Source organism: Microbispora cellulosiformans, from assembly GCF_008728085.1.
GTDB classification, from domain to species: Bacteria; Actinomycetota; Actinomycetes; order Streptosporangiales; family Streptosporangiaceae; genus Microbispora; species Microbispora amethystogenes.
This window is the reverse complement of record NZ_VYTZ01000002.1, coordinates 287,127-402,469: the sequence shown is the minus strand read 5'-3', so window position 1 is coordinate 402,469 and position 115,343 is coordinate 287,127. Positions and strand designations below refer to the sequence as shown.

Here is a 115,343-nt window from a genome sequence, read left to right as displayed (position 1 = left end):
GATCCCGGACGACTGGCGGAGCGGCTTCTACATCGTCACGGTGCGCGCGGTCACGCCGTCCGGCGAGCTGTGGGAGCGCGAGCACTTCTTCGTCGTCAGGGCCCCGGCCGAGCGGCGCGCCCGCGCCGCGCTCGTGCTGACCACCAGCACGATGCTGGCCTACAACGACTGGGGCGGCGCCAACCACTACCGCGGCCTGGGCGACGACCCCCGTTCCGACAACGGGTCGCCGCTGGCCTCGACGCTGCGTCCGATCGCCCGAGGGATGATCCGCAAGCCCGCGGGCGCGCCGCGGGAGGCCAACCCCGGCACGCTGCCGATGCACGGCGCCCCCCGCTACCCGTCGTACGAGTGGGCGCGCCTGTTCGGCTACAGCCGCCACCACGCCGACTCCTTCTGGGCGACGTACGAACGGCACTTCGTGGTGTGGGCCGAGCGCCACGGGTACGAGATCGACTACCTGACCCAGCACGACCTGCACTTCGACCCCCACGCGCTGGACGGGTACTCCTGCGCCGTCGTGGTGGGGCACGACGAGTACTGGTCGTGGCGGATGCGCGACACGGTCGACGCGTTCGTCGACGGCGGCGGCAGGCTGGCCAGGTTCGGCGGCAACTACCAGTGGCAGGTGCGGCTCAGCGACGACGGGAACACGCAGTACTGCTACCGCCTGCCGTCGCTGGATCCCGAGGCCGCCGCGACACCGCACCTCGCCACCACGGTGTGGGAGGCGAAGTCGGTCGGCCGGCCGGGCGCCACCACGATCGGGCTCAACGGCCTCGGCGGGATCTACAACCGCTACGGGGTCGCCGCCCCCCGCTCGTCCGGAGGCTTCACGGTCTACCGGCCGCACCACTGGGCGCTGGAGGGGACCGACCTCTACTACGGCGACCTGCTCGGCGGGCCGCCGTCGTTCCTCGCGGCCTTCGAACTCGACTCGGTCGAGTACACGTTCCGGCGCGGGCTGCCGTACCCGACGTTCGAGGACGGCGCCCCGGAGACGCTGGAGATCCTGGCCCTCGCACCGGCCGTACGCGGGGAGGAGGACCGCTTCGGCGGCCGGGTGCCGATCGGCGGGCCGGAGGAGGAGGTCTACAACTACAACGCGGACCTCGGTGACGACCTGCCCGGCTACGTGCACGAGGGGGAGATGCGGGGCGCCGGGATGATCGCCGCGTTCACCCGCGGGGACGGCGAGGTCTTCAACGGCGGCACCACCGAGTGGTCACACGTGCTCAGCCTGGGCGACCCCTTCGTCGAGCGCATCACGCACAACGTCCTGCGCCGCTTCGGCCTGCGCAGCCACTTCGAGGGAGCCGCATCGTGAACGACGAGCACGCCCCGGCGGGAATCGACGCCGTCCGGGTTATCTCCGCCGGGAACGGCGAGCGTTTCGTGCCCCCGCTGAGCGACTACCATGTGCTGTCCGCCGAGTGGACGGAGGCGGAGTTCCGCGTCTTCGGCGGCGCCGCGACCGCGTTCACCGGCGGTTACTGGACGGGCGAGCCCGGCTCCGTACGGTTCGACTCCTGGCCCTACGACGAGATCTGCTTCATCCTCAAGGGCCGCGTCGCCGTGCAGGACGACTCCGGCCGGCGCAAGGAGTTCGGCCCGGGGGAGTCGTTCCACATCCCCCAGGGCTTCCGCGGCGACTGGATCACCCTGGAGCCCAGCGAGAAGGTCTTCGTCGCGGTCAGCCGCTGAGCTCCCCTTCCCGCCTCCGGGGCCCACCCGCCTTCTCCCTACCTGCCTTCTCCTCCCAGCCCGCAGTAAGGAGCCCCCACCATGCCCGGTCGTCCTCCCGACAGTTCCGCGAACGCCCCCGTCTCCCAGGCCGGCGCCCTGGCCGGCAACGCCATGGGGACCAAGGACCTCGTCTTCACGGTCCTCGCCGCGCTGGCGCCGCTGACGCTCATCGTCGCGGTCGCCCCCCTGCACTTCCTCAAGGGCGGCGCCGCCGTCCCCGGCGGCTACCTGGTCGCCGGGGTGGTCATGGCGCTGTTCGCCGTCGGTTTCATGACCATGAGCAGGTACGTCCGCAACGCCGGGGCCTTCTACGCGACCGTCTCGCGCGGCCTGGGCAAGCCGGCGGGATCGGGCGCGGCCATGCTCGCCGTCGTCGCCTACAACGCCCTGCAGATCAGCACGTACGGCGCGCTCGGCGTCTACGCCACCGAGACGTTCGCGAACTACTTCCACCGCGACGTGCCGTGGTGGGTGTTCGCGATCGTCAGCCTGGTCTTCGTGGGATGGCTCGGCTACCGGGGCATCCACACCAGCGCCCGGATCCTCGGGGTGCTGCTGGTGCTGGAGACGGCCGTGCTCGTCGTGCTGGCGGTCTACGTCCTGGTGAAGGGCGGCGCCGGGGGCTGGTCCGCCGAGCCGTTCGCCCCCACGAGGGTGTTCGATCCGGGCAACGGAGCGATGTTCGCCCTGGTCGCCGGGGCGTTCATGGGCTTCGAGGCCACCGCCATCTTCAGCGAGGAGGCGCGGGGCGGCATCCGGACGGTCCGCCGGGCCACCTACGTCGCGGTCGGGTTCATCGCCGTCTTCTACGCCTTCATCACCTGGGTCGTCGTGATGGCGTACGGCGTCGACAAGATCGCGGCCGCGGCCGAGGCCGACCCGGTCAACCTCGTCGTCGCCGTCTTCGACAGGTACGTGCCCGCCCCGATCACCGAGGTGATGCACATCCTGCTGCTGACCAGCGCCTTCGCCGCGCTGCTCGCGCTGCACAACGCGGCCAACCGTTACTTCTACGCGATGGGACGGGAGGGGCTGCTGCCCCGCCCCCTGGGCCGCACCCACCCGCGGACCAAGGCCCCGTGGACGGCCGGGCTCGTGCAGACCGTGCTGGCGGCCGCGGCGATCGTCGTGTTCGCGGTCTTCGGGATCGACCCCTACCTGGGGCTGCTGCTGTGGGGCAGCGCCCTCGGGTTCCTCGGGATCATCTGCCTGTGGGCGCTGTGCTCCCTGGCGATCATCCGCTTCCTGCGCCGCGAGGCGCCCGAGGCAGGGATCTTCCGTACCACGATCGCGCCCGGGCTCAGCTTCGCCGCCCTGGCCGTGGTGCTCTTCCTCGTCCTGAGCAACCTGCCGCTGCTGACCGGCGCCGGCACCGCCACGAACGTCCTGATCGTCGGTCTGGGCGTGGCCGCCGTCGTGGCCGGCGTGGCCAGGGCCCTCTACCTGCGGGCCCGCGCACCCCGGCTCTACGCCGGGCTGGCCCAGACGTCCGTCGACGAGCCGCCCGCCGGGCGGAGGGAGCCTGTCACCGGAAATGCCTGATCACGACACATCATCGGCGGGCCGCGACTACCGCCCGCTCGATCTCGCCGGGGTGTTCAACGTGCCCCGTTCGGTCCTCGACGACGGCGACTCCTATCCGCTCGGGGCGCGTACGCTCTACGGCCTGCCGTTCCTCTTCGGCGACGACCTTTCCGGCGGCGACATCTCCGGCGGCGAACGGGACGCCGGGGCGGTCCTGCTCCGCGTGGGCGGCCCGCACCCGGCGACCGTCACCATCCCGGTCGGCCGCGCGTTCACCTGGATGGTGGTCGCCCACGCCCTGGAGTCCCCGGACCTGTTCGACGGGCAGGCGGTCGGCGAGACCTGCGGCCACTACACCCTCGTCTACGACGACGGGAGCACCGAGCGGCTGCCGGTGCGCCGGCGTTTCGAGATCGGGCCCACGCCGCGGCTGTGGAGCGACCGCGCGATCCCGCTCGACTGGGGACAGACCCCGTTCCTGGCCGTCCCCGACGCGCAGCACCGGCTAATGCCGCGCGCCCACGGGCGCTTCGACGCCGCCGGGGCCCGGTTCGTCGACATCGACGACCCGCAGGCGCGATCGCCGTACGTCCTGCCCTACCGGTTCTACCTGTGGCCGTGCCGCAACCCCCGGCCCGGCCGGACGGTCCGCGCCCTGGAGATCCGGTCGGCGGGCCCGGCCATCCTCGTCGGCGCGGTGACCGTCAGCGACCTCGACGAGGACCCCTTCGGGCGTACGGTGTGGCGCGACGTCCTGCTCGACCTGGACCCCTCGGCGGGGCCGATCGCGGAGGAGCTGGCGGTGACCGTCGACCGGGGCTCGGCGACCTACGTCTACTCCCGTACGGCCGGTGCCGCCGAGGGCACACCGGCCTGGGGGACGCCCGTGGAGGAGCGCCACCAGGGCTACGTACGGGTCGCGGCCACGCCCTCGGCGCGGCTGACGCTGACCCGCGGAGAGCACGTGATCAGCACCTGCGGGTGGGGCGAACTGCTCGCCGCCGGGCGGTACGGCGACGGAGGGGTCACCTGGCGGGTCCCTGACGCCGGGCGGGCCTGGGTGCGCACCACGGTCAGGGACGCGGCCACGGGTGAGCCGATCCCGTGCCGGATCCACTTCCGGTCCGCCGACGGCGTGCCGTACCCGCCCCACGGTCATCACGGGCACATCAACTCCGACGGCAACACCTGGAACCTCGACATCGGCGGGGACGTCCGCCTCGGCACCACGACGTACTCCTACATCGACGGCACGTGCGAGGGCTGGCTGCCTCTGGGGGAGGTCACGGTCGAGGCGGCTCGCGGGTTCGAGTACGAGCCGCTGCGCACCACGGTCACCATCCGGCCGGACCAGGCCGAGCTCGATCTGACGCTGACCCGGGTGACGGACATGGCCGCGGAGGGCTGGTACAGCGGCGACACCCACGTGCACTTCGTCTCGACCCTCGGCGCGGAGCTGGAGGCCCGCGGCGAGGACGTACGGGTGACCAACCTGCTGCTCAGCCAGTGGGGGCACCTGTTCACCAACACCGAGGAGTTCACCGGCCGCCCGCACACCTCCCACGACGGGCACACGCACGTGTTCGCCGGCCAGGAGAACCGCAGCGGCATGCTCGGCCACATCAACCTGCTCGGCCTGCGCCGCCCGATCATGCCGTGGTGCACCGGCGGCGCAGAGGAGTCGGAACTCGGCGGCGGCCTGGAGACCACCCTGTCCCACTGGGCCGACGAGTGCCGCGAGCAGGGCGGCACCGTCGTGCTGGCGCACTTCCCCGTGCCCAACGGCGAGGCCGCCGCGCTGCTCGCCACCGGCCGGCTCGACGCCGTCGAGATGATCGCGTACGACCCGTACAACATCCAGGAGTACTACCGCTACCTCAACGCGGGTTACCGGATCACCCTGGTCGGCGGCACCGACAAGATGAGCAGCGAGGTGCCGATCGGCCTCATCCGCACGTACGCGCGGGTGCCGGCCGAGGAGGAGTTCGACTACTGGAGCTGGTGCCGGGCCGTCCGGCGGGGCGCCACCTTCGCCACCAGCGGCCCGCTCCTGTGGCTCGGCGTCGACGGCCGTCAGCCGGGCGAGGAGACCCGCGTGCCCGAGAGCGGCGCGGTCCGCGTCGACGCCCGCGTCGAGTCGATCTTCGACGTCGACCGGCTGGAGATCGTGGTCAACGGCCACGTCGTCGCGGAGCGCAGGACCGAGGCCCCCGGCCGCACGCTGGACCTGACCGCGGACGTGCCCGTGACCGAGGACAGCTGGATCGCCGCGCGGTGCTACGGGCCGGGCGCCGGAGTCGCCCGCCACCACGACGTGTGGGCCAGGCCGATCATGGCGCACACGTCGCCGGTCTACGTGCGCACCGGCGAGGAGTACGCCCGGTCCGACGCGGCCACGATCGACCACATGCTGAACCTCGTCGACGGCTCGCTCGCGTACATCGACGAGCGCAGCAGGAGCCTGTGGCCCGGCCGGGTCTGCCATCGGCACGGCCAGGACGACCACCTGGCCTTCCTGCGGGCGCCGTTCCTCCAGGCACGTGACCTGCTGCTGGAGCGCAGGGCGGCCGTCTGAGGCGACGCGGTACAACTTGAGAACGCGTCGGCCCTCGAAGAGCCGCCTGCCGCGAGACATACGCCGGGATCGGACAGACGCTGATCGCCCTGGCCGGGATCGCTCACACGGGGAGGGCGTCTCCGGGGAAGCCGTGGCACGGGTGAACCTCGCAGCGCATCATTCCGGCTCGAACGCAGGGGTCCCCGGCCATGATCTCCGCGGCTTCTTCGGCCGGCACGGTCATGATCGCGACGCCGGCCACGGTGTCGGAGGCGACCGGGCACAGGATCGCGATCACCCCCTCAGCGCGCAGCGACACCATGCGTCGCTGGTGTTCGAGTTCGATCGCGTCCGCGCCGTCCATGCCCCGCTCCGGCCCCCACTGAAGGAGCGCCAGGCTGTAGGGCTTCGCGGTCGAGGCCAGAGCCCGGATCTGTTCGTCGGTCACGGTCGTGCTCATGATGTCTCCTTACTTCTCGATGCGCTCGGCCAACGAGACGATGATTCCTTCGGGCCCGCGGACGTAGGCCATCCGCCACACACCTTCGTATTCGCCGATGCCTCCCACCAGGCCGTAGCCGTCGGCTGCGGCCTGGCCGACCGCGGCGTGGAGGTCGTGCACCTCGAAGGCGACGTTGCGCAGGCCCAGCTCGTTGGCCGGCGCGGCAGATGAACCCGGGAGGTGGTCCGGCCGCGTGAAGCTCGAGAGCTCCAGCGTCGTACCTCCGCCGGGCGCTCGCAGCATGACGATCTCGGTGCGGGCGCCGGTCATGCCGATCACCGTGTCCAGGAACTCGCCTTCCACGGCCATCTTCCGGTCGGCCTCCAGACCGAGGCTGACGAAGAACGCCGTCACGGCATCGAGGTCGGCGACGGTGATGCCGACGTGGTCGAAGCGCCTGATGAATGTCATCGGATCCTCTCGGGGTTTCTTCAAGAGACTCTGAGAACGGTAGCACTCAAGGTTCCGTAAGGGAACCCCACTCGCTGGATTGCTGTCATCCGGCGAGCTTCGGCCTTGCCGCAGTCGCGGCCGCAGTCGCCGAGCGGAGCGCCCCCGACATTTGTGTTCTGGAAAGATGCGGCCGTGTCGCTTCCGGCTATTGGGGGGATTTGCCTGTGGCTCCAACAAATACCGGCGCGGGGATGTTCGCGCCCTGCGGGCATGGAAGAATTAATACAGGTTTTCGAATCACTTGAAGGAGGGTGTGATGGATCTGTTTGGCCATGATTCTGAGCGCCTCCCTCGTTCGAACGATTCTGGTGACGGCGACTGGTGGGGGCAGCTCATCGCTAATTCGCCCCTTTGGTCTTCCGAAGGGGCACTTGCCCGTGAATATGTGCCGATCGTCCAGCCCGGAGCACGAGAGCATGCGAGCCGATCCGATGACTCGGCGGCATCGTCCGTTTCTTCCCGCACATTTGTGGCTCCTGGCGGCATCGCAGGCGACGCGGAATCCACGCGTGATGAGGCAGCGAGCGATGCATCTCCTGACGGCACTACTCCTGGCGGCACTACTCCTGATGACGCCGGAATCGCCGCCGGTGGCACCCCTGCCGGCGTTCCAGGAGATGTGCCCAGCGATAGTCCCGGCGAGGTTCCCGATGGCGCGTCCGACGGTGCCACTGGCGCTGGCCGAGGCGATGCGGGCCGGAACAACGCGGGCCGGAACAATGCGGGCCATCGGCACGCGGGCTGGCATCGGGATGCCGGTGCCGACCAGAGCGACACAGTTCAGGACCACGATGCTGGCTGGGATCGTGATGATCGGAACGCCGGTAGCGCGCCTGGTGGTGCGTCTGATGGTGCGCCCGGTGGTGCGTCCGGTGGTGCGTCCAATGGCGCCTTCGGCGGTGCTTGTGGTGGTGCTTTCGGCGCTGGGTCGTCGTCGTGGGTGGCCGTGGCGGCGGTTGTCGAGGCGGCGCGGGCGGTGGCTTTGGTGCCGGTGCCCGAGGCACATGAGGTGTGTCTGGCCGAGGCCGAGGAGTTGTTGTCGGCCCGGGATCGGATCACTTCGGCGTTGGCGGCTCGGGTCGGGCGTGTCCATCGGGCCGGTGAGGCGAAGAACCACGGGCATGCCTCCACCAAGTTGTGGTTGCGCTCTGCTGGGGGGATGACCCCTGCGGGAGCCGCCCGGTTGGTGACGATGAGCATGGAGCTGGTCCGCCTGCCCGAGGTGCGCCGCCTGTTCGCCGAGGGTGGCCTGGCTGAGGGGATCGTGGAGGCCATCTGCACGGCCACCGCCGGGTTGACCGATGACCAGGCGACCACGGCTGAGGGGATCCTGCTGGAGCTGGCGCGGTCGGCGGGTGCGGCGGAGGTGGCCAAGGCGGGGCGGTATCTGCGGGCGGTGCTGGACCCCGACGGGCATGAGAAGGACGAGCAGGCGGACTTCGACCGCCGGTTCTTCCGGGTGCGCCGGCGAAGGAACGGCGGTGTGGAGGGGGAGTTCTACCTGCCGGTGGAGGCCGCCGCACGGTTGCAGCACCTGTTCGACGCCTATGCCAAGCCGAAAGCCGAGGGTGATGACCGGACGCTGAGTGTGCGGAACGCGGACGCGCTGATCGCGTTCCTGGAGAACAGGATCGCGACCGAGCTTCTGGTGCTGGTCAACGCCGAATCCCTCCCCGACGACCCCCCGAGCGGCACTCCCTCCGACGACGGCGAGCCCACCGTTGAGGAGCCCGCCGGCGAAGAGTCAAAGAGCGCGGAGCCTGGCACTCGGCCATCGACCGTCAGCCCCGGACACACAGCCACAGTGCCGCCGGCGGGCGGTGATCGCTTCACCGACGAGGACAGGTGCTCGGCCGTTGCGCCCTCCGCAGGAGACGACGCCTCGCCTGCCACCTTCCCTGGCGCCTTCCCTGCCACGTCCTCTGCCGCCGCAGGCGCGGGCGCTGACGGGCAGGAGCCTGCCACCGGTCGCGCAGCCGCCGGTAGCTCGCCCACGAACGGTCCGGCTGCCGCCTGGCCGCACGTCGACCCAACCGAAAGCGACGAGCGCGGCGACCTGCGCGACGGCGATGACGTCCAGCAGGGCCACGCCAACGGCCCCGACGCCGACCCCGGCGCTCAAGCGGAGGGGATTGAGCGAGGACTGGGCCCTGACGCTCCGTCGGGTGCGGAACACGGCGACGGTGCCTGGCCGGGAGATGAAGCCTGGGCGGGTACGGACCCCGACGCTCCGCCGGGCGCGGAACATGGCGGTGACGCCCGGCTGGGAGGTGAGCCCTGGCCGGGAGGGGAGGCCTGGGCGGGTGCGGGAGCCGATGCTCCGCCCGGTGCGGAACATGACGGTGGTGCCTGGCCGGGAGGTGAGCCCTGGCTGGGAGGTGAGGCCTGGGCGGGGGTGGGAGCCGATGCGCCGCCGGGTGCGGAACATGGCGGCGGTGCCTGGTCAGGAGGTGGCGCCTGGGCGGGGGTGGGAGCCGACGCTCGGCCGGGGGTGGGGGTGAACAGTCCGCCGGGGGTGTGGTTGCGGGGGTTGCCGGGGCTGATCCTGGCGACCGGGCAGTTGCTGCCCGCCTCCAGCGTGCACCGGCTGGCCCGCACCAGCACTCTGGTGCGGATCGTCATGGACGCCGCCGGGCAGGTCCTGGACATGGGCCGCAAGGTCCGCCTGGCCACCCCCGCACAGCGCCGGGCCGTCTTCGCCCGGTACGCCACCTGCTGGGTCGACGGCTGCCCCCTGCCCGCCACCTTGTGCCAGATCGACCACGCCGACGACTGGTGCAGCGGCGGGCTGACTGATCTGAAGCTGCTGGGGCCGGCGTGTCAGTTCCACAACCGCGACCGCTACCGCCACCCCACCCGCTACACCCGCCGCAACATCGGCGACGACCGCTGGGCCTTCACCTACCGCAACCCCCGCACCACCCGATTGCGGGTATAGAGGCGGGCGCGTGGGAACCGGGCGGGCCGGAGTCAGCGCAGTTTGACGGGGGAGGCGGCGGCAGGTTCGGGCAGGCCGCCCGGCCGGGCGCGCCATGTCGGCGGCGGGCCAGGCGGCCTCAGGTGTCAGGTCGGTGCTGTCACTCGGGAACCGAGGCGACGCCGGGCTCCAGGAAGCGGGAGCCGGTGACCTCCTCGGAGATGCCCGTACGGTCCAGGTACGGGGTGATCCCGCCGGTGTGGAACGGCCAGCCGGCGCCGAGGAGCATGCACAGGTCGATGTCCTGCGGCGCGGCGACCACGCCCTCGTCGAGCATCAGCCTGATCTCCTGGGCGAGGGCCCGCAGGGCGCGCAGCCGCACGTCGTCCGTGGTCGAGGGGGAGGTGGTCGAGGGGGACGTGCCGCCCTCGAACAGCGCCCGCACCTCCGGGTCGATCTGGAAGTCGGGGCCGTAGAGGCCCGGCTTGCCCACGGCGACCAGCTTGGCGAGGTTCTCCGACACGCCGAAGCGGTCCGGGAACGCCGCGTGCATGGTCTCGGCGACGTGCAGCGCCACGGCCGGGCCGACGAGCTGGAGCAGCGCGAACGGCGTCATAGGCAGGCCGAGCGAGTCGAGCGCGTGGTCGGCGACCTCCAGCGGGGTGCCCTCGTCGGCCGCCGCCGTGACCTCGCCCATGAAACGGGTCAGCAGCCGGTTGACGACGAACGCGGGCGCGTCCTTGACCAGCACACACGACTTCTTCAGCGCCTTGCCGACCGCGAAGGCCGTCGCGAGCGTCGCGTCGTCGGTGGCCGCGCCCCGGACGATCTCCAGCAGCGGCAGTACGGCGACCGGGTTGAAGAAGTGGAAGCCGACCACCCGTTCGGGATGGCGCAGATTCGCCGCCATGGCGGTGACGGACAGAGAGGAGGTGTTGGTCGCGAGCACGCAGGTCTCCGAGACGACCTCCTCCACCTCGGCGAACACCTTCTGCTTCACGGCGAGGTCCTCGAACACCGCCTCGATCACGAAGTCGGCGTCGGCGAAGGCGTCCTTGGTCAGCGACCCGGTCACCAGGCCCTTGAGCCGGTTGGCCTGGTCGGCGGAGACCCGGCCCTTGGCCTGCAGCCTGTCCACCTCGCCGTGGACGTATCCGACGCCCTTGTCGAGGCGGGCCTGGTCGAGGTCGGTCAGCACGACCGGGACCTCCAGGCGGCGGGCGAACAGCAGCGCGAGCTGCGAGGCCATCAGCCCGGCGCCGACCACGCCGACCTTGGTGACCGGGCGGGCGAGCGCCTTGTCGGGCGCGCCGGCCGGGCGCTTGGCCCGCCGCTGCACCAGGTCGAAGGCATACAGCCCGGCGCGCAGTTCGTCGCTCATGAGCAGGTCGGCGAGGGCCTCGTCCTCGGCGGCGAACCCCTCGTCCCGTGACGCCGTACGGGCCAGGGCGACCAGGTCGAGCGCCCGGTACGGCGCGGGGGAGGCGCCGCGCAGCTTGAGATCGACGAGGGTCCTCGCCTGGTCGATCACCGGCGCCCAGTCGTCCGCCGTGTGGTCGGGGCGCTCCAGGGTCACCTCGCCGCGCAGCACCTGGGCCGCCCATCGCAGCGACTCCTCCAGGAAGTCGGCGGGCTCGAACATCGCGTCGGCGATCCCGAGGGCGTACGCGTCGGGGCCCTTGATCATGCGGTTCTGCGACAGCGGGTTCTCGATGATCAGCTTGAGCGCCTTCTCCGGGCCGATCAGCCGGGGGAGGAGCTGGGTGCCGCCCCATCCGGGCACCAGGCCGAGGAAGCACTCCGGCAACGCGATCGCCGGAACCCCCGACGACACGGTGCGATAGGCGCAGTGCAGGGCGATCTCCAGCCCGCCGCCCATCGCCGCGCCGTTGACGAACGCGAACGACGGCACGCCCAGCTCGCCCAGGCGGCGGAACACGTGGTGGCCGAGCGCCCCGATCGCGACGGCCTCCTCCCGGGAGGACACCTCCGCCGCGCCCTTGAGGTCGGCGCCGACCGCGAAGATGAACGGCTTGCCCACGACGCCGACCGCCGCGACGTCGGTGCGCGCGGTGATGGCGTCGAGCGCGGCGTCCAGCGCGAGCAGGCCGTGCGGGCCGAAGGTGTTCGGCTTGGTGTGGTCGTGCCCGTTGTCGAGGGTGACCAGCGCCATCGTGCCCGCGCCGTACGGAAGCTCGACGTCGCGCACGAGCGCCTTGGTCACGACCTCGTCGGCGTTCCTGCCCTCCAAGAGGGCCTTCCAGGTCTCGATCGTGCTCATGCGAGGTTCTCCCAGATGACCGTGCCGCCCATGCCCATGCCGACGCACATCGTGGTGATCCCGTACCGGACGTCGGGACGCTCGGCGAACTCGCGCGAGAGCTGGATCATCAGCCGCACGCCCGACGACGCGAGCGGGTGGCCGAACGCGATCGCGCCGCCGTACGGGTTGACCCGCGGGTCGTCGTCGGCGATGCCGAAGTGCTCCAGGAAGGCCAGCACCTGCACGGCGAACGCCTCGTTGATCTCGAAGAGGCCGATGTCGCCGATGGACAGCCCGGCCAGGCGGAGGGCGCGCTCGGTGGAGGGGATCGGCCCGACGCCCATCACCTCAGGGTCGACTCCGGCGAAGGCGTACGACACGAGGCGCATGCGCGGGGTCAGGCCCAGCTCCTCGGCCACCTCCTGCGCGGCCACGACGCAGCCGGTCGCGCCGTCGTTGAGGCCGGAGGAGTTGCCCGCGGTGACCCTTCCGTGCGAGCGGAAGGGCGTCTTCAGGCCGCGGATGCCCTCCAGAGTGGTGCCGGGGCGCGGTCCCTCGTCCACGGTGGCGAGCCCCCAGCCCTCGGCGGCCTTGCGGGTGGCGACCGGCACCAGGTCGCGCTGGATCCTGCCGTCGGCGTACGCCTTGGCGACCTTCTCCTGGGAGGCGACGGCGAAGGCGTCGGCGCGCTCCTTGCCGATCGACGGATAGCGGTCGTGCAGGTTCTCCGCGGTCATGCCCATGACCAGCGCCGATCCGTCGACCAGCCGCTCGGACAGGAACCGGGGGTTGGGGTCGACGCCCTCGCCCATGGGGTGGCGGCCCATGTGCTCGACGCCGCCCGCGATGGCCACGTCGTACGCGCCGAAGGAGATGCCGCCCGCGACCGTGGTCACGGCGGTCATGGCGCCGGCGCACATGCGGTCGACGGCGTAGCCGGGGACCGACTTCGGCAGCCCGGCGAGCACCGCCGCGGACCTGCCGATGGTCAGGCCCTGGTCGCCGATCTGGGTGGTGGCCGCGATGGCGACCTCGTCCACCCGCTCCGGGGGGAGGCCGGGGTTGCGCCGCATCAGCTCGCGGATGACGCGGACTACGAGGTCGTCGGCACGCGTCTCGGCGTACAGGCCCTTCGGGCCCGCCTTGCCGAAAGGCGTCCGAACGCCGTCGACGAAGACGACTTCACGGGACGCAGGCACGGGTTCGCTCCTACTTGTCGGTAGCTGCCGGAGTCCCATGCTACTGGTCGGTAACCCGTTCCGGGAGCGGTGGGCCCACCACGCCGGTGAGAGATCGTTAACCAGGGAGAAACCGTCAGGAATCAGTACATGTGGTCAACAGCGGTCTCATTCGGGATGTAAGGCTCACAAACTCCAAGAATCCCTCATGTAACTCTCGTGATCGGCTTTCTTGGGGCGTTGCACTCGAAAAGGGATCCAATGCACTCCCCTGTGCGCGCCTGGACCAAGGCGCTCGCCGCGGCCGTCACGACCGCGACCCTGTCCACCTCCCTCCTCGCGGGATCCGCGCACGCCGCGCCGCCCAGCCCGATCGGCTCGATCGGGGATGACGGCGCCTGGACCGTCGAACCCGTCGGCGGCGGCCACCGGGTCACCCTTCGCCTGAACAAGCCGCTGCCGGTCCGCGACGCCGTCCCCGAACTCGCGGCGGACGGACGGTCGCTCGGCCCGGCCGAGGAGTCGCCCGACGGCATGACGCTGACCGTCGTCACCCCCGACCCCTCCGTCGCCGCGGCGTCCTCCGTGGACGTGGCCTGGAACGGCGAGGTGCCCGAGGCCACCGCCGCGGCCGCCGGCAGGGCCGCCCCCTCACCCGCCAAACCACCCGCCAAGCCCCACGGTCCGCCGGTTCCCGCACCGGTCGACCCGGCCGCGCCCGGCCCGTACGCCGTGACCCACGACGAGTACGACCTCGGCGACACCGCCATCACGCTGGAGGGCCTCGGCGGCCGCCCGGCCGAGATCCGGGCGAAGGTCTACCTCCCCGAAGGCGCCCGCGGCAGGCGCCCGCTGGTCGTCTTCCTGCACGGCCGCCACTCGGCCTGCTACAACCCCACGGCCTGGACGACTTCCAACACCCAGTGGCCCTGCCCGGCGGGGCAGCGGCCCATCGCCAGCTACCAGGGGTACGACGGCCCGGCCGACGTGCTCGCCAGTCAGGGGTACGTCGTGGTGTCGGTCAGCGCCAACGGCGTCAACGCCGCCGACAACCCCTACAGCGAGGACCGGGGCGCGCTGGCCCGGGGCGAGGTCGTCATGCGGCACCTCGACCTGCTCGCCGACGCGGACAGGGGCGTGGGCGAGGCGAAGCTGGTGAGCCTCTTCAAGGGCCGCCTCGACATGGGCGACGTCGGCCTGATGGGCCACTCGCGCGGTGGCGAGGGCGTCGTCAAGGCCGCGCTGATGAACGCGGGCCGGGCGAAGCCGTACGGGATCAGGGCGGTGCTCCCGCTCGCGCCGACGGACTTCGCGCGTGCGACCCTGCCGGGCACGCCGATGGCCGTCATCCTGCCGTACTGCGACGGGGACGTCTCCAACCAGCAGGGCCAGCACTTCTACGACGACTCCCGGTACGCCGTGGACGCGGACCCGGCCTTCCGCTCCTCGCTGATGGTCATGGGCGCCGACCACAACTTCTTCAACACCGAGTGGACGCCGGGTGTGGCGCACGCGCCCGCGTCCGACGACTGGACGAACCGCAACGACCCGGTCTGCGCCGGCGCCGCGCCGTCGCGGCTGACCGCCGCCGAGCAGTACGCCGTCGGCACCGCGTACATCGCCGGGTTCTTCCGCCTGGTCCAGGGCGGCGAGCAGGGCCTGCTGCCGTTGTTCGACGGCAGCGGCGGCACGACCCCCTCCGCCGGGCGGGCCGTCGTCCACACCGTCGCCCAGGCGCCCGCCGGCGGCCGTCTCGACGTGGCGACTTTCACGTCGCCGTCGCCGTCCACCCGGGTCTCCGGCGCGGCCACCGCGGTCGTCTGCGCCGGGATGCTCGACCGCTCGCCGCAGAGCGGCCTGCCGTCCTGCGCCACTGCGCTGACCACCTCGCAGGCACCGTCCTGGACACCCGCGACGTACGCGGGCAACGTCGCCTCGACGCCGGTGCTGCGGTTCTCCTGGAACGACCCGACGGGCGCGGTGACCGTGCCCCTGGACAAGCCCGACCAGAACGTCTCCCGCTTCGACGCGCTGACCTTCCGCGCGGCCCGGGACGAGAAGGCGACCGGCGACGTGGACCTCGCGGTCGAGGTCGTCGACAAGAAGGGCGCGTCGCGGACGGTCAGGGTGTCGGAGGTGAGCGACGCGCTCACGTCGTTCCCCGGCACGGCCTCGCCGCTGCCCAAGACCTGGCTGCGCACGGTCCGCGTCCCGCTGAGCACGCTCACCGGCGTCAAGCCGCAGCAGATCAGCGAGATCCGGATCTCGGGCGCGAGCCAGAAGGGCGCCGTCTACCTCGCCGACCTCGCGTTCACCAGGATGGATGCGGGCGAGGCCCGGACCGGCGGGCTGCCGCAGGTGTCGGTGGAGGGCGCCACGGTGGACGAGGGCGACGGGCCGGGCACGGCCACGCTGAGGGTGCGGCTGTCGGAGAGGAGCAAGGCGCCGGTGACGGTCCAGATCCAGACGATCGCGACCGGGGCCGCCCCGGTGGTCGCCTCGGCGGCGCAGGAGGTCGTCATCCCGGCCAGGTCCCTGGAGGCGTCCTTCCAGGTGCCGGTCGCCGGTGACACCGCTGTGGCGTCCGCGCCGCAGTCCTACCAGGTGGTCGCCTCGGTGCCGGTCAACGCGACGATCGGCGGCGGCTTCACCCGGCTCGTCGTGACCGACGACGACGGGAGCTGATCGCGGGAGAGGAAGCTCCTGGACGTACCCTGGCCGCTGCCGGCCGCGTACCTCCAGGAGCTTCCGCCTGCTCAGCCGGCGTCAGTGGTTCACGCGGGGTCGGGGACGGGCGTGCAGGGCTTCACGGGCGAGCCGGCCCTGGCCAGCCAGGCGCCGAGCGTCCAGGGCCGCTGCGCGTTCCGGTTGTCGCGGAACTCCAGGACGAGCGTCTCGCCCGGCCGGATGAACTCCGGACGGATTCTGATCTTGTGGACGTCGACCACCTGGGTCGCCTGGAACGAGCGCCACCGTTCCACACCCGTCCGCAGCGCGCCGGTGGGGCCCGGCGACCCGTAGGAGGGGTCCGTGCCCTCGAACCGAGGATCCGCGCACCTCGTGCGCGGTGCCAGGAACGACACGTCGGCCGTGACGCCGGCCGCCAGCAGGTCGGCGCGCAGCCCCTCCGGGTCGCGCATCTCGTTGAGAGCCACCGTGATCGTGCCGTCGGGGTTCTCGGTCACCGCGTACGCCGGGGTCCCGCCGCCGGCGATCAGCGGCGCCGCGACGGCCGCCGCCGCGACGCCGGCCGCGGCCAGCAGCCGGGGGGCGGTGAGGACGCGCCGCCGGGTGTGCATCCCGTCCGTCAGCCGCCGTCTCGCCCCGGCGAGGTCCTCGAAGGAGGCCACCGGGACGTCCTGCCACATGTCGTCGAGCGCCTTCATCGTCGTTCTCCTTCTCCCAATGACTGACGGATCTGCGCGCGGGCGCGGTTGAGCCGCGAGGCCACGGTGCCGGGCGGGATGGCGAGCGCGTCGGCCACCTCCTGGTAGGTGAGGCCGGCCCAGGCGACGAGCAGCAGCACGTCGCGGTCGGCCCGTTTGAGCCGTAGCAGGGCCCGCGCCAGCGGGCGGTTGACGGCCAGGGTGTTGACGCCGTCCTCCACCCGCGCGCCCGTTATCTCCCCCGGGTGCACCCCGCTGCGCAGGTACGCGCGGTAGAGGCCCGTCTCGGCACGCCGGCGTCTGCCGATCATGTTCGAGGCGATGCCGTAGAGCCACGGCCGGGCGTCGGGGCGGCCCCGGTCGTAATCGCCCCGGCTCTGGAAGGCGGCCAGAAAGGTGTCGGCGACGACGTCCTCCGCCTCGCCGGGACCCAGTCGCCTGGTCACGTAGCGGTGCAGGAGCGGCGCGTGCCGGTCGAACAGGACGGCGAAGATCTCCGGCTCGTGCAGCGATCTCCCGATGAGGGTCGCGTCATCCGCCGCGACGACTTCGCGGGTGGTTGTCATGCATCTCGGCCTTTCCTGGCGTATGCGGTCACCTGTACTTGCCGCGCCAGGCCGAAATGCTTCATTCCCGGGACGTACGCCGGTCGCCGGCGTCCCGGGTCACACCTCTCCCTTGATCTCCAGTCGTTCGAGCGCCTTGGTCAGCGGGTGGACGGTCAGGCCGATCTGCCACTCCCGGGCGCCCAGCGCGCGCAGCCGCGCGGCCACCGACTCCTCCGTGATCGGAGCGGGCGGCTCCCACGTGAGGCGGCGTACGGTGTCGGGCTGGAGCAGGTTCTCGGTCGGCATGCGGTGCTCGTCGGCCAGCGCGGCGACGACGGCCCGCGCCGCCGCGAGCCGCTTGGCCGCGGCCGGGTCGCGGTCGGCCCAGCGGTTGGCCGGGGGAGGGCCGTCCCCGGGCCCCACGGGCTGCGGCAGCGCCGGCTCGGGCATCGTGCGGCCCCTGTTCACGGCGGCGAGCCAGTCGTTCAGGTGGCGCCGGGCGCTGCGGCCGACGAAGGGCGTGATCTCGGTGAGCGACTTGGTCGTCCGGGGCTGGTCGAGCGCGGCCTGCACGATCGCCGAGTCGGGCAGCACCCGGCCCGGCGCGAGGTCGGCCTCCCGCGCGATCTCGTCGCGCAGCGTCCACAGCTCCCGCACCACGGCGAGCCCGCGCAGCGAGCGGACCCGGTGGATGCCGGAGGTGCGCCGCCACGGATCGGTGCGCGGCGGATGGGCGGGGGCGGCGAGGATCGCGGCGAACTCCTCCAGCGCCCACTCCAGCTTGCCCGTCCCGGTCAGCTCGTCGTGCAGGAAGTCGCGCAGCTCGACCAGCACCTCCACGTCGAGCGCGGCGTACCGCAGCCAGTCCTCCGGCAGCGGGCGGGTCGACCAGTCCGCGGCCGAGTGCCCCTTCTCCAGCCGCAGCCCGAGGACCAGCTCGACCATGGTGCCGAGGCCCACCCGCTCGTAGCCGAGAAGCCGTCCGGCCAGCTCGGTGTCGAACAGCCGCCGGGGCCGGAAGCCGAGCTCCGCGAGGCAGGGCAGGTCCTGGTTCGCGGCGTGCAGGACGATCTCGGCCTCCCGCAGCGCCTCGTCCAGCGCCGACAGGTCGGGGCAGGCGACGGGGTCGATCAACGCGCTGCCCGCGCCGGCCCGGCGCAGCTGCACCAGGTAGGCGCGGCCGCTGTAGCGGTAGCCGGAGGCGCGCTCGGCGTCGACGGCCACGGGTCCCGTGCCGCGCGCGAAGGCCTCCACGGCGGCCCTCAGCGCGGCGGGGTCCTCGATGACGGGCGGGATTCCCTCGCGCGGCTCCAACAGCGGCTGGATTACGGGTTCTGACACTGGCTACGGGACCTTCGGGTCATCTCTGCGGGCGGGACGCGGGTGCAGCGTCGCGACGTCGGGGGGCAACGGGGGGATGCCCGCCGCCAGGCACATCAGATCGCACCACGCGGCCGCGTGGGGCGACATGTCCTCGTCGAGCGGCGACCACGAGGCCCGCAGCTCGATCTCGGTGGTGACGGGGTCGTCCGCCTTGCTGCCGAACCCCTCCGAGACCGCCCGGGTGACCGTGCCGCCGACCGCGGCGTACCGCGCGCCGTGCGCGTCGAGCGCCTCGGTGAGCCAGCTCCAGGCCACCGGCCCGAGCAGCGGGTCCGTGGTCATCTCGGGCTCCACGTCGGCCCGTACGTAGGCGACCAGGCGGAACTGCCCCTCCCAGCCGCGCTGGCCCTCGGGGTCGAACAGCAGGATCAGGCGGCCGACGGCGAGCTCGTCGTCGTCGCGGTAGACGGAGGCGCCGACGGCCCCGGAGTACGGCGCGAGCCGCTGGGGCGCCGGGATGTCCTCCAGCTCGATCTCCGGCCGGACCCCGGCGGGGCGCAGCGTCTCCAGCGCGCGCCGGAAGGCGGCGGGAGGCGCCGGCGGCTCACCGAGGGTCATGACGGAAGAGTAGGTCGGATTCGGGAGAGCGCGAAGCAGGGGGGTGGCTGTGGGGGACATGAGAGGTCGTCAAGCCGTCGCCGCCGCTCGCGTTCTCGGGCGCCCGCCTCCCCGGCGGCAGGCAGGTCGCTCGGCACCGTGATCAGTGCGGTGTTCGGGGGAACTCCACATCGAAGTCATCGCTCCGGGGCCTCTCGTCGGATCCACGGTCGTGGCGGTCGCTCGGGACTGATCCGACGTTGGCACGTCCCGCCGACATTTCCCCGCATCGCACTCGGCGTGTCTCGAAAGTGGTATTGGAATCGATGCCGGATGGCCGATTGACGAACACATTGCCGAGCTGTGAGGCGACTCACAGGAGGGGATGGGGTTCACCTTACGGGATCGGCGGAGTTTTTCGCGTCCTCTGGGAACTCCAGGTGGCGGGTCACGGCGCCGGGCGGCCCCCGGGCATGGCAGGCTGGTGCCGTGAAACCCCAGCTCGCCGAATCCGTCTTCGTCCGCGCCTGCCGGCGCGAGGCCGTCCCGCACACGCCCGTCTGGTACATGCGACAGGCCGGGCGTTCACTGCCCGAGTACCGGAGGGTGCGCGCGGGCGTCGAGATGCTCACCGCCTGCGCCACACCCGACCTGGTGGTGGAGATCACCATGCAGCCGGTCCGCAGGTACGGCACCGACGCGGCGATCTTCTTCAGCGACATCGTGGTCCCGCTCAAGGCGATCGGCGTCGACCTGGACATCAAGCCGGGCGTCGGCCCGGTCGTCGAGACCCCCATCCGCGACAAGACGGGCGTCGACACCCTGCGGCCGCTGGAGCCGGACGACGTGCCGTACGTCACGGAGGCCGTCGGCGCGCTCACCGGCGAGCTGGGCGGGACCCCGCTGATCGGCTTCGCCGGCGGGCCGTTCACGCTCGCGTCGTACCTCATCGAGGGCGGCCCGTCCAAGAACCACGACCGCACCAAGGCCATGATGTACGGCGAGCCCGAGCTGTGGCACTCCCTGATGGAGCGGCTCGGCGCGATCACGCTCGCCTTCCTGCGCGTGCAGGCCCTGGCCGGGGCGTCGGCCGTCCAGCTCTTCGACTCGTGGGTGGGCGCGGTCGCGCCGCAGGACTACCGCACGTACGTGCTGCCGCACACCAGCCGGATCTTCGCCGGGCTCGCGGACCTCGGGGTGCCGCGCATCCACTTCGGCGTCGGCACCGGCGAACTGCTCGGCCTGATGGGCGAGGCCGGCGCCGACGTGGTGGGCGTCGACTGGCGGGTGCCGCTCGACGAGGCCGCGCTCCGGGTGGGCGCGGGCAAGGCGCTGCAGGGCAACCTCGACCCGGCGATCCTGCTGGCTCCGTGGGAGGTCGTCGAGAGCCGGGCCAGGGACGTGCTCGAACGCGGGCGGGTGGCCGAGGGGCACGTGTTCAACCTCGGCCACGGCGTGCTCCCCTCGACCGATCCCGACCAGCTCGCCCGGCTCACCGACCTCGTCCACGAGGCGTCGGCCCGCTGACCGCCGCTCCGGCCGGTCCTACTGGGCGTCCTACTCCGGCTCGTCGCCGGGCGCCTGCCCGGGCCCGGGGGCGTACACCGGTGTCCGGACCGGCGGACGCGGCGCGGCGGGCGCGGGAGGCGCGGGCGGCCTGCGGCGGCGGACCCGGCGCGCGATCTCCCGGCCGGCCAGCCACAGCGCGGCGGCCACGGCGATCCAGGGCAGCAGCACGCCCACCACGGTCAGCGTCACCCCGGTCGCCGTGGACAGGGCGTTCCACCCGGCCCGGAGCCCGGCGAGGAAGCCCGGCGTGTCCTCCTGCTTCTTCGCGGGCGGGGAGGGGGAGGCGCCCGGCTGCGGGAACAGGGTGAGCGTCACCGTGCCCATGCCGGTCTGCCCCTCCAGGGCCTTCTGCCTGGCCTGCAGCGACTCCAGCTCGGACTCCCGGCTGGAGATCTCCCGTTCGATCTCCATGATCTCGCCGATCTTGTCGGCCTTCGACAGCAGCGTGCGGAACTGGCCGAGCGCGGCCTCCGCCGACTTCACCCGGCTGGCGACGTCGGCGACCTCCTCGGTCACGTCCTCGCTGTTCTGCCGCATCGACTTGCGGACGCCGAGATCGCGGCCGAGCTGGGCCAGCACGCCGGCGTAGCGGTCCGGGGGCACCTTGAACACGATCACCCACTGGCCGCTGCCCGGGGAGTGCTCGTCGCCGGCGTAGAAGTCGCTGCGTTCCTGGGCGACGTATCCGCCCGCGCCGCTCACGATCTCCTTGGCGCGGTCGGCCGCCACCGTGACGTCCTTGGCCTCGACGATGAGCTCCGACGTGTAGACGATGGATCGGTCGGCCTGGCCGAGCTTGAGGTCGCCCTGCTTGCCGTTCCCGCCGGCCGCGGCCTTCGCGTCCCGTGCCGAGCCCCCCGCCGATCCCTCCGCCGATCCCTCCGCCGAGCCCCCCGCCGATCCCACTGCGGGCGCCTGCTCCTGCATGGCGGGCGCCGGCGCGGCGGCGTCGCTCGCCGCGCCGCTCGACGAGTCGCCGCCGCCGGAGCATCCCGTCAACAGAAAGGCGACGGCCGCCAGGGCCGCCGCACCGTACCGGATTCGACTCATGCTAGGTACATCGGTTCACCCGTACGGACAGTTCGACGCCGGCGATCACGATGGCATCACGATGCCTCTGGTCATCGCCGCCTCTGGTCATCGCCGGCGTCTCACCGTTGGGGGGTGGAGACCCGTGGGCCCCGGCCGGGCCGGGCCGGAGCCCACGGGGGTCGTGCTAGCTGAGCTGCCTGATCAGGTCCTCGGCGTCCCGGACGAGGACGGCGCCGACGGCCGGGTCGGAGACCTTCTTGCTCTCTCCGGCGAACTCGATGAACTTCTCCAGCCTGCCGACGGCCTTGTGGTTGCGGCCCTTGTCGACCACCTGCTCCTCGGCCTTGTCGAGCTCCTTGAGCAGCGACTCACTCTTGATCTTGCCCGCCGCCTTGAAGGTCGCCAGCAGCGCGCGCACGTCGGCGAACGAGGTGGTGACCTGGAAGGTGACGGTCTGCTCGGTGGTGAGGCCGGCCTTGTCGCGGGCCGTGACGGTCAGCGTGTTGTCCCCGAGCGGCAGCGTCCACAGCGGGATCGCCGTCCCGGACTCGACCGTACGGTCACCGATCTTGGCGGTGACGCTCGCCACGCCGGAGGTCGCGTCGGTGGCCGAGAAGACCGGCGTGATCGAGGCCGAGTCGCCGTACGCCTTGCTCTCGACGCCGCTCACGGCCACGGCGGGGGCGGTCTTGTCGATCTTCACCGTGACGGTGCCGATCTGCGAGACGTTGCCGCCGCTGTCGGTCGCGCGGTAGCGGACCTCGGTGGTGCCCTCGGTGCTGAGCGTCACGGCGTTGTTGGCGTTCAACCAGGTGGTGCCGCCGTTGACCGAGTACTGCCGGCTCGCGACCGTGCCGTTGTCGGTCGCGGTGACCGTCAGCGTCACGTTGCCCTTGTACCAGCCGTTCTCACCGGTCGGCTGGGCCGGGTTGAGCGTGGCGGTCACGGTCGGCGGGGTCTTGTCGGCGACGCCGTCGCCCACGAAGGTGAACGCGTCCACGTCCACGCCGCCGGTGGAGGTGACGTAGAGCTTGCCGCTGCCCGAGGGGGCGTTCTTCAGGTCGGTGGTCACCGTCTGCCAGCCGGACCCGGCCGGGATGTCGACCGTCGCGAACGGGTTGGCCGTCGGCGAGTTCCAGCGCAGCGACAGGGTGCCCGCGCCGGTCGCCTGGGTCTTCACCGCGGTGATGCCGGCGAGGTCGACCGGGTCGTAGCCGATGTAGTCGCCCGCGTCGAACGAGGTGACCTTGTTGAGGCCGGACGCCGTCGTGTCCGGGGTCTTGGTGACGCCCTTGCTGTCGTCCCCGTGCTCGGCCTGCATGAGCTTGGGGTTGAGGATCAGGGTCGCGTCGCCGGAGGCGCCGGGGATGCCGTTGGCGCCGTTGTCGCGGTAGCTGACCACGACCACGCCGAAGATGTTCTCGGTCACGCCGTGCTCGGGAGCGTCCGCGGGGGTCGCCCAGGTGACGGTGCAGCCCGTGCCGGTCGTGATCGGGTGGGCGTGGGTGTCGTGGCCGAGGCCGAAGGTCCACGCGACCCGGCTGCAGGTCGGGCTGTCGCCGTCCTCCTGGTCGGTCACCTTGACCTTGAACGGAACCGCGTTGCCCCAGTCGATGAAGCCGCCGTCGCCGGGGGTCTCGATGGAGACCTTGGGCGCGGTGTTGCCGACGGTGATCTCGACGGTGGCGAGGCCGAACCGGCCGCCCGCGTCGGTGACCCGCAGCCGGGCCGTGTACTGCCCGAGCTTGTCGTAGGTGTGGGTCGCCGTCACGCCCTTGGCGTCGAACGTGCCGTCGCCGTCGAAGTCCCACTCGTAGGTCAGGTCGCCGGCCTCGGAGTCGGAGGACTTGGCGCCGCTGAACGCGACGGTGAGCGGCGCGTTGGTGCCCGACGTCCGGTCCGTGGTGATCTTCGCCTGCGGGGCCTTGTTGCCGGGCGAGTAGTCGATGCGGTACAGGCCCGAGTCGGGGTTGGCGCGGAAGAAGCCGTCGCCGTACTCGAGGACGTACAGCGCCCCGTCGGGGCCGAACTCGAGGTCCATCGGGTTGTCCGTGATGGGCATCGCCATCTTGGTCAGCTCGGCGTTGGGCAGGAAGTGCTCGAGCTTGGTGACCGGCCCGTCGGAGCCGGACACCGTGAACGCCGCCAGGTAGTCCTGCGAGAACTCGCCGAAGAAGAACTTGTTGTCCCAGTACTCGGGGAACTTCGTCGCCGACTTGTTGTCCGCGTCGTAGTGGTAGACCGGGCCGCCCATCGGGGCCTGGCCGTTCTGCACCGGGTCGAACTCGGTCAGCCCGGACCACTCCGCCGGCTGGTCGCCCGCGCGGTCGCCGTAGTACATGTCGGCCGGGGTCGCCGGGGGCAGCTTCTCCAGGCCGGTGTTCCAGACGGAGTCGTTGGTCGCGCCGCCCGCGCAGTCGAAGAACTCACGCGGCTTGGAGTTCGCGTAGTCCCAGTGGTTGTAGTTGAAGTTGTTCCCGGTGCAGTACGGCCAGCCGCCGTTCATCGGCTTGTCGAGCGGGGTGACGTTCCACTCCACGAGACCCATCGGGCCGCGCTGGGGGTCGGCGGCGCCGGCGTCCGGGCCGTAGTCGCCCCAGGAGAGCGTTCCGGTCTTCCCGTCGACGTCGATGCGGAACGGGTTCCGCACACCCATCACGAAGATCTCGGGCCGGGTCTTGGCCGTGCCCTTCGGGAACAGGTTGCCGTCGGGCACCGTGTAGGAGCCGTCCGCGCCCACCTTGATCCGCAGGATCTTGCCGCGCAGGTCGTTGGTGCTGCCCGCGCCGCGGCGGTCGTCGAAGCCGGGGTTCATGCCGGGGGCGTCGTTGTTGGGCGCCATGTCGTTGGCGCCGGGGGTGCTGGCCGGGGTGTTGTCACCGGTCGCCAGGTAGAGATTGCCGTCGTCGTCCCAGTCGAAGTCGCCGGCGACGTGGCAGCACTGCCCGCGGTTGGTCTCGACCTTGATGATGACCTGCTCGGTGGACAGGTCGAGCTTGCCGCCGTCCCACTTGAACCGGGAGAGCTGGTTGTAGCCCTTCCACTGGTTCCAGTAGGACACGTCCGCGCCGGCGGGCAGGGAGTTGGGCGCCGATCCGGCCGGGGTGGTCTCCGGGTACGGAGCCGTCATCTTCCGGGGCGCGTAGTAGACGTAGACCCACTTGTTGTCCGCGAAGTCGGGGTCCAGGCCGATCGTCTGGAGGCCGTCCTCGGAGTTGTTGTAGACGTCGATCGTGTTGACGACCTTCGTCACGCCGGTGGCCGGGTCCGTCAGCCGGAGGTCGCCGTTGCGGGCGGTGTGCAGGACGCGGCTGTCGGGCAGGACCGCCATGTCGATCGGCTCGCCGACGTCCTTGGTGAGGGTGACCTTCTCGTAGTTCTGCCAGTTCAGAGCCGGCTCGTCGGCCGCCTGGGCGGGTGCGGCGGTGAACGCCGCGAACGGGAGAGTCAGTGCTGCGGCGAGACCACCGAGCAGGATGCGAGTACGCTTCAAATCTGCTGCGCCTCTTCTCTTCGTGGGGGGTGGCAAGGCAACGGCGGGCCGCCACGAGTGCCGCTGCGAACGAACACGTGGCGGTCCGCCGATTCCCGGCGGCTGTTGAGATGTCAGCCGCGGAGCTTGGAGATGTTGTTGTAGCTGAGCGCCGCGTACTGCAGCGACTGGCCCGGGTTGGCGGTGCCGCCGGGGGCGTTGTCCTGCTCGTACATCGGGTTGTGGTAGCCCTTGGCGCCCATCTCGGAGAAGAAGGACTTGTAGTCGATGTCACCGGTGCCGAACGGGACCATGTCGTAGCCGTTGGCGGTACCGGTGTTGATCTTGCCGTCCTTGGCGTGGAACAGCGGGAACCGCATGGTCTGGGCCTGCACGACGCCGAGGGGGTTGAAGATCTGCGTCTGCGCCGAGCCGTCGGGCGCGGTGAAGGTCTTGTGCTTGTACTGCGCGACGTAGGCCCAGAAGATGTCCATCTCCAGCCACACGTGCTTCGGGTCGGTGTTCTGGAGGAAGTACTCCAGGCGGCGGATGCCGGAGGAGCGGGTGGGCCTGCCCTGCGCGTCGAGCGGGCCGCTGTCGAGCAGGAAGCTGTAGGCCACGTCGTGGTTGTGGGTGTACAGCTTGAGGCCCGCCTCGGAGGCGATCTGGCCGAGGGTGTTCCACTTCTCGGCGGCCACGTCCCAGTCGGCCTTGTAGGCGCTGCCCGTCGGGTCGCTGCCGGTGCCGACGTGCTTCATGCCGAGGATGTTGGCGATCTCCAGGTGGAGCTTGAAGCGGTCCAGGTCGGCCTGGTTCAGCGGCCAGGAGCCGGGGATGAAGCCGTGGTTGCCCTGGGCGACCAGGCCGCTGTCGTCCAGCCAGCCGCGCAGCAGGCGGGCGCCCTCGACGCTCTCCAGGCTGGCGCCGCCCTCGGCGTTGCGGTGCTGGGCGTAGCCGGCGAACTCCACCTGCGCGTAGCCGATCCGGCCGAGCTCCTTGAGGACGGCCTTGAAGCCGGACGCGAGGTTGCTCGTCAGCGGGTCGCGGGTGATCGCGTCCCGGACCGTGTAGAGGATGATGCCGCGCCGCGGCGGCGGGACCAGGATGCCGTTGGCGGCATGCGCGGCCGACTTCATCGGGCCCGCCGCGCTGACCGCGGCCACGGCCGCCATGCCGGTCGTGGCCGCGAGGAACTGGCGCCTGTTGAGCCCCAGCTTGCGTCCGAGGTTGCCGGCTGTCTCCATCTCTTCTTCGTACGCACTCATCTGTCTTACTAACTCCATCTGCGTGGAAGCACCTGGACCCCTTGACCTGTGCGTCGCTCCTGGTGGGGCGGATCGGGGGTCAGGTGGGTGCGGAGCACTTGACGAGCAAGTTACGCCTCTTTTACCTACCGTGGAAGAAGTTTCGTCATGATCTTTTGAACTTTCTTCCATCACAGGACAAAGTCTGTCGAAGAGTAGTCGGATGACCAGGGATTTCGTGTGGGACGGGAGGGGCTGCCGGGGTGGCGGATGATCTTCCGCACACCGCTGCATCGCAGGTAGATGAACTTTGTGTAGCAAGCCGGAAACTTTTGCTTGTGCGTGGCAAAAGGTCCCACTTAGTATCCGAATGTTCCGGGGTCATCCTTCATACCCGAGTTGACTGGAGAGTTACAGTGCCCATCGGTGTCTGGCTGGTCGGCGCCCGGGGGTCCGTCGCGACCACGGCAGTGGTCGGAGCGGCGGCGGTACGGGCGGGAGCCGCCCTGCCCACGGGTTGCGTCATCGAGGCCGCCGGCTTCCCCGGCGACTTCCCGCCCCTGGCCGACCTGGTGTTCGGCGGCCACGACGTGGTCGGCACGCCGCTGCGCAAGAGGGCCGAACTGCTCGCCCAGGCGGGCGTGCTTCCTCCCGCCCTGACGACTCTGCTCTCGGCGGACATCGACGCCGCCGAGGCCGAGATCCGGCACGGCTACGTCCCCGGCGTCGAGACCCAGGCGGAGGCCGCGCGCCGCCTCGCCGGCGACATCGCGGACTTCCGCGAGCGCCATGGCCTCTCCCGCGTGGTCGTCGTGGACGTGTCCTCCACCGAGCCGCCGGCCGAGGTGCCGTACGCCCGGCTCTCCGATCTGGAGGAGGCCCTGGAGTCCGGGGCGGACGCGCTGCCGCCCAGCTCCCTCTACGCCTACGCGGCCTTCTCGGCCGGCTGCGGCTACGTGGCGTTCACGCCCTCCGCCGGCCCGACGCCGCCCGCCCTGGACGAGCTGGCGCGGCGCAACGGCGCTCCGTACGCGGGACGCGACGGCAAGACCGGGGAGACGCTGATCAAGAGCGCGCTCGCGCCGATGTTCGCCGGCCGCGCGCTGCGGGTCCGCTCGTGGTCGGGGCTCAACCTCCTCGGCGGCGGCGACGGCGCCACGCTGGCCGACCCCGCGGCCCGGGCGAGCAAGTCGGCGAGCAAGGCGCGCGCCGTCCCCGCGATCGTGGGCGAGGACGTCGAGGGCCTGACGCACATCGACTACGTGGCCGACCTGGGGGAGTGGAAGACCGCCTGGGACCACATCACGTTCGAGGGGTTCCTCGGCGTGCGGATGACCATGCAGTTCACCTGGCAGGGGTGCGACTCGACGCTGGCCGCGCCGCTCGTCCTCGACCTCGTCCGCCTCGTCGCGCGGGCGCAGGAGGCCGGGCACAGCGGCGTGCTGCCCGAGCTCGGCTACTTCTTCAAGGACCCGCTGGGCGGCGCCGGGCACGACCTGCCCGCCCAGTACGCCCGGCTGGCCGAGTTCGCCCGGTCGCTCGCGGGTGAGGCTCCGCTCGCGGGTGAGACGCTGCTCGCGGGTGAGACTCTGCTCGCGGGTGAGATGGTGACGGACGAGGCCCTGAAGGACGAGACACCGACGGGCGACCGGCCGTGAGGGCCTGGCTGGAGCTGGTCCGCGCGCCCGCCGCGCTCTCCGTCCCCGGCGACACGCTCGCGGGGGCGGCCGCGGCGGGGCGGGCCGCCCGGCCCGGCCTCGCCGCCGCGTCGGTGCTGCTCTACTGGGCCGGCATGGCGCTGAACGACTGGTCCGACCGCGACCTCGACGCGGTGGAGCGGCCGGAGCGGCCCATCCCCTCCGGCCGGATCAGCCCGGCGGGGGCGCTCGGGGTCGCCGCCGCGCTGACCGGCGCCGGGGTGGCCGCCGCCGGGATCTTCGGCGGACGGCGCGGGCTGGCGATCGCGGGCCTGCTCGCGGGCTCCGTGTGGGCCTACGACCTGAAGCTCAAGCACACGCCGGCGGGCCCGGCCGCGATGGCGGCCTGCCGCGTGTTCGACGTCCTGCTCGGCGCGGGCCCGGACACCCGGGCCGCGGCCCCGATGGCCCTGGCCGTCGGCGCGCACACGTACGGGATCACCCTGCTGGGCACCGCCGAGGTCGACGGCGCCGACCCTTCGACGATCGTCGGCGCGATGGCCGCCACCGGCGTGACCGCCGCGCTGGCCGCCGTCGCCTGCCTCGGTGGAAAGAGCGGCGGCAAGAGCGGCGGCGGGGCCGCGGGACGCCTCGGCGCCGCCGGGCTGATCGCCGGGTATCTCGCCACGGCCGGGCGCGCCCAGGTGGCGCTCTGCACCGACCCCGACCCCCAGCACGTGCGGCAGGCCGTGCGGATGAGCATCCTCGGCCTGATCCCGCTGCAGGCGGCGTCCGTCGCCGGGCGGGGCAGGCTCGCCCAGGCGGCCGCGCTGCTCGCCGGGCTGCCCGCCGGCCGGTGGCTGTCGGCGAAGGTGGCCACGTCGTGAGCATCCCCCTGAACAGCGTCCCCGTGAATTGGGCGTACTGCACCAACGGCTTCCGCGACCACCCGCTCGACGAGGCGCTGCGCGTCCTCGCAGGCCTCGGCTACACCGGTGCGGCGATCACCCTCGACCACGGGCACCTCACCCCGGACGCGCCGCCCGCCGAGGTGGACCGGATCGCGGCGCTGGCGCGGCGGCTCGGCCTCGCCCTGGCGGTCGAGACCGGCGGCAGGTACACGCTCGACTCGCGGCGCAAGCACTTCCCGACGCTGCTGCACGCCGAGGGGGAGGCGCGGGCGGACCTGATCCGCCGCGCAATGCGGATCGCGGCCGACCTCGGCGCCCCGGTGGTGCACTTCTGGAGCGGCATCCGGCCGCCGGAGGTGCCCGAGGCGGAGGCCTGGGACCGGCTCGCCCGCCACTGCGAGCGCCTGCTCGCCGAGGCGGACCGGGTGGGCGTCACGCTCGGGTTCGAGCCGGAGCCGGGGATGCTGGTGCAGGACCTCGCCGGGTACGAACGGCTGCGCGTCCTGCTCGGCGGGCACCCCCGCTTCGGCCTCACCCTCGACATCGGGCACTGCCGCTGCCTGGAGCCGTACGACGTGCCCGAGTGCGTCGAGCGGGCGAAGCCCTATCTGGTCCACGTGCAGATCGAGGACATGCGGCGGGGCGTGCACGAACACCTCGAGTTCGGCGAGGGCGAGATCGACTTCCCGCCCGCGCTCGCCGCCCTCGACGGCTTCGGCGGCCTCGTGGCCGTCGAGCTCGCCCGGCACAGCCACGCGGCGCCCGATGTGGCGAGAAGGTCGATCGAATTCCTGAGGAGGGCACATGACCTGGCTGGCGCGGGCCGTAGCCGACGTTGAGCGCGACCCGGAGACCGTCCACGCGCTGTTCCCGAGGGCCGCGCGGGACGGCGGCCCCGGCGCCCGCGCCGAACTGCTGAGAGCGCTCGCGAAGGCCACGCCGGAGCCGGGGGAGGCCGTGACGAGGCTCTACTGGCAGGGCGACGCCGCCGAGCGGCTGGACATCCTGCGGACGCTCCCGGACCTCGACCTCGGCCCGGCCGCCCTGCCGCTCGTGCACGACGCCCTGCGCACCAACGACACCCGGCTGGTCGCCGCCGCGCTCGGCCCGTACGGCTCGGCCTGGCTGGACGACCACGCCTTCCGGCAGGGTGTGCTCAAGTGCGTCTTCATGTCCGTTCCGCTCGCGTCGGTCGAGGGCCTCGACCGACGCTTCGACGAGGAGTTGCGGCGCATGCTCGCGGACTTCGCCGCCGAGCGCCGCGCGGCCGGACGTCCCGTTCCCCCCGACGTTCTCGAGAGGCTCTGATTCTGATGCGGATCTTCGATCCCCACGTCCACATGACGTCCCGCACGACCGACGACTACGAGCGCATGTACGCCGCCGGGGTCCGGGCGATCGTGGAGCCGGCCTTCTGGCTCGGCCAGCCGCGCACCAACGTCGGGAGCTTCCTCGACTACTTCGACGCGCTGCTGGGCTGGGAGCCCTACCGGGCCGCGCAGTACGGCATCCGCCACCACTGCACGCTCGCGCTCAACCCCAAGGAGGCCAACGACCCGCGCTGCCTCGGGGTGCTGGACGAGCTGTCCCGCTACCTGCTGAAGGACGGGGTCGTCGCGGTCGGCGAGACGGGCTACGACTCGATGACGCAGGAGGAGGAGCGCGTCTTCGAGGCCCAGCTCGCGCTGGCCGAGGAGCACGGCCTGCCGGTGCTCGTGCACACGCCGCACCGCGACAAGGCCGCGGGGACCCGCCGCACGCTCGACGTGGTCAAGGGGATCGACCCGGGGAAGGTGCTCGTCGACCACCTCAACGAGCTGACCGTCGGCATGGTCCACGAGGCCGGCTGCTGGATGGGCTTCTCGATCTACCCCGACACCAAGATGGACCCGGACCGCATGGTCGCGATCCTCAAGGAGTACGGCACCGAGCGGATGATCGTGAACTCGGCCGCCGACTGGGGGCGCAGCGACGTGCTGAAGACCCGCGAGGTCGGCGAGGCCATGCTGGCCGCCGGGTTCACCGACGACGACGTGGACCAGGTGCTGTGGCGCAACCCCGTGGCCTTCTACGGCCAGAGCGGGCGCCTGGTCCTGGACGACGTCGAGTCCGGCGGCGACTACGAGGGCAACACGATCCTGCGCGGGACGCGCTGACCATGCGCCTGCGTCATCCCGCCGGTTCCGTCGTCCACCTGGCCTACTGCACCAACGTCCACCCCGCGGAGGACCTCGCGGGGATCCACGAGCAGCTCACCGGGGTCGCCGCCCGGGTGCGCGCGCTGACCGGCGCCGGGCGGCTCGGGCTCGGCCTGTGGCTGTCGCGGCGCGCCGCCCGGGCGCTGCGCGACGACCCCGCCGAGCTCGCCCGCCTCCGCGCCCGGCTGGACGAGCAGGGGCTGGAGGTCGTCACCCTCAACGGCTTCCCGTACGGAGGCTTCCACGACGAGGTCGTGAAGCTCCGGGTCTACCGGCCCGACTGGGCCGAGCCGGAACGGCTCGCCTACACCCTCGACCTGGCCGAGATCCTCACCGCGCTGCTGCCGGACGACGTGACCGAGGGCTCGATCTCGACGCTTCCCCTCGCCTGGCGCACCGGCTGGACGCCGGCCAAGGCCGCGGCCGTCAACGCCAACCTGGCCGTGCTCGCCCGGGGCCTGCGGGCCCTGGCGGAGCGCACCGGCAAGACGATCCGGGTCGGCTTCGAGCCCGAGCCGGGGTGCATCGTGGAGACCACCCCGCAGGCGGTGGCGCTGCTCGGCGGCGCCGACCTCGACTATCTCGGCGTCTGCCTGGACGCCTGCCATCTGGCCGTCGGCCTGGAGGAGGCCGCCGACGCGGCGGCCCTGGGGCTGCCGGTCGTCAAGCTCCAGGTCTCGTCGGCGGTGGAGGCGCCGCCGGGCGGCCAGCAGGCGCTGGCGGCGTACGTGGAGGAGCGTTACCTCCACCAGACGCGGTGCGCGGCGGGCTACACCGACGACCTGCCCGAGGCGCTGGCCGGGGAGCTTCCCACGGACCTGCCGTGGCGGACGCACTTCCACATGCCCCTGCACGCCGCGCCCCCGGCGCCGCTCACCACCACCTCCTCCTATCTGGAGGACCTGCTGCGGCTGCTGGTGACGCCCGCCTCCCCGCACGGGGACCTCGCCGCCCCCCTCACCCGGCACCTCGAGGTCGAGACCTACACCTGGAGCGTGCTGCCCGGACCGGTGGACATCGCCGAGGGCATCGCCGCCGAGCTGGACTGGACCCGGCGGCGGCTCGCCGCCCTCGGACTTAAGGAGATCTGATGGCGCCCGTCGTCGTCGTCAACGTCGTCGGCCTGACCCCGCGCCTGCTCGCGCACATGCCGAACGTCGCCAAGGTGGGGGCCGCGGCCACCCTGAAGCCCGTGCTGCCCGCGGTGACCTGCACGATGCAGGCCACCCTGCTCACCGGGGCCATGCCGCGCGACCACGGCATCGTCGCGAACGGCTGGTACTTCCGCGACCTCGGAGAGGTCTTCCTGTGGCGGCAGCACAACCGGCTGATCCAGAGCGAGCAGCTGTGGGACGCGGTGCCCGGGATGCGCACGGCCAACGTCTGCTGGTGGTACGCCATGGGCGGCTCCAGCGACTTCATCGTCACCCCCCGGCCCGTCTACTTCGCGGACGGCAAGAAGGACCAGGACTGCTACACCCGTCCGCCGTCGCTGCACGACGACCTCGTGGCCGAGCTGGGGGAGTTCCCGCTCTTCTCCTACTGGGGGGCGAACGCCAACATCGCGTCGTCCAAGTGGATCATCGCGGCGGCCCGCCGCATCCTCACCCGGGAACGGCCGGACCTGCTGATGGTCTACGTGCCGCACCTCGACTACGACCTGCAGCGGTTCGGCCCGGACGCGCCGCAGGCCGTCGCGGCGGCCCGTGAGGTCGACGCCGCCCTCGCGCCCCTGCTGGCCGAGGACGCCACCTTCGTCGTGGTGTCGGAGTACGGGATCACCAACGCGTCCCGGCCGGTGGACGTGAACCGCGCGCTGCGCCGGGCCGGGCTGCTGGAGGTCTACACCCAGGCCGGGATGGAGTATCTCGACCCCTGGGCCTCCCGGGCCTTCGCCGTGTCCGACCACCAGATCGCCCACCTCTACGTGCGTGATCCCGCCGACCTGCCGCGCGTCCGCGACATCGTGGCCGAGCTGCCCGGTGTGGACGAGGTCCTCGGCCAGGAGGGCAAGGCGAGGTACGGCCTCGACCACGACCGGGCCGGCGACCTCGTCGCCGTGGCCGACCCGGACGCCTGGTTCACGTACTACTACTGGCTGTCCGACGACCGCGCGCCGGACTTCGCGAAGCTCGTGGAGATCCACCGCAAGCCCGGATACGACCCGGCCGAGCTGTTCATGGACCCGGAGGACCCGTTCGTGAAGCTCCGCGCCGGCGCGGCGCTGGCCCGCAAGAAGCTGGGCTTCCGCTACATGATGTCGGTGGTGCCCCTCGACCCGGCGCCGGTGCGGGGCAGCCACGGCCGCCTGCCCGACACCGCGGCCGACGGGCCGGTGCTGCTGGGCCCCTTCGAGGGCGAGTCCTACGCCGCGACGGAGTTCAAGGGCCTGCTGACGCAGCTGCTCAAGGGCTGAATGACGCCTGTGGTGTGACTGTGGTGGTGTGACTGTGGTGGTACGGCCGCCGTCCCGGAGCCGGGGCGGCGGCCTTCGCCGTCGGGAGGCGCCGTCGGGAAGGCTCAGTCGGGAAGGCTCAGTCGGCCGTGAACAGGTGGTCGCTGATCAGGCGGGCCGCCCCGACGATGCCGGCGGTCCCGCCGAGCTCCGACAAGACGATGGGCAGGTTGCCGGTCGCCAGCGGCAGGGAGCGCTGGTAGACGACGCTCCGGACCTCCGCGAGCAACGCGTGGCCGAGGCCCGCCACCCCGCCGCCGATGATCACCAGGCCGGGGTTGAAGAAGCTCACCAGCGAGGCGAGCACGAGCCCCACGTGCCGGCCGCCCTCGCGGACCATCCGCACGGCGGCGGCGTCGCCCGAGCCGGCCGCCGCGCCCACGTCCTCTGCGGTGAGCGCGCCCTCGTGCGCGAGCCGGTCGGCGAGGAAGGCGGACTCGCCGGAGCGGGCGGCCGCCAGGGCGTCGCGGGCCAGCGCCGCGCCGCCGAAGTACGCCTCCAGGCAGCCGGTGTTGCCGCAGGTGCACAGGGGACCGTCCTCGTCCACCCGGATGTGGCCGATGTCGCCCGCGCTGCCGGTCACCCCGCGGTAGATCTCGCCGTCGACCACGATGCCGCAGCCGATGCCCGTACCGATCTTGACAAGTAGGAAGTCGTCGACGGACCTCGCGAGACCGGCGTGCAGCTCGCCGAGCGCCATTATGTTCACGTCGTTGTCCACCAGCACCGGGCAGCCGAACTCCCGGGTCAGCGACTCCCGTACGGGGAAGCGGTCCCAGCCGGGCATGATCGGGGGCGAGACCGGCGTCCGGTCGCGGAAGCTGACCGGGCCGGGCACGCCGAGGCCGATTCCGTGGATCACCCCGTGCATGTCGGCCGTCTCGCCGGTCAGCAGCTTGCCGACGAGCTCCATCGTCTGGTCGAGCACCGCCTCGGGGCCCTCCCGCACGTCGGCCGGCTTCGACAGGTGGCCGAGCACCTCCAGCTCGCCGTTGGTCACGCCCACGTCGATGGAGGTGGCGCCGATGTCGACGCCGACGAAGCGCAGATCGGAGGCGAGGCGGACGATGCCCGAGCGCCGCCCTCCCCGGGACGCCGCGAGGCCTCCGGACTCCACGAGGCCCAGCTGGGTGAGCCGGTCGAGTTCGAGGGCGAGCTTCGACGCGGAAAGACGGACCACCTCGCCGAGCTCGGCGCGCGAACGCGCGCCGTCCTGACGCAGGAGGCGCAGGAGCCGGGCCTGGTGCGGATTCTCGGGGCGAACCGTCATTCGCTTCACGCCGCTCTTCGGGGTCGGGGAAACTTCGGGCCGGGAAACTTCGGTGTCGAGGAAATCGGTTACATCCGGTAACTGACTCTACTTCTGCTCTGGCCCTCTCAACTTTATTACAGGACTGCCTGACTTTTAGCCTCGTATGTGAAAAGTTTCTATTGAATCTTGCCCAGGTGGCGGCCATGCCGGTGCGGGCTCCGGGCGTACGGACCGGTAGCTTTTCCCCATGGGCAGGACGATGGGAGAGACGACGGGACGTCATGTGGTCGTCGTGGGCGCCGGCATCGCGGGCCTGGCCGCGGCGCTGCACCTGAACCGGGCCGAGGCGGGGCTGCGGATCACCGTGCTGGAGGCCGCGCCGAGGATCGGCGGCAAGCTGCACTCCTCGTCCGTCGCCGGAGTGGAGGTCGACGCCGGCGCCGAGTCGATGCTGGCACGGCGGCCCGAGGGCGTGGAAATGGCCCGGCTCGCCGGTCTCGGCGACGACCTGGCCGCCCCGGGCACGACCCGGGCGGCGGTCCTGTCGCGGGGATCCTTGCGCCCGCTGCCCAGGCAGCAGGTCATGGGCGTGCCCGCCGACGTGGTCGCGCTCGCCCGCTCGGGCATCCTGTCGCCCGCCGGGCTCGCCCGCGTGCCGCTCGACCAGTTCCTGCCGCCCACGCTCGTGACCGGGGACGTCTCCGTCGCGGCGTACGTGCGGGCCCGGATGGGCGGCGAGGTCGTCGAGCGGCTGGTCGAGCCGCTGCTCGGCGGCGTCTACGCCGGGCGGGCCGAGTCGCTGTCGCTCGACGCGACCATGCCGCGTGTCGCCGCCGCCGCCCGCACCGAGCGGTCCCTGCTGCAGGCGGCGAGGAGCATGGTCGCCGAGGCCCCGGCGGACGCCGGGCCGGTCTTCACGACGCTCAGGAGCGGCATGGGCGCGTTGCCGGCCGCCGTGGCCAAGGAGTCCGGCGCGCAGATCCGGACCGGCGTCACCGTACGCGACCTCCTCCGCACGCCGGACGGCTGGCGGCTCGTCACCGGCCCCACCCGCGACGAGGAGACGATCGACGCCGACGCCGTCATCCTGGCCGTACCGGCGCGGCCCGCCTCCCGGCTGCTGCGGCGCGAGGTGCCGGGGGCGGCGGCGGAACTGGCCGCGATCGAGTACGCCGGGATGGCGATCGTCACCCTCGCCTATCCTCTGACGGCCTTCCCCGAGCCGCCGGCCGGGAGCGGTTACCTGGTCCCGCCGGTGGAGGGGCGGCCGGTCAAGGCGACGACGTTCAGCAGCGTCAAGTGGCCCCACCTCGCCGAGGCCGGCCCGGACATGTTGATCGTCCGGTGTTCGCTCGGCCGGCTGGGGGAGGAGGCCGTGCTCCAGCGCGACGACGCCGAGCTGACGGCCCTGGCGGTGAACGAGATGGCCGAGGTGACGGGCGTGCGCGGGCTGCCGGTCGACACCCGGGTGACCCGATGGGGCGGCGCGCTCCCGCAGTACGAGGTCGGCCACCTCGACCGGGTGGCCCGCGTGCGGGCCGCGATCGCCGGGCAGCCCGGCCTGGCCGTGTGCGGCGCGGCGTACGAGGGCGTCGGCGTCCCGGCCTGCGTCGCCACCGCGCGCACGGCCGCCCGGCTCGTGCTCGATCATCTGCGGGCGGCGCAGGCCGCCCCGGGGGCCTGACCACCTCGCCGTACGGGCAGAATGGAGCCATGACGGAGCCCGCCCCGCGCCCCAAGGCACGCGATCTCAACCTGGTCATCCGCTACACGATGTGGTCGGTCTTCCGGCTGCGCGACCGGCTCCCCGACGCTCGTGAGGGCGTCGCCGAGGAGGTCGAGGAGCTGCTCGCCCAGGCGGCGGGCAAGGACGTGACGACGCGCGGCTGCTACGACGTGGCCGGGTTCCGCGCCGACGCCGACTACATGTTCTGGTGGCACGCCCCCTCGCCGGAGGACCTCCAGGAGACCTACACCCGCTTCCGCCGTACGGCGCTCGGCCGCGCGAGTGAGCCGGTCTGGTCGGCGATGGCCCTGCACCGGCCCGCGGAGTTCAACAAGTCCCACGTCCCGGCCTTCCTCGCCGACGAGGAGCCCCGCGGCTTCGTCTGCGTCTACCCCTTCGTCCGGTCCCTGGAGTGGTACCTGCTGGAGGACTCCGAGCGCCGCAAGATGCTCGCCGAGCACGGGAAGATGGCCCGCGACTATCCCGACGTGCGGTCCAACACGGTCGCCTGCTTCGCGCTCAACGACTACGAGTGGATGCTGGCCTTCGAAGCCGACGAACTGCACCGCATCGTCGACCTGATGCGCCACCTGCGGGGAGCCGAGGCGAGGCGGCACACCAGGATCGAGATCCCCTTCTACACCGGCACCCGCAAGCCGGTCAGCGAGCTCGTCGCCGCGCTGCCCTAGCGATCGACACCCCCAGGACGGCCCAGGTCAGGGCTTCGACCAGGGGTCCCGCCGCGCCGAGCGCCATCGTCAGCGGCAGCGTCGCGGGCAGGACGGCCGCCACGGGACGGGGCACCGTCCCGTGGCGGAAGCACGCGATCGCCAGCAGGACCAGCCCGGCCATCCACAGCGCGATCCCCGGCACGAACAGCACCCCGAGCGGGTCCGGCGCGTCGTGGCCGAGGAGGAATGTGGTCGTCACCGGGACGGCGACGAGCGCGTGGCCGAGGCCGTACAGCAGCGCCCCGGCGTCGCCGGTCCGCCCCCAGCCCCGCGCCCGCCCGTGGACGCGGCGCAGGGCCAGGACGGCCGCGACCGCCGCCACCAGGTAGAGCGCGTACGCGCCCTCGATGACGTGGTCCGCCGCGGAGGCGAACGGCACCGTCTGCGTGTGCAGGATCTGCGTCACGCCGAGCGTCAGCGCCGCCGCGGCGGCGACGGCCGGAGCCAGGGGTATGGGAGCGGTGGAAGCGCGGGGCGACGCGGTGGCGTCCATGACTGTTCTCCTCCGGAGGGCGGTGTCGTTGCCCGTCCAGGGTCGGGCCGTGCCGATCCCGGCCGGAGGAGCCGATGTTCCCGTCCGCGGGGGAACGCCTCCCGGACTTCCGGGACGCCGGCTCAGCCCGTGGCGAGTCCCGCCGCGCGGGCGGCGGCGACCGCCTCGGCGCGGTCGCGCACGCCGAGCTTGACGAGGACGCCGGAGACGGCGTTGGCCACGGTCTTCGGGCTGACGCCCAGGCGCGCCGCGATCGCCTGGTTGCCCAGGCCCGACGCGACGAGTTCCAGGATCTCGTACTCCCGGCCGGTGAGCGCGGGGAACGGCCGCGGGGACACGCGGGGCGGCGCGTGCAGCAGCTTGACCAGGGACTCGGCCGCGCCGGTCCCGAAAACGGCCTGTCCCCGGGCCGCCGCGCGCACCGCGGCGACCACGTCGTCCTGGCCGGCGTTCTTGAGCAGGTAGCCCCTGGCCCCCGCGCGGACCGCCGCCAGCAGCGACAGGTCGTCGTCCGACATCGTGAGCATCACCACGTTCGGCGGGCGGGATCCGGCGGACAGCCGCCGGGTCGCCTCGATCCCGTCCATGTTCGGCATCGAGATGTCCATCAGCACGACGTCGGGGGTGTGCTCGCGGGCGGCCACGAGCGCCCGCAGGCCGTCCTCGGCCACCGCCACGACCTCGATGCCCTCCACGGTCGACATCAGCGCCCCGAGGCCGTCGCGGACCACCGGGTGGTCGTCGACGACGAGCAGCCTGATCACAGGGGAATCCACGCGGTCACCACCGTTCCGCCGCCGGGGGCGGCGTCGATCGTCAGCTTTCCGTCCAGCTCCTCCACTCGCTCCCGCATCGAGGTCAGCCCGACTCCCGGGACGGCCTCGGGCGGGAGCCCCCGCCCGTCGTCGCGCACGCCCAGCTCGAACCCCGTGCCGTCCTCGGTTCGCCCGAGCCGTACGGCGCAGCGGCGGGGCTCGCCGTGCCGCACCGCGTTCGTCAGCGCCTCACGGGCGACCAGATAGGCCGTGACCTCCACGGCGGCCGGCAGTCCGCTCACGTCCGCGGCCGTGACGTCGATCTCCACCCCGCCGGCGCCCAGCGTCGCGGCGGTGTGCTCGACGGCGCCGGCCAGCCCGAGCTGCGCCAGTTCGGGTGGCCTCAGCCCCCGCACCAGCCGGCGCACGCCCGAGCCCGCCTCGGCCACCTGCGTCCTGATCTGGGTCAGCAGGCCGCGCACCCGCTCCGGGTCGGCCGTCAGCGCGTTGCCCGCGGCGTCCACCGTGAAGCCGATGCCCGCGAGGAAGGCGCCCAGCCCGTCGTGCAGGTCCCTGCTGAACCGCCGCCGCTCCTCCTCCCGGGCCGTGACCAGCAGCGTCCGCGAGCGCTGCAGCGCCGCGGCCCGGTGGGCGGCGGCGAGCGCCGCCCCGGCGTGCGACGCGAGCGGGGTGAGCACCCGCACGTCGCCTCCCGACAGGCCGAGGACGCCGAGAACCTCGTCCTGGAAGCGCAGCGGCACCGACACGCCGAGCGGGGCGGGCGTGCCCCGCTCGGCGACCTTCAGCGGCTCGCCCGGCGCGCCCAGCTCGGCCCGTACGTAGGCGGCACGGGTCGCCTCGGCTGCCGCGTCGGCGACCGCGGCGAGGATCTCCGCGGGCTCCGAGGTCGCGGCCAGGCGGGCGCCCAGCCGGGCGTGGACGGTCTCGGGGTCGGCCCGGCCGCCGTACAGGATGCGGCCGGACGCCCGGCGCAGCCAGCGGTGCAGCGGCTCGACCGCGACCGCCACGGCCGCCGCGGCGGCGACGTGCGCGCCGGTGAGCCCGGACACCGTGAAGTACAGCAGGGCCAGGGCCCCGGTCAGCAGCCCCAGGGTGAGCACGCGGCGCAGCCACGGCCCGGTCCCGTACAGGTCGTGGCGGAGCATCGCCACGCCGACGCAGGCCGGCAGGGCCAGGATGAACGGCACTCCGGCGGCGGGCAGCCGGGTGACGGCCGGCAGGAAGACCCCGGCCACGAACGCGCCGGCGCCGAGGCAGATCCACAGCAGCTGGGTGCGCCGCTCGCCCTGCGCCCTGGCGGTACGGACGACGAGCCCGGCCGCGCAGGCGAGCGAGACCGCGGCCAGGAGCACGATGACGGCGGGCAGCGCTTCCCGCACCGGTGCCAGGGCCTCGACCGGGAACGGCCGGTCCGGGCCCTCGGGCACCAGCGCGGCCACGACCGTGAACGCCGCCGTGGCGGCGACTCCCGTCGCTGCCACCGGCCGCCAGGCCCGCCCGGGCAGATGGCCGTCCGGCACGAGCAGCAGCAGGACGCCGCCCACGGTCAGCAGGGCGGGGGCCCAGGCCCACGCGCCCACCCAGGCGGCCCAGCGGCCGCCGGGCAGGCCGGGCCGGAGCGCGTAGGAGTCGGCGAAGTAGGCGACGGCGCCGAGCGCGGTCACCAGGCAGCAGGGTCCGACGGCGCCGCCCCTGCGGCGGGCCGTCAGATAGGCGCCGAGCGGGGTGAAGCCGAGCGCGACCGCGGCGTCCACGGGATCGGCGCCGCCCAGCGCCCCTCCGGCCGCGACCAGGGCGCAGGACAGCCCGAACACGAGCCAGGACAGCGCGGAGGAGAGGGCGGAGGACAGGCTGGAGGACAGGGCGGCCGGCACGCACCCTCCCTGGTGACGGTGGAGGACGGGACTCTGGAAGGGACATTCTGTCGGACCACGTGCGAAACGCCCGAAAGGGACTTGGCGGCGTCTGGACTTTGCCATACTGTGACGAGGGATCTACGTCTAGGTGAGGCAGAGTGTCAAGCGGGCTGGCACGTTCCAGGGGGCGCCGTCGTAAGGGGCGGACCCGTTCACACGTCGTCGAACTGTCGCTCGGGGCGGCCGCCTTCGCCGTCGGGGCGTTCGCGATCGCCGGGCCGCTGTCGCACCCGGACGCGGCTCCGGCGAACACGGCCGCCGCGCCCGCGCCACACGCCTCCCCAGCCGGTGAGCTCACCGTCGCCAGCGTCGACACGGGGAAGAAGACCGACGGCGCGCGCAAGAAGAAGGCGCCGGCGAAGAAGGCGTCGGGACCGTCCAAGTACACCGACAAGAAGGCGGACGCCTATTTCCGCAGCCGGTGGAACGACAAGACGGCCAAGAAGGTCAAGGACATCCGCACCACCGGCCGCTACCTGCGCATCTACACGAGCCTCCCGGAGAACGCCGACAACTCCAAGGCCGCGATCACCCTGTGCAAGCGCGGCCTGGAGTACCTGGCCGAGCGGGGGGAGGTCAACCCCGTGGTGTTCGTCCAGTCCAGGTTCGGCGAGAACGGCAATCCCGTCCTCGCCAACGTCCTCGGGCCGGACGACGACGACTGCCGGGTCACCTACCCCAAACCGAACTGAGGCTGCCGAACTGAGCCGAGCCGGCCTTATTCGGCCGGGCGCAGGGTCAGGCTGACGGAGTTGATGCAGTACCGGTCGTCGGTCGGGGTGGGATAGCCCTCGCCGTGGAACACGTGCCCGAGGTGCGAGTCGCACCGCGCGCAGCGCACCTCGACCCGGCGCATCCCGAGGGAGTCGTCCTCGTGCAGCGTCACGGCCTCCGACTCCGACGGCTCGAAGAACGACGGCCAGCCGCAGTGCGACTCGAACTTCGTCTCCGACCGGAACAGCTCCGCCCCGCAGGCGCGGCAGGAGTAGACGCCGACGGTCTTGGTGTCGACGTACTCGCCGGTGTAGGGGCGCTCGGTCCCCGCCTGCCGGAGGACGCGGAACTCCTCCGGGGAAAGCTGCGCGCGCCACTCGGCGTCGCTCTTGACGACCTTTTCCATGCTCACCACCCTGTGTCCGGTGGCCCCTCGCGGGGATTACGAAGTGAGGAACCATCAGGCCGTCCAGGATCTTCCCCGGGGGTAGGGTCGCCTACATGGCTTCGCCGTACATCGAGATCGAGGTGGGTGACCGGGTCGTCAAGGTCACCAACCCGGACAAGGTCTACTTCCCGGCGATCGGCGCGACCAAGCGCGACCTGGTGACGTACTACGTCAGCGTGGGGGAGGGCGCGCTGCGCGCCATGCGTGAGCGGCCGACCTACCTCAAGCGGCACCCGGACGGCGTCGGCTCCGAGGCGATCTACCAGAAGCGGATGCCCAAGCACCCCGACTGGATCGAGACCGTCACCGTGCGCTTCCCCAGCGGGCGCGCGGCCGACGCCTTCTGCCCGACCGAGGTGGCGGCCATCGCCTGGTGCGCCAACCTCGGCACGATCGACTTCCACCCGTGGCACGCCCGCCGCGCCGACCTCGACCACCCCGACGAGTTGCGCATCGACATCGACCCGCAGCCCGGCACGTCGTTCGAGCAGGCCCGTACGGTCGCCTTCACGGTGAAGGAGATCCTCGGCGAACTCGGCATGCGGGGGTTCCCGAAGACCTCCGGCAGCCGCGGCGTCCACGTCAACGTGCGCATCGAGCCGCGCTGGACCTTCACGGAGGTGCGGCACGCCGCCATCGCCTTCGCCCGGGAGGTGGAGCGGCGCACGGATCTCGCGACGACCGCCTGGTGGAAGGAGGAGCGGGGGGAGAAGGTCTTCATCGACTACAACCAGAACGCCCGCGACCGGACGGTGGCGTCCGCCTACTCGGTGCGCGCCCGGCCCGACGGCCGGGTCTCCGCCCCGGTGACCTGGTCAGAGCTGGAGGACTGCGACCCGGGCGCCTTCGACCTGAGGACGATGCCGGACCGCTTCGCCGAGCTGGGTGACGTGCAGCGGGAGATCGACGACCGCGCCTTCGGCATCGGCACGCTCCTGGAGTGGTACGACGCCGACGAGCGGGGCGACCTGCCCTACCCGCCGAACTATCCGAAGATGCCCGGCGAGCCCAAGCGGGTGCAGCCGTCCAAGGCCAGGCCGTCCGGCGACGCCGTAGGTGACACGGCCGGTGACTGAGCCCGCCGCCGGCGGATCAGTGGTGGAAGCTCGTCGCGTCGTCCGGGCCGAATATGGGCGCGGACTGCCTCCGCAGCCAGGGCAGCAGGCCGCGAAGGTCGTCCACCAGCCGGTCGGCCAGATCGAGCGAGAACCCGTTGCGGCACACCACCCTCAGCACGTGCAGATCCTCCCGGTCGGGCGGGAAGGCGTAGGCCGGCACCAGCCAGCCCCACTCCCGCAACCGCCGGGAGACGTCGTAGACGTTGAACCGGGTGACGTCGTCGCCGGTGGTGAAGGCGAACACCGGCAGCTGGTCGCCCCGGGTGAGGAGCCGGAAACAGCCGAGATCCTCGATCTGCCCGGCGAGATGCGTCGCCACCCGCCGCAGCGCCCCCTGCACCTCGCTGAAGCCCGCGTGACCGAGCCGGAGGAAGTTGTAGTACTGCGCGACGACCTGCGATCCGGACCGGGAGAAGTTGAGGGTGAACGTCGCCACGTCTCCGCCGAGATAGTCCACGTGCTCCACCAGGTCGCCGGGGAGCGCGTCCCGGTCCCGCCACAGGATCCACCCGAGTCCCGGGTAGACCATCCCGTACTTGTGGCCCGAGACGTTGATGGAGGCGACCCGCGGGAGGCGGAAGTCCCACACCAGGTCCGGATCGAGGAAGGGGGCGATCATCCCGCCCGACGCGGCGTCCACGTGCACGGGCACGGACCATCCCGTGCGTTCCTCCAGCGCGTCGAGCGCCGCGCAGACGCCGGCGACCGGCTCGTAGCTTCCGTCCATCGTGGAGCCGAGGACGGCGACGACGCCGATGGTGTTCTCGTCGCACCGCTCGGCGGCCTCCTCCGCGCCCAGGTGGAACCGGTCGCCCCGCATGGGGACCAGGCGGGGCTCCACTTCCCAGTAGTTGCAGAACTTCTTCCAGCACACCTGGACGTTGACGCCCATGACCAGGTTGGGCCGCGCCCCGGCGGCGCGGCGGCCGGTGTCGCGCCGCGCCCAGCGGCGCTTGAGCGCCATCCCGCCGAGCATGCAGGCCTCGCTGGACCCGACGGTGGAGGTGCCGACCGAGGCGTCGGGGTCGGGGGCGTTCCACAGGTGGCCGAGCATCGGAACGCAGCGCCGCTCGAGCTCCGCGGTCGCGGGATACTCGTCCCTGTCGACGAGGTTCCGGTCGGAGATGCCGGCCATGAGCGCGTGCGCCTCCGGCTCCATCCAGGTGGTCACGAACGTCGCCAGGTTCAGCCGCGGGTTGCCGTCCAGCATCAGCTCGTCGCGGATGAGCCGGGACACCGTGGCGGGCGCCGCGGGCCCGTCCGGCAGCCGGTGCCGGGGAGGAACCGTCGTGATCCCGGAGGCGGGGTCGGCCGCTCCGAACAATGGATTGACCCATACCGGCCGTCGCGCGGACTGTCCGCCGTCCCGTGAAGCCACCGTCCGCTCCTCTCCGCCGGCCCCCCGAACGAGTCTCGCAGCCGGCGGCTACAGACCGGGCAGACGGTGGTCAAAGCCGCGGTACATGCGTCTCCGTCACTCCGGTGCCACCGGGTTGAAGGGGTGCATCTCGAAGAAGTCCGGTTTGACGATCGTGTACGTCGACTCCGGAACCTCCAGCCAGAGACCCGGCAGATCGCGCAGGGGCTCGGACACGACGACCCGCGCGTCGTCCGAGAGCTCCACGGACTCGAACACCTCCGGATGCAGATGCCGGAGAGTCTGCGTGTTCGCGCTGTGGAACAGCGATCGCGAACGATGGTCGCTGGAGTAGCGGAAGGACCACACGTGCTCGCCGTCCGACGTGGCCAGCGACATCTGGAGCGGGTGCTCCACGCCGTGCCCGCGCGCCGTCCGCTCCACGAGACCGGCCATCCGCGCCACCGCCCCCGGCGGGTCCTCCCGCAGCCCCAGCGTGAGCGCCAGGAAGAACATGACCTCCGAGTCCGTGGACCCCTCGATGGACGCGAACAGATCCGGGGCGACGGCCATGACGAGATCCCGTTTCACGCGGCCGAACTCGGAGATCGCGCCGTTGTGCATCCACAGCCACGGGCCGTACCTGAACGGATGGCAGTTCGTCTGCTGTATCGCCGTTCCCGAGGACGCCCGCACGTGCGCCATGAACAGCGGCGACCGGACATGGCTGGCGAGTTCGCGCAGGTTGCGGTCGCCCCACGCGGGCTTGGTGTCCTTGAACACCGCGGGCGCCGCGCCGCCCTCCCCGTGGTGGCCGTCCCCGTGGTGATCGGCGCTGTAGTAGCCGACGCCGAACCCGTCGCCGTTCACCGTCTCCTGGCCGTACCTGGAATGGAGACTCTGGTCGATCAGTGAGTTCTCCGGCTCGTAGAGCAGCTTGTCCATAGTGATCGGCGAGCCGGAGTAGGCCAGCCAGCGGCACATGTCCCCTGTCCCTCCCGTCGCATCGGCTCGTCCGGCGTGCCGGGCCTGCCCGGCGCCGGCGACGACGCCTCCCCCCGATGTGCCGTTCCCGCGCTGCCGGTCCGTACGCGTGGCGCGGCCGGGCCGGTGCGGTGTTGTCGGTGCGGTGTGCGAGTGTGGGAACCGTGCGCCGCATCCATCCCCACGCCGAGGACGATCCCGACATCGCCGCGGCCTACGCCTACCCGCGTGACCACTGGCTGCGTCTCAACATGGTGGCGAGCGCCGACGGCGCGGCCTGGGTCGAGGGCCACTCGGAGGGCCTGTCCGGCCGGGCCGACAAACGGATCTTCGGGCTGCTGCGCGGCCTGGCCGACGTGGTGCTCGCCGGCGCCGCAACCGTCCGCACGGAGGGCTACCGGCCCGCCCGCCCGCGCGAGTCGTGGCGGGCGCCGCGCGAGGGCCGTCCGCCCGTGCCGCCGATCGCCGTCGTCACCCGCCTGCTCGACCTCGATCTCGGTGGCCCGCTGTTCACCGAGGCCGAGCCGTACGCCCGGACCATCGTGATCACGACGGAGTCGGCGCCCAAGGAACGCCGGGAGGAGGCCGCGGACAAGGCCGTCCTGATCGTCGCCGGAGACGACCGGGTCGATCTCGCGACCGCGGTGGACGAGCTGCGCGGCCTCGGGCTCGGCCGGATCCTCTGCGAGGGCGGGCCGCGGATCAACGCGCAGCTCGCCGCCGCCGGGCTCGTCGACGAGCTGGCGCTGACGGTGAGCCCGCTGCTCGCCGGGGGCGACGCCGCGCGCATACTGGACGGCGTCGCCTCGCGCACGCCGCTGACCCTCGCCCAGGTGCTGGAGGAGGACGGCTTCCTCTTCTGCCGATACCTCAGGGAGGCGCATGATGAAGCCGCCGGTTGAGCCGCAGATCCCCGACCTGGACCTGCCGGTGGTGCCACCGGTCGCGCCGATGCTCGCCAAGGCCGTCAAGAAGCTGCCCGAGCAGGACGGCACGCTCTACTACGAGCCCAAGTGGGACGGCTTCCGCTGCGTCGTCTTCCGCGACGGCGACGAGGTCTTCCTGGGCAGCAGGAACGAGCGGCCCTTCACGCGCTACTTCCCGGAGCTGGTCGAGGCCGTCAGGAAGGAGCTGCCGCCCCGGTGCGTGGTGGACGGCGAGATCGTGCTCATCAGGGGCCAGTCGCTCGACTTCGACGCACTCCAGCAGCGCATCCACCCGGCCCAGTCCCGGGTGCGGCTGCTGGCCGAGAGCACGCCCGCCTCCTTCGTCGCCTTCGACCTGCTCGCCCTCGGCGGGGAGGACCTGATGGAGGCGCCGTTCTCGGAGCGGCGGGCCCGGCTGGAGGAGGCGCTGGCGGGGGCGGGCCGGTCGGTGCGGCTCACCCCGGTCACCCGGGACGAGGGCCGGGCCGCCGAGTGGTTCGACGCGTTCGAGGGCGCCGGGCTCGACGGCATCGTGGTCAAGCCGGGAGACCAGCCGTACGCGCCGGACAAGCGGGTGATGTTCAAGGTCAAGCACGAGCGGACGGCCGACTGCGTCGTCGCGGGCTACCGCGAGCACAAGTCGGGGCCGGTCGTCGGGTCGCTGCTGCTCGGGCTGTACTCCGCCGACGGCCGCCTGCACCACGTGGGGGTGGCCGCCTCCTTCCCGATGAAGAGGCGCGAGGAGCTGGTCGGGGAGCTCGCGCCGTACCGGCTGGACGACCTGAGCGAGCACCCCTGGGGACACTGGGCCGAGGTGGCGCAGGGCGGCGGGCAGAGCGGCGGGCAGGGCAGTGGACAGGGTGGCGCGCAGGGCCAGCGCCTGCCGGGCGCCGTCTCGCGGTGGAACGCCAAGAAGGACCTGTCGTTCATCCCGCTGCGGCCCGAGCGGGTGATCGAGGTCGCCTACGACCACATGGAGGGCGACCGGTTCCGGCACACCGCCCAGTTCCGGCGCTGGCGCACCGACCGCACGCCCGAGTCCTGCACCTACGACCAGCTCGAACGCCCGGTGAGCTACGACCTCGACGAGATCCTCGCCCGCTGAGCCGCTCCGGCGTCCGGAAGTCGGCCGCGGTCGGGCGGCGGCCGGCGAAGGCCGCAAGGGCGCAGCGGGGTTCGGCAGGCCAGCGAGCTTGAGCGGGGTTCGGCAGGGTCAGCGGGGCTCGGCAGGGCTGAGCGGGGCTCAGCCGGTCAGGGCGCGTACGGCGGCGGTGACGACGACGGCCGCCGCGACGGTCACCAGGAAGGGCGCGCGCAGCAGCAGCGCGACGGCCGCCGCGGCGAGGCCGGCCGCCCGGGCGTCGACGACGAGCGTGCGGCCGTCGGCGAAGGTCTGCAGGGCGATCAGCGCGGCCAGCGCCGCGATCGGCACGAGCGCGGCGAGCCTGCGCACGAGCGGCCGTTCCAGCACCGCCGCCGGGACCGACAGCCCGAGGAGCTTGACCGCGTAGCAGCCGGCGACGGTGACCGCGATCGCGATCCAGGCCCCCATCACGCCTCCTCCTCCCGCGCCGCCCGATGCGTCCGCTCCGCCGCGGTCCGCTCGCGCCGTGCGGCGGAGCGGGACCGGAGCGCGGCGACGCCCAGGACGGCGGGCGCGGCGAGCACGGCCACCAGCACCGGGACGCCCGCGGGCAGGAACGGCACGCAGGCCAGGGCCAGCAGGACGGCCAGCACCGCCACCGCCACCTCATGCCGGAGGGCCCCGGCCCGGATCGGCCGGGCCGTCGCCGTGCCCGCCTCACCCCGGCCCGGAGCCGGGGTGGCCCCGTCCCGCGCCGAAGGAGCGGCGGAGGAGCGGTCCCGGATCATGGGCAGGAGCAGGGCGAGGAAGACGGCCGGACCGGCCACGTCGAGTCCCCAGGCCGCCGGGTCGCCCAGGGCCTCGGCGCCCAGCGCGCCGAGGAGGGTCGTGATGTTCCACCCGGCGTACAACGTCACGCCCGTGACGGTGAAGCCGAGCCGGGCGAGACGCCGGTCGGGCTGTGCCAGGGCCACGGCGGAGGTCTCGTCGATCACCCAATGGGCGGCCAGCGGGCGGACCGCCGCGGGAAGGCCGAGCATCTGCGACAGACGCAGGCCGTAGAAGGCGTTGCGGACGCCCAGCAGCAGCGCCCCCGCCGCGGCGGCGAGCGGGGCCCCACCCGCGCCGAGCGCGCCCACCAGCGCGAACTGGGACGCCCCGGTGAAGACCAGCAGTGACAGCACGCAGGTCTGGGCGAGCGTCATCCCGGCCCCCGCCGACGTCACGCCGAACGCGAACCCGGAGAGGCCGACCGCCGCGCCGACTCCGAGGGCGTCCCGCACGACCGCCGCCCGGGGCTTCGGCGGCAGGCCGGCGTGCGGTGGGGTGGGTGGCGGGATGGGTGGTGGTGGGGTGGGTCGTGCCGGGGTCACCCGAGCGAGGGTAGCGGGCGGCTCGGACCGCCGGCGCACACGAGGACGCGCATGGACCGGCCGGTGACGCTGATCTTGGACCCGGCGGCCAGCGGCTCCGCCGCCTCCGCGTCGTCCGGCGGGTCCTCGTCGGCGGTGTCGAGCACGGGACGCCAGGCCGCGCCCAGCTCCGGGCCGGGGAGGGCGAAGGTCAGGTTCTCGTGGTGCGCGTTGATCAGCAGCAGGAACGTCGCGTCCGTGATCCGCTCGCCCCGCGAGCCGGGCTCGCTGATCGCGTCGCCGTTGACGTAGACGCCGAGCGACTTGGCGTAGCCGGTCTGCCAGTCGGCGTCGGCCATCTCGGTGCCCGACGGCGTGAGCCAGACGATGTCCCTGCTGTCGTCTCCCACTGAGTGGCCCAGGAAGAACCTGCGGCGCCGGAAGACGGGGTGGGCCCGCCGTAACGCGCCCAGGCGGCGGACGAACTCCAGCAGGCCGGGTTCCCTGCCGATCTGGGACCAGTCGATCCAGGACGTCTCGTTGTCCTGGCAGTAGGCGTTGTTGTTGCCCTGCTGGGTGCGGCCGAACTCGTCGCCCGCCAGCAGCATCGGCACGCCCTGGGACACGAACAGGGTGGTGAGGAGGTTGCGCCGCTGGCGCCGCCGCAGCCGGTTGATCGCCGGGTCGTCGACCGGCCCCTCGGCGCCGCAGTTCCACGACCGGTTGTCGTCCGTGCCGTCGCGGTTGCCCTCGCCGTTGGCCTCGTTGTGCTTGTGGTCGTACGACACGAGGTCGTTGAGCGTGAACCCGTCGTGGGCGGTGACGAAGTTGATCGAGGCCACCGGGCGGCGGCCGCTGGTCGCGTACAGGTCGCTCGACCCGGCGAGGCGCGAGGCGAACTCGGGCAGCGTCCGGGAGTCGCCCCGCCAGAAGTCCCGCACGGAGTCGCGGTACTTGCCGTTCCACTCGGTCCACAGGGGCGGGAAGTTGCCGACCTGGTAGCCGCCGGGACCGACGTCCCACGGCTCGGCGATCAGCTTGACCTGGGAGATCACCGGGTCCTGCTGGATGAGGTCGAAGAACGCGCTGAGCCGGTCGACGTCGTGCAGTTCGCGGGCCAGTGCGGCGGCGAGGTCGAAGCGGAAGCCGTCCACGTGCATGTCGAGCACCCAGTAGCGGAGCGAATCCATGATCAGCTGGAGCGCGTGCGGCGAGCGGACGTTCAGCGAGTTGCCGCATCCGGTGTAGTCGATGTAGTAGCGGCGGTCCTCCTCGCGCAGCCGGTAGTAGGCGTTGTTGTCGATGCCCCGGAACCCGAGCGTGGGGCCCATGTGGTCGCCCTCGGCCGTGTGGTTGTAGACCACGTCGAGGATCACCTCGATCCCCGCGTCGTGCAGGGCCCGGACCATCGCCTTGAACTCCTGGACCTGCTGGCCGCGCTGCCCCGCGGAGGAGTACGCGTTGTGCGGCGCGAGGTAGGCGATCGTGTTGTAGCCCCAGTAGTTGGTCAGCCCCCGGGCGACCAGGAAGTGCTCGGGCACGAACTGGTGGACGGGCATGAGTTCGACCGCCGTCACGCCGAGCGAGCGCAGATGGTCGATCACGGCGGGGTGCGCGAGACCGGCGTAGGTGCCCCGCTGCTCCTCCGGCACGGCGGGGTGGCGCATGGTGAGCCCGCGCACGTGCGCCTCGTAGATCACCGTCTCGTGGTACGGCGTGCGGGGCGGCCGGTCGTTGCCCCACTCGAAGAACGGGTTGACCACCACGTTCTTCGGCATGTGCGGCCCGGAGTCCTCGACGTTCAGCTGTGCGGGGTCGGCGAAGCGGTAGGAGAACAGCGACTCGTTCCACCGCACCGAGCCCTCGATCGCCTTCGCGTACGGATCGAGCAGCAGCTTGGCCGGGTTGCACCGGTGACCGTGGTCGGGCCGGTAGGGGCCGTGCACGCGGAGGCCGTACCGCTGGCCGGGCATGATCCCCGGCAGGTAGCCGTGCCAGACGAAGCCGTCGACCTCGGGCAGGTCGACGCGGGTCTCCGCGCCGTCGTCGTCGAACAGGCACAACTCGACCCGCTCGGCCACCTCCGAGAACACCGAGAAATTGGTGCCCACGCCGTCCCAGGTGGCGCCGAGCGGGTACGGCTCTCCAGGCCAAACCTCGCGCATGTAACCTCATTCTCCACTGCCGGGACGATTCGTGCACCTGGGGCGGTACCCCTGCTCCCGGTCCGCGCACGCGGAGGCCCCCGCCGGACCGGTCCGGCGGGGGCCCCGCTGGTGGTTCAGCCGACGAGTTCGGCGTTCAGGGTGATCGTCGTGCCGGCCAGCGCCTTGCTCACCGGGCAGTTCGCCTTCGCGGTCTCGGCCGCCTGCTGGAAGTCCTCGGCCGACAGGCCGGGCACCTGGGCCCGTACGGAGAGCACGATGCCGGTGATGCCCTCTCCGGGCTGGAAGGTCACGTCGGCCCGGGTCTCGACCGACTGCGGCGGGGTGCCCGCCTGGGCCAGGCCGTGGGACAGGGCCATCGAGAAGCAGGAGGAGTGGGCGGCCGCGATGAGCTCCTCCGGGCTCGTCTTGCCGTTCGCCTGCTCGGCCCGGGAGGGCCAGGAGACGTCGAAGGTGCCGACACCGGAGGTGTCGAGCGAGACGGTGCCCGAACCGTCGAGCAGGGCGCCCTTCCACTGCGTCGTCGCGGTACGAGTGGTCGCCATGGCGACATCCCTTCACTAGCGAGTCTTAATCCATCAGCTGCGACCTTAACGCCACCCGCGCCGCCGATCGTCCCGCGACCCTCCCCATCACGCCGGCCCCATCACGCCGGCGCGGCGGCGAGCCGCGCCTGGTGGGCCCGGTGCTCGGCCCGGACCAGGTCCTCGACCTCGGCCCTGATCCGCAGGAACTCCGCGGAGCGCCTGATCTCCAGCGGTCGTGGTTCCGGCAGGTCGATGACGATCTCCTGGCTGATCCGGCCGGGATCGCTGGACAGCACGACGACCCGGCGGGCGAGGAAAACGGCCTCCTCCGTGTCGTGGGTCACCATGACGACGGTCGGGCGTTCCCCGGTCGGCGTCACGTCCTGCCAGACCTGCCGTACGAACAGCTGCATGTCCTCCCTGGTCTGCACGTCGAGCGCGCCGAACGGCTCGTCGAGCAGCAGCACGCGCGGCGCGCAGGCGAGGGCGCGGGCGATCGCCACCCGCTGCTGCTGCCCGCCCGACAGGCGGCCCGGCAGGGCCCCGGCCAGGTGGCCGAGGCCCACCTCGTCGAGCAGCCACCGCACCCGCTCGCGCCGGGCGGCGCGCGGCAGGCCGAGCGCCTCCAGGCCGAACGCGACGTTCTGGGCCACGGTCCGCCACGGATACAGCGAGGCGGTCTGGAACACCAGCCCGCGGTCCGGGCCGGGGCCCGTGACCTCCCGGCCGTCCAGCAGCACCCGGCCGGACGTGGGCGGGACGAGGCCCGCGACCATCCCCAGCAGGGTCGACTTGCCCGAGCCGCTCGCCCCGACCACGCAGACGAAGTCGCCCGACGTCACGGACAGGTCCACGTCCTGGAGCACAGGCCGGCCCGGGACGAACTCCTTGCGCACGCCCTCCAGCCGGAGACCCGTCATCGCGCTCATCAGCGGGCCCACCTCCCCACCCGGGCGCGCAGCAGGCGCAGCGTGACGTCGATGGCCAGGCCGATCAGCCCGATGACCACCAGGATCGCGAAGATGCGGTCGGTCTGCAGGAACCGCTGGGCCCGGGTGATCCGGTAGCCGAGGCCCGAGGTGGCCGCGACCAGTTCGGCGACGACCACGAAGTTCCACGCCGCCGCGGCGTTGACCCGCATCGCGTCGATGATCCCCGGCAGCGCGTACGGGAACACCACCCGGGCGGCCACCCGCGGCCGGGACGCTCCGAGGGTCGCCGACACCTCCAGCAGCCGGCGCGGCACCCGCCGTACGGCGTCGGCGGTCATGAGCGTGTTGAAGAACACCACGCCGAGGACGAGCAGCGCCACCTTCGACGCCTCGCCGATGCCCAGCCAGATGATCAGCAGCGGGATGAAGGCCGACGCGGGCAGGTAGCGCAGGATGCCGACGGCCGGTTCGAGCAGCGGCTGCGCCCAGCCGAGCGTCCCCATCGCGAACCCCAGCGGCACCGAGATCAGGACGGCCAGGCCGAAGCCCGCCGCGATCCGGCCGAGGCTCGCCGCGAGGTCGGCGGCCAGCTCGCCCTCGGCCGCCATGTCCAGGCCGGCCGCCCAGACCGCCGACGGGGACGGCAGGAACGCGGGGTCCACCCGGCCGCTCGCGCTGACCGCCTGCCAGGCCGCCAGCGGCACGAGGATCGACAGGCACCGCAGCAGCCACGCCGTACGCGCGGAGACCGACGTCGTGAGCGGCTTGGTCGTGAGCGTCCGGCGCTGCGCGGGCCCTTCCGCCGCCGGGGCCGTCTCGATGTCCTGTCTCGGCATCGCTTCGGCCGCGGTCACGGCTGCACCGCGCGGACGAACTGGGGCGCGAACAGGCCCTCCAGCGGAGGGGCCTTGTCCACCAGCTTCGACGAGACCAGGAAGTCCGCGATCTCCTTGGCGCGGCCGTCCAGCTCGCCGGAGAACGCCGTCCGGTTGCGCTCGAGCGTGAAGATCGTCGTGCCCTTGTCGTACGACTCGTAGTCGGACACGCTCACCCCCGCCCGCTTCGCCATGATCTGCAGGGCCTCCGGCCGGTGCTCGCCGATCCAGGTGAGCGCGTCGAACCAGGCCGACACGAGCCCCTGCACGGCCTTCGGGTCGCGGGAGACGAGGTCACGGGTCACCACCAGGTGGTCGGGGATCGCCCCGGGGAAGTCGGCCGACGTCGCGATGGCCCGGCTGCCCTTCCGCTTGAGCGCGGTCGTGGTGAAGGGGGCGAAGACGCCGACGGCGTCGACCTGCCCGGCGACGAAGGCCGCGGCAGCGGCGTCGGTCGGCATGGGCCGGAACTGCACGTCCGCCTCGGTGAGACCGGCCTTCCGCAGCGCGAGCAGGAGCAGGTAGTGATCGACGGTGCCCTGCTCGGCGGCGACGGTCCGGCCCTTCAGGCCGGCCAGTGACGAGATGCCCGGCCCGGCGATGATCTGGTCGTTGCCGCTGGAGTTGTCGTTGACCAGCACGACGCTCTGCTTCGCCCCGCCGGCCACGGACGCCAGCGTGTCGTTGAGCGTCTGGCTGTTGGCGTCGATCGTCCCCGTGGCCAGCGCGTTGAGCGAGTCGGTGTAGCTGTCGAAATACTTCAGCTCGACGTCCACGCCGTTCTTGCGGAACAGGCCCTGCTCCCCGGCGACCTGCCAGGGGAACCAGCCCGGCCAGGCGCTGAAGCCCAGGGTGATCGTCGAACCGGCCGGGGCGGCGGCCTGCTTTTCCCCGGGGGAGGCGCAGCCCGCGAGCAGGAGCAGGGTCAGGAGCAGGGCCGGCAGCAGGGACGGTACGGCGGCGAGGTGTCGGCGCGTCATCGGACCGCCTCCTTCTTCCTCTTCGGCAGGTGTCCCGAGCGCACCAGGCACCCGAGGGTGTCGCAGATGACCCGGGTGGCGATGAGCGAGGTGATCTCGGCGTTGTCGTACGGCGGGGAGCACTCCACCACCTCGATCCCGGCGAGCGGCCGGGCGTCGGCGATGAGCTGGATGAACTTGAGCACCTCGCGGGGGAGGAACCCGCCGGGCTCGGGCCAGCCGGTTCCGGGCACGAAGGCCGCGTCGAGGCAGTCGACGTCGAAGGACAGCCAGACGGCCTCCGCGCCGTCCCAGGCGACCTCCAGGGCCCGCTCGGCGGCGGCCTCGATGCCCATCTCGACGCAGTCGGTCACCGTCATGATCGTGGTGCCCCGCTCGCGGCCCACCTTCACGCCGGGGCGGGGCGCCTGCCAGCCGCCGATGCCGATCTGCACGAGGTTCTTCGGCGGCACGTTCGGGATGTCGGTGGCGTGGAACCAGGGGGTGGTGTGCATCCGCTCGTCGAGGTCGGTCTCCTGGGTGTCGACGTGGCGGTCGAAGTGGATGATGCCGACGTTTCCCCGCACGTGTTCGGCCACCCCGCGCACGGTCGGGTAGCCGATCGAGTGGTCCCCGCCGAGGATCACCGGGAAGGCGCCGCTCTCGAAGACGTGCGCGACGCCCTTGCTGATCTGGTCGAAGGTCTTCTCGATGTTGCCCGGGATCGTGAAGATGTCGCCCAGGTCGCAGATCGTGATCGACTCGCGGAGGTCGACGCCGAGCTCGAAGCTGTACGGGCCGTACAGCGCGGAGATCTTGCGGATGCCCTGCGGCCCGAAGCGGGTGCCCGAGCGGTAGGTGGTGCCCCCGTCGAAGGGCGCGCCGAGCACCGCCACGTCGTACTCCCCGCAGCGCCGCACGTCCTCGACGTACGGCGCCTTGAGGAAGGTGTTGATCCCGGCGAAGTGCGGCAGTTCGCCGCGGGAGAAGGTGGGGATGGTGCGGTCGACGATCGAGTCGGCGCCCTGCAGGCCGAGTTCGAGCCCGCGGGCGATCTCCCGCTCGTGCATGGTGGTGGGGATCTCGGCCTCACGCTCGACGGCGTTGCGGGCTTCGGGACCGTAGTGGGAATGGAGGTGGCCCACGGCACTCCTCGGGAGACGGCTGGTCCACCGCCGCCCGGCGGGCGGCGGGCTTCGCGACCCGCGGCGTCTCCCCGGTCCCGGCCGCGCCGTTGACCGGGGAGACGCCGAAGTCGCAGCCTCCCGGGCTTTTGTCCCGCCGTGGAACGGCTCCGCGCCGAGCCGCCTGCACCTCTCGGACCAGCCGAACGGAACCCTAGGTGCGCCTCACCGGGGTGAGCCGGTGAGTCCCCTTCATGACAGCGGCGGCCTGTTTCCGCCGGATTTCCGTTTCGTAGCCGTCCCGTGACCCCCTGCTCACGCGGGCGCCGCGCGGTCCAGGATCGGCTCCAGGTCGAGACCGGCCGGGAGCGTGCCGAAGGCGCGGCCCCAGTCCCCGCCGAGGCGGGAGGCGCAGAACGCGTCGGCCACCGGCGCCGGGGCGTGCCGCACGAGCAGGGACGCCTGCAGGACCAGCGTCATCTCCTCGGCCACCCGGCGGGCGTCGGCCTCCCCGGCGGAGGCGAGCGTCTTCAGCACCCGTTCGGCGGCGTCGTCGACGCGGCGGTCCCCGGCGCGGGCGACCTCGGCGAAGAACGCCTCGACCGCCTCCGGCTCCCGGGCGAGCACCCGCATCAGGTCGAGGGCGGCCACATTGCCCGAGCCCTCCCAGATGCCGTTCAGCGGGGACTCCCGGAACAGCCGGGGCATCTGCGACTCCTCGACGTACCCGTTGCCGCCCAGGCACTCCAGCGCCTCGGCGGCGTGGACCGGCGCCCGCTTGCAGATCCAGTACTTGGCGGAGGCGAGGGCGGCCCGGCGGAACAGGCCCTCGGCGGCGTCGCCCGCCACCGCCCGGTCGGTCGCCCCGGCCAGGCGGGTCATCAGCGTGGTCGCCGCCTCGGACTCCAGCGCGAGGTCGGCGAGCACGGCGCGCATCAGCGGCTGGTCGGCCAGCGGCCGGCCGAACGCGCTCCGGTGGCGGGCGTGGTGCAGGGCCTGCGTCAGGCCCTGCCGCATGCCGGCGGCCGAGCCGATCACGCAGTCGAGCCTGGTCATGTTGACCATCTCGATGATCGTCCGGACACCCCTGCCCTCCTCGCCGACGAGGAAGGCCGTCGCGCCGTCGTACTCGACCTCCGCGGAGGCGTTCGACCGGTTGCCGAGCTTGTCCTTCAGCCGCATCAGGCGCATGGCGTTGCGGGTGCCGTCGGGCAGCACGCGGGGGAGCAGGAAGCACGACAGCCCGCGCGGGGCCTGGGCCAGCACCAGGAACGCGTCGCACATCGGGGCGGAGTTGAACCACTTGTGCCCGGTCAGGGCGAAACTCCCGTCGCCCAGGGGCTCGGCCCGGGTGGTGCCGGCCCGCACGTCGGAGCCGCCCTGCTTCTCGGTCATGGCCATCCCCGCCAGCACCCCCCGCTTCTCCAGCGGCGGGCGCAGCCCGAAGTCGTACGTGCGGGAGGCCAGCAGGGGCTCCCACTCCGCCCGCAGCGACGGCGAGTGCCGCAGCGCGGCCACGGCGGCGTACGTCATGGAGATCGGGCAGCCGTGCCCGGCCTCCACCTGGGACCAGACGAAGAACTTGGCGGCCCTGGCGACGTGCGCCCCCGGCCGGGCCGAGGTCCAGGGGGAGGCGTGCAGCCCGTTGCCGACCGCGACCGACATCAGCTCGTGCCAGGCGGGGTGGAACTCGACCTCGTCGATCCGGTTGCCGTACCGGTCGTGGGTGCGCAGGACGGGTGGGTACTCGTTGGCCAGCCGTCCCCACTCCTGTGCCTTCTCGGAACCGGCCAGCAGGCCGAGCCGGCGCAGCTCCCCGGTCGCCCAGTCCGCCCCCTCCCTGGCGAGCCCCTCCAGCAGCGCCTGGTCGGCCGAGACGTCGTGCCCGGTCAGCGGGGACGGCTGGTTGGTCACGTCGTGAGTCGCGTCGCGGTTCACAGGGTCCTCCTCGGGTGATGCCGGGTCCTCGGCGCCGGGAACCGGGGCGAGGCCGGACCTCCATCTCAGCACCCGGGCACGCCGGGACAAACACCCGCCGCCGCGCTCAGGCGCCGGAGATGTCCAGGCCCAGCTCCTGGGCGGCCTCGAGCGCGAGGTCACGGGCGTAGCCCTGGCCGGCGCCCGCCTCGCACAGCACCCGGTGGACCCCGTCGAACGCCCTCCTGTCGCCGCGCGCCGCGAGGCCGCGGGCCGCCTCGGCCACGGTCGTCACGTCGCGGTCGGCCAGCCGGGCGGCCAGCGCCTCCCTGATCCGGGCGGTGTCGGCCGGCAGGCCGGCGAGGCCCATGGTCGCCCAGTCGCGCACCTCGTCGTCCCCGCACTCCGTCAGCCGGATCAGGGCGGTGAGGCCGTCCTCGTCGCCGGGCGGCAGGACCGCGGCGAGCGCGACCGCGTCGTTGACGGTGGGCTGCCGCCCCGGGCCGCCGACGATCGCCAGCACCTCGGGGAGTGCCCGCTCGTCGGCCCGGTGGCCGAACGCGGCGAGCAGCGCCTCGACCACCGCGGGCTCGGTCTCCCGGCGGGCCAGGTCGCGCAGGATGCCGAGGACCTCGTCCTGCCGTTCGTCGTGTCCGGTGTGCTGGCCGGTGTGCTGGGCGGTGTCGGGGCCGAGCTGCGCGAGGACGTCGACGCCGAACTCCCGCCACGCCGGGTCGTCGCTCTCGCACAGCCGCGTCACCGCCCGGAACGTCTCCTCGTCGTGGCGCCCCCGCAGCGCGTGGACGGCCGCCCACCACGTCTCGTCGTCCTCGTCGAGGTCGCGGTAGGGCAGAACGCGGCGGAGCAGCACCTCGGGCGGCGGCCGGAGGCCGAGCGCCGCCTCCAGGACCGTGGTGGCGGCGGCGTGCCCGTACTGGCGGGCCACCGTATACACGCCGGAGTAGGCACCGGTGCGGGCGTCCTCGGCGCGCGCCTCGACGGTGACCCGCCGGGTGCCGTCCGGCGCGGCGGAGTGCGCCACCAGCACCGTGTGCTCGCCGCCCAGCCGCGCGGCGGCGTCGTCCCGGAGGACCGTCTCCAGATCGGCCGCCGCCAGACGGCCGGCGATCTCCAGCGGGGTCGCGCCGTCCCAGCCGGGCGCGGCCGGGTCCGCGCCGTGCTCCAGCAGCGACCAGACGATCCCGTACGCCCCGAACAGGGCGGCCAGCGTCAGCGGCGTGTCGCCGTCCTCGTCGGGCAGATCGGGGTCGGCCCCGGCGTCGAGCAGCACGTCGGCCGACTCGAGGTTGCCGTTGGCCGCCGCCCAGAGCAGGGCCGTCCAGCCGCCCTCCTCCGCCGCGTCGGGGTCGGCGCCCCCGTCCAGCAGCGCCTGCACGGTCGCGGCGTGGTCCCAGCAGGCCGCGGCGCACAGCGGCAGCCCCTCCTCGGGCCCGCCGCTCGGCCGGTCGGGGTCCGCGCCGTGGTCCAGGAGCAGCCGGACGATCTCGTGGTGCCCACCGGCGGAGGCGCGGTAGAGCGGCGTCGTCCCCTGGGCGGGGTCGACAGCGGCGGCCACAGCGGGGGACACGGTGGGGGACACGGTGGGAGACACAGCGGGGGACACGGCTGGGGACACGGCGGCCTCCGGGTGCAGCAGCTCCGCCACCCGCGCGGCGTCCCCCTCCGCGATCGCCTCCAACAACCTGCTGCGGGTCACGTCTCCATGCTCACACAGCCCCTTCTGGAGGACCCCGCAGGGATCGTCCCCAGGGAGGATGGGGAGCGGGGCCGGCGGGGGTTACGGTGGAGGGCGTGAACGATCCGGGTGGCATGCGGGCGTCCGACGCCGAGCGCGAGTCCGTGGTGGAGCAGCTTCGAGTGGCCTCCGCCGAGGGGCGGCTGACGCTGGCCGAGCTGACCGAGCGGACCGAGGCCGCCTACCTGGCCCAGACGCACGGCGAGCTCGCCCAGATCACCGCCGACCTGCCGGGCGGCGCCCCGGCTCCGGCCCCCGCGCCCGCGGCTCCGGCCGCTCCGCAGGGCAGGATGCGCAAGTGGATCGTGGCGGTGCTGGGCGACACCAAGAGGACCGGCTCCTGGCGGATCGACGACGGCATCGGCGCGGCCTGCGTGCTGGGCGACGTGACCCTCGACCTGCGGGAGGCCGAGGTGCGCGGGCGTGAGGTGGACATCGTCGCCGCCTGCGTGCTGGGCGACGTGAAGATCATCGTGCCGGACGGCGTCGACGTGGAGCTCTCCGGCGTCACCGTTCTCGGCGACAAGAAGGTCCAGGTGGTCGAGGCTCCCGCCGGGCAGGCCGCCCCCGTCGTCAGGGTCAGGGCGTACGTCCTGCTGGGCGACGTGAAGATCATCGGAGACTCCCGGGCGCAGCCGATCAAGCGTGGCTGGCACGCCTGGAGCGAGTGGTGGCAGGAGCGCCGCGCCTCCCTCACCGAGGGGGACGCGTTCGACGAGCACGGCCGGTATGGCCTGCACGACTTGCACAGGATGCACGGCATGCACGGGCTCCGCCCGCCCCGCCCGCCCCGGCTCCGCGACCGCCGGCGCGACTGAAGCGGGGGAACCCGGATCGCCGTCCGAGGCAACGGCGCGGCGCGCCCAGGGCGTAGTCATCGGTGACCGTCCACCGAGGACCGCACCGATCACTGGGGGCCGCACATGCGCGACCGGGCCGACTTCGAGCGCTACGTCGAGCAGCGCTCGGACCGCATGCTGCGGACGGCCTACCTGCTCTGCCGCGACTGGGCGACGGCCGAGGACCTGGTCCAGACGGCGCTGGCCAAGGCGTGGCTGGCCTGGCGGAGGGTCGGCGACAACCCCGACCCGTACGTCTACCGCATCCTGGCCAACACCCATGCCAGCTGGTGGCGCAGGCGCTGGCGCGGCGAGCAGCCGACCGAGGTGCTGCCGGAGCCCGCGGTCGGCGACGCCGCCGACCTGTTCGGCTCCCGTGACGCCGTACGGCGGGCCCTCGCGGGACTGCCGCCGAAACAGCGTGCCGTGATCGTGCTGCGCTACTTCGCCGACCTCGGCGACGACCGGATCGCGGAGATCCTCGGCTGCTCGGCCGCCACCGTGCGCAGCCAGGCGAGCAGGGCACTGGCCAGGCTGCGCGTCGATCCCGCCGCCCGCTCCGCGATGAGCCTGGAGGGCTGACGATGACACCGACCGAGACAGTGACCGAGACAGAGCTCCGCGACCTCCTCGCCGGGGACGCCGCCACGGCAGGGAGCGGGGGCGTCACCCTGGCCGAAGTGGACCGGCGCGTGCGGCGCCTCCGCCGCCGTCGCGCCGGCGCCGGGGCGGTGCTGGCCGCCGGCCTGGCCGCCGCGGTGACGGTCGCGGCCACGCCCCGCACGGTCACGATCGCGCCGCCCGGAGACGGCGGACCGGCCGCCGTGGCGGCCGTGCCCACCGTGGGCTCGTACCTGACGGGGGAGCGGGTGTTCCTCAGCGAGGCGATCGAGACGGGCGGGCGGGTGCTGACGTTCACCTACACGGGCATCAGCGAGTCGGTGAACGTGCGGGTCGAGTGCCGGGACCCGTCGTACGCGCTCGTCTGGCTGAACGGCCGGCTGGTGACGCAGGGCGTGTGCGGCATCCAGAGCGACGACGTCGACCACGCGGTGTCATGGACCGACGAGTCCGGTGGGGATCTGCGGGGAACCAACGACGTGAGTGTCGCGCTGTTGCCGGTCGAGCGGGTCGCGGCGGGCCTCGAAGCGGGGGCGCCGGTCCCCGCGCTCGGCGAGCGGGAGGCCGAGCGCGTCATCGGGGAGACCGGCGAGTACCGGACCGGCGGACGGCTCACGATCAGGGACGCGTGGCCTCTCGTCGCGGCGCCGACCCCGATCTCCTGTGACCAGGACATCGTGATCCGCAATCCAAACGGGCAGGAGATCCTCTCCTCCGCGTGCGGGGATCCCACCGTGGTGCGGTCCCCCGGATGGCCGGAGAGCTGGAGACGGCTGGAACCGGGAAGCGGCGGTCAGGCCGCCTCGCGGGCGGCGCGTACGGCCTGGGCGTGGCGTTCGAGCAGGAGCGTGACCAGTTCGGGGGCGGCGCCGAGGACGCCGGCCACGGCGTGCGCCCCGGCGTCCAGGGCGCCGCGCCGCACGGCGTCGGCGAAGTGGCCGGGGGCCAGCAGGTACGGCGCGACGACGACCCTCGGCGCGCCCGCCCGCCTGAGCCGTTCGACCTCCTCGCGGGGCCTGGGCGTGGCGGCGGAGGCGTAGGCGGCGGTGACCGACCACCAGGGGCGCTCACGCGCCCACGCGCGGGCGACGGCGGCGACCGTCGCGTTCGCCCGGCGGTCGCCGGACCCGGCCGAGACCAGCACCACGGCGGTGCCGGGGTCGCCGGTCTCCACCCCGGCCTCGGCGAGGCGGCGTTCGAGTGCCCGGACCAGCAGGGGGTGCGGGCCGAGTGTGGGGCCGCAGACGGCTCGCAGGCGCGGCGTGCGGGCCGACGCCTCCCGCAGGGCCGCCGGGATGTCCACCCGGCTGTGATAGGCGGCGGTGAGCAGGAGGGGGAGCACGACCGCCTCGTCCAGGCCCGACAGTGCCCGCGGCAGCGACGGCGGGGCGTGGTCGAGGTAGGCGGCGCGGACGTCGAGACCGGGCCGGGCCCGCCGTACGCCGTCGAGCAGGGCCTCCACCGTCGCGGCGGCGCGCGGGTCGCGGGACCCGTGCGCCACCGCGATCAGCGGCGCGTTCCGGTGTGGAGCACTCGTCACAGGTGGATGCCGCACTCGATCTTGCCGAGGCCGGACCAGCGCCCGCTGCGCGGGTCCTCGCCCGGCGCCACGCGGCGGGTGCAGGGGGCGCAGCCGATCGACGGGTAGTCGTCGTAGTGCAACGGGTTGATCAGCACGCCGTTGTCGGCGATGTAGTTGTCGACGTCGTCCTGGGTCCACCGGGCGATGGGGTTGACCTTGACCATCTGCCGCTTGGCGTCCCACTCCACGACCTTGGTGTTCGCCCGGGTGGGCGACTCGTCGCGGCGGATGCCCGACACCCAGGCGAGGTACGGCTCCAGCGCCCGGTTCAGCGGCTCCACCTTGCGCAGGTAGCAGCACAGGTCGGGGTTGCGCCCGTACAGGCGCGGGCCGAGGTCGCGGTCCTGCTCCTCGACCGTCCTGGACGGCTTCACGTTGATCACGTTGACCTTGTAGACGGTCTCGACCGCGTCGCGGGTGCCGATGGTCTCGGCGAAGTGGTAGCCGGTGTCGATGAACAACACGTCGACGCCCGGCTTCACCCTGCTGACCAGGTCGATCAGCAGGGCGTCGCTCATCGACGAGGTGAGACAGAGGCGGTCGCCGAACGTGGCCGCGGCCCACCGGATGATCTCCCGGGCGGGGGCGTCCTCAAGGAAGCGCGCCGCGGACTCCACGATCCCCTGGAGGTCCAGCGTCGCCCGCTGCCGCTCCAGGCCCGCCTCTATCTCTGCCACCGACATCGTTACTCCTCACACGTCGTTCACTGGTTCATCGGATGATCGGACGACAAGCCTTCGAACAATCACGAACGCACGCCGACGCCGAGGAATTTCACCCGGAAGGCACGGGCGCAGGCCCTGCAGTACCATCCGTGGCTCTCCTCCTCGGTCACGTAGGGCTCCAGGTCCTCGTCGCCGCAGTACGGGCAGTAGAACGGCGCCGCCCGCTCGCTCACTTGAGATCGCTTTCGTCGGCGCGCTGGACCCACTCGGCGAAGGTCTCGCCCTCGTTCCGCTGCTTCTCGAAGTTGCGGGCGACCCGCTCGACGTAGTCGGGCAGTTCCTCCGCCGTGGCCTTGAGCCCGCGCACCTTCCGGCCGAAGGTCGGGTTGAGCCCGATCGAGCCGCCCAGGTGCACCTGGAAGCCCTCGACCTGCTCACCCTTGTCGTTGGCCACGAGCTGGCCCTTGAGGCCGATGTCGGCGACCTGGATGCGGGCGCAGGAGTTCGGGCAGCCGTTGACGTTGATCGTCAGCGGCTCGGCGAAGTCCGGCAGGCGCCGCTCCAGCTCGTCGATCAGGGCCGACGCGGTGGCCTTGGTCTCGACGATCGCGATCTTGCAGTACTCGATGCCGGTGCAGGCCATCGTCTGGCGGCGGAACGTGGACGGGTTGACCTGGAGGTCGGCGGCCTCCAGCTCGCTGACGATCGACTCCACCTGGTCGGGGGCGACGTCGAGGATGACCATCTTCTGCTCGACCGTCGTGCGGATCCGGGCGGAACCGTGCCGCTCGGCGATGTCGGCGATGCGGTGCAGCGTGTCGCCGTCCAGCCGGCCCACGCGCGGGGCGAAGCCGACGTAGAAGTTGCCGTCCCGCTGCGGGTGGACCCCGACGTGGTCGCGCCGGCCGCTCTGCGGTGCCTCCGGAGCCGGGCCGTCGGGCAGGGCGTACTGCAGGTACTCGGTCTCCAGGACCTGGCGGAACTTCTCCGCGCCCCAGTCGTTGACGAGGAACTTGATCCGCGCCCGGTGGCGCAGGCGGCGGTAGCCGTAGTCGCGGAAGATGCCGGTGACCCCGGCCCACACCTCGTGGACCTGGTCGGGCCGGACGAACGCGCCGAGCCGCTGGGCGAACATCGGGTTGGTCGACAGGCCGCCGCCCACCCAGACGTCGAAGCCGGGCTCGCCCTGCTCGTTCACCACGCCGACGAACGCGACGTCGTTGATCTCGTGGACGGTGCAGTGGGCGGTGCAGCCGCTGATCGCCGTCTTGAACTTGCGCGGCAGGTTGGAGAACGCCTTGTCCCCGACGTACCGGTCGTAGATCTCGTGGATCTGCGGCGTGCCGTCGATCACCTCGCCGGCGTCGATCCCGGCCAGGGGGCAGCCGAGGATGACGCGGGGGGTGTCGCCGCACGCCTCGGTGGTGGACAGGCCGACCGCCTCCAGCCGCCGCCAGATGTCCGGGACCGACTCGATCTCGATCCAGTGGAGCTGGATGTTCTGCCGGTCGGTGACGTCGGCGGTGCCCCGGCCGTAGTCGTTGGAGATGTCGGCGATGGCGCGCAGCTGCTCCAGGCTCAGCTGACCGCCGTCGATGCGGACCCGCAGCATGAAGTAGCGGTCGTCCAGCTCCTCGTCCGGCAGGATCGCGGTCTTGCCGCCGTCGATGCCGGGCTTGCGCTGGGTGTACAGACCGAACCAGCGGAAGCGGCCGCGCAGGTCGGCGGGGTCGATCGAGTCGAACCCGCCCTTCGAGTAGATGTCGATGATCCGCTGACGGACGTTGAGCCCGTCGTCGTTCTTCTTGTTCTCCTCGTTCTTGTTCAGTGGCTCACGGTAACCGAGAGCCCACTGACCTTCGCCGCGCGGGCGTCTGTGGTGGCGGTTCGCCGGGCGGGCCGGGGTGCTCATGGGCACACGTCCTTCTCCGAGGCTCGGGTCGAGATCGGTCTTCGGCGGACACCGGCGCAGGCGGCCTCTCACCTCGCCGGCGGCGTGCGCGGCAGAGTGTGAGGGCATGAAAAAGACGCCTGGCCGAGCGCCCGGATAACGGAGGGCGACGGTCAGCCGGCGTCGATACAGATCGCGCTACGGACGCGCAGGAGATCGACGTGGCGTCGCACGACGAGCAACGGGTCCGCTGGCATGTCCCAAACGATACCCCCGAGATCCTGGATGTCCAAGTTCGTGTCCAGGATGCGGGATTGTAACGGCATAATGACGGGAGGTTGTCAGCCCTTGCGGACCCAGTTCTCCGGCGGCTCCGCTTCGCGGTCCTGCTCGGCCGGCTCCTTGTGCTGGCAGTCGCACCAGGACCCGCCACGGCACTCCTCGTGCCTGTGCTCCCCGCACGCCCGGCAGATCATGTCTTCAGTGTTCCCCTCCCATGTCAGCCGCATGACACCCGCACAGACCCAGGTGAGAGTCGTGATTATCGCGAGAGGGGGGCGGGGACCCCTATTCTGGGCGGCGACGATCCGCTCGCAGGTCACGTGATAAGAGCCGCGCCGGCGGGTAGAGCCCAGTTCTCATGACCGGTTGGGTGCCATGACCTCCACGGACGCGCGGACGCGCAGGCCGCGGCGCATCACGCGCAAGGGCATGGCGCTCGCCCGCGCGCGCCTGAGCTGGGTGCGCGAGACGAACATCTGGGAGCTGGTCAAGGCGACCACGATGGCGGGCGTCAACTACCGGGTGACCGGCCTGGCGGGCGAGGCGGCGTTCTTCGCCCTGCTGTCGCTGCCGCCGTTCGTGCTGGGGCTGCTCGGGGTCATGGGCCACCTGAGCGGGCTGCTGGGCGCGGCCGCCGTCGCCGAGATCAGGCGCTGGGTCGTGGACCAGTCCGAGCTGCTGTTCACGCACAACACGGTGGAGCGGGTCGTGCAGCCGCTGCTGTCCGACGTGCTGAGCGGCGGCCAGGTCTCGCTGATCTCCGTCGGGTTCCTGCTGTCGCTGTGGTCGGGCTCGCGGGCCCTGTTCGTGTACGTCGACCTCATATCCATCGCGTACGGACTGGGGGAGACCCGGGGGATCATCCGCACCCGCGTCCTGTCGTTCGGCCTCTATGTCGCCGCGCTGCTGATGGGGCTGGTCGTCATGCCGATCCTGGTGATCGGGCCCACGCTGATGTCCAACGCCCTGCCCAGGTACGCCTCGCTGGTGACGGTCCTCTACTGGCCCGTGCTCGTCGTCGGCTCGGTGCTGATGCTCACGCTGCTCTACCACGTGAGCGTGCCGCACCGCACGCGCTGGTGGCGCGAGACGCCGGGGGCCGTGCTCGCGCTGGTGATCTGGATCGTGTGCGCGGCGTTCCTGCGCGAGGTGCTGGCCGCCTGGTTCACCCCGCTGTCGATCTACGGCTCGCTCGCGGCGCCCATCGCCGTGCTGCTGTGGCTCTACATCACCGCGCTCGCCGTGCTCATCGGGGCGACCCTGAACGCGGAGATCGACCGGCTGTGGCCGCTGGGCGGCGCCTCCCGGCAGGAGCACCATCACCGCAAGTCCGGCAAGGCATGATCTGTCCGTCCAATCGGTGCAAGTATGGCCACCGATGGACGCGCAGCCTTCCCCCGACCTCACCACCCCCCACGGGCGCACGATCGGCCCCTACGCCCCTGTACGCCGCCTGGGAGAGGGCGGCATGGGCATCGTGTACCTCGCCCGGGACCCGGACGGCCGCGAGGTGGCGCTCAAGGTGATGCGGCCGGAGCTCGCCTCCCTGGAGGAGTTCCGGGCGCGGTTCCGCAAGGAGGCCGAGGCCGCCAAGCGGGTGGCCAGGTTCTGCACCGCGCCGCTCCTGGACGCCGGGCTCGACGGCGACCGGCACTACCTGGTCACCGAGTACGTCGACGGGCCGGACCTGTCGGCGGTGGTCGACGCCCGGGGGCCGCTCACCGGGTCGAACCTGGACGCCCTCGCCGTCGGCGTCGCCACCGCCCTGGCGGCCGTCCACGAGGCCGGGGTGGTGCACCGCGACCTCAAGCCGTCGAACATCCTGCTGTCGCCGCTCGGCCCGCGCGTGATCGACTTCGGCGTCGCCCAGCTCGCCGACACGCTCGCCGAGCGGACCGGGACCGTGATCGGCACCCCCGCGTACATGTCCCCGGAGCAGGCGCGCGGCGAGACGGTCAGCTCCGCGGCCGATGTCTTCGCCTGGGGCTGCGTGGTCGCCTACGCCGCCACCGGCAGGCCGCCGTTCGGCGGCGGCGCGGCGCCCGAGGTGCTCTACCGGGTCGCGCACCACGTGCCGAACCTCGCGGGCCTGGACGAGCGCCTGCGGCCCCTGGTCGAGCGGGCCCTGGACAAGGACCCGGCGCGGCGGCCGACGGCGCAGCGGCTCCTGGAGCGGCTGCTGGGCCGGGAGGAGGTGGCGGTCGAGGCGGCGACCCGGATCGTGAGCGACATCTGGGCGACCTCCGAGGCCCCCGCCCGGACGACCCGCCGCTCGGCCCGTCGTCCGGACCGCAGCGCGGATCGCCGCGCCGGCGCGGCGGACCCGTCCGGCACCCGGCGCTGGGCGCCGGTCGCGGCGGCCGGCGGGGCGCTCGCCGTCATCGCGGCGGTCCTGCTCGTGGTGCTGCATCCCTTCGGCGGCGGGGAGACGGAGCCCAAGGGCCCGCTGGGGGCCCGGGACGCCAAGATCAGCGGGTCTTCGCTGCACGCGACCGTCGACGCCGTACGGCGGCGCGGGACGTCGGTGAGCGTGCAGCTGACGGTCACCGTGACCGGCAAGGGAAGCCGGTGGTGGCCGAGGGACCTGTTCGGCGACCAGCTGTCGGGCGCCGCCCTCGTCGATCCGCCCGGCGGCGCCAAGTTCGCGCCCGCGCAGAAGGACGGCGGCTGCCTGTGCAGCACCGTTCCGGCGCAGTGGCTCGGCGAGGGGGACGTGCTTCCTCTCTACGCGACGTACACGGGCGTGCCGGAGGGCCTGGAGCAGATCGGCGTCGACGTCCCTGGGTTCGGCCTGTTTTCCGACGTGCCGATCGCGACGGAGTGAGGCACCGCCGCGTCCCGATAAAGTGGGGAGGGTCGCGACTGGCGCTGACGTGCCCGGCAGGGAGCGTCGCTAGGTGGGGCACCACCGGGGAGCGAATCAGCGGAGGCCGTGCGCCTGGGTCGCCGCCGCTGTCGACGTGGAGAAGGAAGGCGCCATGGCTGAGCACTCGCTGAACGTCGTCGATCCCGAGATCGCCGAACTGATCAGGGCGGAGGAACGGCGGCAGGCCGACACCGTCAAGCTGATCGCGTCCGAGAACTACGTGTCCAGGGCCGTCCTGGAGGCGACCGGGACCGTTCTCACCAACAAGTACTCCGAGGGCTACCCGGGCAAGCGCTACTACGAGGGCCAGCAGGTCATCGACAAGATCGAGACGCTGGCCGTCGAGCGGGCGAAGTCGGTCTTCGGCGTGAACCACGCCAACGTCCAGCCGTACTCGGGCTCGCCCGCGAACCTCGCCGTCTACCTCGCGTTCCTGAACCCGGGCGACACCGTGCTCGGCATGGGCCTGCCGTTCGGCGGTCACCTCACCCACGGCTGGTCGGTGTCGGCCACCGGCAAGTGGTTCAACTCCGTGAAGTACGGCGTGCGCCGCGACACGGGCCGGATCGACATGGACGAGGTGCGCGCCCTGGCGCTGGAGCACCGGCCCAAGCTGATCTTCTGCGGCGGCACCGCGATCCCGCGCACGATCGACTTCCCGGCCTTCGCCGAGATCGCCAGGGAGGTCGGCGCCGTGCTGGCGGCCGACATCGCCCACATCGCGGGTCTCGTCGCGGGCGGCGCCCACCCCTCGCCGGTCGGGCACGCGGACGTGATCTCCACGACCACCCACAAGACCCTGCGCGGCCCGCGCGGCGCGATGCTCATGGCGAACTCCGACGAGGTCGCCACCGCGCTCAACAAGGCCGTCTTCCCCGGCCTCCAGGGCGGCCCGCACAACCACACGACCGCGGCCATCGCCGTCGCCCTGCACGAGGCCGCCCGGCCGGAGTTCAAGGCGTACGCCGCGCAGATCGTGAAGAACGCCCAGGCGCTCGCCGACGAACTCCTCAACCGCGGCTTCGACCTCGTCTCCGGCGGCACCGACAACCACCTGATCCTGATGGACCTCACGTCCAAGGGCGTCGGGGGCAAGCCGGCGGCGCAGGCGCTCGACCGGGCGGGCCTGGAGACCAACTACAACACCGTGCCGTTCGACCCGCGCAAGCCGTTCGACCCGTCGGGCATCCGGATCGGCACCCCGTCGGTCACGTCGCGCGGGATGGGCGAGGCCGAGATGCGGCAGATCGCCGCGTGGATGGACGAGGTCGTCACCGCCGTGGCCAAGGGCGACGCGGAGGACGTCATCGCGCGGGTGCACGGCGAGGTCACCGAGCTGACGGGCCGGTTCCCGGCTCCCGGCCTTTCCTGACCACCACCTTTCCCGGCCACAGCCTTTTCCGGCCACGGGGAAAAACGGGTTGCGGGAGACGGTGGCGGTGCTGCTAACGTTCCCGCATCCGACGCCGCTCGTGCGTCATGAGGGTGGCCGCCTCCGGCGGCCGCACACCTGGGAGGTGAGGACTATGCGGGTCTTTCTGACGACCATGCCGTCCGTCATCTCCCGGGTGCCCGCATAACCCTTTTCGCTGGGACACCCGGTTTCCCGAAGGGTGTCCACAGCAATGTCGTACGATCTTTCGCTTCTCGGCTGGCACGACGATCTCGCCGAGTCGCTTCCCGACCTGCCCGGCGGGGCCGTGCCCGGCCGGGTGGCGCGGGTCGACCGCGGCGCCGCCGAGGTCGTCGCCGCCGGCGGGACCCATCACGCGCGCCTGTCCGCCCGCCTGCGCAGGGCCGCGGCGGCCGACCCGCTCGCGCTCCCGTGCGTGGGGGACTGGGTCGCGCTCACCCTCCTCGACGAGGGCCGTCACGAACTGGCGGAGGTGCTGCCCCGCCGTACGGCCTTCGTCCGGGGCGGCGTGAGCCGTGACTCGCGCGGCGGCCTGTCCGGCGACGGCCAGGGGCAGGTGCTGGCCGCGAACGTCGACGTGGTCTTCGTGGCCGAGCCGTCCATGCACGCCGACGACTTCGCCGATCTCGGCAGGATCGAGCGCCTCGTGGCGCTGGCCTGGGAGAGCGGCGCCCGGCCGGTCGTGCTCGTCACCAAGGCCGACCTGTTCGCCGACCTGCAGAACCGGGTGCTCGGCGACCTGCTCGCCGACGTCGAGGCGGCGGTGCCCGGGGTGGAGGTCCACCCGGTCTGCTCGCTCACCGGCGACGGCGTGGACCTGGTGCGGTCCCATCTCGGCGCGTCCGGCACCGCGGTGATCCTGGGTCCCTCGGGCGCGGGCAAGTCCACGCTCGTCAACGCCCTCGCGGGCGCGGAGGTGATGGAGACCCAGCGGGTCAGGGCCGCCGACGGGCGGGGCCGGCACACGACCGTCCACCGGCAGCTCATCCCGCTGCCCGGCGGCGGGCTCGTCATCGACACCCCCGGCATCCGCCGGGTGGGACTGTACGAGACGAGCGAGGGCGTGGACCTGGTCTTCGCCGAGATCGACGAACTGGCCGGCGGCTGCCGGTTCTCCGACTGCGGGCACGGCCAGGAGCCGGGCTGCGCCGTGCTCGCGGCGGTGGAGTCGGGCGAGCTGCCCGAGCGGCGGCTGGAGAGCTGGCGCCGGCTCCAGCGGGAGGCGGCCTGGATGGCCCGCCGCACCGACGCGCGGCTGCGCGCGGAGGAGACCCGGAAGTGGAAGGCGATCCACCGGCAGATGCGGGGGATGGGCCGCCCGTAGCGGCCGGCGGGATTACAGGCACCAAAAGGGCGTTTCACGTCTGCCGTCTGTCCGGGGGACAGGAGCGGGACGTGGAACGCCCTGTGGTGACACTCTGATGACGCTGTGGTGAAACTGCGGTGAAACCTTGGTGACGCGTGTCGGGGAAGGGGAAATTCGCTCAGGCGACGGCGCTGATGCCGGCGCTGGCGGCGCGGCGCATACGGCGGCGACGCTCGGAAGCGCGCTCGTCCTCGTTGAGACCGCCCCAGGTGCCGTACTTCTCGGGCCGCGAGAGCGCGTAGTCGAGGCACTCCGCGCGCACAGGACACTGAGCACAGATGGCCTTGGCCTTGCGCTCCCGGATGTCGCGCTCGGGCTGACGCTCGCCGTCAGGACCGAAGAACAGCACCAGGTCCTCTCCCCGGCACGCGGCATCATCCTGCCAACCCCAGCTGGGGCGCGGGCGGGCGAGCTGCCGACGTACCTGAGACATGAGAAACCACCTTTGGTGAGAGGTATTTCAGTGTTTGTGCCGCTTTGGACGCTTGTGGCGTCCCTTGTGCCAACGCCGGGATGAGCCGTGGTGTTCCCGGCTTCTCGCGAAGCCCTCAGGTCGAAACCGGCGTGAGCGGACTCAGTTCGGCCAACCTGTAGGTCGGGATTCCGTCGGCGCAGGTCATCCCGCACGGCGCCGAGAACACCGTGGGTTCGACCACGACCCGGAAACGCGACGTCCCACGCCCCGTCGTGCACCGCACGACGCAGACGGTGGAGTCGCCGACCGACCGGGAGGATTCCACGGCCACCCCGCCGACCGAGATCTCGCCCGTATGCGCCCGGACGAAGTGCTCGGCGGCCTGCAGTGGCTCAGGGATACCCGCGCGTCCCCGGAAACGGTCGAGGACGACCTCGCCGTGCCGGTACGCGTTTGCCGCCGCGATCGCAGCAGCCTGAGACATGCTGCCGTAGTAGAGCCCGTGTGGCAAGCATACGAGGTTGGCGGCGTATCGATCGCCGCCAACATGTGTGGTTTCCCACACTTCGCCGGGCAGGTTCTCGCTCAGGAACCGGGCCAGCGGCAGTCCGAGCCGAGCACAGCAGGCGTTGTGCCTGCCGTGGGTGCAGACCAGGAACATCGGCTCGTTCACCAGTATGCAGGACTCCGGAACCACTCCGTGCACGAGAGACCGCAGGTCAAGATCGTCCGGACTCTCCGGGAACGCCTCCGCGAGCCACGGGTCGTCCACCGCGGCGGCGGCCAGGTAGACGTGCAACGGGCCGCTCCGGGCCTCCCGGCGGCCGGGGCGGCGGATAAGCTGCGGCCGGATCCCGAGTTTCCGCGCGCGGGCGACCAGCGTGCGGACGTCGTCCGGCAGCCGGGACTCCTCGATCTCCGCGGCCCAGGGCCCCGCGTGCTCGATGAGCAGCCAGAACCGGCCCTTCTTGGTCGCACTCGCCAGGACGGGAGCCTCCCCCGTGTGGCAGGCGGCGGGGTGCTCGCACCCGTTGGCCATCAGGTCCCGTCCCTCCCGTACGTTTCTTAGGTAAGACTAACCTTATCCAATGAGGTCAAGAGTCGGGTGACTTCCCCGACGAATCAGGACCAAACACTCTCGCGGCGGGTCAGGCGCACCGGAGGGCGGCCTCGGCGGCGGGCAGGGCGGCCGCCCGGTCCTCCGGCACGAGGCCGATCCTGGTCCGCCGGTCCAGCAGGTCGCCGGCGTCGAGCGCGCCCTCGTGGCGGGCCGCCCAGACCAGGTCGGCCAGCGTGATCCCCGCCGCCACCGGCTCGGCCAGCGCCGGGTCGCGCCGCGTCAGGTCCAGCACCGCCCCGGCCTCCGCGCCGTACCGCAGGACCAGCCTCCGGGGGAGGCCGGGCCGCACCGGTCCGGCCCCGGCCAGGGGAAGCCGCGCCGTACGGCTCGCGGGCGCGTGGGGGCAGGCGGCCCCGACCGCGTCCTCGGCCATCCGGCGGTAGGTGGTGAGCTTGCCGCCGACGACCGTGACCACGCCGTCCGGCGAGCGCAGCACGGCGTGCCGGCGGGACAGGTCCGCGGTGGCCCCGCCCGCCCCGCCCGGGCCGTCGACCAGCGGCCGCAGGCCGGCGAAGGCGCCCGCCACCTGGTCGCGGCCGAGCGGCCGGTCCAGCACGCCGCCGAGGACCTCCAGCAGGAAGGCCACGTCGCTCTCGGGCGCCTCGGGGACGTCCGGCACCGGGCCGTCCAGCGGTTCGTCCGTCAGCCCCACGTAGACCCGCCCGTCGGCCTGGGGGAGCACCAGCGCGAAGCGGGCGCGCTCACCCGGGATCGGCACGTGCAGCCCCGCGCGCAGCGCGCCCAGGGCTCCCGGCCGCAGCACGAGATGGGTGCCCCGCGACGGACGCAGCGTCACCGAGGGCACCAGCCCGCCGGCCCACACGCCGGTCGCGTTGACCACCGCCCGCGCCCGGATGTCGAACTCCGCGCCGGTCAGTTCGTCGCGCACCCGGGCGCCGTCCCCGGCGAGCGCGAGGACCCGGCACCGGGTGAGCACCCGCGCGCCGTGGGCGGCGGCCGTACGGGCGATCGCGACCACCAGGCGGGCGTCGTCCACCACTCGGCCGTCCCAGGACAGGAGCGCGCCGCGCAGGCCGTGCGGGCGCAGGGAGGGGGCGAGGGCGAGCGCCCGCGCGGCGGTCAGGCGGGACGGCCCGGGCAGCAGGCTCCTCGGCGTGCCCGCGGCGGCCCGCAGCGCGTCGCCCAGCCGATAACCGGCCATCACCGTCGCGGCCTCGCCCGGGCCGACGTCGGACGTCAGCGGCAGCAGGTACGGGTGCGCGGCCACGAGGTGGGGGGCGGTGTGGCGGAGCAGGGCGCCCCGCTCCACGGCGCTCTCCCAGGCCACGCCGACCTGGCCGCTCGCGAGATAGCGCAGCCCGCCGTGGACCAGCTTGGAACTCCATCGCGAGGTGCCGAAGGCCAGGTCGTGGGCGTCTACGGCGGCCACCGAGAGGCCCCGTGAGGCGGCGTCGAGCGCGGCCCCGGCCCCCGTGACGCCCAGGCCCACCACGAGCACGTCGACGACGGACGTGCGCGCCTCGTCGAGTTCCCGGGCCCGCCGGGCGGCGTTCAGTGACGATCGCATGACCCTGCCTCTATGGTCGCGTTACCCTTGAGTAACCTATCTGGAGGCGCACCGGTCATGGAATCCCCTCTCCTGCCCGCCGAACCCATGCTCTGGTCGGGCTGGGGTGATCCCGCCAGGGCCGCCGAGCTACCCGCGCCGGTGCGCGACCTGCTCACGGAGCTTCTCGGCGTCCGCGCGCCGGCCACTCCGGCCGCGACGTTCGGCGAGGTGCGGCTGCCTCCGGTGGCCCTGCCGCCGCCCGTCCTCGCCGCGCTGGCCGCCGTGACCGGGGAGGAGCACGTGCGGGCCGACGACGACGCCCGCATCCGGCACACCCGGGGCAAGTCCACGCCCGATCTGCTGCTGATGCGCACGGGGGACGCCTCCGACGCGCCCGACGCCGTCGTGCTCCCCGGCTCGCACGAGGAGGTCGCCGAGGTGCTGCGCCTGTGCGCGGAGCACCGGGTGGCCGTGGTGCCGTTCGGCGGGGGCACGTCGGTGGTCGGCGGGCTCACCGCCGCGCGTCGTCACCTTCACTCGGGCGGTCTCACGGGAGTGGTCGCCCTCGACCTCGGCAGGCTCGACCGCCTGCGGTCCGTCGACCCCGTCTCGATGACCGCCGTCCTGGAGCCGGGCCTGCGCGCGCCGCAGGCGGAGCGGCTGCTCGCCGGGCACGGGCTGACGCTCGGGCACTTCCCCCAGTCGTACGAGTACGCGACCCTCGGCGGGTTCGCGGCGGCCAGGTCCAGCGGGCAGGCCTCGGCCGGATACGGCAGGTTCGACGACATGGTCGTGGGCATGACCGTGGCGACGCCGCGCGGCACGCTGGAGATCGGCCGGGCCCCCAAGTCGGCCGCCGGGCCCGACCTGCGCCAGGTGTTCCTGGGCTCGGAGGGCGCCTTCGGGGTGATCACCTCGCTGCGGCTGCGAGTCCACCCGGCCCCGGCCGTCCGGGCGTACGAGGGCTGGCGGTTCGAGACCTTCGCGGCCGGGACGGCCGCGCTGCGGGGGCTCGCGCAGGAGGGCGCGCCGCCCGCCGCGCTGCCCACCGTGCTGCGCCTGTCCGACGAGACCGAGACGATGGTCGGGCTGGCGAAGCCCACGGATCTCGGAGCGCCCGGGAGCGACTCGGGCTGCCTGGTCGTGGCCGGCTTCGAGGGGGCCCCGGGCGAGGTGGCCCGCCGCCGGGAACACGCCGCCGCGCTGCTCCTGGAGGCCGGCGGCGTGCATCTCGGCCCGGAGCCGGGGGAGAAGTGGGCGCAGGGCCGGTTCTCGGCCCCCTACCTGCGCGACTCCCTGCTGGCCGCCGGGGCGACCGTGGAGACGCTGGAGACCGCCTGCTTCTGGGCGGACCTGCCGCGCCTGTACGACGCCGTACGGCTGGCCCTGCACGGCGCGCTGCGCTCGCCGTCGGGCGGCGGGCCGCTGGTCATGTGCCACATCTCCCACGTGTACGCCACCGGGGCGTCGCTCTACTTCACGGTGGTGACGGCGCAGACCGGCGACCCGCTGGCGCAGTGGGCGGCGGCCAAGCGCGCGGCGGGCGAGGCGATCGTCGGGGCGGGCGGCACGATCTCGCACCACCACGGCGTCGGCCGCGACCACCTGGAGGCGTACGCCGCGGAGATCGGCGACCTGGGCGGCGAGATCCTGCGCGGGATCAAGGAACGGCTCGATCCGGCCGGGATCCTCAACCCGGGTGTGCTGATCCCCATGTACTGATCCCCGGAAAACGCCAAGATTGTCCCCATGGTCGATGTGGGCACGGCGGCGGCGCGGGGAAAGCAGGTATCGTCACGGGTTTCCGAGGCGGGAGCGGGCTGGGACTGCTCGCAGATCGGCACGTTCCAGGCACTGCGCCCCAACCAGGACTCCTTCAGCTGGCTGAGCCCGGCGACGCTGTGGCGGTCGCGCAACGAGGTGATCGCCCAGCTGTTCGGCGATCCCTCGCCGCGGGTGCGCCGCCGCTGGGTGGCGGCCCAGCGCGACCGCGGCGCCGATCCCGACTTCCGGGTCAGGCTCGACCTGGGGGAGGAGTTCTCGTTCCTGCTGCTCGGAGACACCGGCGAGGGCGACGCCTCGCAGTACGCGGTGGTGCCCGGGCTGCTCAGGCTCGGCGAGGGCACGTCGTTCGCCGTCGTCGCCAGCGACGTGATCTACCCGACCGGCTCGGGCAACGAGTACTGCGACAAGTTCTTCCGGCCCTACAAGGACTATCCGGCCCCGATCTTCGCGATCCCCGGCAACCACGACTGGTATGACGGGCTCGGCGGCTTCATGCGGGTCTTCTGCGACGCCCGTCCCCTGTCCGCCGAACGGCGCGGCTTCCGCCTGTCGCCCGGCGGGCTGCGCGGGCTGCTGTGGAAGAAGCCGGAGACGATCGACGAGGACGCCCTGGCCGAGGCGAGGAAGATGCGCCCGGACCCCGGCCCGGCCCTGCCCGGGCCGTACTGGGTGATCGACACCGGCCGCCTGCTGCTGGTCGGCATCGACACCGGGATCAAGGGCACCCTCGACCGAGAGCAGGGCGAGTGGCTGCGCCGGGTCTCCGCCGACCCCCGGCCCAAGGTCCTGATCACCGGCAAGCCGATCTACGTCAACAACGCCTACCACCCGTGCGCGATCGAGGGCGGCGGCACGGTGGACGACGTCGTCCGCGACCTGGCGAACAACTACGTGGCCGCCGTCGGCGGCGACGTCCACAACTACCAGCGCTATCCCGTACGGGTGGACGGCCGGCTCATCCAGTACGTGGTCTCCGGGGGCGGCGGGGCGTTCATGCACGCCACGCACACCATCCCCCGGGTGGACGTGGCCGGGGTCCACGAGGACGACTTCAGGTGCTATCCGCTGCGCGGCGACTCGCTGTCGTTCTACAGCCTCCTCTACAGCAGGCGGCTGCGGCTGCGCGGGCTCTACGTCACCCCGGAGGAGGGCCTCGCCCTGATGTCCCGTCAGATCGGGAACCTCCCGCCCCGGCCCACGCCCGGGGCGCCGATCGGCGCGCGGGTGAAGTGGGCGGCCCGGCTCCTCGGCGGCTGGCCGATGCCGTTCCGCCTGCCGGTCGGGCGGGTCTTCCACCGGTACATCTCGGAGCTGTCCGACTGGGACACCCCGCCCTTCTTCAAGAGCTTCCTGCACATGTCGGTGACCGGCGACACGCTGCGGCTGCGCTGCTTCGCCGCCACCGGCTGCCTCCCCCAGGAGCAGGAGCCCCCACTGGAGGACGAGGTGGAGATCCCCCTCTGACGGGATTGTCGGTGCGGGCTGGCACGCTGGGGGGATGCACGTCGTGGTCGCGGCCGGCGCCGAGGGGGGCGGGACGATCCGGCCGCTCGGCGGGACCGCGGCCCGGGTGCCCGACCTCGCCGCGGCCGTCCGGTCGCTGGAGGCCGCCGAGCGGCCCCGCTGGGTCTGGGCCGACGCGCGTCGCGTCTACCCGGCCCTCCTGACGGCCGGCGTACGGCTGTCGCGGTGTCACGACGTCGCGCTGACCGAGGGGCTGCTGCTGGGGGCCGACGCCCGCTATGGGGAGCCCCGGCAGGCGCGGGCGGCCCACGCGCGCCTGCACGGCCTTCCGGTGCCCGAGGACCCGCACGAGGCCGCGGAGGGCCACCAGCCGGGCGGCACGCAGGCGAGCCTGTTCGAGCCCGCGCCGGCCGAGGACCCCGCGTCGGAGGCCGCCATGGTCGCCGAGGTGTTCGAGGACCAACTGCGACGTGTCGCCCGCACGTCCGATCCCGGGCGGTTCCGCCTGCTCGTCGCCGCCGAGTCGGCCGGTGCGCTGGTCGCGGCCGAGATGCGGCACGACGGCATGCCGTGGCGCGAGGACGTCCACGACGAGCTGCTGACCGGCCTGCTCGGGCCGCGCCCCGCCCACGGCATGCGGCCCGCGAAGCTCCAGGCGCTGGCCGACGAGGTGGCGGCCGCCTTCGGGCAGCCGGTGAACCCCGACTCGCCGCAGCAGATCGTCCGGGCGTTCAAGGCGGCGGGGATCGAGGTCCCGTCGACCCGGTCGCACGTGCTCAAGGCGGTCGATCACCCGGCCGTCGCGCCGCTGCTCGCGTACAAGGAGCTGGCCCGCCTGCACAGCGCGCACGGCTGGGCCTGGGCCGCGCAGTGGGTCGGCGGCGGCCGCCTGCGCCCCGAATACGTCGTGGGCGGGGTGGTGAGCGGTCGCTGGGCCACGAGCGGCGGGGGCGCGCTGCAGATCCCCAAGGTGATGCGCCGGGTCGTGGTGGCCGACGACGGCTGGACGCTCGTGGTCGCCGACGCCGCGCAACTCGAACCCCGGGTGCTGGCGGCGCTGTCCGGCGACCGGGGGCTCGCGCGGGCGGCCGGGGAGATCGACCTGTACGCCGCGCTGGCCGGGGCCTTCGGTGGCGCCCGTGACTCGGCCAAGGTGGCCATGCTGTCCGCGATGTACGGCGGGACCAGCGGCGACGCCTCCAAGCTGCTGCCCGTCATGCGGCGGCGCTTCCCGAAGGCGTACGCGTTCGTGGAGGACGCCGCCCGCGCGGGGGAGGAGGGGCGGATCGTCCGGTCGTGGCTCGGCCGCACCTGCCCGCCGCCGTCGGAGCGGTGGCGCCGCCTGGTGGCCGGGCCGGAGGGCGCGCGGGCGGCCCGGGACCGGGGGAGGTTCACCCGCAACTTCGTCGTGCAGGCGACGGCGGCCGAGTGGGCGCTGACGCTCCTCGCGGTGCTGCGCGGGCTGCTTCCGGACCCGGCGCGGCTGGTGTTCTTCCAGCACGACGAGGTGATGGTGCACTGCCCGCTCGGCCTGGCCGCCGAGGTCCGCGCGGCCGTCGGCCGGGCGGCGGACGAGGCGACCCGCCTGCTGTTCGGCGACACCCCGGTCCGCTTCCCGATGGAGGCGGCGGCGGTCGCCTGCTACGCCGACGCCAAGTGACGGAGCCGGTCACACGGGCCGGGTCACACGGGCCGGGTTACACGGGCCGGGTCACGCGGGGCGGAAGGTGTTCCAGAGGGCCTGCCGCACCGGTGCGGCGGCCTCGGTCCAGTCGAAGTCGGGCGAGGCGAACATGACCGCGAAGGCCCGCCCGTCCGCCTCCAGGTAGCGGATGACCGCGTGGACGGTGACCTGGCTGGAGTTGGTGTAGGTGTACTCCCAGTCGGCGGCGGGGTAGTAGTAGTCCGCCGCCCCGAGCTGGATCTGCGTGTAGTCCGGGTAGTCCTTGATGTTCAGGTTCTGCTCCGCGGCCCGCAGCGCCTCCAGGCCGCCGTCGGGGATCTTCTTGACGGTGATGCTCTGCCCCGTGTCCTTGGGGCCGAGGAACCGGACGGTCCCTCCGTCGTCGGTCGTCGCGGTCCACGCCTGGGGCACCGCTATCGAGACTCCGCCCTCGGTCATGAGGCGGTACCCCTCGGGCACGCGTACGGAGGGCAGTGTGGCGGGCAGGGAGCGCCCGGCAGCCCTGGAGCCCGAAGCAGCACCGGAGGCCGCCAGGCCGCGCGCCCCGGCCGTCTCTCCCGGATCCTCCGAACCACCCGGCAGCAGGACGAGCGCGATCGTGACGATCACCGCGAGCACGGCGACGCCGGCCACGACGAGCAGCAGCCTGGCGCGGGGGTCGCGGTCCGCCCCTCGCTGGGTCTGCTCCTTGCGCCTGCGCCCCACCCGGGGACGCTGCGGGCCCGTGGCGACGGCGCCGACGGCGCGGCCGGACCTCCGGCCGTTCCGCGTGCCCGTCTCGGGCGGTCCCGAGTCCTGGCCGGAAGCCGGTCCGGCGCCGTGACCGGAGCCGGGGTCGCCGCCGAGGTCGCCGGGCATGTCGCCCGGCGCGGGAGCCGGCCACATGCCCTCCTTCCGCCGCTCCGGCGCGTACGACGACCCGGACGGAGACGACAGCGGGTCGAACGCCGGAGCCTGACCGAAGGGCGTGGCGGGCCCGAAGGCGGCGAAAGGCTCGAAGGCGGCCTCGGTGGCCGGACCCGGCGCCGAGGCGCCCGGTGTCCCGTTCACCGTGCCGTTCTGGACGCCGCCGGAGAGGCCGTTCTGGGTGAGCGGCACGCGGACCGGGCCCGAGGGCGTCTCGACGATGCGCGAGGGCAGCGGCCCGGAGGGGATGTCGAGCGGCGGCAGCAGCCCCGCCGGCATGGAGTTCTGCGGGGTCGGCATCGACGAGGGCGTGCCCGCCCGTCCGGGCAGCACGGCGCCGTGGCTGTGCAGGATCCGCTCCAGCATCTCCGCGACCTGCGCCGCCGGGAGGCGGTCGGCCGGGTTCTTGCGGAGCAGGCCCTCGATGACCGGCAGCAGCGCGCCCGCCCGGCGGGGCCGGCTGGGCTCCTGCGTCAGCACCGCGCCGAGGACGGCGACCGCGTCGGGTCCCTCGTACGGCGGGCGGCCCTCCACGGCGGCGTACAGGGTGGCCCCGAAGGACCACAGGTCGGCGGCGTGGGTGATCGTGCGGCCCTGCAGGCGCTCCGGAGGGATGTAGGCGGGCGAGCCCATCAGCAGGCCGGTCTGGGTGATCGTGACGTCGCCCTCGATGGCGGCGATGCCGAAGTCGGTGAGCACCACCCGGTCGGCGGTGAGCAGCACGTTGCCGGGCTTCACGTCCCGGTGCAGGATGCCGGCGGCGTGGGCGTGGCGCAGGGCGTCGAGCACCCGCACGCCGATCTCGGCCGCCTGCACGACGGGCAGCGGCCCGCCCTGCCGCACGGCCTGTTCGAGGGACCAGGCGCGGACCAGTTCCATGACGATCCACGGCCGCCCGTCCTCCTCGACCACGTCGTGGACGGTGACGATGCCGGGGTGGCTGAGGCGGGCCGCCGACCGCGCCTCGCGCAGCATGCGCCGGTGCGCCGACTGGGCGCCCGCCTGGTCGAGCCCGAACGGCATGAGCAGCTCCTTGACCGCGACGTCGCGGTCGAGCAGCACGTCGTGGGCGTGCCACACCATCCCCATGCCGCCGCGGCCCACGGGGGACAGCAGCCGGTAACGCCTCCCGACGAGACGGCCCTGCCCGTCGGGAACGCCGGCCGGGGGGCGCCCCGCGGGTCCCTGACCCTCTGGCATAGGGGGGACCATACCGAGCAGGCGATCGGTCGTCATAGAAAAGGTCCCCAATTCACGCTCGATCCGCAGGATCCCCCGTCCGGACCGTGCGAATTGCTCCGGATATCTGAGACTGACGACGATATTACGGTCTGATGACGGTCAAAGGGAATTCATGCGGCGGCCAGCGCGTCGAGGGCGGCCGTGAAGACCCCGGCCGGCGGGCTGACCAGCCCCGCCCCCACCTGCCCCGTCCCGGCGACGCGGCCCGCGATGCCGGTGTTCACGACCGGCAGCACACCGGTCCTCGCCACGAGGGCGACGTCGATGCCGGCGGGCGTGCCCCGGAAGCCCAGCCCCGGGATCTGGTACGCCGGGTGCTCGGCCAGCGTGATCTCGTACATCGAGGTCGTGGCCGCGACGGCGTCGGCCACCTCGCCGCCGACGAACCGGACGATCGCCGGGGCCGCCGCCATCGCGAAGCCGCCGAGCCCGACGGTCTCGGTGATCGTGGAGTCGCCGATGTCGGGATTGGCGTCGTCCGGCCCGTATCCGCCGAGGTAGAGCCCGTCGGGCACCCCGGCCGGCCCGGTGAACCACCGGTCGCCGAGCCCCGACACCTGTATTCCGAAATCCGTTCCGTTGCGGGCCATCGCCACGACCAGGCTCGATCCCGGCACGCCGCGCGCCGCGTCGGCGGCGGCTTTCGCCGCCGCCATTCCCGCGTTCAGGAAGAAATGATCGTTTCCATTGACGAAACGCAGCACCTCCGCCGCGCGGCCCGGGGCGGCCTCCACGACGGCGGGGGCGATCTCCCGCACCAGCAGGGACGTCGCCGCCCGGTTCCGGTTGTGCAGTTCGTCGCCCATCTGCAGGGCCTGCGCGACCAGCGTGCGCAGGTCGAGGGGCCCGCACCGCTCCAGGGCCGCCGCGAGCGCCGGCCCGAGCACCTCGCCCATCCAGCGCAGCCGCTCGATCACCTCGGGCCCGTACGCGCCGTACCGGAGGACCTTGCCCAGGCCCTCGTTGAGCGAGCAGTAGGCCGTGCCGCCGTGCTCGGCGTCGGCGACCTCCAGCATCCACATGGACGGGCTGACCACCCCCGCCATCGGGCCGACCGTGCGGTGGTGGTGGCAGGAGTCCAGGGTGATCCCCGTGCCGGAGGCGAGGCGCTCCGCAGCCTCCTCCGGGGTGGCGGCGAGGCCCTCGAGGAGCATCGCGCCGATGAGCGCCCCCCGCATCGGCCCGGAGGCCCGTTCCCAGGTGATCGGCGGACCGGCGTGGAAGAACGTCCCGGCCTCCAGGCCCAGCGCCTCGCGGGCCGGCCGTACGCCGGTGAGCATGGGCCGCGCGGACAGCATCCTCCCCACGGCCGTCGCGTTGGCCCGCTCACGCCGGGGGTCGGCGAGCACCCGGGCGAGTGACGCGGCGACGCCCGGGGCCGGCGGGCGCCAGTCGACCCGCCGCTGCGGCACGGCCTGCCGGTCCAGCGCCTCGGCGAGCACCTCGGCGCCCACGGTGATGACGCGCGGCTCGCCGTACAGCATGGAGAGGGTCATCGGCTACCTCCGGTGAACCGGGTGAGACTGCTGGGCGGCACGGTCCGTCAGCCGTCCGCCAGGCGGCGGGCGTGCCGCGCGGCCGCCGCGTTGGAGGTGAAGACGGCCGCGCCGGCCTCGTTCAGGCGCGCGGCCTGGGCGCGCAGGCCCTGCGGGTCGCCGTCCGCGCCGACCAGCGCGACCACCACGTCAACCCCCCTGGCGACGGCGTCGCGGACCTCGGGCGCGAGCCAGGAGGACGGATCGGGGTCGGCGCCGTGCCCGAGCACCACGTCGAGCAGCACGACGCCCGAGGCGACGCCGCGCAGCGCCTCCCGGCGCAGCGACGGGTCGATCATGGGATGGGCCCGCCCCCGCGTGTACGCGTCGTCCCCGAAGTCGACGAAACCCGCCTCCGCGGTCGTGTCCGCGCCGGCGATGAGGGCCGCCTCGGCGCACAGCGTGCCGCCGGAGTAGAGCCCCCGCAGCGGGCGCCGCCCCTCGCGGGCGGGCGCCTCGCCGGCGGGCCAGGACGGCCACTCGGGCACGTCCCGGCCGAGGGCGCGCAGCGCCTTCTCCGCGACGGCGGTCAGGTCGTCCTGCCCCGGCCCGAGCAGCGCGGCGACGACCGGGGTGACCAGGCCGAGGTCCCGTACGGCGCGGGCCGCCTCGGGGGCGGGCGGCTTGGAGACCAGCACGATCAGCTCGGTCGCCGGGTCCTCGTCCAGGGCGCGCAGGGCCTGCACGGCCGAGCGCCCGCCCACCTCGGCGGACAGGTCCCGGCCGCCCACGCCGAGCACGTGCGATACGCCGACGCCGGCGATGTCGAGCAGGCAGGTCACCTGCTGGGCGCCGGTCCCCGAGGCCGCCACGACCCCCACCGGGCCGGGCCGCAGCACGTTGGCGAAGCCCAGACCGGCCCCGCCCACGACGGCGGTGCCGCAGTCGGGGCCCATGACGAGCACGCCCCTGGCCCGCGCCCGGTCCTTGAGCAGGATCTCCTGCTCGACGGGCACGTTGTCACTGAAGATCATGACCGAGAGCCCGGCCTCCACGGCGTCCAGCGCCTCGGCGAAGGCGTGCTCGCCGGGCACGCTCACCAGCGCCACGGTCGCCTCCCACGACCGCGCCGCCGACCGGACGGTGCGGGGCGGCGCCTCGTCACGGGCCTTCCCGCCCCCACTCCCGGTCGTGGCGAGCTGCCGCTCCAGCTCGGCGGCGGCCTCGCCGAGATCGGCGGACGTGGCCGCCCTGATCGCCACCAGCAGGTCGCCGGGGGTCGTGGGCGGGACCTCGAAGCCGAGGTCGCGGGCGAGGCCGGCGTTGAGATCCGTGCCCATCGCGACGACGGCGACGGCCACCTCCGGCCGGGCGGTGAGCGCCTGGCTCACCCGCATCAGCGTCACCGAGTCGTGGTAGACGCCGGGGCGTACCTCGACGAGATCGGTCACGGCCGCTCCCGGCGGGCCGGGCCGGTCGGGCCGCCGGCGGCACCGGTGCCGAGAAGCGACAGGACGGCCGACACGCCGATCTGGACGCCCCACGCCAGGTCGGCGCCGGAGGTGTGGCCGAGGCGGAGCAGGCGGTTGACGGCGGGTTCCGGCGGCTGGTGCCCGGCCGCCGCCCGCAGCACGCCGAGGACCTCCGGGCTCGCCTCGCCCCTGGCCGCGCAGTGCAGCAGGGTCGCCGAGATGGAGGTGGTCCTGGTGCGGGCGTCGAAGGTGACCGCGGCGGCGAGCCAGTCCGCCAGCCACACCGCGCGCGGGGCCCCGGCGGCCCGGCCGAGGTGGCGCAGCGCGACCAGCAGCCCCGCGAGCATGTCGTCGCCGCTCGGCGTGAGCCCGGGGCCGAGGCCGATGAGCTGCTCGGCCGCCGTGATGCTCTCCACCAGCGAGCCGCGCAGGCAGCCCCGCTCCAGCAGCGCCGGGGCCCCGGCCGGGTCCAGCCCCGGCCGCCTCGGCGAGGCCGCGCGGATCCCGGCCAGCGCCGCGGGGGCGGCCGCCAGCCGTGCGGGGTCGGCGGGAGCGAGCGCGGGAGCGGGATCCCACCAGCGGCGGACGCCGACGGACAGGCCGCCGATCTCGATGGAGCCGTCGCCGACCCAGCCGTCGTCGCCGGCCGACACCCCGTCGAGGGACTCGCCGAGCAGCACCGCGTTGGGCAGGCGGACGCCCTCGCCCGTGACCACGGCGATGACGTGCGGCTCGCACTCGCTCCTGACCTCCAGGTAGAGCGCGAGCGGGAAGGCCGCGAGCACCCGTGCGGGGCGGCGGGGGGACTCCAGGGCGGGCCGTACGGCGACGCTCGCCGCGCCGCTCACATAGGACGGGGCCGCCGGGGGACGGGGAGCGGGCGCCGCCGTCCGCCGCCCCTTCTGGCGCGTGCCAACACTCACCGGGACCTCCCTCGCCAGTCGTTGCCGACGCTAAGGCCCGCCTTCCCCCCTCCGTACGGAGAAAGGTGCCAACAGTCGGCCGAATGCTTGGCTCTTCCTGACAGGACCGGCGTCGGGCAGAATCACCGTGAGACGTCCCGAGCACGTCGACACTCCCCCGGAGAGGCCCTTGCGCAACGACCCGGCTCCGCCCGCGATGCGGCTGGCCAGCACCGGCACGATCCTGCACGGGGTGTCGGTGGGCGAGGTGCTCGGCGTGTCCACGCTCGCGGACGCCCGCCTGATCGCCGGCGGGGACGGGCTCGGCCGCATCGTGCAGCGCCTCAACGTGATGGAGGTGCCCGACATCCTCGCCTGGGTGAAGCCGCACGAACTGCTGCTCACCACGGGCTACCCGCTGCGCAACACCCCGCAGTCGCTCGACCGGCTCGTGACCGACCTGGACGAGCGGGGCCTCGCCGCCCTGGCGATCAAACTCGGGCGCTACCTGGACGAACTGCCGGGCGAGATGGTCGAGCAGGCCGACCGGCTGGGCTTCCCGCTGATCCTGCTCCCCAACGACGTGGGGTTCGACGACATCCTCAACCAGGTGCTCACCGACATCCTCAACCGGCAGGCCGCGATCCTCGCCAGGACCGAGGAGGCCCACCGGGCGCTCGTGCAGATCGTGCTGGCCGGGGGCGGGATGCGGGAGGTCACCGCGGAGGTGGCCGGGCTGCTCCGGGTGGCGGTGGGCGCGATCGACGCCTCCGGGCACTTCCTCGCGGCGGCCGGGGAGGCGCCCCAGGTGGCGCGGCTGCGGGAGATCAACGCCCCGGGACGGACGCCCGCGCAGCCCTCCGGGAACGGGCACCACGCGAGCGTGCCGATCGTCGCGGGCGGCCACCACCACGGGAGGATCGCGGCCTACAGCGTCCACGGCACGCTCACCCCGAGCGACGTGGGCATCCTGGAGAGGGCCGCGACCGTGGCCGCGCTGGTGATCACCAAGCAGGAGGCGGTCACCGCCGTCGAGAGCAAGTACCGCGCCGACTTCCTGCGGGACGTGCTGACCGGCCGGGGCGGGCTGCGGGTGGCCGAGCGCGCCCAGGCGTTCGGCTGGGACCTGGAGCGCCCGGTGAGCGTGATGGTGGCGGAGATCGACCCGGACGCCGAGGAGCGGCCCCTCCAGGACCGCATGTGCGCGGCCTGGCAGGCGTCGGTGCGCAAGCACGACCCGCGCGGCGCGGTGGCGGGCTTCTCCCACGAGGTCGTGGCGATCGTCGGGGCGTCCGCCGACCCCGCGCGGGTGGCGCGGGACGCGCTCGCGGGGATCTCCGACGGCACGTTCTCCACCGGGCTCAGCCGGGTCGCCTCCGGGGTGGACTCCCTGCCCGGCGCGTACAACCAGGCGCTGAAGGCCGCCCGGGTGGGCCGCCAGCTGCACGGGGCGGGCGCGGTCGCCCACTTCGACGAGCTGGGGGTCTACCGGCTGCTGTCGCTCGTCAGCGACACCGACGAGCTGCACTCCTTCGTACGGGAGACCCTGGGCCCGCTCGCGTCGGACGACGACGCCGAGAACGCCGACCTGCGCCGCACCCTGCAGGCGCTGCTGGAGACCAACCTCAACGTCGCCGAGACCGCCAGGCGGCTGCACTTCCACTACAACACCCTGCGTTACCGCATAGGGAAGCTGGAGCGCCTGCTCGGCAACTTCACCGAGGACGCGCACCTGCGGCTCAACCTCACCCTCGCCCTGCACGTGCTGCGCATGCGCGGCATCTGAGTCCTTAAGCTGGCGCCGTGAACGAGGCCATAACCTTCGAGCTCGACGGCGACCACATCCCGCTCTGCGATCTCCTCAAGTTCTGCCAGATCGCCGACAGCGGCGGCGCGGCCAAACACCTCGTCGCCGAGGGCCTGGTCCGCGTCGACGGACAGGTGGAACTACGCAAGGCCTGCAAAATCAGGGCGGGCCAGGTCGTCACCGGCGACGACTACACGATCCGCGTGGTGTAGGTCCGCGCGGTGTAGACGCTCCGGTGGCCGTCGTTTTGGCAGATCATGCCCATGTCTGTCGACCACGCCGGTCCTAAAGTGCCCCAAACGGTCAAGGAAGTACGCGGGACGCCTGCGGGGTGGCCGAGCCCACGGCCCAGCTGGAGGGACGTACATGGCTTTCAGATGGACGGTGCACGGAGACGGCAGAGGGCTGGCCCCCGGCGAGGTCGTCAAACCCGGCGAGAGGCTGAGCTGGCCGCGGATGGCCGGGATCGGCGCGCAGCACGTGATCGCGATGTTCGGCGCGACCTTCGTGTTCCCCCTCGTGATGGGGCTCGACCCGAACACCGCGGTGATGATGTCGGGCGTCGCGACGATCCTGTTCCTGCTGATTACCCGGGGCCGGATCCCCAGCTATCTCGGCACCTCGGCGTCGTTCGTCGGCGGCGTGGTGGCGGTGCGCGCGGCGTTCGGCGGCGACACCCCGGGGGCCGACCAGGTCGTCACCGGGGCGATCCTCGTCGCGGGTCTCGTGCTCGCGGTGTGCGGCGTGGTCATCCACGTCCTCGGCGTGCAGGTCATCCACCGGATCTTCCCGCCGGTCGTGACCGGTGCGGTGGTCATGCTGATCGGGTTCGGCCTGGCGTACGTCGTGGCCGACGTGTACTGGCCGCAGGACCCGTGGATCGCGCTGGTCACGATGGTCGCGACGTTCGTGTTCATCGTGCTGTTCCGCGGCTTCCTCGGCCGGATCGGCGTGCTGCTCGGGCTGGTCTTCGGGTTCGTCCTGTCGTGGCTCGCCGACCGGGTGTTCGGGAACATCACCGCCTACAACGCGGGCACCGGCGCGGTCGACACCCATCCCCGGGTGAGCTTCCAGGCCGTCGCCGACGCCGGCTGGATCGGGCTGCCGCACTTCCACGCGCCGTCGTTCCAGGCGTCGGCAGTGCTGGTCGTGCTGCCCGCCGTGATCGCCCTGATCGCGGAGAACGTCGGCCACGTCAAGGCGGTCGGCCAGATGACCGGCGCCGACGTCGACCCCATGATGGGCCGGGCGATCGTCGCCGACGGCGTCGGCACCGCGGTCGCGACCGCCGTCGGCGGCTCGCCCACGACGACGTACGCCGAGAACATCGGCGTCATGGCGGCCACCCGGGTCTACTCGACGGCCGCCTACTACATCGCCGCGGTCATCGCGATCCTGTTCGGCCTGTGCCCGAAGTTCGGCGCGCTGGTCGCCGCCACGCCCGGCGGCGTGCTCGGCGGCGTCACGGTCATCCTGTACGGCATGATCGGGCTGCTCGGCGCGAAGATCTGGGTGGAGAACCGGGTGAACTTCGCCGACCCGGTCAACATGGTCCCGGTCGGCGCGGGGATCATCCTCGCGATCGGGCCGGTCACCCATCAGATCACCGGGGACTTCTCGCTCGCCGGGATCGCGCTGGGCACGATCGTGGTACTCGCCGGCTATCACCTGCTCCGCGCCATCGCGGGCAGGCCCGCGAAGGAGGTCACAGGTGGGGAGATCGGGCTCGAACGCGACCCGGCCGTCTGATCGGCGCGTGTCCCGGACGACGCGGTGAAGCCGCCGCCGTTCGACTACCGCCGCCCGGCCACCCTCGGCGAGGCGCTCGACGTCCTCGCCGAGGCGGGCCCGGGCGGGAAGGTCCTGGCGGGCGGCCAGAGCCTGATCCCGCTGCTCAACATGCGCCTCGCCGCGCCCGCGCGCGTCGTCGACGTCAACCGCGTGCCCGGCCTGGACGGCATCGAGGCCGGGCCGTCCGGCGTACGCGTCGGGGCGCTCGCCCGCCACGCCGCCGTCGAGCGCTCGCCCGGGGCCGCGGCGGCCCAGCCGCTGCTGCGGCAGGCGCTGCGCCTGGTCGCCCACCCCGTGATCCGCAACCGGGGCACCGTGGTGGGCAGCCTCGTCCACGCCGACCCCGCCGCCGAGATGCCCGCCGTCCTCGCCCTGCTCGGCGGGTCCGTACGGCTCGCGAGCCTGGACGGGGAACGGGAGGTGCCGGCCGCGGAGTTCTTCACCGGCCCGATGGAGTCGGCGGCGCGGCCCGGCGAACTGGCCGTGTCGGCGTTCTTCCCGGCGCTGCCGGCGCGGTCGGGCACGGCCTTCCACGAGGTGGCCCGGCGGCACGGCGACTACGCGGTGGCCGGGGTCGCCGCCGCCGTCACCCTGGACGACGACCTCCGGATCTCCGCCGCCCGCGTCGCCTGCGTGAGCGTGGGACCGGTCCCGGTCGTCGCGGACGTGACCGCCGCCTGCGGCCCGCGCCCGGCGGCGTCGGTGGACTGGGACGCGGTGGCGGCCGCCGTACGGGACCTGGTCGAGCCGGAGGGCGACATCCACGCGACGGCGGACTACCGCCGCCACCTCACGGGCGTGCTCGCCGTACGGGCGCTGCGGGACGCCGCCGCCGCGGCCCACGGGGAGGGATCGTGAACGAGACACACCATCGCGTGACGCTGACGGTCAACGGGGTCGTGCGGGAGGCGACGGTGCCCGGGCGGCGGCTGCTGTCCGACTGCCTGCGCCACGACCTCGGCCTCACCGGCACCCACGTGGGCTGCGAGCACGGCGTCTGCGGCGCGTGCACGGTGCTGCTGGACGGCGAGCCGGTGCGGTCGTGCCTGACGTTCGCCGTCACGGTGGACGGCCAGGAGATCACGACGGTCGAGGGGCTGGCCCGGGACGGCGCGCTGTCGCCGGTCCAGCGGGCCTTCACCGAGTGCCACGCCCTGCAGTGCGGGTTCTGCACGCCGGGGTTCCTGTGCACGGTCACCGCGTTCCTGCGGGACAACCCCGCGCCGTCGGAGGAGGAGGCGCTGGAGGCCGTGGCGGGCAACCTGTGCCGGTGCACCGGCTACCAGAACATCCTCAAGGCGGTCCACCGCGCCGCCGAGCTTCAGGCCGAGGAGGGCGGGGCATGACCACGAGGCTGTTCGGCGAGCCGGTCCAGCGGCGCGAGGACCCCCGGCTGATCACCGGGCGGGGGCGTTACCTCGACGACCTGGGCGCGGGCGCGCTGGCCGCCGCATTCGTCAGGTCGCCGCACGCCCACGCGCGGATCCTCGACGTCGACGTGTCGGCCGCCCTCGACGTGGACGGCCTGGTCGCGATCTACATCTGGGAGGACCTGCCGGGGGCGCTGGCCGAGCCGCTGCCGCTGCTGATCCCGCACCCGGCGCTCACCCACGGCCGTACGGCGTACCCGCTGGCCCGGGAGATCGTGCGGCACGTCGGGGAGCCGGTCGTCATGGTCGTCGCCCGCGACCGCTACCTCGCCGAGGACGCCTGCGCGCTGATCCGGGTCGACTACGAGGTGCTCAAGCCGGTCGTGGGCCTGGAGGAGGCCGCCGGGGGCGCGCATCTGGTGCACGACGACGTGCCGGGCAACATCGGCGCGCACCTCGTGCAGGAGGTGCCCGGCCCCGGGGGCGAGACGGCGCGGCAGGCGGTCGACGCGGCCCCGCACCGGCTGGAGTTCCGTCTCGACGTGGAACGCAGCGCGTGCACGCCTCTGGAGGGGAAGGGCGTGTACGCCCGCTGGGACGCCGACGACGCGTCGCTGCGCGTCTACTCCTCCACGCAGACCTCCACCAGCGTGCGGATGGCGATCGCGGCAAAGCTGGGGCTGCCGCTGCCCAAGGTGGAGGTCGTCGCGCCCGACGTCGGCGGCGGCTTCGGCGTCAAGATCGTCCATCCCTGGCCCGAGGAGATCCTCGTCCCGTGGGCGGCCCGGCTGCTGAACCGGGAGGTCAAGTGGACCGAGGACCGGCGCGAGCACTTCGTCTCCTCCTCCCACGAGCGCGGGCAGGTGCAGCACGTGCGGGTGGGATTCGACGACGACGGCCGCCTCCTCGGCCTGGAGGTGGAGATCCTGCACGACCACGGCGCCTACACGCCGTACGGGATCATCGTGCCGATCATCACCTCGACCCAGCTGCTCGGGCCGTACAAGGTGGGCGCCTACCGGGTCGAGTTCTCCTCGGTCTACACCAACACCGTGCAGGTCACGCCGTACCGCGGCGCGGGCCGCCCGCAGGGCGTCTTCTGCATGGAGCGCACGATGGACAAGATCGCCGCCTACCTCGGCCGGGACCGTACGGAGGTCAGGGCGGCCAATTTCGTCCAGCCGGACGAGTTCCCCTACGACCAGGGCCTGACGTTCCAGGACGGGCGCCCGCTGATCTACGACAGCGGCGACTACCCCGAAGCGCTGCGCATGCTCAAGGAGCTGATCGGCTGGGACTCCTTCCCGGAGGAGAAGGCGCGGGCGGCGGCCGAGGGCCGCAGGATCGGCATCGGCGTCGGCTGCTACGTCGAGGGCACCGGCGTCGGGCCGTACGAGGGCGGCCACGTGCAGATCACCTCCGACGGCCGGGTGCACGTGTCGACCGGCCTCACCTCCCAGGGGCAGGGCCACGAGACGGTGTTCGCGCAGATCGCGGCGACCGAGCTCGGCGTGCCGATCGAGAGGGTGTCGGTCGTCACCGGCGACACCCGGCGCTTCGGCTACGCGGTGGGCACCTTCGCCTCACGCGCGGCCGTGATGAGCGGCAACGCGATCGCGCTGGCCTGCCGGAAGGTCAGGGAGAAGGCGCTGCGGATCGCGGCCGAGGCGCTGGAGGCCGACCCGCGCGACCTGGAGATCACCGACGGGATGGTCCACGTGGCCGGCGCGCCGTCGGCGTCGATCCCGCTGGCGACCGTCGCCGTGCTGTCCAACCCGCTGCGGTACGCCTTCGACGAGGAGGCCAAGCGGGCCACCCAGTTCGCCGGGCCCGCGTCCGACGACCGGCCGCCGGTGGCGGAGGGGGAGGAGCCCGGCCTGGAGGGCCGCGACTACTACTCGCCGGTCAGGTCGACCTTCGCGGCCGGCATGCACGCCGCGATCGTGGAGACCGACCCGGACACCGCCGAGATCAGGATCCTGCGGTACGCCGTCGTGCACGACTGCGGCAGGCTGATCAACCCGATGATCGTCGAGGGGCAGATCCACGGCGGGGTCGCCCAGGGCGTCGGCGGCGCGCTGTACGAGAAGATGGTCTACGACGAGCACGGCCAGTTGCTGAACGCCTCGTTCATGGACTTCCTGATGCCGTACGCCACGGAGATCCCGCGCATCGAGACGGCCCACCTGGAGACGCCCTCGCCGCTCAACCCCCTGGGGATCAAGGGCGCCGGGGAGGCCGGGGTCATCCCGGTCTCCGCCGTCCTCGCCGCCGCGATCGAGGACGCCGAGGGCATCCCCATCGACCGGATGCCCATCTCCCCCTCCGACCTCCACACCCTGCGCCTCACCCGCTGAGTACGGCGGCGGCCCGAGCGCCGGGAACCTTCAGCGCATGATCGCTCGGGCTTCCTCGCGGTCGTCCGGATCATCCGCGAGAGCGAGGGCCTCGCGCCGTGCCGTCTCCGACCTCGGCGGTGAGGCGCTTGCGGAACACCCAGTAGGTCCAGGCCTGGTAGACGAGGACGCCCGGCAGGGCGATCAGGCCGATCCAGGTGAGGAGCGTCAGCGTGTACGGCGCGGAGGCCGCCTCGGCCAGGGTCAGGCCGGGCAGGGGCGCCGCCGACAGCACGCCGAAGACGGTGGCGGTCGTGGCGGTGATCGCCGTGGCGGTCGCGGTGAAGGCCCAGCCCTCCCGGCGGCCCCACACCAGCGTCACCCCGGCCGCGAGCGCGGCGGCGGCGAGCAGGGCCGTCCCGAGCGTCCACAGCGGCCCTCTGCCGGGCACGGACGGCAGCGTGCTGAGCGCGACCGGCACCGCGCCGACCGCCGCCAGCAGGGCGGCGCGGCGGGCGCGGGCCCGCACCCCGCCGGTCGTCTTGAGCGCCACGAACACCGCGCCGTGCAGCACGGCCACCGACAGCGACAGGGCCCCGCCGAGCACGGTCGCGAGGGCCGTGCCGAACAGCAGGTTGCCGAAGATCGCGCCCCACAGGAACGCGGGCAGCACGCTGCCGGCGACGATCCCGGCGTCGCACAGGGCGACCTCGCGCCGGGAGTGGACCTTGCCGCGCCACTCCAGGCCGACGCCGCGCACGATCAGGCCCGTGACCACCAGGAAGACCGGCAGGTAGAAGCCGCTCAGCAGGCCGGAGTACCACGCGGGGAAGGCGGCGAACATCGCCCCGATCGCGGTGATCAGCCAGACCTCGTTGCCGTCCCACACCGGGCCGATGGTGCCGAGCACCTGCCTGCGGTCCGCCTCCGAGCGCGACAGCAGCGGCAGCAGGGCGCCCACGCCGAAGTCGAACCCCTCCAGGACGAAGTAGCCCGTCCAGAGGAAGGCGATCACGATGAACCAGAAGGTCGTCATCTCGTGGCTCCTCAGTACATGAGGGTCGGGGTGAGCCGGGTCTCCTCCGCGCGCGCCGGCGGGACCGCGCCGGGGGGCACGGTGGCCGGGGCGGGAAGTTCGGGGCCGGCCTTGACGTGCCGCAGCAGCAGGGCGCCCTCGGCGAGTGCCAGCACGCCGTACAGGACCGTGAAGACGGCCAGGGTGATCGCGACCTCGCCGAGCGAGACGCCGGGCGACACGCTGGCGGCCGTCATGAGCTCGCCCTGCACGGTCCACGGCTGGCGGCCGATCTCGCTGAGCAGCCAGCCGGCGATGATCGCGGCGGTCGGCAGCGGGAGCGCCAGCACGCACAGGCGGGCGAACCAGGCGGGCAGGGGCTCGCCCGATCCGCCATACTGTCCGGCGCGCTGCCCGCCGCGCCGCCCGCGGCGCTTCCTGGTCAGCCAGAGGCCGAGGACGGACAGTCCCACCGTGGCCATGCCGAAGTTGATCATCACGCGGAACGACCAGAAGACGACCGGCAGGTTCGGGGTGTAGTCGGCCGGGCCGAACGCCTTCTCGTACCTCGCCTGGATGTCGTCCACGCCCTGGACCGTCGCGGCGGGGTCGTGCGCGGCGAGCAGGCTGAGCAGGCCGGGCACCTCGACACCGGGCGCGATCGAGAACGGCGCGCCGGCCGTGTCGTGACGCAGGCCCTCCGCGGCGGCCAGCTTCATCGGCTGTTGCTCACGCAGGAGCTGACCGGACAGGTCGCCGGTGCCCGCGACCACGGCTCCCGCGATCGCGGTCATCACGAGCGCGGCGCGCAGGGCGGTCCGCCACATGTCCGGGAGGCGGCGCATCGGCGTGGTGGCGTCCTCGGCGGTGATCGTGCGGGCCGGGCGGCCGGGCAGCACGCCGAGGCCGCGCTCGCGCAGGACGCGGTAGCCGATGACGGCGATGACGAACCCGCCGGCCACGACGAACGAGGCGGCCACGACGTGCGGCACCTCGGCGAGCGCGGTCGAGTTGGTCAGCACGGCCCACAGGTCGGTCATCCGGGCCCGGCCGTCCACGACCTCGTAGCCGACCGGGTGCTTCATCCAGGCGTTGGCCGCGAGGATGAAGTAGGCCGACAGGTTGGAGCCGATCACCGCCGCCCACAGGCAGGCGAGGTGGACCCGCTTGGGCAGCCGGTCCCAGCCGAAGATCCACAGGCCGAGGAACGTCGACTCCAGGAAGAAGGCGAGCAACGCCTCCAGCGCCAGCGGCGCGCCGAACACGTCGCCGACGAAGGTGGAGTAGTCGCTCCAGTTCATCCCGAACTGGAACTCCTGCACGATGCCGGTGACCACGCCCATGGCGAAGTTGATCAGGAAGAGCTTGCCGAAGAACTTCGTGAGCCGCAGGTAGTGCTCCCGGCCCGTACGGAGCCAGGCGGTCTGCAGGCCGGCCACGTAGACGCCGAGCCCGATCGTCAGGGGCACGAAGAGAAAGTGGTAGACGGTGGTCACCCCGAACTGCCACCGTGCCAGGTCAAGCGCGTCCATGTCTTCCTCACGCCGAGCTCTACGACTTGTAGTTCTATATTCAGTAGTACTACAGGCTGTAGAGCATTAGGGCCCCGCGAGGTGCGATCTTCGTCACAGCCTCAGGCGCGCCGAAGCGGCCCGGTTCGCGGTGCCGGATCCCCGTTCCTTGCAGTACGGACGATGCCTGCCGGGTGGTCCCGGTGACCAGGGACAGATGTCCCGTCCCGCCGGGGCGTGCCCGGTCGGGGCACACGACCAAGAGTGGCGGGACGGCGGCACGCGCGGCGTCCGCCGCGCGGCTGATTCCCCCGTACGCCGCGCGGTTGACGCCGGAGGCGCCCTGTCGCGGCCGCCCTGCGATTGCGCATGGAAACGGCGAGGACCTCCGGTTCCGTGCACCGGAGGTCCTCGCCGGATCTTCTGTGGTTCTTTCCGCGCTCCTGCTCGCGTTGCCCGGGGGTCAGGCGCCGGCCGGGTGGAGGGCCAGGGTGGGGTAGTCGGTGTAGCCGCGGTGGTCGCCGCCGAAGGCCGTGCTCAGGTCCGGCTCGTTCAGCGGAGCGCCGACGCGCAGGCGCAGCGGCAGGTCGGGGTTGGCCAGGAAGGACTTGCCCAGAGCGACGAGATCGGCGCCCCAGCGCAGCCGTTCCGCGGCGGCGGCCCCCGGGTCGGTCGCGGCGGGGTCGTTGACGATCAGCGTGTTCGGCCACAGGTCGCGGATGCGAGCGTCCAGCTCGGTGCCGGTGGCCAGCAGGTGCAGGTAGACCAGGTCGAGGCCGGCGAGCGCGGACACCAGCGCGGGATAGACCTCGTGCGCGTCCTCCTCCACCAGCCCCTGGGCGCCGTTCAGGGGGGAGAGCCGGATGCCCACCCGGGACGGGCCGATCTCGTCCACGACGGCCTTGGCGGTCTCCACGGCGAACCGGATCCGGCCCTCCACCGACCCGCCGTACCGGTCGTCGCGCAGGTTGGCGTTCTGCGACAGGAACTGGTGGATCAGGTAGCCGTTGGCGCCGTGCAGTTCGACGCCGTCGAACCCGGCGTCCACGGCGCGGCGGGCGGCGGCGGCGAAGTCGCCGACCGTGGCATCCACCTCCTCCGTGGACAGCTCCACGGCCACCGGCGTGTCCTTCGGGCCGGTGGGCGTGAAGATCTGCTCACCGAGCCGTACGGCGGAGGGGGCGACCGGCAGGCGGCCGGTGTTGTCGGGGTGGCCGACCCCGCCCGCGTGCATGATCTGGGCCACGATCCGGCCGCCCGCCGCGTGGACGGCGTCGGTCACCTCCCGCCACCCGGCGACCTGCTCGTCGGTGTGCAGCCCCGGGGTGTTCATGTAGCCCTGTCCCGCCGCGCTGGGCTGGACGCCCTCCGTGACGATCAGTCCGGCCGAGGCGCGCTGGGCGTAGTAGAGCGCGGTCAACGGTGAGGGGATCCCCTCCACGTACGCCCGTGACCGCGTCATGGGCGCCATGACGAGACGGTTCGGCAGGCGGAGGGAACCGAGGTCGTGGGGTGTGAACAGCATGATCAAGCCCTCCTGAAGTTACTTGGTCAGCCAACTTGGTCGGCCAATAGATACTCTTACAACTTGGCCGACCAATTTGCAAGCGGTAGGCTGATCGGCGAGGAGGCGGCGTGATGACGGAGACACGGACCGGCGGCGCGGGGGCGTGCGGAATGACTGCCGGGGCCGGGGCGGGGTGCGGAGCGGCGCCCGGAGAGGACCCGGACAGCCTGAGCTGCCTGATGGCCCAGGCGGCTCTCGGGCACCGCGTTTTGCTCGCCGCGCTGCTCGCCGAGATCGGCCTCTATCCCGGTCAGGACCGGGTGCTCAACGCGTTGTGGGCCAACGGGCCCATGTCCCAGAACCGGCTCGCCGCGGCCGTGGGCATCGACATGTCCACGATGACCAAGAGCCTGCAACGGCTGGAGCGCGGTGGGTTCGTGAGCCGCGCTCCGTCCCCCGGAAACCGGCGGATCAGCGTGGTGAGCACGACGCCGGAGGGAGACGCACTGCGGCCCGAGGTCCGCCGGGTCGAGGAGGAGCTTCACCGGCGGCTGTCCGACGGCCTGACGCCGGAACAGGTCGAGACCCTCCGCTCCCTGCTGGGGGTGGTGCGCCGCAACATCTGCCGCGAGACCGCGTCGTCCCCGATCTCCGGGACGGAGCTTCCCGTCACGGTCACGGCCTCCCGGTAGCCGGCCGGGTGAGGTCCGCTTCACCGCCACGCCGAGGCCGGGCACATCTTGCCGTTCTCGCCGTACGGGTGATTTTCTGGTGTGCTTCGCATCGGAGGTGGCCATGAAGGTCTCGGGCAGCGCGCTGGTCGCGGCGGAGCGCAAGCGGGTCTGGGACGCCCTCCAGGACCCCGGCGTCCTGGTGCGGACGATCCCCGGCTGCGAGCGCCTGGAGACGGTCGGCGAGAACGTGTACGCGATGACGGTCACGGCGGGGGTCGCCTCGGTCAGGGGCGTCTACCAAGGTGAGGTCGCCCTGCGCGACCAGGAGGAGCCGGACCGGTTCACGCTCGGCGCGCGCGGCCAGGGCGCCCCCGGCACCGTCGAGGCCACCGTGGCCGTACGGCTGAGCGACGCCGAGGGCGGCACCCGCGTCGACTTCGACGCCGAGGCCGTCGTCGGCGGCATGATCGGCGGCGTGGGGCAGCGGATGCTCGCCTCGGTGGCCAAGAAGACCGCCGGGGAGTTCTTCTCCGCCGTCGAGCGGCACCTGCTGGCAGCCTCCGCCGTTCCCGCCACGGTGTCCGAAGCCGTGTCCGGAGCCGTTCCCGCCGTCTCTGAGGCCGTTCCGGCGGCGACGGCCGCGGCGGGGGACACGACGCCCCGGGTGTTCACCCGCGAGGCCGCCGCCGCGCCCCGCCAGGGCGTGCCGGCCTGGACGATGCTCGCGGCCTTCGGCACGGGCGCCGGGGTGGCCCTCGGCAGCGCCGTCATCGGCTGGCTCCTCGGCCGCAACTCCCGCCGCCGCTAGCTCGTGTCTGAGCGGGGGAATCGCCCGGAGGGCGCACCGGTTGGGACATGTCGTGAAAGTCGAGATCTTCTCTGATGTCGTGTGTCCCTGGTGCTACATCGGGCACCACCGGCTCCAGCAGGCCGTACGCCTCTTCGAGGGGGACGTCGAAGTGGAGCACCGCCCCTTCCAGCTCGACCCGGGCGGCGTCTCCACCGGTGAGCCGCTGCTGCGCGCGCTGGAGCGCAAGTTCGGCGGCGCCGCACAGGTGGCCCAGATGACCGCCCGAGTCGCGGGCGTGGCGGCCGAGGACGGGCTGGACCTCCGCTTCGACCGGGCGCTGCAGGCCGGCACCTTCGAGGCGCACCGGCTGATCTGGCTGGCCGAACGGGCCGGACGCGGAGCGGCGATGGCCGAGCGGCTCTTCCGGGCCCACTTCACCGACGGCCTGAACGTGGGGGACTCCGGCACGCTGGCCGGGCTCGCCGCCGAGACCGGCGTCGAGGACACCGGGGAGGGCGCCGAGCAGGTGCGCGCCGAGCTGGCCCGCGCCCACGCGCTGGGCGTGCGCTCCGTCCCGCTGTTCCTGTTCGAGGAGAAGTTCGCCGTCTCGGGCGCGCAGCCCGTGGAGACGCTCGTGGCCGCGCTGCGGGAGGTCGAGGCCCGTACGGCCCAGGAGACAGCGGCCCAGGAGACGGCGGCAGAGAAGGCGGGCGCGGGGTGTGACGACGGCGCCTGCGCGGTCTGAGTCCCGCAGGCGGCCCGCGCAGGCGGCCCGGGGTGGGCAGGGTCTGACGACGGTGTCCGGATTCTTCGGCAGAGTGCGCCGGTTCTTCCCGGTGGCGGCGCTCGGTAGACACTGAGCATGTCCATCCGCATCGGGGTAGACACCGGCGGCACCTTCACCGACGTCGTTCTCGTCGACGAGGAGTCCGGCCGCGTCGTCACGACCAAGACTCCCTCCACTCCTGCCAACCCGGCCGATGGTTTCATGGCAGGCGTGCACAAGGTGCTGGAGGCCCATGGGGGGTCCCGCGACCTCGATGCCGTCGCCGCCCTCGTCCACGGCACGACCGTCGCCACGAACCAGTTGCTGGAGGACCGCCCGGACGGCACCGCCCACCTGGGGTTCGTCACCACCGAGGGCTTCGAGTCCGTCCTGGAGATCGCCCGGCAGAGCGTGCCGGACGGCTACGGCAACTCCTACTTCTGGGTGAAACCGCCGCGGATCGTGCCCGCCCACCGGGTGCGTACCGTGGGAGGACGGCTCGACCACCTCGGCGGGGAGATCCGGCCGTTCGACGAGGAGCAGGCCGCGGACGCCGCGCGGTGGTTCAGGGAGCGGGGCGTCACCGCGATCGGCGTGTGCCTCCTGCACTCCTACGCCAACCCGGCCCACGAGCGGCGGATGCGGGAGGTGCTGGAGCGCGAGCACCCGGAGGCCGTCGTGTCGCTGTCGAGCGACGTGCTGCGGGAGTACCGGGAGTACGAGCGGTCGGTCACCACGCTGGTGGACGCGGCGGTCAAGCCGATCATGCGGCGCTACATCGGGAACCTGTCCGAGCGGCTCGGCCGGCCCTTCTCGGTCATGAAGAGCAACGGCGGCGTGCTCTCGGCGGCCGAGGTGGTGCACCAGCCGATCACGACCGTCCTGTCCGGCCCGGCCGCGGGCGCGCTCGGCGCCGCCCTGGTGGCGGGGGCCGCCGGGCATCCGAGCGCGATCACCCTCGACGGCGGCGGCACCTCGACCGACGTGGCCGTGGTGGTCGACGGAGAGCCCTCGCTGACGACCGAGGGCAGGATCGGCCGTTATCCCTGCAAGATCCCGATGATCGACATCGTCACGGTCGGGGCGGGCGGCGGGTCGATCGCCTGGGTCTCCCCGGAGGGCACGCTGAAGGTGGGGCCCCGCTCCGCGGGCGCGGACCCCGGGCCGATCTGCTACGGCGGAGGCGGCGCCGAGGTGACGGTGACCGACGCGCACGTCTTCCTCGGCCGGGTGCCGCCGCACCTGCTCGGCGGGGAGATCCGCCTCGACGTCGCCGCCGCGCGGGCGGGCGTCGAGGCGCTCGCCGCCCGGCTCGGGCTGACCCCCGAGCGCTGCGCCACCGGGATCCTGGAGATCAGCGCCTTCAACCAGTCGAACGCGATCCGGCAGATCACCGTGCAGCGCGGGCTCGACGTGCGGGACTTCCCGCTGGTCGCGTTCGGCGGGTCCGGCCCGCTGCTGGCCTGCCGCCTGATCGACGTCCTCGGGCTGCCCGCCGCGATCATCCCGCCCGACCCGGGGAACGTGTCCGCGTTCGGCCTGCTCACCGTGGACGTGAAGAACGACTACGTCCGCACGTACGTCACCCGTGAGCCGTCGCCGCGGGTGCTCGGCGAGATCCTCGCCGACCTGGAGGCCGAGGCGGCGGACGCGCTCGGCCGCGAGGGCTTCGCCGAGCACGTGTACGCGCGCAGCGCCGACCTGCGCTACTACGGCCAGGCGTACGAGGTGCGGGTGGCCGCGCCGGACGGTCCCGTGGACGACGCGTGGCTCGCCGTGGTCGCCGGCCGGTTCCACGCCGAGCACGAGAGGCTCTACGGGTACGGCTACCGCGACGATCCCCGGCACGCCGTCGAGTGGGTCAACCTCCGGGTGTCCGGCATCGGCCCCATCACCCGGCCGAAGCTCGCGCGCAGGCCGTACCAGCCGGACGAGCCGAGCCCGGTCGGCACCCGCGACGTGTACTACGAGCGGTGGGGCAGGACCGTCGTCTACCGCCGCGACGACCTCGGCGCGGGCGCCGTCGTCCGCGGGCCCGCCGTCGTCGAGGAGTACGGCTCGACCCTGCCGGTGCATCCCGGCTTCACGGCGACCATGGACGACTACGGCAACCTCGTGGTGGTGAGCGATGACCGGTAGGACCGCCGACCCCGTGCTCGTGGAGATCGTGGAGGGCACGCTCGCGTCGGTCGAGACGGAGGTGGAGACCGCGATCGCGCGGACCGCCCGGTCGCCGATGATCCGCGACGCGCACGACTTCCGGGCCGGCATCCACGACGCGCGGCTGCGCAAGCTGACCGGCCGTTCCTATTCGGCGCTGGTGCAGCCAATCGTCCGCGACTTCCCGATCGAGACGATGCGGCCCGGCGACGTGTTCTTCCACAACGACGTCTACCTCTCCGAGGGCGGCATCGGCCACCTGCCCGACCTGTGCGTGACGGTGCCCGTCTTCCACGACGGCGAGGTCGTCGCGTTCGTCCAGGCGTTCGGCCACCACGACGACATCGGCGGCGCGGTGCCGGGATCGATGCCGTCGCACGCGCGCAGCGCGTTCGAGGAGGGCCTGATGGTCCCGCCGATCAGGCTCTGGGACCAGGGGGTGCCCAACCGCGCCGCTCTCACGATCATGACGCGCAACTCCCGCATGCCCGACGCGCTGGCCGGGGACCTCGACGCCGAGTGCTCGGCCTGCCTCATGGGGGCCCGGCGGCTCGGCGAGCTGTTCGGCCGGTACGGCCGGGAGGCGGTCGAGGCCTGCTTCGATGCGATCATCTCCAAGACGACCGAGACCTTCCGGCGGGAACTGCTGGCGAAGATCCCCGAGGGCGTCCACGTCTGGGAGGACTACGCCGAGCACGACGGCGTGGACGAGCCGCGCCTGCACACCCAGCGGATCACGCTGACCGTCGACCACTCCGCGGAAACCCCGCTGACCATCGACTTCACCGGCACCTCGGCACAGGCCAAGGGGCCGATCAACCACGCGGGCGACTACGCGGGCGGCGTCTTCCTGAAGAAGTGGCTGGCGCCGATCCTGCGCAACCTCGCCGACACCCCCGAGCGGATGGCCGAACTCGACGTCAACGAGGGCGTCGTGCCGCTGATCAGGATGGTCTTTCCGGAGAAGGGCACCCTGCTCACGCCGATCTTCCCCGCGCCCACCAACGCCCGTACGTTCGTGATCCTCCGCCTGCTCGGCGTGCTGGCGGGCGTGCTGGCCAAGGCGACCGGCGGCCGGATGCCGGCCGACCAGGAGACGATCCGCTACACCGGTGTGTACGGCGAGTCGGACGACGGGCCGTACCTCATGCGCGAGGTGCTGGGCGGCGGGTCGGGCGGGCGCTGGTACGCCGACGGGGAGGACACCATCCACGTCGTGCCCGACAGCCGCAACATCCCCGCGGAGTTCGCCGAGGCGCGCTGGCCGTTCCGGGTCGAGCGGCTGGGCCTGGCGGTGGACAGCGGCGGGCCGGGGGAGTTCCGCGGCGGTCTCGGCTACGACAAGCACATCCGGATGCTGCGGGACGCCTCGTTCATGTCGATCGCCGACCGCTCGATCCTGTCGTGCTGGGGCGTCAACGGCGGCCGGGCCGGCCGGCCCTTCCAGGTCACGGTCGACGGCGTGGAGATGGAGGGCCTGGTCGACGACTTCCCCGTACGCGCCGGGCAGGTCATCCGCATCCGTACGACCGGGGGAGGCGGCTGGGGCTCGCCGTACGACCGGCCGGCCGAGCGCGTCGCCGCCGACGTCCGCGACGGGAAGGTCTCCTTCGAGGGCGCGCGGGAGGACTACGGCGTCGTCCTGACCGGCACCCGCGACGACGTCGTCGTGGACGCCGAGGCGACCGCGCGCCTGCGGGAGCGGCTGCGGGAGACGACGACTGCGGCCTTCTTCGACCGCGGCCCCGGTTATCCCCGGCTCTCCGGCGGCCTCCCCCACGCCGAGGTCGACACCGTGTGAGCGATCACTACACCAGAGGGCGGCCCGACGGGGTGGCCCGGGAAATCCTGGCCGGGGTCGCCCGGAGCTCCGCTTCCAACTCGGCGACCAGGTGCTGAATCGTCGCCTTCATCCGGCGGCGTCCGTTCAGTTCCTCGCCGAAGGCGCGGGCCGTCGACCCCACCCACACCCGGTGCCCTCCGAACAGCGCACAGACCTGGTCGAGTGACGTCTCCATGATCCCGGCGTGCTCCCGTACCAATGCGAGCATGGTCTTACCGCCCATGCCGTTGGTGATGAACCGCCGGTCGAGGGCGCGCAGGCCTTCGGTGCCTGACTGGGCGCCATGTCATTGGCCAGGTCGTTCCGCTCGTCGAGGTCGTCGAGGGCTTGGAGGTGTTTCTCCGCGGCGGCGAGTTCGAATCCACGTACGTTCCCGAGCGCGGCGAAGACGTCGTCCAGACGCGAGGGGTCCCCGGCCTTCAGCATCGGCGGCACGTTCACCCCGACGAGCCGCCTGGCGAGGTCGCCCATGCCCCGGTCGAAGGGCCTGCGGTCCCGCGTGTCTCCGGCGAAGGCGAGTGCCCGCTATCTCGGCGAGGTGGACACGCGTGGGTGGGGCGAAGCGGAAGTCCGAGGTGCCGGTGACGACGGCGTACGCGAACCGCGCCGCGACGTCGCTGTGCGCCCGTCCCTCTCGTCGTACGCGCCGGACGCGGCGGCGAGGAGGCGTCCGAACGCGTCCGCGGACTCAGCGTTCCCGGACGTACGGCGGTTCAGGTCCCGCAGGAACGCCACGAGGCCAGGCCGCCGGTCGCTCGTCCCGCCCGCGTGGGCGAGCAGCGACATGGCGTCCCGGGGAAGCGGGCTGTCCCCGGTCGCCGGCGCGATCGCGAGCCGTGCCGCCGCCGGGTTCTCGCTCAGCGCCTTGAGGTACGGCGTCAGCGTGGCACCGTTCGACTCGTCGCCGGGCAGGAACATCTGGGTGACCACCACCTCGGCCAGCCACTCGGCAGGCAGGCGCGCGGCGGACAGCAGGTCGCCGATGCTCATGCGGTCCTCGTCCCGGTCGGCTCTGGCGCGCACGGCGGCGGCGACGGCCGCGAACCCGGGGGCCACCGGCCCGCCGCTCACCGCCGAGCCGAACGCCCGGCTCACGGTCCGTACGGCGTCGTCCATGTTCTCCTGCAGGATGTGGCGCAGGCGCCGGGGAGCTCCACCGTGCGGCGCGCACCGATGCCGGCGAAGAAGGCGGCGGTGAACTCGGCGTCGTCGGCGTGGGCGGCCAGCCTCTCGACGATCTCGCGGACCCTCGGCCGCGCCGAGGAGGCTCGTCTCGTCGTACGGGACGAGCGCCGACCCGCGGGCGTGCTCCAAGTCTCTGACGAGACGTTCCATGAGCGCGGGGGTGATGCCGGTGAAGTCCGGCGAGAAGGGGCCGGTGCCCGGTGCTTCCGCTCCCATGTTCGGCCCCCGAGGTCGCGTGGCCGTCGCCGTCGGTCACTCAGCGTCCTTCACCGTACCTCCCATCGTGCCGGGCCGTCCGGGATTGGCGGCGGTGCCGTTGGGTAGCCGTCCAGTAACGGCACAAACAGGATGGTGAGTTCGAAATGGCGAATATCGTCCAGCGCATCCGGGACTACCTGCAGACCCCCAAGGGCCGCGAGAACATGGAGAAGGCCAAGACGATGGCCCGCGATCCCGAGAACCAGCAGCGGCTGCGCCGCCTGATGGACCAGGTGCGCGGGCACCGTACGCCGCGCTGAGCCTTCCGGTCGTACGGCGGAGCGGCGGGGTCGATGAGGGACCAAGGCTGGACATCGGCCCCGAAGTACCGAAAATATGCGGCACAAGGATAGGTTCGCGTATCGGGAAGAGCTGATCGCCGAGATGGAGAAGGCGCCTGCGGCGTACCGGCACCGGCGCGTGGCGCCGGGGCGGTGACCGCCGTGACCAGGCCGGACGCGCGCACCCTGATCGCGCGGGTGCTCGACCCGCACTCGTGGAAATCGTGGGACGGGCCGCCGCTCGACCGGGCCGCGCCGGGGTCGGAGTACGCGGCCGAGCTCGCCCGGGTGCGGGCCAGGACGGGATACGACGAGTCGGTCGTCACCGGGGAGGGAACCCTCGACGGCCGCCGCGTCGCCGTGATGGCCTGCGAGTTCTCCTTCCTGGCCGGTTCGATCGGGGTGGCGGCGGCCGAACGGCTCGTGCGGGCGGTCGAGCGGGCCACCTCCGAACGGCTGCCGCTGCTCGCCGCCCCGGCCAGCGGCGGCACCCGGATGCAGGAGGGCGCCCTGGCCTTCACCCAGATGGTGAAGATCACCGCCGCGGTCGGCGCGCACCGCGCCGCGGGGCTGCCGTACGTCGTCTACCTGCGCCATCCGACCACGGGCGGGGTGTTCGCGTCGTGGGGCTCGCTCGGGCACGTGACCGCCGCCGAGCCGGGCGCGCTGATCGGCTTCCTCGGGCCACGGGTGTTCGAGTCGCTGCACGGCTACCCGTTCCCGGAAGGCGTTCAGGTCGCGGAGAACCTCCACGCCCACGGGCTGGTCGACGCCGTGGTCTCGGCCGAGGACGCCCGGGAGATCGCCGTCAGGGCGCTGGCCGTGCTCTGCGCGCCCCGCTCGGGGCTGTCGCCCGGCCCGGAGCCCGAGGAGGCGGCCGAGCCGGTCCCGGCGTGGGAGGCGGTGACCCGCTCCCGGCGCGACGACCGGCCCGGCATCCGCGAACTGCTGAAACACGGGGCGCGTGACGTCACCCCGCTGCACGGCACCGGCACCGGCGAGCGCGACCCCGGACTGCTGCTCGCGCTGGCCAGGTTCGGCACGGCGCCCGCCGTCGTCCTCGGCCAGGACCGGCGGCGGCGCGGCGGCAGCGGGCTCGGCCCCGCCGGTCTGCGGGTGGCCCGGCGCGGCATGCGCCTGGCCAGCGAACTGGGCCTTCCCCTGGTCACGGTCGTCGACACGGCCGGAGCGGCGCTGTCGAGGGCGGCCGAGGAGGGCGGCCTCGCCGCCGAGATCGCCCGCTGCCTGGCCGACCTCGTCATGCTCGACGCGCCGACCGTGTGCCTGCTGCTGGGGGAGGGCGCCGGCGGCGCGGCGCTGGCCCTGCTCCCGGCCGACCGGGTCGTCTGCGCGCAGCACGCCTGGCTGTCCCCGCTTCCGCCCGAAGGCGCGTCGGCGCTGCTGTACCGGACCGTCGACTTCGCCCCCGAGATCGCCGCGGCCCAGGGCGTCCGCGCCACCGACCTGCGGCGGAACGGGATCGTCGACCGGGTGGTCCCGGAACGTCCCGACGCGGCGTACGAGCCGGAGGCGTTCTGCGGCCGGGTCGCCGGGACGCTGGAGCACGAGATCGCCGGCCTGCTCGCCCGCCCGGCGGACGAGCGGACGGCCGCCCGGTCCGCCCGCTACCGCGCCCTCGGCCTCTGACCGGCTGCTATCCGGAAGGCGGCGTCACCGGTCGCCCGGCTCCTGGCCGTCCGGCCTATCAGGACCGAGCGGCACGGGCACCCGTTCCACCCGGACGGCGTGCACCTCGTCGCGGGGCACCACCACCTCGTACGCGCCGTGGTCCACCAGCCAGTAGCCGAGCGTCTCGGCCTTGAGGCCGTTGTGGCCGGTGTAGGCGATGTGGAGGCCGCCCTCCCCGCCGTCGCCTCCGTCGTCCTCGTCCAGCACCAGGCAGGGCTCCCCGCCGAACGCCCCGACCGTGCGCAGCAGGGTGAGCCGGTCCAGCGCGGACCGGTCCACCCGCAGCCGCCAGTAGCCGCCGGCGGCGGTGAAGCCCTCCTGCGGGGCCTCGCTGAACAGCACCACGTCGTCGCTGCCCGGCCCGAGCGCCGCCGCGTACTCCCGGTCCCGGTAGAGGGCGACGAACCCCAGGCCGACCGGTTCGCCGCCGTTCGCCGGGCCGGTCACAGAGGCGCTCATCGGGCCGGCCGCCAGGTCAGGCCGTCGTACGCGGCGAAGGGACGCGCGCCGGCCGGCGTGAGGTGCACGATCTCCGCGCCCGCGGGGATCGGCATCGGCATCGTGTGGAACTGCGGCACCACCTGCTCGCGCGAGGCGGTGAACCCGTTCCCCGTGAAGGGCGGTGCATCGCTCCAATCCCCGCCCATGTGCTGGCCGTACGGGACGACGTAGGTGTCGATGTCCCGGGCGTCCCACCGCATGACGTACAACTCGGGCACGTCCGGCGTGAGCTCCGACCCGTCGAAGCCCAGATCGAGGGCTTCGACGAGCGCGGCGGGTGAGGTGAGGCGGTCGCAGTCCTGCACCCGGTAAACGTACCCGGAGATGATCGTGCGCCGGCCTGACAGGTACGGCACGAGCAGCCGCGGCGGAATCACCTTCTGCATCCGCGTCCTGTGTCCCGGCTCGTTCATGGGGGGTAGTTTACGATCTGTTGACACCCAGCCGTCGGTGTTCCAGCGAGGGGACGGTGGCGCGTGCGGTCGCCGTCCAGGCGGGGTCGATCTCCGCGACCAGCACGCCGGGGCCGGGGCCCAGGTCGTGGCGGGCGACGCCCATCGGATCGACGAGCATGCTGCGGCCGACACCGAACCCGTCCGGTATGGCGGGGTTGGGAGCCTGGCCGACGGCGATCGTGCAGGTGGTGTTCTCGATGGCCCTGGCCCTGACGAGGGTCGTCCAGTGGTCCTCCTTGAGCGGCCCCGAGCCCCAGGCGGCGATCACCGCGAACGTGTCCGCGCCCTGGTCGACCAGTGCTCGCGCGAGCTCGGGAAACCGGACGTCGTAGCAGGTGACCAGGCCGATCCTGAGCCCGGCGAGCTCCACGACCACCGGCTCGTCCCCCGGCGCGACCAGGTTCGACTCCTTCGCGCCGAAGGAGTCGAACAGGTGGATCTTCCGGTAGGCCGCGGCGAGCGAGCCGTCCGCCCGCAGGGCGACGGCGGTGTTCCACACCCGGCCGTCCTCGGCGGGTTCGAAGACGCCGGCGATGACGGCGACGCCATGCTCACGCGCGGCCTCGGCGAGGCCGGTGACGAACGGTCCGTCCAGTGGTTCGGCCGTGTGCGTCACGCCGCGCCCGAACCGGGTGAGCGTGGCCTCGGGGAACACGGCGAGGTCCGCTCCCGGCACCCGGGCGAGGGCGTCACGCACGGTCTCGAGGTTGGTCTTCGGGTCGTGGTCGACGGGGATCTGGCACAGCGCTATGCGGGTCACGGCTCCCAGTCTGCCCGGCGGGCGGCTCTCCCCACCAGGTGAGCGTCCGCCAGACCTGCTCCAGCGGGCCGTACCGGTGACCGGCCAGCCACCACCGGCTGAAGGCGGCCTGCGCGGCCAGGGTCACGACGGTGAGCCCCACGACGACGCCGGCGCCGGAACCGCCGGTGGCGGGCGGCGGGAGCACCGCCGCGATCACCAGCGTGCCCGTGACGTAGTTGGTCAGCGCCATCCGTCCCAGGGCCTCGAACAGGGCCGTCCGGCGGGCGAGCAGCAGGAACGCCGTCGCGTAGGCGGCCGCGCCGCTCACCGCCGCCGCCTGGTAGACCCCGCCCCCGGGCGGCGCGTGGTTCCACCACCAGGTCAGCCCGGCCGTGAGCGCCCCCGCCGCCGCGCAGACGGCCGCGAGGACCCACGTCCGGCCCGCGCCTCCCGTGCCGTCCGCCACGCTCGGGGCGGCGGCCAGGCCGAGCAGGAACAGCGCGGTGATCAGCACGTACGGCTCGGAGTCGAGCAGGGAGGCGGCCAGCGTGCCGCAGCCGAGCAGCAGCACCGTCCACCGGGGCAGCAGGCTCGCCGGGAGCAGGACCGCCACCCCCAGCACCGCGTATGGCAGCAGCACCCCGCCGGGATGGACCAGGGTGTGCGCCGCGCCCAGCACGGCCAGCACCGCGAGGCGCCGGAGCAGGACGACCCTGGGGCGGGCCGCGCGCTTTCGCGCCGCGGCGAGGAACAGCGCGAAGGACAGGCCGAACAGGAACGCGAAGATCGGGTAGAAGCGGCTCTGGACGAGGTTCTCCATCACCCAGCCGAAAGGGGACGGGTCGCGCCGCTCCGCCGTCCACTGCCAGGTGTTCACCAGCATGATCCCGCAGACGGCGAACCCGCGCAGCGCGTCGACCCGCCGGATCCTGCCCACCGTCACGCTCCCTGTCACGCCCCCGTCATTCTCGCCGAGAGCCGGGCGGCCAGAGCACCAGCACGCGCATCTCCTGCTCGCGGGCGTGCGCGACGACGTCGGCCGTGCCGCCGAGCCCGCGCGCCGGCAGCCCGTCCCAGACGGCGAACAGTTCGTCCGCCCGTTCGAGCATGAAGACCGCGGCGGCCATGTACGCCGGAGGCTCCGGCCGTTCGAACGGCATCAGGTGCACCTGCCGCGCGAGCGGGAGCAGGTCGTCGTACGCCGTCCGGGCCGCCCGGGGCAGGCTCTCCCGGTATCGGGCGGCGGGCACGACCACGTCCAGGTCGCCACCCACGCGCAGCACCTCCCTGGCGAAGAGCTGGTCGGCCCCCTCAGCCAGGCAGGACAGGCCCACCAGCGGCAGGTCCCGGCCGGCGAGCACGGCCCGCAGGGCGCGGCGCACCCGGTCGGCCGTGTCGCGGGGCAGACCCCGGTGGCCGGTGAACGCGATCCTGACCACTCCGCTCACTCGCTCAGCCGACCCGTACGATCTGGAACCCGGCGCCGGCCAGGATGCGCGGCAGGTTCCGCACGGTGTCGCGATCCTTCTCCTTGGCCGCCTCCGAGATGCCGTCCCAGCCGTCCAGGTCGGGGTGCTTCCTTTTCTCCGGGTCGCGGACCGGGCCGCGGGTCCATCCGTCGGCGACCAGGTCCCGCAGCCACCGCTCGTGCTCCATCATCGCGAGCCGCTCGATCTCGAAGTCCTTGAAGGCGAACCGCAACTCGGGCTCCACGCGGGGAGCGAGGGCGCAGCCGATGCTCGTCAGCTTGCGCCCGATGTCCTCGGCCTGCCGCCGGTTCGCCGCCCGCAGGTGCGACGGCAGGCTCTCCCACGGGACCAGCGAAGGGTTGGTCGCCCGGACGTGGCCTCGCGCGGTGTTCTCCGCCACGTAGCTGTCGTGGATCGCCCGGGCCAGCGTCTCCACCAGGTCCTCCCCGATGAGCCGCGGATCCCCGGCCTCCTCGTTGACCGCGAACACCCGCAGGGCGCCGGAGAGTCCCTCCAGCAGGTGGACGCTCTCGAAGGCCCTGCTGAAGACGCCCGCCTCCTCGACCCGCACCACGAGCGACCCGGGCCCGCAGTTCCACAGGCGCAGCGAGGTGAGCGCGGTCTTGAGCGCGAGGTCCTGTTCTTCGTGGCACACGAACACCCGCTGCGGCGGCTCGGACGGCAGCAGCTCCCCGAACGGCAGGTTTCCGAACGGGAAGTCGCCGGGCGGCGCGTCGTGCGTGGTAAGCGCGCACACCTCGGCCACGAACTCGAATCTGCGGCACACGGCCTCGACGGTCCGCGCCGCGTCGGCGTCGATGACCGTCACCGGCAGCGGGCCGGGAGCGGGGACCAGCCGCCGCCTGCGCGCCATCTCGACCAGCAGGCTGCGGCCGAAGGCGTCCAGGCCGATGATGACAACCGGCCGTTCGTTCACGATCGGGTGCCGGTCCAGGAGCACCCGGGCGGCGAGCTCGTCCAGGTTGAAGAAGTCGAGGCGCAGCAGGGGCCGGCCGGGAAGACTCAGCCGGCGGGCCCGCAGGGCGGCGCACAAATCGGGATCGGTGATCAGGGCGTACGCCGACAACGGATGCCTGCCACCGGGCCGGGCCACGCCGTGCGCCGCCAGGGCGATCGCCGTGTTGGCCGAGCTGTCCGGCTCGCAGGCGTACAGGACGGAGGCCCGCTGGATGCCGGCGGCACGGAGAGCGGCCGGGCTGCGCGCGTCGCCCCTGACGTAGAGCGCCTTGCGGTCGCCGACGGCCGCCACCGGAGCCGAACCGATCATCACGATCCGCGTGCTCGTCCCGCGCAGCCGCTCCACCAGGGCCAGAGCCGCCGATCCGGAACCGCACACGACCACGTGATCCTTCGACCTGCGCGCCCGGAACCGGCGGAGCTCCGAGGCGAAGAGCAGACGAGCGCCGTCCACCAGTGTGTAGACCGTCACGCCGGGTGCGGCGAACCGGGCGAACTCCAGCGCGGCCGGCAGCGGTCTCGGGTCGTCGAGCGGCGCGGAGTCGAACACGAACAACTGCAGGTCCCAATACAACAGGTCGAGGGGCGCCGACGGCAGCCCCAAGGTTTTCGCATATGTGTGAAGGCCGAAATATCCGGTCACCAATGCGACCACCGCGAGCCCCGCGAATATCGCACGCACCACATAGCTAGCGGGAAAGGTCATAAACACTCTTCCTTCGCTGGGCGGCACGTGCCCTTTCGAAAATAACCCGCCGCCAGGGGGCGCTCCAGGGTCGTACGGCGAAATGTGTTGCCGTTCCGAGTCCGCCGGGCTCTTTCGCGTCACGTCCGTTCGATGGATGCTGGATTCGAGATCCATCGACGATCGCCACGGGAGGGCCGGGCGTTGACGGACGGGGTGTGGTCGGCCGACGGGGAACGGCGCCTCGCGGTCGCGCAGCGAGGGAAGATCCACGGGGGAAGACCGGTGTTCCTGCTCCACGGGACGCCGGGCAGCCGGATCGGCCCCCTTCCACGGGAGGGCCTGCTCTACCGGCTCGGCGTGCGGCTCATCACCTACGACCGGCCGGGGTACGGCGACTCCGACCGCCATGAGGGCCGCAGCGTGGGAGACGTCGCCGCGGACGTGGCCGTCATCGCGGACCACTTCGGCCTCGACCGCTTCGCGGTGGTGGGCCGCTCGGGTGGCGGGCCGCACGCGCTCGCCTGCGCCGCCCTGATTCCCCACCGGGTGACCCGGGCCGCGGTCCTCGTCGGGCTCGCCCCCCAGGAGGCGGAGGGGCTCGACTGGTTCGACGGCATGACGGAGGGCAACGTCACGGAGTACATGACCGCCCTGCAGGGGCGGGCGCGGCTCGCGGCGCGGCTTGTCCCGACCGCGGCCGAGATCCGCGAGGACCCGGTCCGGCTGGTGAACTCCCTGTACGACGAGCTGACGGAGCCGGACCGGAACGTGATCGCGGACGCGGGCCTCCGGACGATGCTGGTTCAGACCTACGCGGAGGCCGTGCGGACCTCCGCGCACGGCTGGATCGACGACGCGATGGCCTTCTGCTCGCCGTGGGGGTTCGACCCCGCCGACATCAGGGTGCCCACCCTCCTGTGGCACGGCGAGGACGACGTGTTCTCGCCGGTCAGCCACTCCCGCTGGCTGGCCGGCCGGATACCGACCGCGACGGTGCGCATCCAGCGGGGCGCGGCGCACTTCCACGCCTTCCACGTGCTGCCCGACCTGCTGGGCTGGCTGACCAGGGACGGCCGGGCGGCCTGATCACGGCGCGGCCGGGCCGGTCACCAGGGGAGAGGCTCCAGCTCACGGTCGACGCGGCGCCAGTTCAGGACCGCCTCGATGACCGGATGCGTCTCCCCGAGAATCCGGCGGAGCTGCACGAGCAGGGGCTCACGTAGCACCCGCGCCTCGTCGGTCCGCCTCAGGTCGCGGAGGGTGACGGCCAGGTCGGCCTCGCAGATCAGCGTCGTGGGGTGATGGGGGCCGAGAACCGCGCGCAGCCGGTCGAGGGTGTCCCGCTGCAGCTTCTCCGCCTCGGCGTAGTCCTGCAGTTCTCCCAGGGTGTTGGCGACGTTGACGGCGCAGGCCAGGGAGAAGGGGTGGTCGGGCCCGACCTTGCGCCGCAGCGACCTCAGCGTCCGGATGCCCAGCGTACGGCTCTCGGCCGGATCCCCCAGATGCCTGAGGTACACCGTGATGTTGTTGGCCGCGATCAGCGTGTACGGGTTGTCCGCGCCCAGCGTGTCCTGGTAGCTCGCCCTGACCTCCGAGGCGAGTTCGAGCGCCCCCCGCCTCTCGCCCGCCGCCATGAGGTCGCAGGCGAGGTTCAGCTTGCAGGCGACGGTGTCGGGAGAGTTGGGGCCGAACCGCTGGAGATAGCGCTCGTAGGTCGCCTCGATGAGCTGCCGCGCCTCCGCCAGATGCCCGGCCTCGCGCAGGGAGATGGCGAGGCTGCGTGCCGTGTGGAGCGTGTCGGGCAGGTCGGGGCCCGGCACCTCGGCGTAGGTGTTCAGCGTCTCGCGCAGCAGGTCCGCCGATTTCGCGAACTCGCCGCCTTCGCGCATGTCGAGGCCCAGGTTCGTCTCGGACAGGAGCGTGAAGGGATGGGCCGGGCCGAGCACCTCACGGCGTTTGTCCGCGGTCTCCTGGTCGAGCTGACGAGCGGCGGTGAAGTCGCCGACGTGCCGCAGGGCGACGGCCAGGTTGTTGGCCGCCATGAGGACGCGCGGATGGTCGTCGAAGAAGAGTTCCTTGGTGCGCTCGTAGGTCTCCTGCTCCATCCGCAGCGACTCGGTCAGCTCGCCCAGGGCGCGCAGGTCCGCGGCGAGGCTTCCGGCCGTCTGCAGCGTGTGGGGGTGCGGGTCGGACAGAACCCGGCGCTGGTCGTCCAGAACGGCCCGGTTGAGCTCGCACGACTCGCGGTACCTGCCCTGGGAACGCAGCACGTTGCCCATGTGGAACCGCAGATACAACGTCTGCCGGTCGTAGTCGCCGAGCTTCCTGATCCAGAGCGCCTCCAGGCGGCGGCCGAGTTCGAGCGCCCGGTCGAACTCGCCCCGCCGCCACAGGTACCGCACGCGGTCGATCAGCAGCTGCCGGGTCTCCTCCTCGTCGCAGTCCTCCGCTTGGGAGGGGGCGAGATGCGGCCAGATCTCGTCGTACCGCGGCCAGTTGCCGGGGTCGTCGGTGTCGCCCTCGCGCGGCCGGGCGCCGAGGAGGATGCGGTGCACCTCGTGGACGGTCCGCTCGCGCTCGTCGGCGTCCATCTGGTCGCTCAGCACGGCCTGCACGAGCCGGTGCACCTGCACCGAGTTGTTGCGCTGGTCGACCTTGGCGAGGGCGAACCTGTTCAGCTCGCGCACCAGCCGCCCGATCATGATCTTCTCGCGCAGCGAGTCGTCGTACGGAACCAGGCAGCGCACGGTCTCGTCGCCGTACAGCATCGACAGCGACACCGGTTCGGCGGCGAAGAAGGCCAGCAGCTGGAGCAGCCGGACCGCCGCGGGCGACTTCTCCCGCAGCCGCTGGAAGGAGACGTTCCAGGTGGCGGCGACCGGGGTCGGGTAGGTCGGGGAGTCGCCCAGCGCGAGCGTCCTGACCGGCTGCTTGAAGAGCTTGTCGACGTACTCGTCGACGCTCATGCCAGTCTCCTGCAGCCAGGCTCCGGCCTGCTCGATGGCGAGCGGCAGGTCGCCCAGCGCGGCGGCCACCCGGTCGGCGTCGCCGTCGCTGAGATCGGCCACCCGGCGGCGCAGGTGCTCCAGGCTCTCCTCCCGGGTGAAGACGTCGATCTCCAGCGGCTTGGCGATCAGGGACCAGGTCTGGCTCCGCGACGTGATCAGCACGTGACCGCCGCCACCCGGGAGGTAGGTCTGCACGTCCTCCGCGTTGTTGGCGTTGTCGAAGATCAGCAGCCAGCGGGCGTACGGCTCGCCGCGGCGCAGGGCGTCCTTCGCCGCCAGCGCCGCCTCCGCCACGTTGTCGCCGGTCCTGATGCCCAGCCGGTCGGCCAGATCGGCCATCGAGCCGTTCAGCAGTTCCGGCTGCTCGGCCGACACCCACCACACGACGTCGTAGTCGCTCATGAAACGGTGGGCGTACTCGATGGCCAGTTGCGTCTTGCCCACGCCCCCGAGACCGAACAGGGCCTGGGTGCGGCCCTCCTGCACCTGGGTCACCACCGCCTGGCTGCCGCCGACGAGCTGGTCCCGCAGCCTCTCCAGGACCTCGCCCCGGCCCGTGAAGGCGGCGTTCCTCGTCGGCAGGTTCAGGATGGCCGGCTGTGTGCCGGGATACCGCGGCGTTCCCCCCTGCGCGGCGGCCTCGGCCCCCGCCGGGCGGTCGAGAGCGCGCAGCAGCGCGCCGGCCGCGTGCTGCTCGTCGAGCCGGAACAGGTCCAGCGCGGGCGGCTCGGCGTACGACGGCGGGACCCGGACGTCAGACACCCGGACGGGGAGGAGACCGAGGGACAGCGCGGCGGGCCCCTCGGCGGCCTGCCAGGTCTCCCGCGCCCGGCTCGAGCGCAGGTACGCCGGCGACAGCAGCGCGACCGTGCGGGCGGCGGGATCCGGGGCGCGCCCCTGGCCGCCGCCGTCGCTGTCGCGGTCGCCCCCCTGCGTACGGACCCGCATGCCCGCCTGGGTCAGCACGGCGGTGATCCACTCCGCCCACAGCCGGTCCTCCGGGACGTAGCTCAGGGAGACCTCGTTCGACAGCGACGGCCGGCGGCGCACGAACCGCTCCCGGTAGCTCAGCCTGACGTCCTCGTCCAGAGGGGAGAAGGACGAGACGCGGCCCGCGGTGATGACGCTCGTGAGCCGCTCGTAGGCGGCCAGCAGCGAGCCGGGGGAGCCGGGCGCGTCGCCGAAGGTCGCCAGGGTCTCCTCGTAGGCGTAGAACGGCTTGTAGGGAATCTCGACGGCGCCCCAGTAGGTGCCGGCGTGCTCGTGGGCGACGCCGCTGGGGAACCCCTCGAACTGGCTCCGGGCGAACGCCCGGCCCGCGTCGAGCTTCTCCTTCTCCGCGTCGTCGACCCGCATCGGGATCGGCAGGATTCTGATGTGGCGGTCCGGGAAGCGTTCGGCGATCTCCGCCGCGACCCGGGCGGCCCCCTCGATGCTCTGGTCGCTGAGCGTGAAACACGTCACCACGGTGTCGGGGAAGTGGACCGTGCAGATGTCGGCGATGTCGCTCAGGCCGGTGCGGCTGTCGATGAGCACGTAGTCGTAGCCGCGTCGCATGTCCACCCGCAGCGCGTCGAGGAACTGCCCTCCGCCCAGCCGCTCGTAGAAGTTGTCCCAGTCGAAGGTGGACACCAGCGAGGAGTAGTCGCGGTTCTGCCGCCCGGCCGGGAGGAAGTCGAGGGAGCCGCCGTCGGGGAAGTGGGGCCACTCGACCGACACGACGTGCCGCCCCACGCTGGCGTACCGGGTGTGCCAGTCGGCGGGACGCGGGTCGGGACGGGTCGCCGCCCAGGCGAAATCCTTGATCAGGTCGATCACGCCGGCCGTGCCGCTGATCATCCCCCCGTCCAGGAAGGGCCGGAAGAACTTGTGCAGGCCGGGAGACTCCAGGTCCCAGTCCACGACCAGCACGCGGTGGCCGTTGGAGGCGAGGATCCAGGCCGTGTTGGCCAGCGCCATCGTCCTGCCCGTCCCTCCCTTGTAGGAGTAGAAGGTGACGATGTGCCCGTTCCGGAAATCGCTCACTGCCTCCCCTTCCTTCCTGGTGGGTCGTCGGGCCCGGGGTCGTCCGTCGTGAGCGGCCACAGCCGGGGGCGGTCGCTGCCGGGCACCTGCGGCGGGAACACCCGTCCGTGCCGCAGGTAGGAGTTGCCCGCGGCCTCCACCACCGGCCTCAGCGCCGTCTCGAAGCCGGCCACGGTCGAGGTGTCGCTCACCGCCCGGCGCGCGGCCGGCCGGCCCTGCGCCAGCTTCGCGGGCAACAGAGCGCGCAGGGCGGCGCGCAGCGCCGGGGCATTCTGGCCGGTCTCCGCGTCGGTGCCGCTCCACGGGACGACCACGCCCACCCAGGGCTTGTCGGCCTGGTCGAACGCCT

At 72.9% G+C, this 115,343-nt stretch carries 97 protein-coding genes and 1 riboswitch (2 of these 98 cut by a window edge); of the genes, 43 read left to right on the top strand and 54 right to left on the bottom strand.

Annotated elements, in window-relative coordinates; all coding sequences use genetic code 11:
- From F5972_RS05885 to F5972_RS05870, 4 genes are all read left to right on the top strand, one after another.
- A protein-coding gene (locus F5972_RS05885; protein WP_150931844.1) for a N,N-dimethylformamidase beta subunit family domain-containing protein crosses the window boundary here: on the top strand, positions 1-1,327 show its 3' portion. The gene continues 317 nt to the left of window position 1, outside the view; 1,327 of the gene's 1,644 nt are visible here — the last part of the coding sequence; the start codon falls outside the window, past its left edge; it ends in the stop codon at positions 1,325-1,327.
- On the top strand, positions 1,324-1,704 hold the full coding sequence (locus F5972_RS05880; RefSeq protein ID WP_225311201.1) for a cupin domain-containing protein: 381 nt from the start codon (positions 1,324-1,326) through the stop codon (positions 1,702-1,704). Before F5972_RS05885 ends, F5972_RS05880 begins: the two co-directional genes overlap by 4 nt.
- Before the next feature lie 81 nt (positions 1,705-1,785).
- Positions 1,786-3,288, top strand: a complete 1,503-nt coding sequence (locus F5972_RS05875) for an APC family permease (protein WP_150931842.1) — start codon at positions 1,786-1,788, stop codon at positions 3,286-3,288.
- A complete protein-coding gene (locus F5972_RS05870; RefSeq protein WP_150931840.1) occupies positions 3,281-5,845 on the top strand; it encodes a CehA/McbA family metallohydrolase in 2,565 nt (854 codons plus the stop codon). The genes F5972_RS05875 and F5972_RS05870 overlap by 8 nt, the downstream gene beginning before the upstream one ends.
- A 103-nt stretch (positions 5,846-5,948) precedes the next feature.
- Here the strand turns inward: F5972_RS05870 and F5972_RS05865 are convergent, their stop codons facing one another.
- Complete coding sequence (locus F5972_RS05865) at positions 5,949-6,287, bottom strand: YciI family protein (protein WP_150931838.1); 339 nt, start codon at positions 6,285-6,287, stop codon at positions 5,949-5,951.
- 9 nt (positions 6,288-6,296) lie between these two features.
- Entirely contained in the window at positions 6,297-6,740 is a 444-nt protein-coding gene (locus F5972_RS05860; RefSeq protein ID WP_150931836.1) for a VOC family protein, read from the bottom strand.
- A 298-nt stretch (positions 6,741-7,038) separates the two neighbouring features.
- Between F5972_RS05860 and F5972_RS05855 the strand changes: the two genes are divergently transcribed.
- Positions 7,039-9,720, top strand: a complete 2,682-nt coding sequence (locus tag F5972_RS05855) for an HNH endonuclease signature motif containing protein (RefSeq protein WP_263641797.1) — start codon at positions 7,039-7,041, stop codon at positions 9,718-9,720.
- A gap of 139 nt (positions 9,721-9,859) precedes the next feature.
- On the opposite strand, the gene F5972_RS05850 is transcribed toward F5972_RS05855, so the two are convergent.
- Complete coding sequence (locus F5972_RS05850) at positions 9,860-11,980, bottom strand: 3-hydroxyacyl-CoA dehydrogenase NAD-binding domain-containing protein (RefSeq protein WP_150931831.1); 2,121 nt, start codon at positions 11,978-11,980, stop codon at positions 9,860-9,862.
- On the bottom strand, positions 11,977-13,200 hold the full coding sequence (locus F5972_RS05845) for a thiolase family protein (protein ID WP_404803036.1): 1,224 nt from the start codon (positions 13,198-13,200) through the stop codon (positions 11,977-11,979). Before F5972_RS05845 ends, F5972_RS05850 begins: the two co-directional genes overlap by 4 nt.
- A gap of 201 nt (positions 13,201-13,401) precedes the next feature.
- Here F5972_RS05845 and F5972_RS38730 point away from each other — a divergent pair, with 201 nt between their 5' ends.
- The gene (locus F5972_RS38730; RefSeq protein WP_150931827.1) at positions 13,402-15,825 is read left to right on the top strand and encodes a hypothetical protein; all 2,424 of its coding nucleotides are present in this window, start codon (positions 13,402-13,404) and stop codon (positions 15,823-15,825) included.
- Positions 15,826-15,914: 89 nt separating this feature from the next.
- Here the strand turns inward: F5972_RS38730 and F5972_RS05835 are convergent, their stop codons facing one another.
- From F5972_RS05835 to F5972_RS05820, 4 genes are all read right to left on the bottom strand, one after another.
- Complete coding sequence (locus F5972_RS05835; RefSeq protein ID WP_150931825.1) at positions 15,915-16,526, bottom strand: hypothetical protein; 612 nt, start codon at positions 16,524-16,526, stop codon at positions 15,915-15,917.
- Positions 16,523-17,092, bottom strand: coding sequence for an RNA polymerase sigma factor (locus tag F5972_RS05830; RefSeq protein ID WP_150931823.1), 570 nt, complete (start codon positions 17,090-17,092; stop codon positions 16,523-16,525). Before F5972_RS05830 ends, F5972_RS05835 begins: the two co-directional genes overlap by 4 nt.
- Before the next feature lie 99 nt (positions 17,093-17,191).
- Positions 17,192-18,415: an HRDC domain-containing protein gene (locus F5972_RS05825; protein WP_150931821.1), complete on the bottom strand. Its 1,224-nt coding sequence runs from the start codon at positions 18,413-18,415 to the stop codon at positions 17,192-17,194.
- 3 nt (positions 18,416-18,418) lie between these two features.
- Entirely contained in the window at positions 18,419-19,015 is a 597-nt protein-coding gene (locus F5972_RS05820; protein WP_150931819.1) for a DUF3000 domain-containing protein, read from the bottom strand.
- A 468-nt stretch (positions 19,016-19,483) separates the two neighbouring features.
- On the opposite strand from F5972_RS05820, the gene hemE reads away from it, so the two are divergent.
- Positions 19,484-20,521: a uroporphyrinogen decarboxylase gene (gene hemE / locus F5972_RS05815; protein WP_150931817.1), complete on the top strand. Its 1,038-nt coding sequence runs from the start codon at positions 19,484-19,486 to the stop codon at positions 20,519-20,521.
- A 30-nt stretch (positions 20,522-20,551) separates the two neighbouring features.
- Here hemE and F5972_RS05810 read toward each other — a convergent pair whose 3' ends face one another.
- From F5972_RS05810 to F5972_RS05800, 3 genes are all read right to left on the bottom strand, one after another.
- Positions 20,552-21,613 carry a DUF4349 domain-containing protein gene (locus F5972_RS05810; protein WP_150931815.1) on the bottom strand — a complete coding sequence of 354 codons (1,062 nt, stop codon included), beginning with the start codon at positions 21,611-21,613 and terminating at the stop codon, positions 20,552-20,554.
- A gap of 166 nt (positions 21,614-21,779) precedes the next feature.
- Positions 21,780-25,088 carry a PQQ-dependent sugar dehydrogenase gene (locus F5972_RS05805; RefSeq protein ID WP_225311200.1) on the bottom strand — a complete coding sequence of 1,103 codons (3,309 nt, stop codon included), beginning with the start codon at positions 25,086-25,088 and terminating at the stop codon, positions 21,780-21,782.
- A 113-nt stretch (positions 25,089-25,201) separates the two neighbouring features.
- On the bottom strand, positions 25,202-26,332 hold the full coding sequence (locus F5972_RS05800; RefSeq protein WP_150931813.1) for a sugar phosphate isomerase/epimerase family protein: 1,131 nt from the start codon (positions 26,330-26,332) through the stop codon (positions 25,202-25,204).
- 395 nt (positions 26,333-26,727) lie between these two features.
- Between F5972_RS05800 and F5972_RS05795 the strand changes: the two genes are divergently transcribed.
- The 7 genes from F5972_RS05795 to F5972_RS05770 are packed head-to-tail and all read left to right on the top strand — an operon-like array spanning position 26,728 to position 33,473.
- Entirely contained in the window at positions 26,728-27,969 is a 1,242-nt protein-coding gene (locus F5972_RS05795) for an inositol-3-phosphate synthase (protein WP_150931811.1), read from the top strand.
- Positions 27,966-28,835 (top strand): SCO3242 family prenyltransferase, encoded by an 870-nt coding sequence (locus tag F5972_RS05790; RefSeq protein WP_150931809.1) that lies wholly within the window; start codon positions 27,966-27,968, stop codon positions 28,833-28,835. Before F5972_RS05795 ends, F5972_RS05790 begins: the two co-directional genes overlap by 4 nt.
- Positions 28,832-29,698, top strand: a complete 867-nt coding sequence (locus F5972_RS36945) for a sugar phosphate isomerase/epimerase family protein (RefSeq protein ID WP_225311199.1) — start codon at positions 28,832-28,834, stop codon at positions 29,696-29,698. Before F5972_RS05790 ends, F5972_RS36945 begins: the two co-directional genes overlap by 4 nt.
- Positions 29,664-30,167: an EboA domain-containing protein gene (locus F5972_RS36940; RefSeq protein WP_191909963.1), complete on the top strand. Its 504-nt coding sequence runs from the start codon at positions 29,664-29,666 to the stop codon at positions 30,165-30,167. Before F5972_RS36945 ends, F5972_RS36940 begins: the two co-directional genes overlap by 35 nt.
- Positions 30,168-30,172: 5 nt before the next feature.
- Positions 30,173-31,015, top strand: coding sequence for a TatD family hydrolase (locus tag F5972_RS05780; protein WP_150931807.1), 843 nt, complete (start codon positions 30,173-30,175; stop codon positions 31,013-31,015).
- Between the two features lie 2 nt (positions 31,016-31,017).
- Positions 31,018-32,148 (top strand): metabolite traffic protein EboE, encoded by a 1,131-nt coding sequence (gene eboE, locus F5972_RS05775; protein WP_150931805.1) that lies wholly within the window; start codon positions 31,018-31,020, stop codon positions 32,146-32,148.
- Positions 32,148-33,473, top strand: a complete 1,326-nt coding sequence (locus F5972_RS05770; RefSeq protein WP_150931803.1) for an alkaline phosphatase family protein — start codon at positions 32,148-32,150, stop codon at positions 33,471-33,473. Before eboE ends, F5972_RS05770 begins: the two co-directional genes overlap by 1 nt.
- A gap of 118 nt (positions 33,474-33,591) precedes the next feature.
- Here the strand turns inward: F5972_RS05770 and F5972_RS05765 are convergent, their stop codons facing one another.
- Positions 33,592-34,782: an ROK family transcriptional regulator gene (locus F5972_RS05765; protein WP_150931801.1), complete on the bottom strand. Its 1,191-nt coding sequence runs from the start codon at positions 34,780-34,782 to the stop codon at positions 33,592-33,594.
- 229 nt (positions 34,783-35,011) lie between these two features.
- Between F5972_RS05765 and hemG the strand changes: the two genes are divergently transcribed.
- Together hemG and hemQ are read left to right on the top strand one after the other, a co-directional pair.
- Positions 35,012-36,448: a protoporphyrinogen oxidase gene (gene hemG, locus F5972_RS05760; RefSeq protein WP_225311198.1), complete on the top strand. Its 1,437-nt coding sequence runs from the start codon at positions 35,012-35,014 to the stop codon at positions 36,446-36,448.
- Positions 36,449-36,477: 29 nt separating this feature from the next.
- Positions 36,478-37,179, top strand: a complete 702-nt coding sequence (hemQ, locus tag F5972_RS05755) for a hydrogen peroxide-dependent heme synthase (RefSeq protein ID WP_150931800.1) — start codon at positions 36,478-36,480, stop codon at positions 37,177-37,179.
- Here the strand turns inward: hemQ and F5972_RS05750 are convergent.
- The 3 genes from F5972_RS05750 to F5972_RS05740 all read right to left on the bottom strand — a co-directional run bounded on the left by F5972_RS05750 (position 37,151) and on the right by F5972_RS05740 (position 40,364).
- A complete protein-coding gene (locus F5972_RS05750) occupies positions 37,151-37,714 on the bottom strand; it encodes a hypothetical protein (RefSeq protein WP_150931798.1) in 564 nt (187 codons plus the stop codon). The two genes, hemQ and F5972_RS05750, sit on opposite strands and share 29 nt — an antisense overlap.
- Positions 37,715-37,836: 122 nt before the next feature.
- The gene (locus F5972_RS05745; protein ID WP_225311197.1) at positions 37,837-38,490 is read right to left on the bottom strand and encodes a response regulator; all 654 of its coding nucleotides are present in this window, start codon (positions 38,488-38,490) and stop codon (positions 37,837-37,839) included.
- Positions 38,475-40,364 (bottom strand): sensor histidine kinase, encoded by a 1,890-nt coding sequence (locus F5972_RS05740; RefSeq protein ID WP_150931796.1) that lies wholly within the window; start codon positions 40,362-40,364, stop codon positions 38,475-38,477. Before F5972_RS05740 ends, F5972_RS05745 begins: the two co-directional genes overlap by 16 nt.
- 140 nt (positions 40,365-40,504) lie before the next feature.
- On the opposite strand from F5972_RS05740, the gene F5972_RS05735 reads away from it, so the two are divergent.
- Complete coding sequence (locus tag F5972_RS05735; protein ID WP_150931793.1) at positions 40,505-41,098, top strand: hypothetical protein; 594 nt, start codon at positions 40,505-40,507, stop codon at positions 41,096-41,098.
- Between the two features lie 26 nt (positions 41,099-41,124).
- On the opposite strand, the gene msrB is transcribed toward F5972_RS05735, so the two are convergent.
- Positions 41,125-41,526, bottom strand: a complete 402-nt coding sequence (gene msrB / locus F5972_RS05730; protein WP_150931791.1) for a peptide-methionine (R)-S-oxide reductase MsrB — start codon at positions 41,524-41,526, stop codon at positions 41,125-41,127.
- 95 nt (positions 41,527-41,621) lie between these two features.
- Here msrB and ligD point away from each other — a divergent pair, with 95 nt between their 5' ends.
- Positions 41,622-42,644, top strand: coding sequence for a non-homologous end-joining DNA ligase (gene ligD / locus F5972_RS05725; protein WP_150931789.1), 1,023 nt, complete (start codon positions 41,622-41,624; stop codon positions 42,642-42,644).
- Positions 42,645-42,660: 16 nt separating this feature from the next.
- On the opposite strand, the gene F5972_RS05720 is transcribed toward ligD, so the two are convergent.
- Both F5972_RS05720 and F5972_RS05715 read right to left on the bottom strand, forming a co-directional pair.
- Positions 42,661-44,064, bottom strand: a complete 1,404-nt coding sequence (locus F5972_RS05720) for a glutamate decarboxylase (RefSeq protein ID WP_150931787.1) — start codon at positions 44,062-44,064, stop codon at positions 42,661-42,663.
- A 96-nt stretch (positions 44,065-44,160) separates the two neighbouring features.
- On the bottom strand, positions 44,161-45,027 hold the full coding sequence (locus F5972_RS05715) for a class II glutamine amidotransferase (RefSeq protein ID WP_150931785.1): 867 nt from the start codon (positions 45,025-45,027) through the stop codon (positions 44,161-44,163).
- A gap of 155 nt (positions 45,028-45,182) precedes the next feature.
- Here F5972_RS05715 and F5972_RS05710 point away from each other — a divergent pair, with 155 nt between their 5' ends.
- Both F5972_RS05710 and F5972_RS05705 read left to right on the top strand, forming a co-directional pair.
- A complete protein-coding gene (locus tag F5972_RS05710; RefSeq protein ID WP_307819975.1) occupies positions 45,183-45,929 on the top strand; it encodes a pyrimidine reductase family protein in 747 nt (248 codons plus the stop codon).
- Positions 45,910-47,058 (top strand): ATP-dependent DNA ligase, encoded by a 1,149-nt coding sequence (locus tag F5972_RS05705; RefSeq protein ID WP_225311196.1) that lies wholly within the window; start codon positions 45,910-45,912, stop codon positions 47,056-47,058. The genes F5972_RS05710 and F5972_RS05705 overlap by 20 nt, the downstream gene beginning before the upstream one ends.
- Positions 47,059-47,196: 138 nt before the next feature.
- Here F5972_RS05705 and F5972_RS05700 read toward each other — a convergent pair whose 3' ends face one another.
- The 10 genes from F5972_RS05700 to F5972_RS05655 all read right to left on the bottom strand — a co-directional run bounded on the left by F5972_RS05700 (position 47,197) and on the right by F5972_RS05655 (position 58,605).
- Positions 47,197-47,505 carry an AzlD domain-containing protein gene (locus tag F5972_RS05700; RefSeq protein WP_150931783.1) on the bottom strand — a complete coding sequence of 103 codons (309 nt, stop codon included), beginning with the start codon at positions 47,503-47,505 and terminating at the stop codon, positions 47,197-47,199.
- Positions 47,505-48,410, bottom strand: coding sequence for an AzlC family ABC transporter permease (locus F5972_RS05695; RefSeq protein ID WP_225311195.1), 906 nt, complete (start codon positions 48,408-48,410; stop codon positions 47,505-47,507). The genes F5972_RS05700 and F5972_RS05695 overlap by 1 nt, the downstream gene beginning before the upstream one ends.
- The gene (gene glgX / locus F5972_RS05690) at positions 48,407-50,554 is read right to left on the bottom strand and encodes a glycogen debranching protein GlgX (RefSeq protein ID WP_150931781.1); all 2,148 of its coding nucleotides are present in this window, start codon (positions 50,552-50,554) and stop codon (positions 48,407-48,409) included. Before glgX ends, F5972_RS05695 begins: the two co-directional genes overlap by 4 nt.
- Positions 50,555-50,670: 116 nt before the next feature.
- Positions 50,671-51,099, bottom strand: coding sequence for an OsmC family protein (locus tag F5972_RS05685; protein ID WP_150931779.1), 429 nt, complete (start codon positions 51,097-51,099; stop codon positions 50,671-50,673).
- A gap of 101 nt (positions 51,100-51,200) precedes the next feature.
- On the bottom strand, positions 51,201-52,010 hold the full coding sequence (locus tag F5972_RS05680) for an ABC transporter ATP-binding protein (RefSeq protein WP_225311194.1): 810 nt from the start codon (positions 52,008-52,010) through the stop codon (positions 51,201-51,203).
- Entirely contained in the window at positions 52,010-52,867 is an 858-nt protein-coding gene (locus tag F5972_RS05675; RefSeq protein ID WP_225311193.1) for an ABC transporter permease, read from the bottom strand. The genes F5972_RS05680 and F5972_RS05675 overlap by 1 nt, the downstream gene beginning before the upstream one ends.
- Complete coding sequence (locus tag F5972_RS05670; protein ID WP_150931777.1) at positions 52,864-53,868, bottom strand: ABC transporter substrate-binding protein; 1,005 nt, start codon at positions 53,866-53,868, stop codon at positions 52,864-52,866. The genes F5972_RS05675 and F5972_RS05670 overlap by 4 nt, the downstream gene beginning before the upstream one ends.
- Positions 53,865-54,992 carry an agmatinase family protein gene (locus F5972_RS05665; protein ID WP_150931775.1) on the bottom strand — a complete coding sequence of 376 codons (1,128 nt, stop codon included), beginning with the start codon at positions 54,990-54,992 and terminating at the stop codon, positions 53,865-53,867. The genes F5972_RS05670 and F5972_RS05665 overlap by 4 nt, the downstream gene beginning before the upstream one ends.
- Before the next feature lie 115 nt (positions 54,993-55,107).
- Positions 55,108-55,200, bottom strand: a riboswitch (guanidine-I (ykkC/yxkD leader).
- A gap of 86 nt (positions 55,201-55,286) precedes the next feature.
- Entirely contained in the window at positions 55,287-56,909 is a 1,623-nt protein-coding gene (locus F5972_RS05660) for an isovaleryl-CoA dehydrogenase (RefSeq protein ID WP_150931773.1), read from the bottom strand.
- Positions 56,910-57,015: 106 nt separating this feature from the next.
- Positions 57,016-58,605, bottom strand: a complete 1,590-nt coding sequence (locus F5972_RS05655; protein WP_225311192.1) for an ankyrin repeat domain-containing protein — start codon at positions 58,603-58,605, stop codon at positions 57,016-57,018.
- A gap of 95 nt (positions 58,606-58,700) precedes the next feature.
- Between F5972_RS05655 and F5972_RS05650 the strand changes: the two genes are divergently transcribed.
- Positions 58,701-59,462: a DUF1707 SHOCT-like domain-containing protein gene (locus F5972_RS05650; protein ID WP_150931771.1), complete on the top strand. Its 762-nt coding sequence runs from the start codon at positions 58,701-58,703 to the stop codon at positions 59,460-59,462.
- Positions 59,463-59,567: 105 nt separating this feature from the next.
- Entirely contained in the window at positions 59,568-60,065 is a 498-nt protein-coding gene (locus F5972_RS05645; protein WP_150931768.1) for a SigE family RNA polymerase sigma factor, read from the top strand.
- An 832-nt stretch (positions 60,066-60,897) separates the two neighbouring features.
- Here the strand turns inward: F5972_RS05645 and F5972_RS05640 are convergent.
- The 6 genes from F5972_RS05640 to F5972_RS38725 all read right to left on the bottom strand — a co-directional run bounded on the left by F5972_RS05640 (position 60,898) and on the right by F5972_RS38725 (position 64,718).
- The gene (locus tag F5972_RS05640) at positions 60,898-61,644 is read right to left on the bottom strand and encodes a sirohydrochlorin chelatase (protein WP_225311191.1); all 747 of its coding nucleotides are present in this window, start codon (positions 61,642-61,644) and stop codon (positions 60,898-60,900) included.
- Complete coding sequence (locus F5972_RS05635) at positions 61,641-62,369, bottom strand: phosphoadenylyl-sulfate reductase (protein WP_150931766.1); 729 nt, start codon at positions 62,367-62,369, stop codon at positions 61,641-61,643. Before F5972_RS05635 ends, F5972_RS05640 begins: the two co-directional genes overlap by 4 nt.
- Positions 62,370-62,431: 62 nt before the next feature.
- On the bottom strand, positions 62,432-62,584 hold the full coding sequence (locus F5972_RS05630) for an Insertion element protein (RefSeq protein WP_111699548.1): 153 nt from the start codon (positions 62,582-62,584) through the stop codon (positions 62,432-62,434).
- Positions 62,581-64,263, bottom strand: a complete 1,683-nt coding sequence (locus tag F5972_RS05625) for a nitrite/sulfite reductase (RefSeq protein WP_150931764.1) — start codon at positions 64,261-64,263, stop codon at positions 62,581-62,583. Before F5972_RS05625 ends, F5972_RS05630 begins: the two co-directional genes overlap by 4 nt.
- A 152-nt stretch (positions 64,264-64,415) precedes the next feature.
- On the bottom strand, positions 64,416-64,499 hold the full coding sequence (locus F5972_RS39260) for a putative leader peptide (RefSeq protein ID WP_357054749.1): 84 nt from the start codon (positions 64,497-64,499) through the stop codon (positions 64,416-64,418).
- A gap of 84 nt (positions 64,500-64,583) precedes the next feature.
- On the bottom strand, positions 64,584-64,718 hold the full coding sequence (locus F5972_RS38725; RefSeq protein ID WP_259402300.1) for a hypothetical protein: 135 nt from the start codon (positions 64,716-64,718) through the stop codon (positions 64,584-64,586).
- 181 nt (positions 64,719-64,899) lie between these two features.
- On the opposite strand from F5972_RS38725, the gene F5972_RS05620 reads away from it, so the two are divergent.
- The 4 genes from F5972_RS05620 (at position 64,900) to rsgA (ending at position 70,128) form a co-directional block, all read left to right on the top strand.
- Complete coding sequence (locus F5972_RS05620; protein WP_191909962.1) at positions 64,900-65,868, top strand: YihY/virulence factor BrkB family protein; 969 nt, start codon at positions 64,900-64,902, stop codon at positions 65,866-65,868.
- 34 nt (positions 65,869-65,902) lie between these two features.
- A complete protein-coding gene (locus F5972_RS05615; protein WP_150931760.1) occupies positions 65,903-67,348 on the top strand; it encodes a serine/threonine-protein kinase in 1,446 nt (481 codons plus the stop codon).
- A gap of 136 nt (positions 67,349-67,484) precedes the next feature.
- On the top strand, positions 67,485-68,762 hold the full coding sequence (gene glyA, locus F5972_RS05610) for a serine hydroxymethyltransferase (RefSeq protein WP_425563119.1): 1,278 nt from the start codon (positions 67,485-67,487) through the stop codon (positions 68,760-68,762).
- Positions 68,763-69,015: 253 nt separating this feature from the next.
- Positions 69,016-70,128, top strand: a complete 1,113-nt coding sequence (gene rsgA / locus F5972_RS05605) for a ribosome small subunit-dependent GTPase A (RefSeq protein WP_150931755.1) — start codon at positions 69,016-69,018, stop codon at positions 70,126-70,128.
- 160 nt (positions 70,129-70,288) lie between these two features.
- Here rsgA and F5972_RS05600 read toward each other — a convergent pair whose 3' ends face one another.
- The 3 genes from F5972_RS05600 to F5972_RS05590 all read right to left on the bottom strand — a co-directional run bounded on the left by F5972_RS05600 (position 70,289) and on the right by F5972_RS05590 (position 73,233).
- Entirely contained in the window at positions 70,289-70,603 is a 315-nt protein-coding gene (locus F5972_RS05600) for a WhiB family transcriptional regulator (RefSeq protein ID WP_076434697.1), read from the bottom strand.
- Positions 70,604-70,718: 115 nt separating this feature from the next.
- Complete coding sequence (locus F5972_RS05595) at positions 70,719-71,624, bottom strand: sucrase ferredoxin (RefSeq protein ID WP_150931753.1); 906 nt, start codon at positions 71,622-71,624, stop codon at positions 70,719-70,721.
- Between the two features lie 109 nt (positions 71,625-71,733).
- Positions 71,734-73,233, bottom strand: coding sequence for a glycerol-3-phosphate dehydrogenase/oxidase (locus tag F5972_RS05590; protein ID WP_150931751.1), 1,500 nt, complete (start codon positions 73,231-73,233; stop codon positions 71,734-71,736).
- 57 nt (positions 73,234-73,290) lie between these two features.
- On the opposite strand from F5972_RS05590, the gene F5972_RS05585 reads away from it, so the two are divergent.
- From F5972_RS05585 to F5972_RS05575, 3 genes are read left to right on the top strand one after another with little or no spacing between them, the layout of a single operon-like run.
- Positions 73,291-74,937 (top strand): FAD-binding oxidoreductase, encoded by a 1,647-nt coding sequence (locus F5972_RS05585; RefSeq protein WP_404803035.1) that lies wholly within the window; start codon positions 73,291-73,293, stop codon positions 74,935-74,937.
- 27 nt (positions 74,938-74,964) lie between these two features.
- Positions 74,965-76,464: a metallophosphoesterase family protein gene (locus F5972_RS05580; RefSeq protein WP_150931749.1), complete on the top strand. Its 1,500-nt coding sequence runs from the start codon at positions 74,965-74,967 to the stop codon at positions 76,462-76,464.
- A gap of 34 nt (positions 76,465-76,498) precedes the next feature.
- Positions 76,499-78,124, top strand: a complete 1,626-nt coding sequence (locus F5972_RS05575) for a bifunctional 3'-5' exonuclease/DNA polymerase (protein WP_150931747.1) — start codon at positions 76,499-76,501, stop codon at positions 78,122-78,124.
- Positions 78,125-78,175: 51 nt separating this feature from the next.
- On the opposite strand, the gene F5972_RS05570 is transcribed toward F5972_RS05575, so the two are convergent.
- The 4 genes from F5972_RS05570 to F5972_RS05555 form a co-directional block, all read right to left on the bottom strand.
- Positions 78,176-80,254, bottom strand: a complete 2,079-nt coding sequence (locus F5972_RS05570) for a serine/threonine protein kinase (RefSeq protein ID WP_150931745.1) — start codon at positions 80,252-80,254, stop codon at positions 78,176-78,178.
- Between the two features lie 152 nt (positions 80,255-80,406).
- The gene (locus tag F5972_RS05565; RefSeq protein ID WP_150931743.1) at positions 80,407-81,792 is read right to left on the bottom strand and encodes a YlbE family protein; all 1,386 of its coding nucleotides are present in this window, start codon (positions 81,790-81,792) and stop codon (positions 80,407-80,409) included.
- A 47-nt stretch (positions 81,793-81,839) separates the two neighbouring features.
- Positions 81,840-83,222: an FdrA family protein gene (locus F5972_RS05560; RefSeq protein ID WP_150931741.1), complete on the bottom strand. Its 1,383-nt coding sequence runs from the start codon at positions 83,220-83,222 to the stop codon at positions 81,840-81,842.
- The gene (locus F5972_RS05555; protein WP_150931739.1) at positions 83,219-84,166 is read right to left on the bottom strand and encodes a DUF2877 domain-containing protein; all 948 of its coding nucleotides are present in this window, start codon (positions 84,164-84,166) and stop codon (positions 83,219-83,221) included. Before F5972_RS05555 ends, F5972_RS05560 begins: the two co-directional genes overlap by 4 nt.
- 127 nt (positions 84,167-84,293) lie before the next feature.
- Between F5972_RS05555 and F5972_RS05550 the strand changes: the two genes are divergently transcribed.
- The 6 genes from F5972_RS05550 to cutA all read left to right on the top strand — a co-directional run bounded on the left by F5972_RS05550 (position 84,294) and on the right by cutA (position 91,470).
- Positions 84,294-85,931: a PucR family transcriptional regulator gene (locus F5972_RS05550; protein WP_404803034.1), complete on the top strand. Its 1,638-nt coding sequence runs from the start codon at positions 84,294-84,296 to the stop codon at positions 85,929-85,931.
- Between the two features lie 17 nt (positions 85,932-85,948).
- The gene (locus F5972_RS05545; RefSeq protein WP_117409520.1) at positions 85,949-86,164 is read left to right on the top strand and encodes an RNA-binding S4 domain-containing protein; all 216 of its coding nucleotides are present in this window, start codon (positions 85,949-85,951) and stop codon (positions 86,162-86,164) included.
- Positions 86,165-86,318: 154 nt separating this feature from the next.
- On the top strand, positions 86,319-87,701 hold the full coding sequence (locus F5972_RS05540; protein ID WP_150931737.1) for a uracil-xanthine permease family protein: 1,383 nt from the start codon (positions 86,319-86,321) through the stop codon (positions 87,699-87,701).
- Positions 87,702-87,725: 24 nt separating this feature from the next.
- Positions 87,726-88,601: an FAD binding domain-containing protein gene (locus tag F5972_RS05535; RefSeq protein ID WP_150931735.1), complete on the top strand. Its 876-nt coding sequence runs from the start codon at positions 87,726-87,728 to the stop codon at positions 88,599-88,601.
- Positions 88,598-89,089, top strand: coding sequence for a (2Fe-2S)-binding protein (locus tag F5972_RS05530; protein WP_150931733.1), 492 nt, complete (start codon positions 88,598-88,600; stop codon positions 89,087-89,089). Before F5972_RS05535 ends, F5972_RS05530 begins: the two co-directional genes overlap by 4 nt.
- The gene (gene cutA / locus F5972_RS05525; RefSeq protein ID WP_150931730.1) at positions 89,086-91,470 is read left to right on the top strand and encodes an aerobic carbon-monoxide dehydrogenase large subunit; all 2,385 of its coding nucleotides are present in this window, start codon (positions 89,086-89,088) and stop codon (positions 91,468-91,470) included. The genes F5972_RS05530 and cutA overlap by 4 nt, the downstream gene beginning before the upstream one ends.
- A gap of 70 nt (positions 91,471-91,540) precedes the next feature.
- Here the strand turns inward: cutA and cydB are convergent, their stop codons facing one another.
- The 3 genes from cydB to F5972_RS05510 form a co-directional block, all read right to left on the bottom strand.
- Positions 91,541-92,485, bottom strand: a complete 945-nt coding sequence (gene cydB, locus F5972_RS05520; RefSeq protein WP_150931728.1) for a cytochrome d ubiquinol oxidase subunit II — start codon at positions 92,483-92,485, stop codon at positions 91,541-91,543.
- A gap of 11 nt (positions 92,486-92,496) precedes the next feature.
- On the bottom strand, positions 92,497-93,996 hold the full coding sequence (locus F5972_RS05515; protein ID WP_150931726.1) for a cytochrome ubiquinol oxidase subunit I: 1,500 nt from the start codon (positions 93,994-93,996) through the stop codon (positions 92,497-92,499).
- 442 nt (positions 93,997-94,438) lie between these two features.
- Entirely contained in the window at positions 94,439-95,500 is a 1,062-nt protein-coding gene (locus tag F5972_RS05510; RefSeq protein ID WP_150931724.1) for an alkene reductase, read from the bottom strand.
- Positions 95,501-95,613: 113 nt separating this feature from the next.
- Here F5972_RS05510 and F5972_RS05505 point away from each other — a divergent pair, with 113 nt between their 5' ends.
- The 5 genes from F5972_RS05505 to F5972_RS05485 all read left to right on the top strand — a co-directional run bounded on the left by F5972_RS05505 (position 95,614) and on the right by F5972_RS05485 (position 101,673).
- Positions 95,614-96,174, top strand: coding sequence for a MarR family winged helix-turn-helix transcriptional regulator (locus F5972_RS05505; protein WP_150931722.1), 561 nt, complete (start codon positions 95,614-95,616; stop codon positions 96,172-96,174).
- Between the two features lie 79 nt (positions 96,175-96,253).
- Positions 96,254-96,964 (top strand): SRPBCC family protein, encoded by a 711-nt coding sequence (locus F5972_RS05500; RefSeq protein WP_225311190.1) that lies wholly within the window; start codon positions 96,254-96,256, stop codon positions 96,962-96,964.
- Positions 96,965-97,016: 52 nt separating this feature from the next.
- The gene (locus F5972_RS05495) at positions 97,017-97,691 is read left to right on the top strand and encodes a DsbA family oxidoreductase (protein ID WP_150931720.1); all 675 of its coding nucleotides are present in this window, start codon (positions 97,017-97,019) and stop codon (positions 97,689-97,691) included.
- Between the two features lie 117 nt (positions 97,692-97,808).
- On the top strand, positions 97,809-99,851 hold the full coding sequence (locus F5972_RS05490) for a hydantoinase/oxoprolinase family protein (protein ID WP_150931718.1): 2,043 nt from the start codon (positions 97,809-97,811) through the stop codon (positions 99,849-99,851).
- A complete protein-coding gene (locus tag F5972_RS05485; RefSeq protein ID WP_150931716.1) occupies positions 99,841-101,673 on the top strand; it encodes a hydantoinase B/oxoprolinase family protein in 1,833 nt (610 codons plus the stop codon). Before F5972_RS05490 ends, F5972_RS05485 begins: the two co-directional genes overlap by 11 nt.
- Before the next feature lie 7 nt (positions 101,674-101,680).
- On the opposite strand, the gene F5972_RS05480 is transcribed toward F5972_RS05485, so the two are convergent.
- Both F5972_RS05480 and F5972_RS05475 read right to left on the bottom strand, forming a co-directional pair.
- Positions 101,681-101,938 (bottom strand): hypothetical protein, encoded by a 258-nt coding sequence (locus tag F5972_RS05480; protein ID WP_150931714.1) that lies wholly within the window; start codon positions 101,936-101,938, stop codon positions 101,681-101,683.
- Positions 101,939-102,240: 302 nt separating this feature from the next.
- Positions 102,241-102,831 (bottom strand): hypothetical protein, encoded by a 591-nt coding sequence (locus F5972_RS05475; RefSeq protein ID WP_150931713.1) that lies wholly within the window; start codon positions 102,829-102,831, stop codon positions 102,241-102,243.
- 431 nt (positions 102,832-103,262) lie between these two features.
- Between F5972_RS05475 and F5972_RS36935 the strand changes: the two genes are divergently transcribed.
- Positions 103,263-103,418, top strand: coding sequence for a hypothetical protein (locus tag F5972_RS36935; RefSeq protein WP_191909961.1), 156 nt, complete (start codon positions 103,263-103,265; stop codon positions 103,416-103,418).
- Between the two features lie 183 nt (positions 103,419-103,601).
- Positions 103,602-105,086 carry a carboxyl transferase domain-containing protein gene (locus tag F5972_RS05470; RefSeq protein ID WP_150931711.1) on the top strand — a complete coding sequence of 495 codons (1,485 nt, stop codon included), beginning with the start codon at positions 103,602-103,604 and terminating at the stop codon, positions 105,084-105,086.
- A gap of 24 nt (positions 105,087-105,110) precedes the next feature.
- On the opposite strand, the gene F5972_RS05465 is transcribed toward F5972_RS05470, so the two are convergent.
- The 6 genes from F5972_RS05465 to F5972_RS05440 are packed head-to-tail and all read right to left on the bottom strand — an operon-like array spanning position 105,111 to position 109,877.
- A complete protein-coding gene (locus F5972_RS05465) occupies positions 105,111-105,575 on the bottom strand; it encodes a hypothetical protein (RefSeq protein ID WP_225311189.1) in 465 nt (154 codons plus the stop codon).
- A gap of 8 nt (positions 105,576-105,583) precedes the next feature.
- Complete coding sequence (locus tag F5972_RS05460) at positions 105,584-106,042, bottom strand: hypothetical protein (protein ID WP_225311188.1); 459 nt, start codon at positions 106,040-106,042, stop codon at positions 105,584-105,586.
- A 10-nt stretch (positions 106,043-106,052) separates the two neighbouring features.
- Positions 106,053-106,844 (bottom strand): carbon-nitrogen hydrolase family protein, encoded by a 792-nt coding sequence (locus F5972_RS05455; protein WP_150931706.1) that lies wholly within the window; start codon positions 106,842-106,844, stop codon positions 106,053-106,055.
- Positions 106,774-107,763: a DUF418 domain-containing protein gene (locus tag F5972_RS05450; RefSeq protein ID WP_225311187.1), complete on the bottom strand. Its 990-nt coding sequence runs from the start codon at positions 107,761-107,763 to the stop codon at positions 106,774-106,776. Before F5972_RS05450 ends, F5972_RS05455 begins: the two co-directional genes overlap by 71 nt.
- Positions 107,764-107,788: 25 nt before the next feature.
- Entirely contained in the window at positions 107,789-108,274 is a 486-nt protein-coding gene (locus F5972_RS05445) for a hypothetical protein (protein ID WP_318527514.1), read from the bottom strand.
- Positions 108,275-108,278: 4 nt separating this feature from the next.
- Complete coding sequence (locus F5972_RS05440) at positions 108,279-109,877, bottom strand: RyR domain-containing protein (protein ID WP_225311186.1); 1,599 nt, start codon at positions 109,875-109,877, stop codon at positions 108,279-108,281.
- 285 nt (positions 109,878-110,162) lie between these two features.
- On the opposite strand from F5972_RS05440, the gene F5972_RS05435 reads away from it, so the two are divergent.
- Entirely contained in the window at positions 110,163-111,047 is an 885-nt protein-coding gene (locus F5972_RS05435; protein WP_191909959.1) for an alpha/beta fold hydrolase, read from the top strand.
- 20 nt (positions 111,048-111,067) lie between these two features.
- On the opposite strand, the gene fxsT is transcribed toward F5972_RS05435, so the two are convergent.
- A complete protein-coding gene (gene fxsT, locus F5972_RS05430; protein ID WP_150931701.1) occupies positions 111,068-114,994 on the bottom strand; it encodes an FxSxx-COOH system tetratricopeptide repeat protein in 3,927 nt (1,308 codons plus the stop codon).
- Positions 114,991-115,343: the end of a TIR-like protein FxsC gene (locus F5972_RS05425; protein WP_150931699.1), read on the bottom strand. It continues 925 nt past the right edge of the window; the window shows 353 of its 1,278 coding nt (coding positions 926-1,278); the start codon falls outside the window, past its right edge; it ends in the stop codon at positions 114,991-114,993. Before F5972_RS05425 ends, fxsT begins: the two co-directional genes overlap by 4 nt.

Bases quoted from the DNA above. Each gene is read 5' to 3' on its own strand.
- F5972_RS05705 (WP_225311196.1), top strand. From the start codon at position 45,910: ATGATGAAGCCGCCGGTTGAGCCGCAGATCCCCGACCTGGACCTGCCG.
- F5972_RS05635 (WP_150931766.1), bottom strand. From the start codon at position 62,369: ATGTCGGTGGCAGAGATAGAGGCGGGCCTGGAGCGGCAGCGGGCGACG.
- F5972_RS05585 (WP_404803035.1), top strand. From the start codon at position 73,291: ATGGAATCCCCTCTCCTGCCCGCCGAACCCATGCTCTGGTCGGGCTGG.
- F5972_RS05510 (WP_150931724.1), bottom strand. From the start codon at position 95,500: ATGCTGTTCACACCCCACGACCTCGGTTCCCTCCGCCTGCCGAACCGT.
- F5972_RS05670 (WP_150931777.1), bottom strand. From the start codon at position 53,868: ATGACGCGCCGACACCTCGCCGCCGTACCGTCCCTGCTGCCGGCCCTG.
- F5972_RS05765 (WP_150931801.1), bottom strand. From the start codon at position 34,782: ATGACGGTTCGCCCCGAGAATCCGCACCAGGCCCGGCTCCTGCGCCTC.
- eboE (WP_150931805.1), top strand. From the start codon at position 31,018: ATGCGCCTGCGTCATCCCGCCGGTTCCGTCGTCCACCTGGCCTACTGC.
- F5972_RS36935 (WP_191909961.1), top strand. From the start codon at position 103,263: ATGGCGAATATCGTCCAGCGCATCCGGGACTACCTGCAGACCCCCAAG.
- F5972_RS05860 (WP_150931836.1), bottom strand. From the start codon at position 6,740: ATGACATTCATCAGGCGCTTCGACCACGTCGGCATCACCGTCGCCGAC.
- F5972_RS05770 (WP_150931803.1), top strand. From the start codon at position 32,148: ATGGCGCCCGTCGTCGTCGTCAACGTCGTCGGCCTGACCCCGCGCCTG.
- F5972_RS05875 (WP_150931842.1), top strand. From the start codon at position 1,786: ATGCCCGGTCGTCCTCCCGACAGTTCCGCGAACGCCCCCGTCTCCCAG.
- F5972_RS05490 (WP_150931718.1), top strand. From the start codon at position 97,809: ATGTCCATCCGCATCGGGGTAGACACCGGCGGCACCTTCACCGACGTC.
- F5972_RS05475 (WP_150931713.1), bottom strand. From the start codon at position 102,831: ATGGACGACGCCGTACGGACCGTGAGCCGGGCGTTCGGCTCGGCGGTG.
- F5972_RS05645 (WP_150931768.1), top strand. From the start codon at position 59,568: ATGCGCGACCGGGCCGACTTCGAGCGCTACGTCGAGCAGCGCTCGGAC.
- hemQ (WP_150931800.1), top strand. From the start codon at position 36,478: ATGACGGAGCCCGCCCCGCGCCCCAAGGCACGCGATCTCAACCTGGTC.
- F5972_RS05800 (WP_150931813.1), bottom strand. From the start codon at position 26,332: ATGAGTGCGTACGAAGAAGAGATGGAGACAGCCGGCAACCTCGGACGC.
- F5972_RS05570 (WP_150931745.1), bottom strand. From the start codon at position 80,254: ATGCCAGAGGGTCAGGGACCCGCGGGGCGCCCCCCGGCCGGCGTTCCC.
- glgX (WP_150931781.1), bottom strand. From the start codon at position 50,554: ATGCGCGAGGTTTGGCCTGGAGAGCCGTACCCGCTCGGCGCCACCTGG.
- F5972_RS05830 (WP_150931823.1), bottom strand. From the start codon at position 17,092: ATGACAACCACCCGCGAAGTCGTCGCGGCGGATGACGCGACCCTCATC.
- rsgA (WP_150931755.1), top strand. From the start codon at position 69,016: ATGTCGTACGATCTTTCGCTTCTCGGCTGGCACGACGATCTCGCCGAG.
- F5972_RS05600 (WP_076434697.1), bottom strand. From the start codon at position 70,603: ATGTCTCAGGTACGTCGGCAGCTCGCCCGCCCGCGCCCCAGCTGGGGT.
- F5972_RS36940 (WP_191909963.1), top strand. From the start codon at position 29,664: ATGACCTGGCTGGCGCGGGCCGTAGCCGACGTTGAGCGCGACCCGGAG.
- F5972_RS05835 (WP_150931825.1), bottom strand. From the start codon at position 16,526: ATGAAGGCGCTCGACGACATGTGGCAGGACGTCCCGGTGGCCTCCTTC.
- F5972_RS05855 (WP_263641797.1), top strand. From the start codon at position 7,039: ATGGATCTGTTTGGCCATGATTCTGAGCGCCTCCCTCGTTCGAACGAT.
- F5972_RS05620 (WP_191909962.1), top strand. From the start codon at position 64,900: ATGACCTCCACGGACGCGCGGACGCGCAGGCCGCGGCGCATCACGCGC.
- cutA (WP_150931730.1), top strand. From the start codon at position 89,086: ATGACCACGAGGCTGTTCGGCGAGCCGGTCCAGCGGCGCGAGGACCCC.
- F5972_RS05820 (WP_150931819.1), bottom strand. From the start codon at position 19,015: ATGACCCTCGGTGAGCCGCCGGCGCCTCCCGCCGCCTTCCGGCGCGCG.
- F5972_RS05460 (WP_225311188.1), bottom strand. From the start codon at position 106,042: ATGAACGAGCCGGGACACAGGACGCGGATGCAGAAGGTGATTCCGCCG.
- F5972_RS05625 (WP_150931764.1), bottom strand. From the start codon at position 64,263: ATGAGCACCCCGGCCCGCCCGGCGAACCGCCACCACAGACGCCCGCGC.
- msrB (WP_150931791.1), bottom strand. From the start codon at position 41,526: ATGGAAAAGGTCGTCAAGAGCGACGCCGAGTGGCGCGCGCAGCTTTCC.
- hemG (WP_225311198.1), top strand. From the start codon at position 35,012: ATGGGCAGGACGATGGGAGAGACGACGGGACGTCATGTGGTCGTCGTG.
- F5972_RS05685 (WP_150931779.1), bottom strand. From the start codon at position 51,099: ATGGCGACCACTCGTACCGCGACGACGCAGTGGAAGGGCGCCCTGCTC.
- F5972_RS05870 (WP_150931840.1), top strand. From the start codon at position 3,281: ATGCCTGATCACGACACATCATCGGCGGGCCGCGACTACCGCCCGCTC.
- cydB (WP_150931728.1), bottom strand. From the start codon at position 92,485: ATGACGACCTTCTGGTTCATCGTGATCGCCTTCCTCTGGACGGGCTAC.
- F5972_RS05750 (WP_150931798.1), bottom strand. From the start codon at position 37,714: ATGGACGCCACCGCGTCGCCCCGCGCTTCCACCGCTCCCATACCCCTG.
- F5972_RS05580 (WP_150931749.1), top strand. From the start codon at position 74,965: ATGGTCGATGTGGGCACGGCGGCGGCGCGGGGAAAGCAGGTATCGTCA.
- F5972_RS05615 (WP_150931760.1), top strand. From the start codon at position 65,903: ATGGACGCGCAGCCTTCCCCCGACCTCACCACCCCCCACGGGCGCACG.
- F5972_RS05480 (WP_150931714.1), bottom strand. From the start codon at position 101,938: ATGGGCGGTAAGACCATGCTCGCATTGGTACGGGAGCACGCCGGGATC.
- F5972_RS05515 (WP_150931726.1), bottom strand. From the start codon at position 93,996: ATGGACGCGCTTGACCTGGCACGGTGGCAGTTCGGGGTGACCACCGTC.
- F5972_RS39260 (WP_357054749.1), bottom strand. From the start codon at position 64,499: ATGCCAGCGGACCCGTTGCTCGTCGTGCGACGCCACGTCGATCTCCTG.
- F5972_RS05540 (WP_150931737.1), top strand. From the start codon at position 86,319: ATGGCTTTCAGATGGACGGTGCACGGAGACGGCAGAGGGCTGGCCCCC.
- F5972_RS38730 (WP_150931827.1), top strand. From the start codon at position 13,402: ATGCACTCCCCTGTGCGCGCCTGGACCAAGGCGCTCGCCGCGGCCGTC.
- F5972_RS38725 (WP_259402300.1), bottom strand. From the start codon at position 64,718: ATGATCTGCCGGGCGTGCGGGGAGCACAGGCACGAGGAGTGCCGTGGC.
- F5972_RS05850 (WP_150931831.1), bottom strand. From the start codon at position 11,980: ATGAGCACGATCGAGACCTGGAAGGCCCTCTTGGAGGGCAGGAACGCC.
- ligD (WP_150931789.1), top strand. From the start codon at position 41,622: ATGGCTTCGCCGTACATCGAGATCGAGGTGGGTGACCGGGTCGTCAAG.
- F5972_RS05845 (WP_404803036.1), bottom strand. From the start codon at position 13,200: ATGGGACTCCGGCAGCTACCGACAAGTAGGAGCGAACCCGTGCCTGCG.
- F5972_RS05565 (WP_150931743.1), bottom strand. From the start codon at position 81,792: ATGACCCTCTCCATGCTGTACGGCGAGCCGCGCGTCATCACCGTGGGC.
- F5972_RS05680 (WP_225311194.1), bottom strand. From the start codon at position 52,010: ATGAGCGCGATGACGGGTCTCCGGCTGGAGGGCGTGCGCAAGGAGTTC.
- F5972_RS05700 (WP_150931783.1), bottom strand. From the start codon at position 47,505: ATGGGGGCCTGGATCGCGATCGCGGTCACCGTCGCCGGCTGCTACGCG.
- F5972_RS05505 (WP_150931722.1), top strand. From the start codon at position 95,614: ATGACGGAGACACGGACCGGCGGCGCGGGGGCGTGCGGAATGACTGCC.
- F5972_RS05590 (WP_150931751.1), bottom strand. From the start codon at position 73,233: ATGCGATCGTCACTGAACGCCGCCCGGCGGGCCCGGGAACTCGACGAG.
- F5972_RS05780 (WP_150931807.1), top strand. From the start codon at position 30,173: ATGCGGATCTTCGATCCCCACGTCCACATGACGTCCCGCACGACCGAC.
- F5972_RS05810 (WP_150931815.1), bottom strand. From the start codon at position 21,613: ATGAGTCGAATCCGGTACGGTGCGGCGGCCCTGGCGGCCGTCGCCTTT.
- F5972_RS05865 (WP_150931838.1), bottom strand. From the start codon at position 6,287: ATGAGCACGACCGTGACCGACGAACAGATCCGGGCTCTGGCCTCGACC.
- F5972_RS05575 (WP_150931747.1), top strand. From the start codon at position 76,499: ATGCACGTCGTGGTCGCGGCCGGCGCCGAGGGGGGCGGGACGATCCGG.
- F5972_RS05485 (WP_150931716.1), top strand. From the start codon at position 99,841: ATGACCGGTAGGACCGCCGACCCCGTGCTCGTGGAGATCGTGGAGGGC.
- F5972_RS05595 (WP_150931753.1), bottom strand. From the start codon at position 71,624: ATGGCCAACGGGTGCGAGCACCCCGCCGCCTGCCACACGGGGGAGGCT.
- F5972_RS05715 (WP_150931785.1), bottom strand. From the start codon at position 45,027: ATGTGCCGCTGGCTGGCCTACTCCGGCTCGCCGATCACTATGGACAAG.